We start from the raw sequence: 115343 nt of genomic DNA, 5'->3' as shown, positions 1-115343 counted from the left end.
TAAGGGCGGCCATGATCCGAAGCGGAAGCGCCCGGGTTCACTCCGGTTGTTGTAGCGGCACGCCAGGTGAACGGCGCATCTCGACTGCGCCGAGCCGTTATTGACCGTGGTTGACCGCACGATGTGGCACGTCTGTGGCACACGCTCCCGCTGATCGGCCAGTTCCAGCGAACCACGTAGGGGGAACAGAGACGGGGCTGTCGGCTGTCGTCGGCGAACTAGGAACGGGGTCAGGGCTGCATGAAGATGCCGAGCGGCAGGGCCGTATTCTGCAGCAGGCGAGGCAGGCGCCGCTGATGCGTTGGTGCCGTCCGCTGCAGCCGGGTGACCCTGATCCGTACCGGGTACCCGACGAACGACCAGGAGGTTGACCGGTGATCACTCTGACCGCAGCCGGAGGAGTGGCCCTGGTCGAACTGGGCATGGCCCTGACTCCGGGACCGAACATGATCCACCTCGCCTCCCGCGCGATCACCCAAGGCCGCAGGGCGGGCCTGGTCAGCCTCAGCGGGACCGCCGCCCAACCGTGCTTCCGGGAGCCATCTGCATGCGCCCAAGGCTGCGGCCGTACGTGGTCGTTGATGTCAGCGTTGGATGTCAGCGGAACAGCTCCGGCACAGGGCAAATCCCCAACAGCTCGTCCCCCTCTATGCCTTCGCCGTCGACGCCGAGTTCTTTGAACGTGTTGATCACGCTCTGCCGAGCGGCTCCCGAGCCGCCGTCACGGAACACGATGAGGCGGATGGTGCAGTTCTCCGAACGCCGGACCACCTCGCCGGCCGATCGCACGCCCTCCTCGTCGGGTCGGCTCACGTTGATAGTCCGCCGCGGCTTGCGTTAGTTGTCGTTGTGCGGGCTCGCTGGCAGTGCTTGGCGATGGGTTTCGTCCTGGAGATTGAGCAGTGAGAGGAGTGAGGCCACCGTCAGGCCCTGACCGGCTTCGGTCGGATGGCGCAGGACCTTGGTGGGGTCGATCTCATAAATGTTGCCCCGCCCCTGGCGGGTGTGTGAGAGGTAGCCGGCCTGCTCCAGGTCCGCGATGATCTTTTGCACGGCACGCTCAGTGAGACGGCAACGGACGGCGATGTCGCGAACCCGTGCGCTCTGGTTGTCCGCGATGGCCGCAAGGACGCGAGCGTGGTTCGTCAGGAACGTCCATCCGCTGTGTGACTCAGGTACCCCATCCATGGCCTGAGTGTACCGAGCAGGCATGCACGCTTCCGAATACGCGCACTAGCTTTCGTGCATAGCTTGACGCATGTCGCTTCCCTGGGGGAACCTTGGGGCGGTCTACACCAGCGCATTGGAGGCAAGCCATGCAGCAACCCCCGCACCGGGCCCAGTCCCCCCTGACGCCGAACCTCCCCTGCTCTGATGGAGACGCTGCTGCGGGATCGCTTCTGACTGGTCAGATCACAGCGTTGTACGCACCGAGCGGCAACCGGAACCGGGTGACAATGCAAGGTGAACTCGACCTCGTCTCGGGCAACCAGATCCGAGCCCACCTGCTCGAAGCCCTGACCGATTCGTCCAGCGGTCTCGAGTTGGACTTGAGTAGGCTCAGCTTCTGTGACTGCGCCGGCCTCAACGTGCTTCTGGACCTCCGGCACCGGGCCCTGAGTCAAGGCAAGGCCGTCACGATCCAGGCCGTCAGCCCAGCGGTCGACAGGTTGCTCGACCTCACGGGAGCGCAAGAGCTGTTCTCACCCGAGCGGTCGCCGTGCACGGAACCCGCGTCATTCGCCGCCGCCTCCATGCCCTCACCGAAGCCGGGAGCGTCGCCCAGCGTCGACGTACAGCGTGCCCAGCACCTGTCAGTGTGTGTGTGAACCCGCCTGAGTGGATGATGGCTCCATGACGGCGGTGTCCATGGTTGTCCGGGTGGCGATGCAGGGCGACGAGGGCGGCGTCGTCGTTGAGGCGTCCGCGGTTCCCCCCCCCCAGCGCCTGTACGCCGGCGCCTTGGTACGCACGTGCCTGAAGCCCGCACGCGCCGTTTGGCTGGTGCCCCCGGCAGGATTCGAACCTGCGACCCCCGCTTTAGGAGCGAGGTTGGGCGGTTGGTGGCGTGAGCTGCGGAGATCTGTCTTGGGCGAAGTCCCTGCGCGTGCTCCGTTGTTGCCGCTGAGTCACCGTGAGTCCCCCTTGGTTCTGACACGAGAGTGGCACGGGACGCCCTGATCTAGAGCTACCTGCCAGCTGCTGCCGCGGATCTCATTCAGTCGACCCAGGTATAGCCCTAGGCGTGTGAACATGAGCGGGTAGATTCACACGGTCACCAACCAGCGCCTGGAAGATGTGTACCGGTTCGATCTCCTCATTGAGGCCTAGATCCTTACGGACCTGCAGGAAGATGCAAGCCAGGTCATAGACCTTGTCCGGGTCGCCTGCGTTGAAACCGCCTGCTACCTCGATCTTGGCTACGAGACGGCTCACGTTGCTACCCCCGTACAGAGACAGACGTACCTTGGCGGATGTCCACAGAGACTTGGCCGTGCTCAGCCGCGTCGTCAGCTCCTCCCGACGCCCAGCCGGCGCGTTGGCGGGAAGTTCCGATATGAGGTTTTCGCAAGTCCCGACTTCGACGATGGCCTTCCATCCATCCAGGAACGCGTCTGTGGCCAACTGCGCGATGCGCTTGCGCTCCTCTAGCTTGCGGTTGGCTCGCGTTGTGATGACTGCCACCGCGAGGGCTGAGACGACCGAGAGGCAAGCGCCAATGATCGCAACGTTCGTCAGGACGCCAAGAATCTGCATGGGGGAGTCATATCGTGTCCCACTGACAGGCGGGGGTCGCGTGCCTGTTGTGGATCGACTGCGCCATGTCGGTGCGGCACGCGCGGTCTGGGCTCCAATTTACTCGTAGTCGGAATAGTCTTCGAAACCGTCATCCCGGTAAGGGTATTGACGATCATGTGCTTCTGTTGCCTTGGCGAGTCGTTGGCGGACAGCCTGTCGGGAGATACCGCAGGCGCGCCCAATCTCTGCCTGTGACACGTTGAACCGGCATGCGTAGTAAGTGGCAGTCAGAGTGTTCGTTTCGAGGCCCGAAGAAAAGTCGGCCAATGTTGAAATTAACGCCAAGTGCTCTTCCTTGGTCACTGGTCCTGAAGTGCTGTGCGGCGGCTCAGGGAGTCGTTCCATGGCCTTCTCCCACGCGAGCCCATACAGGTAGAGGGTGATGGGGTCGTCCGGCGGCAGCGTCACGATGACAAGCGTACTTGTCGCCGCTGGCGGTTGGGAGTGGTCTGGAGTGCACGCGCGAACGCTCTGACCTGTTGTTCCTGTCCTGCTCTTGACTTGCGCGGGCTGGTGTCACATAGTGTTCCGCAAGTCCGGCGTGCCCGGAACTGCATAGCGGAGACGCGAGTCTCCGCTTTTTTGTTGCCCGAACGCAGAGTTCGGGCTTTTTTGTTGCCATTTTTTCCACGCGGAAACTGGTGACGTTTGCGCGGCTCGGCCGTTGATGGCCGGCGGAGCCGCTACTCAACCCAGGAGACCTAGGTGCAAATCCTTGGTGAACTGGCTTCGTTGGGATCTCTTCCCGGAGTGGCATGGGTGCTGCGGTGTGTAGTTCGCGACATCCTTGACTACAGGAATAAGCGGGCAGACCGTGAGCTGAAGCAGCAACTGCTTCAGCGGATCCCCGAAGACCAGGTGGCCTCAGTTTTCCGAGAGCCTGTCGCCGAACCGGGCGAAGTTCAGGAATAACTAGAACGGCTATTTGAAACCAAAGATCACCTGGGTCGGAGTGGTGTAGCTTGTGTTGCAGTCTTAAAACTGCAGCCGTGGGGAGAGTCGTGTGAACGAGCGCCGTGACGTTGGCTGCTCAGCATCAGGTGCTCCTTGAGGCTTTGGTCGAAGCCCAGGAGGTTCCGGCTGGACGCCTTCTTGGGTTGCCAGAGTTGCCCAGCAACGATGTTTGGGTGGACACCGCTGGCGCCGCAGCACTTGTGCGGGTGAACCCGAAGACCATCACTGGTTGGTTGGCACGTAGCGGGCCAAAGAAGCGACCGTTCCCATCGCCTCACCGGTTGCTGTATCGCCTGTACTGGAGGCGGAGCGACATCGAAGGATGGCTTAGGGGCGAAGATCAGACCAGGTCTAGCGCCTGACACAGGCAGCCGCCATCTCCGGCCTCACCCACCACTCTCCCCAGCTCCCATCCCGTCCGCCGTCGACCCACACGTCTGTGGAGCGGGCGTGGTTCATGGCGTCCAGGTGGAGCGCGCCACTGTACGAACGACCTGGACGCCATGGGCCGCGTCTGCTCGGCTCTGCCTGGGTCGATGGCGGACGGGATGGGAGCCCACCACGCTCGCCACGATGTGCCCGCGGCCGGGAGCGGCGCCCCCTCCACCCCGGTGCCGGCCGATCCCCCGCCGGAGGCATCATCTTGTGCCCGCGGATGGCGTCCCGCCCTTGCCCGCATGCACGCAGCGCGCCGCCGGGCGCGGCCAGCCGGGGCGCAGACAGGAGGCAGGCCGCGCCGCAGAGGCGGCGCGCGCCCGCGCCGTGCGCGGGCCTTGATGAAGTAGAGAAAGTTCTACCGCGCCCTCGGCGATCAGCCGCTCGGCCAACCACTACGGATTCTCGTAGGTGGTCGCTACGCTGGAGCGGACCAGGATCACAGGACGCAGGGAGTGTGCTCACCGGATGGGACCGAAGTCGGAGCGGGTCTACCTCACGATTCGCGAGTGGATCTCGACGGGCAAGTACCAGCCTGGCTCCAAGCTCCCCTCCGAGCGGACTCTCTCGGAAGAGCTGAGCATCGGCCGTACGGCACTTCGCCAGGTCCTCGCCAAGCTCATCGCCGAGGGCGCCATCGAGGTGCACGGCCGTAGCTCGTACCGCGTGCCGGACCGGTCCGTGAGCACTGAGACGCCAACAGACCTGGAGCCGTGGCAGATTCACGGTGAGCGCACGGTGTACGACAACCGTTGGGTGAAGCTCAGCCTGGTGGACGTCGAGCCGCCCGGCGTCGAACGCTTCGAGCATCACGTCGTACGGCTGCACCATGTCGCCATCGCCGCCGTCCTCGACGACCAGGACCGGGTGTTGATGCTCTGGCGGTACCGCTTCGTCCCCGACTCGTTCGGCTGGGAGCTGCCCGGCGGGATCGTCGACGAGGGAGAGGACGCCGCACACGCCGCTCTCCGCGAAGTCGAGGAAGAGACTGGATGGCGGCCGGATGCCCTGGAACACGTGGTCACCTATCAGCCCATGGTTGGCATGGTCGACTCGCCGCACGAGATCTACGTGGGCCAGGGGGCGAAGCTCGTCGGAAAACCGACCGACCTCGAGGAAGCGGGGCATGTTGCCTGGGTGCCTCTCGCGGACATTCCCGGGCTGATGGCCCGCGGTGAGCTCATGGGCTCGGGGACGCTCGTGGCCCTCCTGCACGTGCTCGCCTCACGGGGCGCTGGAGCTGCGCCTACAAGCGCTGCGTGAGGTCTTCGATTCGGCGCCGGTGACGCACTGATCCGGTACGGCTCGCCAGCAGCCGGGCTTGCCTTAGGTGCTCGTGCGCCTGGTCGTACTCGCCGCGCGCCATGTGCGCCTGGGCGAGATCACAGCGCAGTCCCGCCGATGCTCGTATGAAGGTGGGGTCTGCGGAGTCGAGTGCGCCGTACAGGCTTGTCACGGCTTCGTCGTCGCCTATCAGGGCGAGTGCGTTGCCGCGCCATCTGTTGAGGTGTCCTTCGTTCAGAAAGATGCTCAGCATGTCCGCGTCCCTGGCTTCCTCCCCCGGCGGCAGGCATCGCGTCGCGTTTTCCAGTGCCCGCCGGCAGTCGTCCGGCATCCCCGCGCGGGCGCAGATCTCGGCTTCGGCCGCATACAGCCAGGCTGTGAGGCGTGGCGACATTGCCTTGCCGCCGACGCGTTGGGCGTCTCGTATCAGCTGCACCGCGACGGAGGCCCGGCCCGCATCACACAGCACGTACGCCTGCTCGGCCGTGGCATGCGCGAGATACATCGGCTCGTCGGCCTCCTGCGCGGCTCGCTTGCCCAACTCGTAGTGCCGCCATGCTCGTTCGACCGCTCCCACATCAAGCGCCTGCCATGCCGCCAGCGTTGCAGCTCCTGCCAACGCGAGGGCGACCGGGCGCCGAGTCTCGGGGAGTACGGCGAAGGTGAGCGCGTCTTCCAGTTTCGCCAGGTGCCCCGTCATCGGGTCGACAAGGCTCGCGGCCCCCATCTGTCGGTCCATGGTCCTGAACAGTTCGGTCTGATCCATGAATGTCGTCACCATGGTGAGGCTGACGCTGCGGGCTGCGTCGATCCGGCTTATGAGTTCGTCGTACCCATCAGCTGCGGCGGGTACGGCCAACGCCTCTGTTCTGCCGTGCAGTTCGTCGTCCGTGATACCGAGGAGAGCGCGCAGGATCTTCGCGTAGCGGGCTGAGATTGAGCGCCGGCCGTTCTCCCACTCCGAGACGTAGACCCGCAGGCTGGCGGTGGATGCGACGGTGAGCATGTGCTGATGCGCATGGCGTTCGATCTCTCGAACTAACCGCTCCTGCGACCACTCTCGTGCACTCCGTGCCGCCTTGAGTCCGTTCGTCACGTCGCCTCGCCCCGCCTGTGGTTGCCAAGCCCTAACAGCAGCATGCCTCATATCTGCGCAGGTCGTCAGGGGTTAACGAGTCGGCTGTTAACCCCTGTTGGCTACCGAGGCGTTGGAAGAACCGGTTCCCTAGAAGTGTCACAGGGACCGGAGTTGAAGAGCCGGACCAACGACAACGCTTGACATCTGGTGCGCACCAGATGCAATCTTCTGGTGCGCACCAGATTGAAGCGCAAACGCCCGCGGCTTTGCTGCAGGCCACCCGTCAACGCACAGGAGCGGCGACCCACCGCCAAGCAAGTACGCCGCTCCCGCCCCTGAAAGGGAGTTCAATCATGCGTCAGATTCCCGTCGACACAACGAACGCGACCGTGATGGTCGCCAAGGCTCCGCAGCCGAAGGTCAAGGACCGCCGGACCGGTGAGATCGCCCTCGACAAGGACGGCGTCACGCTGATGACCGTGGAGGTCATGTTCTCCACGCCCGACGAGGTGGAGATCCTGAAGCTCACCGTTCCGCAGCCGGGCGTCTCCGAGGACCTGACTATGGGCACCCCGGTCGCCCTGACGGGCCTGGTCGCCTCGGCGTGGGAGAACGAGTTCAACGGGCAGAAGCGCCACGGGATCGCTTTCCGTGCTGTAGCCGTCACCTCGCTCGCTGGCGCTGGCTCGACGTCGAAGGCGGCCTGATCATGACCGCGTTAACGGTCGCCTTGGTGCTGGTCGTCGCTGCCGCAGTCATCCTGCGGTGGCGGCGCCCCGCCTGGTACTGGCTGGCCTTCGGTGCCGCCGTCGCCACGGTCCGGGTCCTGTTCAAGTACACCTCCGTCATGGACGCCTGCGGGCTCACCGTTCCGCCTTCCCGTTGGCGCCTGGCCATCGCCCGCCTCGCCAACCGGCCCGTCCCTGAATCTCGCGCCCCGCGCATCCTGCGGCTTCGCCCCACCCGCACCGGCCTGGTCCTGCGCCTCAAGCTCCGGCCCGGACAGGACGCCTTCGACGTCTCGGCCGCCACGGACCGGCTGCGACACTCCTTCGCCATGTACGGCGTGACCTCCCGTGAACTGCGCTCGGGCGTGGTCGAGGTCCGGATGACCGGCTACGACGTCCTCAAGCGGGTTCACATGCCTGCGAAGACCGATCTGGCTCCGATGCGGGTTCCGGTAGCGCTGCGCGAGGACGGGGCGGTGCACTACCGCGACTACCGGGCCCTCCCCCACGGGCTCACGCTCGGCGCCACGGAGTCGGGCAAGTCCGTCTACCAGCGGAACCTGGTCGCCGGCCTCGCCCCGATGGATGTTGCTCTGGTCGGGATCGACTGCAAGCAGGGCGTCGAACTCTTCCCACTGGCCCGCCGGTTCTCCGCGCTCGCCGACAACCCTGACACCGCCCTCGACCTCCTCGAAGCCCTCGTCTCCCACATGGCGGACGTCTACCAGGTGATCCGGGCCGAGCAGCGGATCACGGTCAACGTGCCGGATGCTGAGATCGCCGCCGATATCTGGAACCTGCCTGATCACCTGCGCCCGACGCCGATCGTGGTCCTGGTCGACGAGGTCGCCGAACTCGCTCTCTTCGCCACGAAGGACGAGGAGAAGCGCCGGGACCGCATCATCACCGCCCTGGTCCGCCTCGCCCAGCTCGGGCGGGCTGCCGGGATCTATCTGGAGATCTGCGGGCAGCGCTTCGGGTCCGAACTCGGCAAGGGCATCACGATGCTCCGGGCACAGCTCACCGGCCGCACCGCCCACCGCGTCAACGACGAATCCTCCGCCAACATGGCCTTCGGCGACATCGCCCCGGACGCCGTCCTCGCCGCGATCCAGATCCCGACCGAGACTCCCGGCATCGCCGTGACCGGCGACTCCTCCGGCGGCTGGGCCCGCATCCGCGCCCCTCACACCACGCTGCGCCAGGCCGTGAACCTCTGCAACAAGCACGCTGGCCGCACCCCGGACCTGCCCGCGCTGGCGCCCTTCCGGCCCGTCGTCGGCACCCCGGCCCCGGCCTCCGAGCCGCTGGCCAAGGCCGCTCCCGCGACCGTCTGACCCCTCCCGCTCCTGGTCGGCGCGACCGTCTCGCGCCAGGTCCCTACCCCCTCCATGCCGGAAGGAAGGAACGCCCCCATGTGTGAGCACATCGAGGACTTCCACCGCACCGTGCTGATGCTCGGCGCCCTTGCCCTCTACGCGGACACGCCCGGCGCCGACGACCTGTTCATCGACACCATCGGCCCATCGCTTGCCGCGTCGCTGCCCGAGCCCCCGCCGGGCATGTTCCCGCCTGGCTACGACCCCACCAACGGCCCCGAATACCCCGGCGGCGCATGATGGCCCGCCCCGCGTTCCGCGTGGACGCCGTCCTCGTCCAGGCCGTCATCGCCGGAGCCCTCTCCTTCGCCCACCTCCACGAGCTCGCCGACGCCGCCGGACAGACCGGCTGGAAGGGCTGGGCCTACCCCATCTCCGTGGACCTGCTCCTCGTCGCTGCATGGCGACGGCTCCGCGCGGACGGACCGTCCCGGCTGGCCTGGTGCTGGTTCCTCATCGCCCTGGTCGCCTCGCTCGGCGCCAACGTCGCCACCGCCGGATTCCTCGACCTCGCCCACCCACCGGCCTGGCTGCGCTTCGGCATCGCCGGATGGCCCGCCCTCGCCTTCCTCGGCGGAACGCTCCTCGCCCACTCCCACAGCTCCAAGGACCCGGAGCCTCTTCGGCCGGCGCCTGACGCCCCGGCCCCCACGGCGGAGGTCACGCCGGAACCCGTCCCCGCAGCGCTGCCGGAGCCCGCTCCCATCGCCGCCGCTGCCGAGGACACCCCCGCCCTCGCCCCCGCGGCCCCGCCTGCGGTGCCGTCCAGTCCGCCGGTCCCGACCGCCCTGGTCGACCACGCCCGCAAGCTCGCCGCCGACCACCACACCCGCACCGGCGCCCCGATCGACACCGACACCCTCCGCGCCCGCCTCGGCGTCCCGCCCCAGCTCGCTGACGCCATCGCCGCCCAACTCACCTGATCCGAAGGGAAAACCCGTCATGCCTGCCCGCGACCACTTCCACTCCGTGATGCGGATCGGCCCCGTGCAGATCGGCACCCACCGCGACCGCCACGGCCACACCAAACACGCCGCCGTGTGCACCAACGACCGCTGCGGCTGGTCCGCCCACTACTCCAGCCAGTCGGCCGCCCAGCTCGCCGCCCGCACCCACCGCTGCACCGCCCGCTGAGGAGACACCCCGTGCAGGTCCCGCTCTGGCTCGCTTTGATCGTCGTCGGCTGGCTCGGCGTCAAGCTCATCCGCCCGCCCTGGTGGCTCGTAGCCGTCCTACTCCTTGGCGGCTACCTCCTCGCCGACAGCCTGCTCGCCCCCGCCATCGACACCGCCGTCAAGTAACCACCCACGAAAGGAGATCCACCATGTTCCGGCCCAAGGTCCCGACCATGCCCCAACCCACCGGCCACATCACCCCGCCCGTGGTCGTCGAGCCGACCGCAGTCATCCCGCAGAGTCCGCAGCGCTTCGCGCCCGCCCCGGCCGTCTCTGCGGCTTCAGTCCCGGCGCGGCCGGCCGTGCAGCTCACCCCCGGCGCCGTCATCGCCCTCGTCGGCAGCGGGACCGCCGTGGTCCTGGTCGTCGGCGCAGTCCTGGTCTCGATGCTCCTCGCGGTCGCCATCACCGGCGCATCCGTCGCCATCTGCGCCCTGGTCATCCGCTCGCTCAGCACCGCACAGATACGCCGCTGAAAACACGCTTTCCGGCAGTGCACAAGCCGCCAAGCACCGCCGCTGACCGGACGGCCCCGCTCAACCTCCAACCGCAGCAAAGGAGATCCCCCGTGGACACGCACGCGCTCGCCTTAGCCCTGCCCCTGATCGGCTGGGCCGCCCACTCCGGGCTGCTGACCCAACGCCTGGCCACCGCCCGTCGCGACCCGCTGACAGGCCTACACACCCGCGCCGGATGGACTGCCCGTGCTCAGCGCACCATCCGCCGGCACCGCGACGCCCTGGTCCTCCTGATCGACCTGGACGACTTCAAGTCCCTCAACGACACCCACGGCCACGCCGCCGGTGACGCCGCCCTCGCCGTAGCAGCGTCCCGCCTCACCGACTGGTGCGGACGTCACGGTGTCGCAGGCCGCCTCGGAGGAGACGAGTTCGTCGCCGTCGCCACCCGCCGGCACGGCGAGCCCGGCATCGGTGAGCTGATCCGGGACCTGAACCGCCCGTTCACGCATCACGGCCAGACCCTCCCCCTGGCCGCGTCGGTCGGCATCTGCCACCTGGCCGACCTGCCCCACCGTGCGCTGCCGGACGCCCTTCACCGTCGCTGATGCCGCCATGTACGCGGCCAAGGGGCATCCCGGCCGCCGCGGACCCCGCCCCGCCTCTCACTGACCGGCCTCCGGGCGGCGCACAAGCCGCCAAGCATCGCCGCCGCCCGGACGGTCCGGCCCCTTCCAACCGCAATCGAAAGGAACCCCAAGCATGGCGCACCACACCCGCCCGCCGTCCCGGATCTGCCCGAACTGCGACGGCTTCGCCTCCGCCGCCATCACCCTCGGCGGCCGCGACCGGAACGGCCACCTGCGGACCATCACCGCCCACTGCACGGCCTGCCACGGCACCGGCGCGGCACACCGCTCGCCTGTCCGGGAGGGTGCCCGTGTCTGACGCGCTCCTCGACCCGACCACCCTCGGCGACCTGCTGAGGGTGGCCTCGGCCGACGACTTCGACCGCTGGCACGAGCAGATCCGCCGAACCGGCGGCTGCGCCGACCCGATTCACCTCACCGGCTGGACCCTCAGCAAGGACAAGACGACCGGCGAGACCCTGCACCACTACTCGACCGAGAGTGAGCCGGGCGGACGCCTCCGCCTCGCCTGCGGCAACCGCCGCGCCTCCCGCTGCCCCTCCTGCGCCTGGACCTACGCGGGCGACACCTACCACCTCATCCGCGCGGGCCTGGCCGGAGACGACAACCGGGACATCCCCTCCACGGTCCGCGACCACCCCCGCGTCTTCGCCACCCTCACCGCCCCGTCCTTCGGCCCCGTACACAACCGCCCCGACCGAGACATCTGCCGCTGCGGCACCCACCACCCCGCCGCCGACCCCGCGCTCGGCACGGCACTCGATCCGGAGACGTACGACTACGCCGCCGCCGTCCTGTTCAACAACCACGCGGGCGACCTCTGGCAGCGCTTCACCAACCGGCTCCGCCGCGAGATCGCCGCCCGCGCCGGCCTCTCCCAACGCGAACTGAAGGAAGCGGCCCGCCTCTCCTACGGCAAGGTCGCCGAGTTCCAGAAGCGCGGCGCCCTGCATTTCCATGCCGTAATCCGCATCGACGGCCAAGACGGCCCCGAAACCCCGCCGCCGTCCTGGGCCACGGTCACGCTCCTCACCGACGCGATCCACGCAGCTGCCTCGCACAGCTACACATCGGTGTCCGTCCCGGCCGCCGCCGACCAACCGGCCCGCACGTTCCGCTGGGGCACCCAGCTCGACGTACGCCCCGTCAAGGCCTTCGGCGACGGCTCCGACATCACCGAGCAGGCCGTCGCCTCCTACGTCGCCAAGTACGCCACCAAGGCCGCCGAGAACACCGGCACCCTCGACCGCCGCATCGGCGAACTCGCCGAACTCGACCGCCACCAGATCCCCGACCACACCCGCCGGCTGATCGAGGCATGCAAGCAGCTCGATCCGCTCTACCCCGAACGGCGGCTGTGGGCCTGGGCTCACATGCTCGGCTTCCGCGGCCACTTCTCCTCCAAGTCCCGCCGCTACTCCACCACCCTCGGCGAACTCCGCCAGGCCCGCGCCGACTTCCGCGCCGCGCAGGAACGCCAAGCCCTCGGCCTGGACGACCGCGAGCCGGACACCGTCCTCGTCCTGGCCGACTGGCAATACGCCGGCCATGGCCACACCCCCGGCGAATCCGCCCTCGCCGCCACCATCGCCCGGAACCTCCAGCGGAACCGCGAGACCGCACGCGAAGCCTTGCAAGACCAACGAGCTCTGGAAGGGGCCACAGCATGACGTCCACCACTGCCACGGAACTCCTCACCGTGAAAGAGACCATGGCGCGGCTCAGGTACGGACGCTCGAAGGTCTACGACCTGATCCGCTCGAAGCGTCTCGTCTCCATCACGGAAGGTCGCTGCCGCCGCATTCCCGAGAGCGCTGTTCAGGACTACATCCGCGACCGGATCGAGGAAGCTGCCTGATGGCCGCTCAGCGCAAGCGGAATCCCAACGGCGCGGGCACGATCACCAAGCGCAAGGACGGGCGCTATCAGGCAGCGGTCTACGTCCTGCAGCCGGACGGCACCCGCGCCCGTAAGTTCGCCTACGGCCAGACTTGGCAGGAGTGCGACACCAAGCGCCGTGAACTCCTCGCCAAGGTCGCCTCCGGGGTCCCGGTGCCCACAAAGTCGGCCAGGCTTGCCGACTGGTTGCCGTACTGGCTGGAGAACGTCATCAAGCCGCGGCGCAAGCGCACGACGTACGCCAAGTACGAGGTGCACGTTCGCCTTTACCTGGTGCCGATGCTCGGTACGAAGCAGCTCGAATCGCTGAGCGTCGCCGATGTCCGTCGCTTCCTCAACCGAATGGAGCGAGAGGCGACCGCGGCAACCGCCAAGGAGTCGCACAAGGTTCTGCGCTCGGCCCTGTCGGCTGCCTGCCGCGAGGAGCTGATCACGCGCAACGTCGTGTCGCTCGTCGAACCGCCCCAGGTCGAGTCGCGGGACCTGTCGCCCTGGTCGCTGGACGAGACCCTCGACTTCCTCACTGCGGCTCGCAAGGACCCGCTCTACGCCGCATTCATGCTCGCCATCGCGCTCGGCTTCCGTCGGGGCGAGATCGTTGGTCTGCGATGGCAGGACGTCGACCTCGAGAAGCGCGTCATCCGGGTCCGGAAGCAACGACAGCGCGTCGGCGGGGAAGCGTACGACGATGATCCGAAAGGGCGTCGGCGCAAGCAGTCTCTACCGCTTCCCGCGATCTGCGTGGCACCCCTCCGGTGGCAGCGTCTGCGACAGGCGGCTGTGCGCGAGCGTGCCGGCGCTGGTTGGGTGGAGAGCGACTACGTCTTCACGACACGCACCGGTCGGCCGATCGAGCCGCGGAATGTGTACCGCTCGTTCACCCGGGTTGCCGCGAGCGCCGGGCTCCGCGTGATCCGGCTGCATGACGCCCGGCACGGCACCGCGACCCTGCTCACTGCGGCCGGCGTGGCGCCTCGCGTCGTGATGGAGATCCTTGGGCACAGTCAGATCGCGGTCACCATGAACGTCTACACGCACGTCGTCCAGGACACGCAGCGCGAGGCGGTCAGCCACATGGATCGGCTGCTCAGAAGGCGGCTCGACCGTGAGTGACCATGGGCGTTGATGTCAGCCCTGGATGTCAAAGACCCCCAGCCGAGAACGGTTGGGGGTCTTTTCCCAGGTGGGCGCGGACGGTTTCGAACCGCCGACATCTGCCTTGTAAGGGCAGCGCTCTACCACTGAGCTACGCGCCCGGGATGATTCGACAGCCTACCTTGCCCGTGGCGGTACCCCGCAAACCCGTATCGTCCGGCAAAGTCCCGGGGCCCAGAGCGAACTATCCGGCCCGTGTGTTCGTCATTAACCGGTGGGAGAATGACAGCGGGCAGGGCGGATGAGGGCACGGGCGAGGGCAGCACGGGAGAGGGTAGTGACGGCGACACCACCGATGCGGCCGTACGCGTCATCGATGCGACCGTATGCGTCGTCGATGCGACCGCGTGCCGCGCTTCGCGATCTGCTCGGGCTCGTCCTGCTTCCGCTGCCTCTCATCGCCGTGGCCGTCGCCGCGGCACCGGCCGCGTTCGCCGGGGGTGGCACCCGGCGCTGGTTCGGGCGCGGGGAAAGCCAGCGGGCGGAGGCGCAGGCCGCCAAGGACGCCGCCGCGGCCGCGTTCTACGAACTCGACACCGCCCAGCGCGATCTGCGGATCTCCATCGAGACCATCACGGCGGTCGACGACTCGCCCGCCGCGCGCCGCACCGTCTCCGACTTCGAGGCCCTCGGCCGGCGGATCGACGAGGCCAGCCTGCAGTACATCACCGCCGTGGATGCGCACGACCTCGACCGGGACGGCCTGGAGGCCTCGGTCGCCTCTCGGGCGCGCGCCGAGCTGAGCCGGGCCAAGGACGAGCTGACCAAGGTGAAGCTGGACCTCGACCGGTTCTCGCAGGGCCTCGGGCCGCTGCTCGGGAAGGCCGAGACGCAGCTGGCTCGGCTGGCCCCCGCCGTCGAGCGGGCGCGCCAGGCGCTCCTCGCGGCGAGCAATTCCCTGGACGCCGTGCGCGGCGCCGGACTCAAGGCCGACGATCTCGCCGCCCGCCTCGCCGCCCTCGGCCCCGAGCTCACCCGGCTCAACCAGGGCGCGGGACAGCACGGCGTGCCGGAGACCCTGGAGCGCGCCGAGCGGGTCGCCCGGGATGCCGAAGCCGTGCGGGCCGAGGCCCAGCGGCTGCCGGAGCGCGCTGCCGAGATCGATCGCCGCCTCGTCTCGCTGCGAACCCGCGCGCAGGCCCTGACGACGCGGGCCGGGCAGGTCGAGCCCGTCCTGAGCGAGCTGCGCAGACGGTTCACGGCCCCCTGCTGGCAGGACCTCCAGCACGTGCCGGAGCGCGCCGCGGAGAACGTACGGCAGGCGGAGCGGAAGCTGGCCGAGGCGCGTACGGCGCGGGACGAGCAGCGCTGGCCGGACGCGACGTCGCTCCTGTCGACGGTCCGGGCTCTGCTGAACACGACGGACGAGGACGTGTCCGCCGCCTCCGACCGGCTGCACCGGCTGAACGCCGTGGCGAAGGACCCGCAGCAGGAGATCGACCGGACGCGGTTCGCCATCCGGGACGCGCAGCGACTCGCCATGTCGGGGCGCAGCACACCCGAGCCCCGGCACGCTCGCCCCCTCGACGACTCCGTGGCCCGTCTGGACCGCGCCGTCGCCGCTCTCGAGGGGCGCCACCCCGACTACTGGCACTTCCTCACGGAGACGGAGGCCGTCCGGCAGACGGTCACTCGCGTCGTCGCGCAGATCAGGGAAGAACGCGGCGCCCCCTCCTGAGCCACCACGCTCCTGCGTGGCCTCCGTGCCCCGTCCCTGTTGGCGCCCTCGGGGCTACGGGCGGATCCTTGAGATACGTACGTGCAAGGGAGGCGAGCATGGCCACGCATGTACCCGAAATCCGCCCAGCTCCCCGGCTCCGGCATCCGCGTGTCGTTCTCGACGATCATCTGCCCGTCGACCACGGACTGAGCAAGGTCTACCGGATAGGCGCGGGCCTGATGGGGCTCGTGCTGGTCGCGTTCGGCATCCTGGGACTCATCGACCAGATCGGATTCTTCGACACCGGCGGCGACAAGGTCGCCGGCCTGAACACCAACGGTGCCCTCAGCGTCCTGTCGATCCTCTTCGGCGCCCTGCTGTTCGCCGGCATGGTCATCGGACGGAACGTCGCCTCGACGATCAACATGACCGTCGGCATCCTGTTCATCCTCAGCGGCTTCGTGAACCTCGCCCTGCTCCAGACCGACTACAACTTCCTCGCGTTCAAGATCCAGAACGTTCTGTTCAGCTTCGTGGTCGGCGTGATGCTCATGGCCTTCGGAATGTACGGGCGCGTCAGCGGAACGCTGCCGCACGACAACCCGTACTGGCGTGCGCGCCACCCGGAAACCGCCGCCCGCGAGGAGCGCGCCCGCGCCGCCCGGCATCCGCACGCCACCCCTGAGGTCGCCAAGGCACCCGGGACGACCGGGACCACCGGGACCAGCGGGACCACCACCAAGATCACTGATGGGCCCGGCCCGCCGAGAATAATTGATAAATAACTGGCCCGCGTGCGAGGCTGCCCCCATGACGCGCAAGGACAGGGGCAGCCCGAGCCGGGACAGCACGGGCACGGGCACGGACAGCACGGGCCCGGACGGCACGCCGGGGGTCTCGTACACCGGGCGCGGCGTCCACCGGGTCGTCGTGGAGGCGCTCGCCCGGCGGATCTTCGACGGGACGTACGCGGAGGGGGATCTCCTCGATCTGCCGGGGCTGATGGCCGAGCTGGACGTCAGCCAGACCGTCCTGCGCGAGGCGATCAAGGTGCTGACCACGAAAGGCCTGCTGGACGCCCGGCAGAAGCGGGGAACGTTCGTGCGCCCGCGCGACGACTGGAACCTCCTCGACAGTGACGTCCTGCGCTGGACGATCGACTCCGGCGCGCCCGGCGCCTTCTTCACCGATCTCCTTGAGCTGCGCCGCGCCGTCGAGCCCGCCGCGGCCGCGCTCGCCGCGCTGCACCGCACGGACGCGGATCTCGCCGCCCTCGACGCGGCACTCAGCGCGATGGCCGCCGCCGAGCAGACGCCCGTCATGACCGGCCCCGTCATGACCGACAGCGACCCCGTCCTCGCCGTGCGGGCGGACGCCTCCTTCCACACGGCTCTCCTCACCGCCTCCGGCAACCCCTTCTTCGCGCAGATGCGGCGCGTCATCATCCCGGCCCTGGTCCTACGGGACCGGCTCGTGCACGCCGGACGGCACGAGCACCCGCTGCCCGCCCACGCCCTGGTCGCCGACCGCGTCCGCGCGCGGGACCAGGACGGCGCGTACGCGGCGATGCTCGAAGTGATCGAACTGTCCCGGCGCGGCCATCCCTGACACCTCGCCCCCGTCTCGCCCCGCCCTCGTAACACCCCGGGAGGGGACCCCTACGTACACCCCGAGAGGAACCCCTACGTGAAGATCGCCCGCATCGAGACCTTCCTCGCCCCGCCCCGCTGGATGTTCGTCCGCGTGGAGACGGACGAAGGGGTCGTCGGCTGGGGCGAGCCCGTCGTCGAGGGGCGTGCGGAGCCCGTGCGGGCCGCCGTCGAGGTGCTCGCCGAGTATCTGGTCGGCCAGGACCCGCTGCGCATCGAGGACCACTGGCAGGTCATGACCAAGGGCGGCTTCTACCGCGGCGGTCCGGTCCTGTCCTCCGCCGTCGCCGGGCTCGACCAGGCGCTGTGGGACATCAAGGGCAAGACGTACGGACAGCCGGTGCACCAGTTGCTCGGCGGTCCTGTGCGTGAGCGGATCCGCGCGTACGCCTGGGTGGGAGGCGACGAGCCGAGCGAGGTCAGGGACGCGGTGAGCGCCCAGGTCGAGGCCGGGTTCACGGCAGTGAAGATGAACGGCAGCGGGCGCATGACACCGCTCGCCACCCGCGAGGAGGTCCGCGCGTGCCTGCTGCGCGCGGAGACGGCCCGTGAAGTCCTGGGCGACGAACGGGACTTCGCGCTCGACTTCCACGGCCGCGTCTCCCCCGCGAACGCCCGCCGGCTGCTTCCTCTGCTCGCCGAGTACGCGCCCCTGTTCGTCGAGGAGCCCGTCCTCTCCGACCACATGCAGGCCGTCCCCGACCTGGTGAACGCGTCCAACATCCCGATCGCGCTCGGTGAACGGCTCTTCACCCGGCGGGAGTTCCACGTCCCGCTCGAAGCCGGCGTCGCCGTGGTGCAGCCCGACATCTCGCACGCGGGCGGCATCTCCGAGCTGCGCCGCATCGCCGCGCTCGCCGAGATGTACGGGGCTCACATCGCGCCGCACTGCCCGCTCGGCCCCGTGGCCCTCGCCGCGAGCCTCCAAATCGCCTTCACCACACCGAACTTCCTCATTCAGGAGCAGTCGATCGGCATCCACTACAACAAGGACGCCGAGCTCCTCGACTACGTCACCGACCGCGAGCCGTTCCGTTTCGTCGCGGGATCGCTGCTGCGCACGGAACGGCCCGGCCTCGGGGTCGACATCGACGAGGCGGCCGTACGCGCGGCCGACGCCAAGGGCCACGCCTGGCGCAACCCCGTGTGGCGCTACGAGGACGGCTCGTTCGCCGAGTGGTGACGGACCCTGCGGGAACTCTGCCGACCGCCCCACGACACGCCTCACCGACCACACGGCCCACCAACCCACGCCCCACGCAACACACGCCCCCCATGAAAGGAACCGAGGGAGAGCACCATGGACTTCACTACAGCACTGCGCGCCGAGCGGCTCGTGGCGATCGTCCGGGGGAGCGACGCCGACGCGTCGTTCCGTACGGTCATGGCCCTGGCCGAGGCCGGAATCCCGCTGGTGGAGGTGTCCCTCAGCGGCCGTGACGCCCTCACGGTGATCCGCAGGGCGCGGGCCGAGCTCGGCGACGACGTCTGGCTGGGCGCGGGCACGGTCCTGACCGCCGGTGACGCCCGCGAGGCGGCCGAGGCGGGGGCGAACCTCATCGTGACGCCCGGGCTCGGCGCCGGGGTCGACGAGTCCCTGCGGCAGGGCCTGCCCGTGCTCGCCGGGGTGCTCACGCCGACCGACGTCATCGCGGCCGAGGCCTCCGGGGTGACGGCCCTGAAGATCTTCCCCGCGTCCGCGATGGGTGGACCGTCGTATCTGAAGGCGCTGCGGGGGCCGTTCCCCCGGACGCCGTTCGTGCCGGTGGGCGGGGTCGACGCGGCGGCGGCTACCGCGTACCTGGAGGGCGGCGCCATCGCGGTCGGGGTCGGCTCGCCGCTCATCGGCGACGCGGCGGACGGCGGCGACCTGGGTCAACTGCGCAAGCGGGCGGCCGAGTTCAAGGCGGTGTGCGGATGACGGCGTCAGCTTCCGCCTCTGCTTCGGGTTCGGGTTCGGGTTCGGGTTCGGCGAGCCCCTCTTCTGCCGGGGCCCCCGCCTCCCCCCTCGACGTACTCACCTTCGGCGAGACGATGGTCGCGCTGCGCGGCCACGGCCCGTTCAAGCTGGGCGGTTCGATGGACCTGTCCGTCGCGGGCGCCGAGTCGAACGTCGCCATCGGCCTCACCCGGCTCGGCCACAGCGTCCGCTGGGCGGGCGCCGTCGGCGCCGACGAGGTGGGCGAACTGGTCCTGCGCACACTGCGCGCCGAGGGCGTCGACACGTCCTGTGTCACCCGTGACGCCGCCGCCCCCACGGGCCTGATCCTCTTCGAGCCGCGGCTGCCGGAAGTGACGCGAGTGCAGTACTACCGTGCGGGCTCGGCGGGTTCGCGGCTCGATACCGACTGCGTCGAGCGGGCCTTCTCGGCCGGTCCGCCGCCCCGCGTCCTGCATCTGACGGGGATCACGCCCGCACTCAGCACCTCCGCGCGCGACGCGTGCCGACGCGCCCTGCGGCTCGCCCGCGAACACGGCGTTCAGGTCAGCCTGGACGCCAACTACCGCTCCCGGCTGTGGAGGCCGGAGGCGGCCACCGAGGAACTGCGCGACTGGATCCCGTACGTGGATGTCCTGATCGCCTCCGACGACGAGCTGCCACTGTGCGCGCCCCCCGGGCCTGACCCGGTCAAGGCGCTCCTCGATCTCGGGGTGCGCGAGGTCGTCGTCAAGCTCGGCGCGGACGGGGCGATCGCCCACACTGCCGACGGTGAGCTACGCGTCCCGGCGCGGCCGGTGCGCGCGGTGGACGCGGTCGGGGCCGGTGACGCCTTCGTCGCCGGCTATCTCTCCGCGCTCCTCGACGGCGAGGACACCGCCGGGCGCCTCGACCGGGCGGTGACGACGGGCGCCTTCGCGGTCGCGCAGCCGGGCGACTGGGAGGGGGCACCCACCCGGGCGGAACTCGGGCTGCTCGGGGCGGGCCAGGGGACGGTCGTACGCTGACGCACGCCCGGCACGGCCAGCTAACCTGTGCCCATGCCACGCTACGAGTACCGCTGCCGGACCTGCGGCGACACGTTCGAACTGAGCCGCCCCATGGCCGAGTCCTCGGCCCCCGCGGACTGCCCCGCGGGCCACGACGACACGGTGAAGCTGCTGTCGACCGTCGCCGTGGGCGGCACGGCATCGGCCTCCGCCCCGGCCCGCCCCGCAGGCGGCGGGGGCGGGGGATGCTGCGGCGGGGGTTGCTGCGGGTGAACGTACGGGTCCCTCAGGGGTACGTACGCGTCCCTCAGGGATACGTACAGGTCCCTTAGGCGTACGTACGCGGCTGCCGGACCCTCTCGATCAGCTCCCGCAGGATCGTCTCGCCCGCCGCGACGCCCCGGTCCTCCAGGGCCGTGACGTGCGGCGCCGTCCAGCCCGCGTCCGCCAGCTCGCCGTGGCCGGGGCGCCAGGCGTGGTCGGCAGCGAGCAGCAGGTCCGCGTCGAGCAAGGAGTCGCCGGCCGCGAGCGTGACGTCGGCGCCGGAGCGGCGGACCACCTCACGCATGGCCGCACTCTTGGTGAGCGGCTTGGGCACGGCGTAGATCTTGCGGCCCTGGAGGGAGACCGTCCAGCCGCGGCTCTCCGCCCAGACGGCGAGTTCCTTGACCCAGCCCTCCGGGAGCAGGGACCGCTCGACCACGAGATACGCGAAGAGGTCCTCGGCGACGCGCTCCTTCAGGAGCCACGCCGGGTCGGCCGTCCGCACCAGATGCGCCCGCACCTCGTCGAGCGGCGCGCACTGCGCGGCGAGCCGCTCGTCGACCGCCGCCCGCCAGTCGGGGTCGGACACCCCGTCCACCAGCAGGTGCCCGCCGTTGGCGCAGATCGCGAACTGCGGTGCGGGCCCCGGGAGATGGATGCGCCCGTACTGCTCGCGGGTGCGGGTCGTCGTCGGGACGAAGAGGGCGCTGCGGCCGAGTTCACCGAGCAGCGCTGCCGCGTCCTCGGTGACGTAGGAGAGGGGCTTGCCCTCGTAGACCTCGACGCACAGCAGGCGCGGTGCCTGGGCATCGGGCATCGTCAGGCCGAGGGCCGCGGCGGAGTAGATCAGGGTGCGGTCGAGGTCGCTGGCAACCAGAGCGACGGGCGTGGCGCTCACTTCGCGGCCACCGCCTTGCCGTCCGCGCCGGTGGCGCCCCGCGTGTACTTCGGGTGGATCAACCCGACGCAGGTGTAGGGGAGTTCGGCGACCTCCTCGACCGGGACCCCGCGCTGCTCGGCGAGCAGGCGTACGTGGTCGAGGTCGGCTCCGGCGCCCGCGCGGGCGAGTATCTTCCACGGGACGCGGCGCAGCAGCACACGGGTCGTCTCGCCGACGCCGGGCTTCACCAGGTTCACGTCGTGGATGCCGTACTCCTCGCTGATCCGCTCGACAGCCGCCCAGCCCTCCCAGGTGGGCGAGCGGTCGGCGGAGAGCATCTCCTTGACCTGGGCGTCCACGGCGTCGGCGACCTCGTCGAAACGGGCCTCGACGGTGTCGAGGAAGTGCGTGGACACGTCCGCGTCCGCGAGCCCGCGGTAGAACTTGCCGCCGTGGAAGTCGTTCGGACCGACGAGGTCGGCGCGCAGCACCGTACGCGATATCAGGCCGGAGACCGTCGAGTTGAGGCACGCGGACGGGATGAGGAAGTCCTCGCGGGTGCCGTACGTGCGCACGCAGGAACCGGGGTCGGCGAGCACCGCGATCTCCGGGTCGAACCCGGGTCCGCCCTCATTTCGCTGATGGGTCTTGAGTGCTTCGGCCAGTTCGCGGGTGATCGCGCCCTTGCCGGTCCAGCCGTCGACGAAGACGACGTCGGCCGGGTCGTGGTGGGCGGCGAGCCAGCGCAGCGCGTTCGCGTCGATGCCGCGGCCGCGGACGATCGACACGGCGTAGTGCGGCAGGTCGAGGCCGTGCCGCGCCTGCGCCCAGCGGCGCATCAGCACACCGACGGGTGTCCCGGCGCGGGCGAGCGAGACGAGCACCGGGCGGGGGGACCGTTCCGCGAGCACGGTCTCGGTCACGACGCCGACGGCCTGCGCGATCCGTGCGGCGGACACCTCGAGGGCGGACTGGAACAGCGCCTGGTACTCGGCGCTCGGCTGGTACTCGACGGGCAGCGACTCGGCGTAGTGCGCGCCACCGCCCTGTATCGCCTCCTCGCGCTCCTCGGTGGGCGCCTCCAGCTCGACGTCCGAGAGGTCCTGGAGCAGCCAGCCGACCTCGTCGGGCGCGTACGAGGAGAAGGCGGGGCCGCGGAGGGGCTCAGGGAGCGGCTCAGGGAGCGTGGGGGGCACGAGGGGCCTTTCGGGGGCAGTCCCCTGAGGGACGTAGGAAGGCACGACGGCGAGCAGCACGCGCGGGGCGTGCTCGGCGAGGCGCGCCAACAGGCCGTCGGGGGCGTGCAGTTCGGGTGTGTCCGCGGTGGAGTCGACGACGGCGACGATCGCGTCGAAGTCACCGCCCGCGACGTTGTACGCGTAGCGCTCGCCCGGCCCGTCGGCCGGGTCGTCGTGGGCGGGGAAGACGAGGCGGGTGCGGATCGCGTAGCCGGGGTCGTCGACGGCGAGGACCGGCGAACGGGTCGTGGTGGAGTAGCGCACCTGTGCCTGCGTGCCCTTCTCGACCTCGCGGGCCAGGGCAAGCGGCGCGTACATCAGCTCCTCGAAGCCGAGGACGAGTACGCGGCGGGCGTCCCCCAGGGGCGTGCTCAGGCGTGCGGCCATCGCGGGGAGCGCCGCGTCGAGCGCCGCGCGGTGCTCCGGCGTGAAGCCGTGCCGGCCTCCGTCGGGCACGGACGCGGGCCAGCCGAGGTCCACGCGGGTCACGCTGCCCGGCTCTGCGGGCACCGTCAGTGCCTCGTTGCCGGGCCCCGTGCGCGACGTCGGGGCCTCGGCGCCGGACTCGTGGCGGGCGACCAGGGCCTGGCCCTTGGCGAGGACGTCGTCGGGGAGCTTGACGGTGCCGGACGCCGACGCGATCAGGTCGACGCGGGCGCCGATCTCACGGGCGAAGTCGGCCAGGCGGCCCCGGTCGTCGGGCGAGCGCATGTCGACGAGGGCGACGATGACGTAGTGCCCGCGCGGGTAGCGCTCGTGCAGGGCGCGGATCGTGTTGAGGACCGTATTGCCCGTGGAGAACTCGTCGTCGACGAGGACGAGCGCCCCGTCGCCCGCGAGGAGCCGGGGGTCCTCCGGCAGCAGCAGATGCGAGGTGGCGTGCGAGTGGGCCTCCTCGAAGCCGCCCGCGCGCGCCACACCGTCGACAGGGCGCCGCGTCGAGTGCAGATACGGCGCGAGGCCCAGGCCGTCGGCCACGGAGTGCCCGAGACCCGTCGCCGTCTCGGCGTACCCGAGCACGACGGCCCGCCGCGCCGCGTCGTCGCCGAGCAGCTCGCGCACCCGCAGACCGAGCTCGTACCCGGCGCGCCAGACCACGGCCGGCGACTGCGGCACATGCTTGCCGAGGACGTTCGACACGAGCAGATGGGCCCGCTTGGGATTGCGGCGCAGGGCAAGGCCCAGCAGCCCGGGTATCTCCTCGTCACCGACGAGCTCGACACCGAGCCGCTCCGCTACCCATGTCCCCGACCAGACCACTTCGCCCCTTTTCGTTGGTTTCATCATGACTCGCGCACTCGTCACGCGGGCAGGCCGGCGTTGAGCAGGTCGACGAAGCCGACGTCCTCACGGGCGACACCGAAGGCCTCCGCCCGCTGGAGGGTCCGCTCGGCCCAGGCCCGGTGCGGCTTCACTTCATTCATCTTGTTCGTGTACGCGGATCTGAGGACGCCACCGCCGCCCCGCTCGGGCCGCAGGATGTCCTGGGCATCGCCGTACTCCTCGTGACTGACCACCGACAGCGCGTGCACGGGCATCACGTGCGAGGGGTGGATGCAGGTCTTACCGAGCAGGCCGTTGGCCCGGTCCAGCTCGATCTCGCGCAGCAGCCCGTCCATGTCGTGCTCGATGAGGGCCTGGCGCAGCTCGACGGCCCGGCCCTCCAGGAAGGGGCTGCGGCGCAGCTGCGGCTTGAACATCCGCTCCTGGTGACGGAAGTACTCCCACACGGGGCCGGTCACGGTGAAGCCGGTGCCGTCGGCGCGGCCCAGCAGATTGACCACGTCGCCGATCACGGAGGCGACGATCTGGACGTCGTACGCGGTCATGTCCGGCGGCCTGCGCAGCCCGTACGCGGAGCAGAAGTCGGTCACGCCGAGGCGCAGGGCCAGGACGCGGTCGCGGTACTTGTCGACGGTGCGGGCGATCCCGGCGAGGGTGTCGCCCCGTGTCTCCAGATGCAGGAGCTCGGGCGACTCCAGAACGGGCATCGCGAAGAGGCGCCGGCCCGTGGCGGCCTCGGCCGCGGAGAGCGCCTCCAGGAAGGCCACGCCCCGCTCCTCGGTGAATTTCGGCAGCACGAATCCGGACAGCAGGCGCACGGCGGGGCCGAGGCGGTCCACGAGGTCGGTGATCTGCCCGGCGGCGCGGACCCGGACGAACAGAAGCGGAGGCCGCGCGTCCGACCTGGCCGCGAGGTCGGTGAATTGCCTGACCAGGTTCTCCTCGGCGTCGACGACCTCGGCGTCGTCGATCGAGTCCTCCAGGCACAGCACCATCGAGACGACGCCCCGGCCCGCCTGCTTGAGGACGTCGTCGGCCAGGCGCGTCCGCGTGGCCGGACTGTAGAGCGTGGCCCCGAGGGCCGCCGCGAGCATGCGGGGCGGCGAGTCCGCGGTGAAGTCACCGGGCTCCCGGTGGAACAGGCGCTGCCGCACCCCAGGGGCGATATGCCCGAAATGACGCATGAGACTCCCCCGTCGTGCCGCTCGGGCCCGAATTTAAGTGGCCGGTAATAGTACGTAGGGATCCATGTCAAGGGTTCCCATCGGGCATGAAATTCAGGTAACCCACCCATGTCGAGTATGTCGCTCGTCCTCACAGTCTCGGGCCCCCGCGTTGTCCTGGCCAGGACAGGGAAGGCAGGATGACCGCATGACGCACGCGATGCTGAAGGGGTCGAACGTCCCGCTCGAAGCCACGGCGGTCCGCGCCGTGCTGCGCTGGGCCACCGGCCAGGGCGTGCCCGACGTCGACGCCTCGGCGCTGCTCCTCGGCCCCGACGGTCGCGTACGGTCCGACGAGGACTTCGTCTTCTACAACCAGCCCAGGCACCCCTCCGGCAAGGTCTGGCGGCTCGGCAAGAAACGCGTCGCCGACGGACTCACCGACACGATCCAGTCGGACCTGACGGGCCTCGGCCCCGAGGTCGGCCGCATCCTCCTCGTGGCCTCGGCGGACGACGTCCCCTTCGACCGTGTACCCGCCCTGCGGATCCTGATCTACGACGCGGCGGTCGCGGAGGGTGAGCCCCTCGCCCACTTCGACGTGAAGCCGGAGACGGGCGCCGAGACGGCACTGATCTGCGGCGAGCTGTACCGGCGCGGCGAGGGCTGGAAGTTCCGCGCCCTGGGCGAGGGCTACTCGAACGGCCTGGTCGGTCTGGCCACGGACTTCGGCATCTCGGTGGACGAGTCGGAGCCGGCGGCGGATCTTCCGGCGTCGTCCCCTCCGGGCCCGATGCCGGCCGCCGAGCCGCCGTTCCCGCCACCGGCCCCCGCCACCTCCTCGTTCACGGGGTCGGGTTCAGGGCCGGATTGGGGTTCAGGTGCGGGTTCAGGTTCGGGCTACGGGTATCCGCAGGCACCCGCGCGGCAGCCCGTCGCCGCCTCGCTCCCCCAGCCCGCCCCCCAGCCGTCGTACGGGTATCCGCCCGCGGCGCCCACGCAGCCCGCGCCGCTCGCCATGCCGGTGCCGACGACCCAGCCCGCGTACGGCTACCCGCAGCCGGTGCAGCCACTGCCCGACCCGAACTTCGCGCTGCCGCCGCAGGGCCCGCAGTTCATCTCACGCTGAGACCGCGACCGACCCCGGGCGACTCGGGGCCGGATCGGGCGACGGAACACGGGCCCTGCGTCTGATCCACCGAGATGCCCTAGCGCTCCCCGACCTTGGACTTGTACCCCCGGCCCCACTGAAGGCCCCACCCGTACAGCCGGTCCAGCTCGGCCTGGAACCCGTACACGAACTTCACCTCGCGGCGCACGATCAGCTCGCCCTTGACGTTCTCGATCGTGACGACGGCGCAGGAGCGGGCCTGCGGGGCGCGCTCGTCGAGACTGATCTCGACCCGCGGGCCGTTGCTCGGGTAGAGCGTGACGTGGGCGTGCGTACGGTCGAACGCCGGTGTCTGGTCGTAGATGTAGACGAACACGAGCAGTCGCTTGATGGACTCGCGATGGTCGAGATTGACGTAGATCGTCTCCCCCGACGCCGAGCCGAAGCGGTCGTCCCCGCTGAGCTTCACGTACGGCGGCGCGTTGAGCGCGCCGAAGAAGTTGCCGAGCGGCTGGACCACGCCCTTCTCCCCGTCGGTCAGCTCATACAGAACGCCGAGGTCGAGGTCCACATTGACCATGCTCTGCGTATGGGCCTGCACCACATCGGGCTTGAACAGCTTGAACGGGTGCCGCAGCAGGCTCCCCCGCTCGGGGCCGCCGATGTCCGAGGTCCGCATCCGCCAGGACAGGTTGATGCGCAGATTTCCGGTGGCCGCCCCCTGCTTGGTGAGCGAGACAACCGGGTGCCGCTTGGTGAGTTCGATGGAATTCGATGCGGCGCTGCCCGACTCGAACTCCGCCGCACGCCCCCGCCACAGTCCGTCCCAGAAGGACATTTCGCCCCCAAGTGCCCATGTTTCATGGTCCAGTTACGCCGACGGGGCGGCCGGTGAGGAGTTCTCCTCGCAGACCGCCCCGCTCACAGCGTTCCAGGATCAGAGCCCGGACGAAACCTCAGCCTTCTCGCCCGAGGCCGTCGCTTTTCCCTCGGCGGCCGCGATTCGCTTGTTGCGGCGCACCGACGACCAGAACGACCAGGCGATCAGGACGACGCCGATCAGGCCCGTGATGACCTCGTTGATCTCGTACTGGATCGTGATCATGAGGATCACGGCGAGGGCACCGATCGCGTAGTGCGCGCCGTGCTCCAGGAACACGTAGTCGTCCAGGGTGCCCTGGCGGACCAGATAGACCGTGAGCGAACGCACGTACATGGCACCGATACCGAGGCCGAGCGCCATCAGCACGATGTCGTTGGTGATGGCGAAGGCGCCGATGACTCCGTCGAAGGAGAACGAAGCGTCCAGGACCTCGAGGTAGAGGAACATGAAGAACGCGGCCTTGCCCGCCATCACTATGGCCGGCGCTGCCTTGCCGCTCTTCCTGGCCGCTTCCTCGGCCTCGTGCTCGCGCTCCTCCTCCTCTTCGAGGCGGTTTTCGAAGAACCCGGAGAGACCGCCCACGATGAGATACGTGATCAGACCGGCGATGCCGGAGATGAGTACCGTCTCGGCCTTGTCCACATGGACGCCACCGTGCTGGTGGGCGTGCGTGGCCACGGTGAACGAGGAGATCAGGAGCACGATCATCGCAATGCAGACCGACAGCATGTCGACCTTGCCGAGCTTGGCGAGCGGACGCTCGATCCAGCGCAGCCACTGGACGTCCCGCTCCTCGAAGACGAAGTCGAGGAAGATCATCAACAGGAACATGCCACCGAACGCGGCGATCGACGGGTGTGCGTCGGTCACCAGCTGCTGGTACTTGTCCTTGTCGTTGAGCGCGAGCTTGACCGCCTCGATGGGGCCGAGCTTGGCACTGACCGCGACGATCACGACGGGGAAGACCAGTCGCATACCGAAGACGGCGATCAGCACACCGACCGTGAGGAAGATCTTCTGCCAGAAGGCATTCATCTTCTTCAGAATTCCGGCGTTGATCACCGCGTTGTCGAAGGACAGCGAGATCTCGAGGACGGCAAGGATCGCGACGACCCCGAATGCTGTCCATCCGTCGTAGAACACCGCCGCGACCAAGCCGAGCGCAGTAATTGCGAACGACCAGCCGAAGGTTTTCAAAACCACTGGCTACCCCATCAGGTGAGTACGGGTCTCCCCCGCGCCGGTAGGACGGGGCTCCCCCGCTCCGCGCACGGCTTTACGAAACATTGACCCCGAAGTCTAGAGCGATGCCCCGAAGGCCCGACGCGTACCCCTGCCCCACAGCGCGGAACTTCCATTCGCCGCCGTACCGGTACACCTCACCGAAGATCATCGCGGTCTCCGTGGACGCGTCCTCGCTCAGGTCGTAGCGGGCGAGTTCCTGACCGTCCGCCTGATTGACCACGCGGATGAACGCGTTGCTGACCTGGCCGAACGTCTGGCCTCGGTTGTCCGCGTCATGGATCGACACCGGAAAGACGATCTTGTCGCAGAACGCCGGCACCTTGGACAGGTCGATCAGGATCGACTCGTCATCGCCCTCGCCCTCACCGGTGAGGTTGTCACCGGTGTGCTCGACGGAGCCGTCCGGGCTCGTGAGCTGGTTGTAGAAGATGAACCACTCGTCGCCGAGCACCCGGCCGTCCTTGCACAGCAGCGCGCTGGCGTCGAGGTCGAAGTCGGCTCCGGTGGTGGAACGCGCGTCCCAGCCGAGTCCGATCAGCACCTGTGTGAGGTTCGGTGCGGCCTTGGAGAGGGAGACATTGCCCCCCTTGGCGAGCGTGACACCCATGATCGTGGTCCTCCCCGGTGTGATGTCGCTTGAGTTGTCGAGCGCGTCCGGCGCCGCACTCACGTGCGGCGCCGGACGGTCATGCGGTCGTGCTCGGCTCAGACGTTGACGCCGAAGTCCTGCGCGATGCCGCGCAGGCCCGAGGCGTAACCCTGGCCGATGGCGCGGAACTTCCACTCCGCGCCGTTCCTGTACAGCTCGCCGAAGACCATGGCGGTCTCCGTCGAGGCGTCCTCGGAGAGGTCGTAGCGGGCGATTTCCGCCCCGCCCGCCTGGTTCACGACGCGGATGAACGCGTTGCGCACCTGGCCGAACGACTGCTGGCGGTTCTCGGCGTCGTAGATGGAGACCGGGAACACGATCTTGTCCACGTCGGCCGGGACGCCGGCGAGGTTGACCTTGAGCTGCTCGTCGTCACCCTCACCTTCACCCGTGGTGTTGTCACCGGTGTGCTCGACCGAGCCGTCCGGGCTCTTCAGGTTGTTGAAGAAGACGAAGTTGGCGTCACTGCTGACCTTGCCCTCCGTGTTCGTCAGGATGGCGCTGGCATCGAGGTCGAAGTCCGTACCCGTGGTGGTACGGACGTCCCACCCGAGGCCGATGATGACCGCGGTCAGGCCAGGAGCCTCCTTGGTCAGCGATACGTTGCCGCCCTTGCTGAGGCTGACTCCCACGAGTCCTCCCATTGGTGTCGGGGGCGGGGAGCCCCATCGTGCATTGGTATCGGATCAACGTCTGGATCCTAGTGACCGGTTCCCGGCAGCCACAGGCTCCGCACCCGAAGAATCCCAGGGTGTCATCCCCGGGACATCCCCGAGAGATGCACGGAGCGCACCCCTGTGCCCCCTGAAGGGTCAGAGGGTGTCGATCGCCTTGACGTATTCGTTGAGGTCGCGGGCGTCCGGCAGGCCGTTGACAACGGTCCAGCGGACCACGCCCTCCTTGTCGATGATGAACGTGCCGCGCACCGCGCAGCCCTTCTCCTCGTCGAAGACGCCGTACGCGCGCGAGGCCTCGCCGTGCGGCCAGAAGTCCGACAGGAGCGGGTACTCGAGGCCCTCCTGCTCGGCGAAGACGCGCAGGCTGAACGGCGAGTCGTTCGACACGGCGAGCAGCTGCACGTCGTCATTGACGAACTTCGGCAGTTCGTCGCGCAGGGCGCACAGCTCGCCGGTGCAGACGCCGGTGAAGGCGAACGGGTAGAAGAGCAGCACCACGTTCTTCTCACCCCGGAAGTCCGAGAGCCGCACGGTCTCGCCGTGCTGCGTCTTGAGCTCGAAATCCGGAGCCTTCGTGCCGACCTCGATCGTCATGGTCAAGCTTTCCTTCCGTGGAGCCGTTCGGGTGAGGCCCAGCCTAGGCGCCGCAGGCGGTGTCCCCGCGTGAGGCCCGGGCAAAGCGTGCGGCCCCCGTCGACGCGTCATGGCGTCGGCGGGGGCCGCACGGAGTGTCTGCTGGGGTCTTTCGTCGGCTAGCGCTTCTTGGCGGCCGCCTTCGGCGTGACGAGGCGGCTGCCCGCCCAGTCCTTGCCCGCGTTGATGCTCTTGGTCTGCGAGAGACCCGCAGTCTGCGCGGCTTCGTTGATGTCGCTCGGCTCGACATAGCCGTCGCGGCCGGTCTTCGGGGTCAGCAGCCAGACAGGGGCACCGTCGTCGACCAGCTGGCTGGCGTCTACCAACGCGTCCGTCAGATCGCCGTCGTCCTCGCGGAACCACAGCACCACCGCGTCAGCGACGTCGTCGTAGTCCTCGTCGACGAGCTCGCTGCCGATGACTTCCTCAATGGACTCGCGGAGCTCCTGGTCGACGTCGTCGTCGAAGCCGATCTCCTGGACCACCTGCTCGGGCTGGAAACCCAGCCTCGCGGCAGGGTTGGTCCGCTCCTCCGCGTGGTCCGCGGTCGCGCTCACGGATTGCCTCCTGATCATGTTTACGAAGTTGTCTGCGGCTTCGCGCGTGCGCGAAGCGTTGGCCGTAGTCCACACGGGCGGGGCGGATCGCGCAAGTACCCGGCCCCCGAGACCGCCGAAACGGTGACGTTCCAGGCGGTGTCACCGCATCTTCAGTCAAGGATCCCCGCAGGCCGGTGATGTATGCCACACCGATCTGCCGGATTTGCCCACCCTGTGGATGACGATCGTCCACCTCAGCCGAACGGCCTCACGAATCCGGTGAACCGCATGAGCGTATCGTTGCGATTTGGCCGCACCCGTCCGGGGAACCCCGGGGAATCACTCCCATTACCCCGCGGTAGAGATGACGATTGTGCCCCCGAGGTACACGATGGGGAGCGGCGCAGCCCCATTGCACATCTCGACCGACAGTGAAGGAACAGCGTGGTTTCCGGATCCGATCGCAATCCGATCATCATTGGCGGCCTTCCCAGCCAGGTCCCGGACTTCGATCCCGAAGAGACCCAGGAATGGCTCGACTCCCTCGACGCCGCCGTCGACGAGCGCGGGCGCGAGCGGGCCCGCTACTTGATGCTCCGGCTGATCGAGCGCGCCCGCGAGAAGCGTGTGGCCGTGCCTGAGATGCGCAGCACGGACTACATCAACACGATCGCGACCAAGGACGAGCCCTTCTTCCCCGGCAACGAGGAGATCGAGCGCAAGGTCCTGAACGCGACCCGCTGGAACGCCGCGGTGATGGTCTCCCGCGCCCAGCGGCCCGGCATCGGGGTGGGCGGTCACATCGCCACTTTCGCCTCCTCCGCCTCGCTCTACGACGTGGGGTTCAACCACTTCTTCCGCGGCAAGGACGACGGCAAGGGCGGCGACCAGATCTTCTTCCAGGGTCATGCGTCGCCGGGCATCTACGCCCGCGCGTATCTCCTGGACCGGCTCACCGAGGGTCAGCTCGACTCCTTCCGCCAGGAGAAGTCGAAGGCTCCCTACGGCCTGTCGTCGTACCCGCACCCCCGACTGATGCCGGACTTCTGGGAGTTCCCCACCGTCTCCATGGGCCTCGGTCCGCTGGGGGCGATCTTCCAGGCGCGGATGAACCGCTACATGCAGGCCCGCGACATCGCCGACACCTCCGCGTCGCACGTCTGGGCGTTCCTCGGCGACGGCGAGATGGACGAGCCGGAGTCGCTCGGCCAGCTGTCGATCGCGGCCCGTGAGGGCCTGGACAACCTGACCTTCGTGGTGAACTGCAACCTGCAGCGCCTCGACGGCCCGGTGCGCGGCAACGGCAAGATCATCCAGGAGCTGGAGTCGCAGTTCCGCGGCGCCGGCTGGAACGTCATCAAGCTGGTCTGGGACCGTAGTTGGGACCCGCTGCTCGCGCAGGACCGCGACGGTGTCCTGGTGAACAAGCTGAACACCACGCCCGACGGCCAGTTCCAGACGTACGCCACCGAGCCCGGCTCGTACATCCGCGACCACTTCTTCGGCGACGACCACCGTCTGCGCGCGATGGTCGAGAACATGACCGACGACCAGATCCTGCACCTGGGGCGCGGCGGGCACGACCACAAGAAGATCTTCGCGGCCTTCCAGGCGGCCAAGGCGCACAAGGGCCAGCCGACGGTCATCCTGGCGCAGACGGTCAAGGGCTGGACCCTCGGCCCCAACTTCGAGGGCCGCAACGCGACCCATCAGATGAAGAAGCTGACCGTCGACGACCTCAAGGGCTTCCGCGACCGTCTGCACCTGCCGATCACGGACAAGCAGCTCGATGACGGCGCTCCGCCGTACTACCACCCGGGCCGCGACTCCGAAGAGATCCAGTACATGCACGACCGCCGGCACGCGCTCGGCGGCTATGTGCCGACCCGCGTCGTGCGGTCCAAGCCGCTGGCGCTCCCCGACGACAAGACGTACGCGAGCGTGAAGAAGGGCTCCGGCCAGCAGTCGATCGCCACCACCATGGCTTTCGTCCGTCTGCTCAAGGACCTCATGCGGGACAAGGAGATCGGCCGGCGCTTCGTACTGATCGCGCCGGACGAGTACCGCACGTTCGGCATGGACTCGTTCTTCCCGAGCGCGAAGATCTACAACCCGCTCGGCCAGCAGTACGAGTCCGTGGACCGCGACCTGCTGCTCGCGTACAAGGAGTCTCCGACGGGCCAGATGCTGCACGACGGCATCTCGGAGGCGGGCTGCACGGCGTCGCTGATCGCCGCGGGATCGGCGTACGCGACGCACGGCGAGCCGCTGATCCCGGTCTACGTCTTCTACTCGATGTTCGGCTTCCAGCGCACCGGCGATCAGTTCTGGCAGATGGCCGACCAGCTGGCGCGCGGTTTCGTCCTGGGCGCGACCGCCGGCCGGACGACCCTGACCGGTGAGGGTCTGCAGCACGCCGACGGACACTCGCAGCTGCTCGCCTCGACCAACCCGGCCTGTGTCGCCTACGACCCGGCCTTCGGCTTCGAGATCGCGCACATCGTGCAGGACGGTCTGCGGCGGATGTACGGCGCCACCGCCGAGCACCCGCACGGCGAGGACATCTTCTACTACCTCACCGTCTACAACGAGCCGCTGCAGCACCCGGCCGAGCCCGGCGATGTCGACGTGGAGGGCATCCTCAAGGGCATCCACCGCTTCAGCCCGGGCACTTCGGGCGCCGTCCCGGCCCAGATCCTCGCCTCGGGTGTCGCGGTGCCGTGGGCTCTGGAGGCACAGCAGATCCTCGCCACGGAGTGGAACGTCAAGGCGGACGTCTGGTCGGCGACCTCCTGGAACGAACTGCGCCGCGAGGCCGTCGAGGTGGAGCGGCACAACCTGCTGCACCCCGACGAAGAGCAGCGTGTCCCCTATGTCACGCGGAAGCTGTCCGACTCGGAGGGTCCGTTCGTCGCGGTCTCCGACTGGATGCGGTCCGTACCCGACCAGATCTCCCGCTGGGTGCCGGGCACTTACCAGTCGCTCGGCGCGGACGGCTTCGGCTTCGCGGACACGCGTGGCGCGGCCCGTCGCTTCTTCCACATCGACGCCCAGTCGATCGTGGTGGGCGTGCTCACGGAGCTGGCCCGGGATGGCAAGATCGACCGCTCGGTCCTGAAGCAGGCCATCGACCGCTACCAGCTCCTCGACGTCGCGGCGGCCGACCCCGGCCCGGCGGGCGGCGACGCGTAGGGGCCAGATCCCGACTGTCGCAGAGGTTCGGGGTGCGGTGCGGCCACGAGGGCCGCACCGCACCTCCCTTTCTTTCATCTCAGCGCTCCCAGACCTTGAACGCCCGTACCCGGTAAGGAGATTGGGGCGCCCATGTGCCGCTGCCGGGATAGGTCTGGAACTCCCCCGTCTCGGCGCACTCCGCGGACTGGTAGGCCGTGACCGGCCGTCCGGTGCGATTGGCGAGGGCCTGCGCACTGCCCCCCTCCGGCAGCGCGACGCAGCTCTCGATGTCGATCCCGGACAGCTCGTACACCTGCCGGTGCCCCTTGTACGCCGCCTTCTCCCACAGGCACAGCTCCCCCGCCGCGCAGTCGCCCGGTGTCGGCGGGGCGGCGGCCCTCGCGTGAACGGGTGTCAGCAGGACGGCCGCAAGAGCCGCCGCGGCCGTCATCGGCAGCGTCGTCCCCATCGCCGCGCGCATCCTCGTACCCATATCGATCAACCCCCGTGTCGTGCCGGTCACTTGTCTGCACTCTGGACCGGTGGGCGAACGGGCGGGAAGAGCTGACGGATCAGATCACTCGGATAAGCGAAATGCCCCCAGGATTTCCCTGAGGGCATTTCGGGGTGCGTGCGGGGGTGGTTCGGGGGTGGCCTAGGGGTTTCCCCCGAAGGGCCGTTTCCCCGAAGGGCCGTTTCCCCCGAGGGGCGCTAGATGTGTGCGGCCCCCGCGCCCGCCTCCGCGTTCGCTCCACGCTTGGTCAGCAGCGCGACGAAGATCGCCACGACGGCGACACCCGCGGCGACCAGGCAGGCCAGGCTCATGCCGGAGATGAAGGTGTCGTGCGCGACTGAGGTGATCTTCTCGGCGAGCGCGGCCGGAGTCCCCTTCGGGACCGGGCCCACGCCGACCTGGACCGCCTCGGACGCCTGGTCCAGCTGAGCAGGCGTGAGCGGCGGAAGCTTGGCGTCCGTCCAGTTGCCCGCGAGGTCGTTGTCCACCTTCGAGGCCATCACGGCGCCGAGCACAGCAGTGCCGAGGCTTCCACCGATCTGCATGGCGGCCTGCTGGAGGCCGCCCGCGACGCCGGAGAGCTCCATCGGGGCGTTGCCCACGATGACCTCGGTGGCGCCCACCATGACGGGAGCGAGCCCCAGACCGAGGAGGGCGAACCACAGCGACATGGCGCCGCTGCCCGTGCCCGACTCCAGCGTGGACATGCCGTACATGGCGACGGCCGTGAGCAGCATGCCGCCCGCGAGCGGGATGCGCGGACCCACCTTCGTGATCATCGCGCCCGCCAGCGGCGAGCCCACGATCATCATTCCGGTCAGCGGCAGCAGGTGCAGGCCGCTGTCGACGGGGCTCATGCCGTGCACGTTCTGCAAGTAGAAGGTGACGAAGAAGAGGCCGCCCATGAAGGCGATGGCCATGAGCACCATCAGGACCACACCGGCCGACAGCGGCACCGAGCGGAACAGGGCCAGCGGGATCAGCGGTTCCTTGACGCGGGTCTCCCAGATCGCGAAGAGCGCGAAGCACAGGACGGAGACCGCCAGGAACGTCCAGGTCAGGCCGTCGCCCCAGCCCCACGTCGGAGCCTTGATCAGCGCCCAGACCAGGCAGAACATCGCGCCGGAGAGCAGCACGATGCCGAGGATGTCGAAGGACCGCGGCGCGTTCTCGGCACGGTGGTCCCTGAGGATCAGCAGCCCGAGAACGAGGGCGATGATGCCGACGGGAACGTTGATGAAGAAGACCGACTGCCAGCTGACGTGCTGGACGAGGAGCCCACCGAGGATCGGGCCGCCGGCAGTCGAGGCACCGATCACCATGCCCCAGATGCCGATCGCCATGTTCAGCTTCTCGGCGGGGAAGGTGGCCCGCAGGAGGCCGAGCGCGGCCGGCATGAGGAGCGCGCCGAACAGGCCCTGGAACACCCGGAAGGTGACCACCAGAGCGATGCTGTCCGACAGGCCGATGGCGCCCGAGGCCGCGGCGAACCCGATCACGCCGATGAGGAAGGTCTGGCGGTGACCGAACCGGTCGCCGAGCTTGCCCGCGGTGATCAGCGTGACCGCGAGGGCGAGAAAGTAGCCGTTGGTGATCCATTGGACGTCGGCGAAGCTCGCGCCGAGGTCCTTCTGGATAGCCGGGTTGGCGATGGCCACGATGGTGCCGTCGAGGGCGACCATCATCACGCCGATCGCGACGGAGAACAGCGTCAGCCAGGGGTGGCCGCGAAGCCCCTTGGCCGGGGCCGGAACGGACACGGGCTCCGGAGCCTTGTCCGCCTTGTCGACGGTGGTCTGACTAGTCATGCGTTCGAGGCTAATGACAGCGACTGACAGTTGACAAACCAATTCACAAGTCGGTAACTGTCACGTTGCTCACAGGTAAGCTGAGCTGGGCAAACAGACGCAAAGAGGGGCGCGAGTGAAGACGCAGGAAGCGCGTTCAGGACTACGGGAACGCAAGAAGCAGCGCACCCGCGACGCCCTGCTGCGCTCCGCCCTGGAACTTTTCACCACAAAGGGGTACGACCGCACGACGGTTGACGAGATCGCGGAGGCCGTCGACGTCTCGCAGCGCACCTTCTTCCGGTACTTCACCAGCAAGGAGGAGACCGCGTTCGCGGTCCAGGACATGGTGGAGTCCCGCTTCATCGCCGTCCTGCGTGAACGCCCCGCAGCCGACAGCCCGTTCGAGGCCCTGCGGGGTGCCGTGCTCGACGCCTGGGACACCCTCGGTGAGTCCATCGAGGAGGTCGTCCCGGTCGAACTCCACATGCGCACCTACCAGATGATCGAATCCACCCCCTCCCTGATCGCCGTCCACCTGCGCCGTTCCACGGAGCTGGAGGAGGAGATCGCGCGCGTGATCGCCGAGCGCGAGGGCCTCGACGTGGAAACGGATCCGCGCCCGCGCGTGACCGTGGCCGCGTTCAGCGGTGTGATGCGCATGGCCGGGCGGCTGTGGGGGGCCGGCGAAGACAGCAGCGTCGAGTCGATCCGCGAGGTCACGGAGTCCTATCTCGACCAGCTGGGGCCGGTGTTGGCGGGGAAGTGGCGCACAGAGTGACCGACCGGGCGCTCCCGCGCGCGTGGGGCACAATCGGCACCTACGGAGCGTGACGCCACCACCTAAGGTAGGCCCGGTTTGCCCTAATTACCCCGCTGGAAACGTGATCTGCCTCACCGATTTCGCGGGTTGGTCCGCGGTTCTCCTAGGGTGTCCCGCAGTGACTTCCTTCGACTCATCCCCGCAACTCAGCGTCTGGCGCGCACTGCTCGCGCTGGCCGTCGTGTTCGTCATGCTGGCGACCACCGGCTGGACCGCCGTGCGCCACAAGGGCGTCACCTCGCCACTCAACACCGCCATCACGGCGTGGGAGCACGGCCACCTCAACGGGCGCGCACTGCCGGACCCGGACGGCTCTCCCGCCCGCCTCGCGCAGTTCTTCGCCTCGCTCACGAGCCAGCAACGCGCGCGGCTCGCCGCCCACTACCCGCTCGCCGTCGGCAACATGAACGGCGCGCCGGTGGAACTGCGCTACCGCGCCAACCGCATCGCCCTCGACCAGGCACGCAAGGTGGCGCGGAAGAGCACGCACGACAACCGGCTCTCCTCCGCGGGACAGCACGACGCCGGCCAGCGCATGAACCGGTACGCATCGCTGATGCGCCCCGACCGCAAGATCCTCGCCTTCGATCCCCTGGGCACCGGCCGCGTCGCCGAGGTCTTCGGGGACCTCGACAAGGCCGAGCGCGTCTCGGTCGTGGTCCCCGGCGTCGACACCAACCTCCTGACCTTCCAGCGGACCGTCCGCAAGTACTCGGCGCCCGTCGGCATGGCTCGCTCCCTGTACCGGGCGGAGCGCGCCGCCGGCCCCAGCACACGGACCGCCGTGATCGCCTGGGCCGACTACACGACGCCCGCAGGCCTCGGCGTCGACGCGGCCACCGCGATGCGCGCGGAGGAGGGCGCCACCCGGCTCAACGCCATGGTGCGCGCACTGCCGGGCCGCACTCCGGTGGCCCTGTACTGCCACAGTTACGGCTCTGTGGTGTGCGGTGTCGCCGCGCGGAAACTGCCCTCGCGGGTGAGCGACATCGCGGTGGCCGGCAGCCCCGGAATGCGCGCAGGGAAGGCTTCGAGACTGGGTACCCACGCGCGCGTGTGGGCGATGCGGGACAGCGACGACTGGATCCAGGACGTGCCGTACATGGAGGTCGGCGGGATCGGCCACGGCGCCGACCCCGTCTCCCGGGGGTTCGGCGCCCGGGTCCTGTCGGCAGCGGGCGCACACGGGCACACCGGCTATTTCGAGCCGGGTACGGAGAGCCTCAGCAACTTCGCGGACATCGGAATCGGTTCGTACCGCACCCTGCGGTGTGCGAGCGGGCATGACACCTGCCGTGACGGATCTTCCGGCGCAGCCTCGGCCTGACGCGCGTAGAAATCGGTGAAACAGGGGCACGACGCAACAGGGGACGGAGGCGCGCGTGCCGCATACGATGAGCCGCATGGGTGACGTACTGGCCGGATTTCATGCCGCCTGGGAGTTCGGGTCCGACTCCGTGCTCATCCGCTTCGAACGGGGAATCCGCACGCCGAAGCTGCTCCATGCCCTCGGTGAGCGCCGCATCCCCTATGAGGCGATCGCGGCGGTGACCCTCTCTCCCGGGAAGCGCGGGACCGTCGTTCTGCGCGCTGTGCCGAGACCGGGCGCCGATCCGCTGATGGACGCGGCCGCGGGACAGCTCAAGGAGGGATGCGACCCCTACCGGCTCGTCCTGCCCGCCGAGCGCGAGACGCTCGCCGAGTATTACGCGGACGAGCTGCGCGGCGTACTGGCCCTGGACGACGGCGCACCGGCAGGCCGCTACCTGGTGGCGGCGCCCGAGGCACCGCTGCACTTCAAGGCCTACGACGGCAAGGCCTCTTTCGACGGTAAGTCCGTGGCATTCCGATGGTTCTGGACCGGGGCGTCGTCCGCGAAATGGAAGGCCGGCGACAAGAGCTTTCCCGTCTCGGATCTGAGCGGCGTCGAATGGCGCTCGCCCGAGGTCTTCGAGGGCCATCTGCGGCTGTTGCGCCGCGACACGTCCGAGCAGCCCGCCCAGGCCGACCAGGACCCGGCCGCCGTGATCTTCGGTCTCGGGTACGGCCCCGTACATGAGTCGCTGCCCTTCGCCGCGTCCATCCTCGCGGCCGTACGGGCCGGGGGCTCGACTGTGCCCGCATCCGGCACCTCGCCTGCTCGGCGTGACCCCGCGGACATCGCCGACCGCATCCGTCACCTGGGCGAGCTGCATCAGGCGGGCCTTGTCACGGATGCCGAGTTCTCGACGAAGAAGGCCGAGTTGCTGGCGGAGTTGTAGGGCTCGGGCCCCGGCTTCGGACGCGGGTGCGCGTCGGTGAGCGTGCGGGTGCGGTGGCCTCGTCGAGGTTCGGCGTCCGTCGGCCGGCCTCATGTCATACCTGGGTACGGGGTGCGGTGAGCTCCTCGGTATGACGGCACCGCGGGTGGTTGTTGCCTACGCTGAGCGGGCCATGAGCACCACATCGACAGCACCTGATCAGGAGCCCCGCCCGCCGGACGGCAAGTCCGCACCGCCGGGGGCTCTGCGCCGCGTGTTCGCCATCGTCCTCGGCGGGCTGCGGACGATCGGGGCCTCGCTCGCCGCTCCCGCGGGACCCGCCGAGCCTCTGCTCGGCCACTCGTCGAGGCGTTGGGTGCGGCTGGCACCCTATGTGATCGCGCTGGGCTTCGTCGCGACACTGATCCCGGTGACCACCCAGGTCCTGTCGAACGACTACGGGGTCCCCGGTGGTCTCGCCGGCGCTCTTGGGGTCGCACAGGCCGCCCCCCTGCTGCTCGCCGTCAGCCGGCCCCTGCTCGCGTGGGGCATCGTGATCGTCGCGGACGTCGTCGGGGCGATCGTCATCCAGGGTTCGGCCTCCCATCACGCCGCGCCCTGGACCCCCATGGTCATCGTGGGATATCTGGCCCTGTGCTTCGTCCTCTCTCTGCGGGAGCACAGACGCACGGTCCTGGCGATCTGGCTGGTCACGGTGGTGTCCGGACTCGTCCTCGACATGTTCCGTCCCTCGGACAGCCAGGCCACGAGCGTGCTGATGATCGTGCTGAGCGGTGGGGTGCTGCTGTTCGGGGCGCTGCTGCGCGAGCGCGGGGAAGCACAGCGCAGACTCGTCGAGCAGGAGACGATCAACGAGGCCGAGCGGTCGCAGCGCGCCCTCCTCGAGGAACGGGCGCGTATCGCGCGGGAGTTGCACGACGTCGTGGCTCACCACATGTCGGTGATCACGGTGCAGGCGGACTCCGCTCCGTACCGGCTCCAGGGCCTGACCCCCGAGGCGTGCGAGGAGTTCGGCTCGATAGCGGCGGGCGCCAGGGAGTCGCTCGGTGAGATGCGGCGGCTCCTCGCAGTGCTGCGCAGCGAGGACGCGCCGGGCGGTGAGCGCGCGCCCCAGCCGGGTCTCGGCCGGCTTCAGCAGCTGGTGGAAGCCACGGTACGGGGCGGTGTCCCGGCGGAGTTGTCGATGCCCGAGCTGACGCTGGTCGGGGAGCTGACCGATGTGCCGCCCGCCGTGGACCTCTCCGCGTACCGCATCGTGCAGGAGGCCCTGGCCAATGTCGTGCGGCACGCTCCCGGTGCCCGCACGCAGATCTCCGTCTCCAAGGACGAGGACGCCCTGCTGGTGATCGTGGTCAACGGCCCGGCGGGCGAGCATGCTTCACCCGTGGAGACGACCGGCACGGGACACGGTCTCATCGGGATGCACGAGCGCGTACGGTTGGTCGGCGGCACACTCGACGTGGGCCCGCTGCCCGGGGGAGGCTTCCGCGTCGCGGCCCGACTCCCGCTGGCCGAGCCCGACTCTCCCTCGGCGTAAAGGAATTCGGCACCGCATGACCATCCGCGTGATCATCGTCGACGACCAGGCCATGGTGCGAGCGGGATTCGCCGCGCTGTTGGCCGCGCAGAGCGACATCGACGTCGTGGGCGAGGCGCCGGACGGCAAGCAGGGCGTGGAGGTCAGCCGGACCACACATCCCGATGTCGTCCTCATGGACGTGCGGATGCCCGAGATGGACGGGATCGCCGCGACCCGCACGCTCCTCGACCCTCCGCCGGGCGTGATTCACCGCCCCAAGGTCCTGATGCTCACCACGTTCGACGTGGACGACTACGTGTACGAGGCGCTGCGGGCGGGTGCTTCGGGGTTCCTCCTCAAGGACGCCCCGCCCGCCGACCTCATCGCTGCGGTACGTGTGGTGGCCGCCGGAGAGGCGCTGCTCGCCCCGACGGTCACGCGCCGGCTCATCGAGGACATCGCGAGGCAGCGCCCGTCCGGTCGCAGGGACCGCTCGCCGGAGCTGAACTCTCTGACGCCACGCGAGACCGAGGTCCTCGAACTCATCGCCCGGGGCCTGTCCAACCAGGAGATCGCGGAGAAGCTGGTGCTCGCGGAACAGACCGTGAAGACCCATATCGGCCGCGTGCTGGCGAAGTTGGGTCTGCGCGATCGGGCACAGGCCGTGATTTTCGCTTACGAGACCGGCCTCGTCACGCCCGGCGACCAATAGGCCCAGGCTCCGGTATCACCCGCCGTGCACAGGTCAGCGGGGGTTGCCCCACTCCACCCCCTACCTGAGTAGCACCTTCGAATACCCGGGTATCACTTGCGAGTTGGCTCCCCGGTGTGACGTGGAGCCATACGTCTTCTCCCTACCTTCCCCTCGTCACGCCACCGGACCGAGGGGAGACAGGCGATGCGCCTGCAGTCATGGAAGCAACGCGGCCGTAGGACATTGGTCGCCGCCGCGCTCACGGCAACTGTCGTGGCGGGCACGACGGGCTGGGCCGTCGGCAGCGAGCGGAGCCCTCTCACGGGGCCGCCTCCCGGCGCGGCTTCCTGGCATGCGGACCATGCGCTCGGTGTCGGGCTGCCCGATCCGGCGACCGCGAGTCCGGCCCAGGTGGCAGCCTTCTTCCGCGGGCTGGACGACGCCGAGCGACAAGAGTTGGTCGCGCGGCATCCGACGGTTGTCGGCAATCTGGACGGCGCCCCGGCGGACCTTCGCTACGAGGCCAACACCCGTGCCCTGAAAGCCGAACGGGACCGAGCCCGGGCACGCACGCGGAACCCGTCGCTCACGGCACAGGACCACGCGCAAGCCCGCTTCCTCGTCACCCGGTACACCGAACTCCTCGAACCCGGGCGCCAGATACTGGCTTTCGACCCACGCGGTCGCGGTCAGGTGGCCGAGGTGTACGGGGACTTGGCGGGCGCCGCTCATGTGTCCGTCGTCGTGCCCGGCTCGGACATCGACCTGACGTCGTTCGACCGGGCCAAGGATCCCTATGGCACCCCCGCGGGGATGGCCCGCTCTTTGTACGAGGCGTCGGGCGGCCGCACGGCGGTCGTGGCCTGGGTGGGATACACGACGCCGGTCGGTCTGGGGCCCGATGCCGCCACCGGCCGGCTCGCCGAGGCGGGCGCGCCGAGGCTGACCCGCTTCGTCCAGGGCCTGACGGCGTCGGGCGCGGCACGTCCCGCCGTGTTCTGCCACAGCTACGGATCGGTGGTGTGCGGACTCTCCGCCGCCCGGCTGCCCGTGTCCGACCTCGTGGTGCTCGGCTCCCCGGGACTGCGCGCGGACAAGGCGGCCGATCTGCGTACCAAGGCCCGGGTCTGGGCCGCGCGCGACGACGGCGACTGGATCGGCCGCGTGCCGAACGTCGAACTGTTCGGCCTGGGCCATGGCACCGACCCCTCCGATCCCGCCTTCGGCGCCCGCCGTATCCCGGCCCACCTCGCCAAGGGCCACACCGGCTACTTCGCGCCCGGCACGGACTCGCTGCGCGCCTTCACCCGCATCGCCACCGGAGCGACGTCATGAGTATGGCGACCCTGCGCAGGACCGCGTCCGCCATCGACGCGAAGACACCGGCCCACCGGGACCGGGCGATAGACGGACTGCGCGCGCTCGCGCTGATCGCCGTGCCCATGGGCCACTGGCTCCTCGGCGGCTTCTCCCTCGACGGCCAGGGCGCGCTGCACAACGCGAGCCCGCTGTCCTCCTTCGGTTTTCTCGCCCCGATCAGCTGGGTGCTGCAGATGCTCGGCATCTTCTTCCTGGTGGGGGGCTACGCATCCGTTCTGTCCTACCGGCGGGCGCTGGAGACGGGCGGGTCGACGAGCAGCTGGCTGCGCGGCCGGCTCGCCCGCCTGGGCCGCCCGGTCCTCGGGGTGACGGCGGTGTGCGCCGCGCTGATCCCCGCGTTGTACGCGCTCGGGGTGCCGGAGAAGACCCTGCACACGGGATCGACGCTGGTGATACAGCCGCTGTGGTTCGTGGGCGTCTACACGATGATCACCGCGCTCACGCCGTACTGCGTACGCGCCGCCCAGAAGCTGGGGGCATGGGCCGCGGCACCGCTGCTCGGGTCCGTAGCCGTGATCGACTTCCTGCGCTACGGGCCGTACGCGGACGCCGTGCCGTCCTGGCTGAGCCTACTCAATCTGCTCCCCGGCTGGATGTTCGCCTACCAACTGGGTGTCTGCTGGGGCGAGAAAAAGATCGGCAGGCGTGGTGCGTGGGCTCTGCTGATCGGCGGCATGGCCCTGTTCGCGGCGCTGCTCCTCGCGTTCCGCTATCCGGAGTCGATGGTGGGCGTGCCGGGCGAGGCACGGACGAACTCCCATCCGCCGTCCTTGCTGGTGCTCGCGCTTGCGGCCGCGCAGAGTGGTGCGGCGATGCTCCTGCGGGACCGGATCGGCAGGCTGTTGAGGCGGCCCGCGTTGTGGGCGCCGGTCGTCGTCATCAACCTCTCGGCGATGACGATCCTGTGCTGGCACCAGACGGCGCTCCTGGCAGCGGCGATACCGGGTTCCTTCGCCGGTGCGATATCGGGGCTGACAACGAGTCCGGACTCGCTGGGCTGGATAGCGGCGAGGATCGCGTGGCTTCCTGTCTTCGCGGGATTGCTCGTGCTGATCGGCCGGTACACGCGGGGTTTCGAGGCTCCGTGGAAGCGGGCGACGCATGTGCGGCGGGCGCTGGCCGGGCTACTGGCAGCGGGGTTCGCAGTGTTCGCGCTGGGGCTCGCGTGAGGTGCCGGCCGGCCGCCGCCGGGGCAGGAGATGCCCACGGCGGCGGGCCGGGCAGGTGGCACGGGGGGTGTTACTCGCGCCCCGCCGAGGTGAAGGTCATGTCGGCGTAGCGGTCGCCCGCGACCTGGGAGGCGATGGGGGCGATCAGGCCGAGTTCGGCGTCGGTGAGGGTGATGCGGGTGGCCGCGGCGTTCTCCTCGATGCGGCTGCGCTTGCGGGTGCCGGGGATCGGGATGACGGGGAGACCGAAGACCTGCGACTGCTGCTGCAGCCAGGCCAGGGCGATCTGGCCGAGGGAGGCGCCATGCGCCTCCGCGACCTGGCGCACCGGCTCGAGCAGAGCCGCGTTGGCGACGGCGTTGTCGCCGGTGAAGCGGGGCTGCTGGCGACGGAAGTCGTCCGCGCCGAGTTCCTTGTCCGCGCGGACGAAGGAGCCGGTGAGGAAGCCACGTCCGAGCGGCGAGTACGGCACGAGGGCCACGCCCAGTTCGGCGGCGGTCGGCACGACCTCCCTCTCGATGTCGCGGCTGAACAGCGACCACTCGGACTGGAGGGCGGCGATCGGGTGGACGGCCTGGGCGGCGCGCAGTTCGGCGCCGGTGACCTCGCTGAGGCCGAGGTGCTTGACCTTGCCGGCGGCGACGAGTTCGGCCATCACGCCGACGGTCTCCTCGATCGGCACGTTCACGTCGCGGCGGTGCATGTAGTAGAGGTCGATGGCGTCGACGCCGAGACGCTGGAGGCTGGCATCGATGCAGGCGCGGATGTACGCGGGATCGTTGTTGATGATGCGCTTCGTGGGGTCGCTCGGGTCCACCCCCAGGGCGAACTTGGTGGCCAGCACCACCTCGTCGCGATGCGCCTTGAGGAAGGGAGCAAGGAACTTCTCGTTCTCACCGGCGGCGTAGGCGTCGGCGGTGTCGTACAAGGTGACGCCGAGTTCCAGGCCCCGCTCCAGGGTGGCCCGGGCCTCGTCGGCGTCCGTCGGACCGTAGGCCCAGCTCATGCCCATGCAGCCGAGGCCCTGCACGCCCACCAAGGGCCCGTTGTTTCCCAACTCAACAGTGGAAATCCGCTGCGGTTCCCCCGTGTGCTGCGTCTGCTCCGTGCTGCTCATGCGGTTCAGGCCCTCTCCGACGCCCGTCGGGCGCCCGCATAGAAGTCGATCTTGATGTCGAGTACGGACAGCGTGTCCTGGAGTTCGGTGATCCGGGACAGCACGTCCCTGCGCGTCGATTCGAGAAGCTCGCGGCGCTCCTCGAAGGTTTCCTCACCCACCCGCACGAGTTCGGCGTAGCGCACCATGTGTGCCACCGGCATCCCGGTCAGCCGCAGCTTGCCGACGAAGGTGAGCCAGTCGAGATCCCGGTTGCTGTAGCGGCGCTGACCCGTGTGCGAGCGGTCGATGTGGGGCATGAGCCCGATCCGCTCGTACCAGCGCAGCGTGTGGGCGGTCAGTCCGGTGAAGGCCACGACCTCGCTGATCGTGTAGTGGTCCTTGCCGTCCGGGCGCGGGTGAGCGGTGGGGGCCGATCCGCAGACGTCGGCCTTGCTGGGTGCGGGGGTGGTCTCCATCACCGTCATGCCCCCACGCTAGAACGTTGAAGTGCACTCCAAGCAAGCGCATCGGGGAGGAATTCCGGACGGTGTCCGTCGACGCGGCTCGGCCTGCGCGACGGTTGGGCCGAGCCCGTGGGCGTAGGAGAGTGCCTGGGCGGGGCCCGTTAGGCTCGTGGCCATGCAGAGCCTTGCGATGATCGAGAACTGGCCGGTACCGACCGCCGCCGCAGCCGTCGTCCGCGCGGACGGCACGGTCCTCGGGGCGCATGGTCCGACGGCCCACCGTTTCCCGCTGGCCTCGGTCACCAAGCCGCTGGCGGCCTACGCGGCCCTGGTCGCCTATGAAGAGGGCGCGATCGAGTTCGAAGACCCGGCCGGCCCCGAGGGCTCCACGGTGCGCCACCTCCTCGCGCACACTTCCGGGCTCGCCTTCGACGAGCACCGGGCGACGTCGGCGCCCGGTACACGGCGGCTGTACTCGAATGCGGGGTTCGAGGTGCTCGGGGACCACATCGCGAAGGCGACGGAGATCCCGTTCGCCGAGTACCTGCACCAGGCGGTGCTCGAGCCCCTGGGGATGAGCTCGACCACGTTGGAGGGTTCGCCCGCCAAGGACGGGGTGTCGACGGTGGACGACCTGGCCCGGTTCGCCGCCGAGGTACAGGCTCCCCGGCTGCTCGATCCGCGGACCGTCGCCGAGGCGATGACCGTTCAGTATCCGGGCCTCAAGGGCGTACTGCCGGGGTACGGGCACCAGAACCCGAACGACTGGGGGCTCGGGTTCGAGATCAGGGACTCCAAGTCCCCGCACTGGACGGGCAGTTCGTCGTCGCCGCGGACGTTCGGGCACTTCGGGCAGTCGGGCACGTTCCTGTGGGTCGACCCCGACGCGGGTGTCGCTTGTGTGGCGCTGACCGATCGGGCGTTCGGGCCGTGGGCCGCCGAGGTGTGGCCACCGTTCACGGACGCGGTGCTCGCCGAGGTGTGAGTCCGGTGTGAGAGAGGCGGGCGTGCGGGGCTGGGGGTGCGAGCTCGGGGTCAGGGCGCGCGGCCGTTCCGCGGTGGGGACCTCAGCGGGCGGCCATCTCCCACAGCAGCAGTTCCGCCGGTCCTGACGCCACGGCTTCGAGGGCGGATTCCCCGGCGATCCTGACCGAGTCACCCGGGCCCAACTCCTCGCCGTCGAGCACCACTTCACCGCGTGCTACGTGGACGTACACCTGGGCCGCGTCCGGGACGGCGGCGCGCTCCCCCGGTGCGAGGCGGCGCACGTGCAGGAGGGAGCCGGCCTCCGGCACGTCGTAGGGGGTGGAGTCGGCGATGCCGTGCACGACCTCGTAGACAGGGTCGCCGCCCGGCTCCAGAGGGGCGAGCCACATCTGGACGAAGACGAGGGGGTCGGGGCCGTCGTTGCGCTCAACATGGCGCACTCCGGCGCCCGCACTGAGGCGCTGCACGTCGCCCGGTGCGACGACGGACTCGTGTCCCGTCGAATCGCGGTGGGTGAGCCTGCCCGAGACGACCCAGGTGACGATCTCGGTGTGGCTGTGCGGATGCTCGTCGAAGCCCGCGCCCGGCGCGAGACGCTCCTCGTTGCAGGCCAGGATCGATCCGAAGCGCAGGTTGTCGGGGTCGTAGTGGGGCCCGAAGGAGAAGGCGTGGAACGACTCGATTCCGGCGCCCGGCTCGCCGCCGGGGTACCGGTCGCCGGAGCGACGTACATCCATCACGCCGTACACGGTAGACCCCCGGACGGGGACGTCCGCGCGGCCACCTTGCACCCTCCACTCCGCTGAGCCGTCCCGATAAGGCAGTCTTGTCCCCGTGCCCGAACCCTCAGCGAACGAAGCCCCGGACCATCGCGACCGCCGTGCGAACCCCCACCCGCACTCCGCGACCCTGAAGCGCCTGGAGAAGTCGTCCGGAAGCCTCGCCGCGCAGGCCATCACGCGCATGGACGAGACGCTGCCGTGGTACCGGGCGATGCCACCGGAGAACCGCTCCTGGATCGGGCTGGTCGCGCAGGCCGGTATCGCTGCCTTCACCGAGTGGTTCCGGCACCCGGACGCCCCCCAGGCGATCTCGACCGACGTCTTCGGCACCGCGCCGCGCGAGCTGACCCGGGCCATCACGCTGCGCCAGACCGTGGAGATGGTCCGCACGACCATCGAGGTCATGGAGTCCGCGATCGACGAGGTCGCGGCGCCCGGCGACGAGTCGATCCTGCGCGAGGCGCTGCTGGTGTACGCGCGGGAGATCGCCTTCGCGACCGCCCAGGTCTACGCACAGGCGGCGGAGGCGCGTGGCGCGTGGGACGCCCGCCTCGAGTCGCTGGTGGTCAACGCGGTCCTCTCGGGCGAGGCGGACGAGGGCGCCATCAGCAGGGCCGCGGCGCTCGGGTGGAATTCGCCGGAGCACGTGTGCGTGGTGCTCGGCACCGCTCCGGACGGGGACAGCGAGCTGACGGTCGAGGCGATCCGGCGGGCCGCCCGGCACGCCAAGCTCCAGGTCCTGACCGGGGTGCTCGGGGACCGCCTCGTCGTCATCGCGGGCGGCAACAACAATCCGCTCCAGGTCGCGAAGTCCCTGATCGGCCCGTACGCGGCAGGTCCCGTGGTGGCCGGCCCCGTAGTGCCCGACCTGCTCGCCGCGACCAAGTCGGCGCAGGCCGCGACCGCCGGGCTCAAGGCGTGCGGGGCGTGGCAGGACGCTCCGCGGCCCGTTCTGGCGGACGATCTCCTTCCGGAGCGGGCGATCGCGAGCGACCCTGCCGCACGCGAGCAGTTGGTGGAGGAGATCTACAGACCACTCGAGGAGGCCGGGTCGGCTCTTCTGGAGACGCTCAGCGTCTATCTGGAACAGGCGAGCAGCCTCGAAGGGGCGGCCCGGATGCTCTTCGTCCACCCGAACACCGTCCGCTACCGGCTCCGACGTGTGACAGACGTCACCGGCTGGTCACCCTCCGATGTCAGGTCGGCGTTCACGCTGCGGATCGCACTGATCCTGGGGCGCCTGGCCGCCGCAGATCCTCAGTCGTAGCCTTTTGTCGGGGGTCTACAATTCCCCCTTCGGTTCTTCGTCCCTGTCCCCACGGGCGGCCGTGGCCGTCCACAAGAGAGAGTGTGAGAGTGCTCGTACTCGTCGCTCCCGGCCAAGGCGCTCAGACGCCCGGCTTCCTGACTCCCTGGCTCGACCTCCCCGGTGCCGCAGACCGCGTCGCCGCGTGGTCGGACGCCATCGGGCTCGACCTTGCCCACTACGGCACACAGGCCGACGCGGACGCGATCCGTGACACGGCCGTCGCTCAGCCTCTGCTCGTCGCGGCCGGAATCCTGTCGGCCGCGGCACTCGGCGACATCGCTCCTGACGCCGTCGCGGGCCACAGCGTCGGCGAGATCACCGCGGCGGCCTTCGCCGGGGTTCTCGACGACACCGCGGCCCTCCAGCTCGTGCGCAAGCGCGGTCTGGCCATGGCCGAGGCGGCCGCCGTGACCAAGACCGGTATGTCCGCCCTGCTCGGCGGCGACCCGGAGGTCACCACCGCGCACCTGGAGAAGCTGGGTCTGACCCCGGCGAACGTGAACGGCGCGGGCCAGATCGTGGCCGCGGGCACCCTCGAGGAGCTCGCCGCGCTCGAGGCCGACAAGCCCGAGGGCGTACGCCGGGTCGTGCCGCTGACGGTGGCGGGCGCGTTCCACACCCGCCACATGGCTCCCGCGGTGGCGAAGCTGGAAGAGGCCGCCAGGGCCCTGACCCCGGCCGACCCCACGGTCGCGTACGTCTCGAACAAGGACGGCCGGACGGTCGCCACCGGTGCGGAGGTCGTCTCGCGCCTGGTCGGCCAGGTGGCCAACCCGGTCCGCTGGGACCTGTGCATGGAGACCTTCAAGGAGCTCGGCGTGACCGCGCTCGTCGAGGTGTGCCCGGGCGGCACCCTCACCGGTCTCGCCAAGCGTGCCCTGCCCGGCGTGAAGACCCTCGCCCTCAAGACCCCCGACGACCTCGACGCAGCCCGCGCCCTGATCGCCGAGCACACCTCCGCCGCGGCGGACACGCAGACGGCCTGACAAGGAGCCCCGAGAGCATGTCGAAGATCAAGCCCAGTCAGGGCGCCCCGTACGCGCGCATCATGGGCGTCGGTGGTTATCGGCCGACGCGGGTCGTGCCGAACGAGGTGATCCTCGAGAAGATCGACTCGTCCGACGAGTGGATCCGCTCCCGTTCGGGCATCGCGACGCGCCACTGGGCCTCCGACTCGGAGACCGTGGCCGCGATGTCGATCGAGGCCTCCGGCAAGGCCATCGCGGACGCCGGGATCAGCGCGGAGCAGATCGGCGCCGTGGTCGTGTCGACCGTGTCGCACTTCAAGCAGACCCCGGCCATCGCGACCGAGATCGCGGACAAGCTCGGCACCGACAAGGCTGCCGCGTTCGACATCTCCGCCGGGTGCGCGGGCTTCGGCTACGGCCTGACCCTCGCCAAGGGCATGGTCGTCGAGGGCAGCGCCGAGTACGTGCTGGTGATCGGCGTGGAGCGGCTGAGCGACCTGACCGACCTGGAGGACCGCGCGACGGCCTTCCTGTTCGGTGACGGTGCCGGCGCCGTCGTCGTGGGCCCCTCGCAGGAGCCGCACATCGGCCCCACCGTCTGGGGTTCCGAGGGCGACAAGTCCGAGACGATCAAGCAGACCGTGCCGTGGGACGAATTCCGCGTCGGTGACGTGTCGAAGCTGCCGCTCGACAGCAAGGGCGACATCAAGTTCCCTGCGATCACGCAGGAGGGCCAGGCGGTGTTCCGCTGGGCCGTGTTCGAGATGGCGAAGGTTGCCCAGCAGGCGCTGGACGCGGCCGGGATCAGCGCGGACGACCTGGACGTCTTCATTCCGCACCAGGCAAACATGCGGATCATCGACTCGATGGTGAAGACTCTGAAACTGCCGGAGCATGTCACGGTCGCTCGTGACATCGAGACCACCGGCAACACCTCGGCCGCCTCGATTCCGCTCGCGATGGAGCGGCTTCTGGCGACCGGGAAGGCGAAGAGCGGCGACACCGCCCTCGTCATCGGCTTCGGGGCGGGTCTCGTCTACGCCGCCACGGTCGTTACCCTCCCCTAGGCAGAACGTCCGGATCGCTCCGGGCGCAACCGCCGCCACACCCTCTGGATACATAAGAAGGAGCGCCAACATGGCCGCCACTCAGGAAGAGATCGTCGCCGGTCTCGCGGAGATCGTGAACGAGATCGCCGGCATCCCGGTCGAGGACGTCCAGCTGGACAAGTCCTTCACCGACGACCTGGACGTCGACTCGCTGTCCATGGTCGAGGTCGTCGTCGCCGCCGAAGAGCGCTTCGACGTCAAGATCCCGGACGACGACGTCAAGAACCTCAAGACCGTCGGTGACGCCACCGACTACATCGTCAAGCACCAGGCCTGATCAACAGCTTGCCTAGTGCTGCCGCTCCGCCACCCGGCGGTGGCGCCGCTGAATCCCTCGCATCCGTTGGAGAAAGAATTCCTGTGAGCCCGACCAATCGCACCGTGGTCGTCACCGGTATCGGCGCAACCACACCGCTGGGTGGCGACGCGACGTCCACCTGGGAGGGTCTGGTCGCCGGTCGTTCCGGTGTCCGTCCCCTCGAACAGGAGTGGGCCGCCGACCAGGCGGTCCGCATCGCGGCGCAGATCGCCGTGGAGCCGGGCGAGATCATCCCGCGCCCGCAGGCCCGCCGCCTGGACCGCTCGGCGCAGTTCGCGCTGATCGCGGCCAAGGAGGCCTGGGCCGACGCCGGTTACACCGACAAGGCCGGTGAGGACCCCGCCGTCGACCCCGAGCGGCTCGGCGCGGTCATCGCCTCCGGCATCGGCGGCGTGACGACGCTCCTCGACCAGTACGACGTGCTGAAGGAGAAGGGCGTCCGCCGCGTCTCCCCGCACACCGTCCCCATGCTCATGCCGAACGGCCCCTCGGCCAACGTGGGCCTGGCGGTGAACGCCCGCGCGGGTGTGCACACCCCGGTCTCCGCCTGCGCGTCCGGCGCCGAGGCCATCGGCTACGCGATCGAGATGATCCGCACGGGCCGTGCGGACGTCGTGGTCGCCGGTGGCACCGAGGCGGCCATCCACCCGCTGCCCATCGCCGCCTTCGGCAACATGATGGCGATGTCCAAGAACAACGACGACCCGCAGGGCGCCTCGCGTCCCTACGACACCGGCCGGGACGGCTTCGTCCTCGGTGAGGGCGCCGGTGTCCTGATCCTCGAGTCCGCCGAGCACGCCGCCAAGCGCGGTGCCCGCGTCTACGCGGAGGCGGTCGGCCAGGGCATCTCCGCCGACAGCCACGACATCGTCCAGCCGGAGCCCGGTGGCCGCGGCATCTCGCAGGCCCTGCAGAACCTGCTCGACAACACCGACCTGGACCCGGCCGAGATCGTGCACGTGAACGCGCACGCGACCTCGACGCCGGCCGGTGACGTGGCGGAGCTCAAGGCGCTGCGCAAGGTCTTCGGCGACGACACCGACCACATGGCGGTCTCCGCCACCAAGTCGATGACGGGCCACCTCCTCGGCGGCGCCGGCGGTATCGAGTCGGTCGCGTCGGTGCTCGCCCTGTACCACCGGGTGGCTCCGCCGACGATCAACATCGAGAGCCTCGACCCGGAGGCGGAGGCTGCCGCCGACATCGTCCGCGGTGAGGCCCGCAAGCTGCCCGTCGAGGGCCGCATCGCCGCGCTGAACGACTCGTTCGGCTTCGGCGGACACAACGTCGTGCTGGCGTTCCGCTCGGTCTGACCCCGGCGTACACGTACGTAGCCGAAGGGGCCCCCACCATCACGGTGGGGGCCCCTTCGGCCAACTGCGAACCGCCGGCGAACCGACTACCTCTCAGAACACCTGGAGAACACCTCACACCACCTGGTGCAGCCACCGCACCGGGGCGCCCTCGCCCGCGTAGCGGAAGGGTTCCAGTTCGTCGTCCCAGGGCTTGCCGAGGAGTTTGGCGAGTTCGGCTTCCAGGTCCGTCTCGCCGCCCTTGGAGCGGGCGAGCGCGGCGCGCAGCCGGTCCTCGGGGATGAGGATGTCGCCGTGGATGCCGGTGACGGCGTGGAAGATGCCCAGTTCGGGGGTGGCGCTGTAGCGCTCGCCCTCGGCCGCCGCGCAGGGTTCCGCCGTCACCTCGAAGCGCAGGAGCTGCCAGCCGCGCAGCGCGGACGCCAGCTTGGAGGCGGTGCCCGCCTCACCGCGCCAGGAGAACTCGGATCTCCAGGTTCCCGGCGCCGCCGGCTGCCGGATCCAGTCGAGGTTGATACGCGCGCCGAGCACGCCCGCGACTGCCCATTCGACGTGCGGGCACAGCGCGCGCGGTGCGGAGTGCACGTACAGAACTCCACGTGTCGTCACCGGGACCTCCAGTGTGGGACGAGGTTCGCCTTCCCCGGCGGCCTCGCGCCCGTGCCGAGCAGTTTTCCCCAAAGACTAGTTGAACCAGGGGAACCAGGAAAAAGGGGACAGATGTGACGTGATGTAATTTACCGGAAGCTGCACTGCGGGGTTTCACTGGGTCGGCCGACCGCCTTGTCGCTGCCGTGACAACGATGGCCGGGCCGCCACGGGGCGAGGCTACCGTGTGGCGGCGCAAGGAGTGTGACGTACCGTCGGTCCCGGCGCCCTCAAACACCGACGTTTCACCCGCGGGGACTCAACCGCGGCAGGGTGCACGGCGTCACGTTCGACGACAGAGGCGCCGGCAGCGGCCAGGAGCGGTGAGAGAGGACAACGGGATGCGGATCCGAAGCCACCGGTCAGCTGCCGTCCGGGCAGCCGTCGCCGGTGTGACGGCGGTTCTGCTCGGTGCCGCGGGGCTCGCCGCGTGCGACGCGATCGGCGACAACTCCCCCGGCCCGAAGGGCAGTACGGCCGGCACGAAGCCGTCCCCGAAGCCCACCCCCACGTGGGACACGAGCCCGCGTTCCGTTGCCGCCGTGGGCGACTCCATCACCCGGGGCTTCGACGCCTGCTCGGTCCTCACGGACTGCCCCGAGGTGTCGTGGGCGACGGGTTCCGACACCGGGGTGCGCAGTCTCGCGGTCCGGCTCCTGGGGAAGGACCGGGCGGCCACGCACAGTTGGAACTACGCGCGCACCGGCGCCCGGATGGCTGACCTTCCCGCGCAGATGGAGCACGCGGCCGCGGTGTCGCCGGGCCTGGTGACGGTGATGGCGGGGGCCAACGACGCGTGCCGGCCGACGCCCGCGTCGATGACGCCGGTGGACACGTTCCGCGCCGACTTCGAGGACGCGCTGCGCACGCTGCGGCGCGAGGTGCCCAAGGCTCAGGTGTATGTGTCGAGCGTGCCGGACCTCAAGCGCCTGTGGTCCGAGGGCCGGACGAACCCACTGGGCAAGCAGGTGTGGAAGCTCGGCATCTGCTCGTCGATGCTCGCCGACCCGGACGACCTCGCCACGGAGGCGACCCAGCGCCGCGCCTCGGTGCAGGACCGGGTGGTGGCGTACAACGAGGTGCTCGCGGACGTGTGCGCGAAGGACCGGCGGTGCCGTTACGACGGCGGAGCGGTCTTCGACTACCGGTTCGACGGGAAGCAGCTGAGTCACTGGGACTGGTTCCACCCCAGCAAGGACGGCCAGTCGCGGCTCGCCGCGATGGCGTACCGCCGGGTGACGGCCAAGGAGCCGATCGGCTGAGCCGGGGGTCCGGGTTCCCGGGCGTAAGGTCTCGATCATGCGCAGCGAACTCTTCGGCACGCTTGCCGACGGCACGCCCGTCCACCGCTGGACCCTCGAACGCGGCGGGGTGCGGGTGCGCGTCCTGACGTACGGCGGGATCGTGCAGTCGGCGGAGGTTCCCGACCGGGCCGGTGTCTCGGCGGACGTGGCGCTCGGGTTTCCCGCTCTGGACGGGTATCTCGCTCATCCGGGCCCCTTCTTCGGCGCGCTGGTCGGCCGGTACGCGAACCGGATCGCGGGCGGCCGGTTCCCGCTCGACGGCCGGATCTACCACCTGGCGCAGAACAACGGGACGAACGCGCTGCACGGCGGCGAGCGCGGCTTCGACAAGCGCGTGTGGGAAGCGGACCCGATGGAGCACGGTGTGCGACTGCACCGGGTGAGCCCGCACGGAGAAGAGGGCTTCCCGGGGCGCCTGGAGGTCTCGGCGACGTACACGCTCGACGAGGGCGGGGCGCTGCGGATCGCGTACGAGGCGGTGACCGACGCGCCGACCGTCGTGAACCTGACGAACCACGCGTACTGGAATCTGGGCGGCGCGGGCTCCGGTGACGCGGCGGGCGGGCACGAGGTGCGGATCGCGGCCTCGCGTTTCACCCCTGCGGACGCGGATCTGATCCCGACCGGGGAGTTCACCGAAGTGGCCGGGACGGCCTTCGACTTCCGGGAGCCGCGGAAGCCGGGGCCCGGCCACGACCGCAACTACGTGCTCGACAAGGGGGTCACCGAGGCGCCGGTCGAGGTCGCCGAGCTGCGCGACCCGGCGTCGGGGCGGACGCTGGCCGTCGCGACGACCGAGCCGGGGCTCCAGCTGTACACGGGCGACCACTTCGACGCGACGCTGCCGTTCGCGCCCGGCGCCGGGATCGCCCTGGAGACCCAGCACTTCCCGGACTCCCCCAACCGGCCCCGGTTCCCGTCGACGGAGCTGCGGCCGGGTGAGGTGTTCAGGTCGGAGACGGTGTACGGGTTCGGCGCCCGCGACTGAAACGCCGGAACCCGCAACTGAACCGCCGGAACCGGAACCCGCGCCCCCGACGACAACACCCGCCCGCCACCCGGCGAATCCGGTCAGACCACGACCCTCGCGCTCACGCGGCGGTCCATGACCGAGCGGCCCGCTTCCACCTCGTACGCGCCCGCCTGGTGCGCCCAGGCGTTGGCGTTCTCGTCCCAGATCTCGAAGGCACGGCGCGGCAGCGTGAAGGTGACCTCGACGCTCTCGCCGGGTGCCGCCTCGACGCCCGCGAAGCCGGCCAGCCAGCGGGCCGGGCGTGCCGGGTCGGACTGTTCGGGCGCCAGATACACCTGGACGACCTCACGGCCCGCGCGCTCCCCGGTGTTGCGCACCCGGACCACGGCCGTCGCGCCCGCGTCCCGCACCTCGATCGACTCGTACGCCCAGTCGGTGTAGCCGAGGCCGTGGCCGAACGCGTACGACGGGGTGGCGCCCGACCTCTCCCAGGCGCGGTAGCCGATGAACACGCCCTCGGTGTAGGCGAGCCGGCCGTCGGTCGGGGCGACCTCGGTGACGGGTGCGTCCTCGAACGCGCCCCAGGTCGTCGGCAGTCGGCCGCCGGGCTCCTCGGCTCCGGTGAGGACGTCGGCGAGCGCGTCGCCGCCCTCCTGGCCGGGGAACCAGCTCAGGAGCACGGCCGCGACGTCCTCGCGCCAGGAGAGTTCCACCGGGGAGCCGGAGTTCACGACCACGACGGTGTTCGGGTTGGCGGCGGCGACGGCGCGGACGAGGTCGTCCTGGCGTCCCGGCAGGCGCAGGTCCCTGCGGTCGAATCCCTCGGACTCGACGCGTTCGGTGGTGGCCACCACGACGACCGCGGTGTCGGCGGCCCGCGCGGCCTCGACGGCCTCGGCGATCAGCTCATCGGGGTCGCGCTGCGGCTCGCGGTGGACCAGCGAGAACGCGACGGCCTGGAGGGGGGCGCCCGCGAGCTTGAAGACGACGTAGCGCAGGGATACGTCGACGGGCTCCCCGGCGACGAGGTCGACGTCGCCGCGGCCGACGGGGCTGCCGAAGAACGTCGCGAACGGGTCGGCGGCGGAGGCGAGCGGCTGCTCCCCGTCGAAGAGGGTCTGTCCGGCGACGGTGAGGGTGAAGCCGCCGATGCCCTGGGTACCGAAGGTGTGCGGTCCGGACGCGCGCGGGGTGAAGGTGCCGGTGATCTCGACGGTGTGCAGGGTGTCGTGGGTGACGCCGTCGGGCAGGTCGGCGCCGATCCACTGGATGCGGCCGCCGGGCACGGAAGCGGTGCCGATGATGTCGCCGGCGGCGTCCAGGCAGCGGGCGCGCAGCTCGAACCCGGCGCCCGCGGCGGCGAGCTCCTCGTTCGGGTCTGCGCCGATGGCATAGGTGAGCGTGCCCTCGGGGAGCGCGGCGGTCAGTCCGTCGAGCGGGGAGACGACGTGGGCGGGGAAGACGGTGGCGGAGCCGCCGCCGAGGACGCGGGCGTCACGGGCGGCGGCGCCGATGAGGGCGACGCTGCCGCCTGAACGAAGGGGAAGCGCGCCGGAGTTGCGTACGAGAACGAAGGCGCGGCGGGCGATCTCGCGGGCGAGCGCCTCGCCGTCGATCTCCGCCGGGGCCTCGGTGACCACGGGCTCGGCGCCTTCGAGGATGCCGACGCGGGCGGCGAGGCGCAGCACGTTGCGCACGGCCTCGTCGACGGTGGACTCCTCGACCTCGCCGGCACGGACGGCGGCGGCGAGCGCCGGGCCGTAGACGGTGCGCGGGCCGGGCATCGCGACGTCGAGGCCGCCCTCGATGTCACCGGTGGTGGAGCGGGCGGCCGTCCAGTCGGAGACGTTGAAACCGTCGAAGCCCCATTCGCCGCGCAGCACCTCGTTCACGAGGTAGCGGTGTTCGGTCATCGTCGTGCCGTTGACCGTGTTGTAGGCGGTCATGATGCCCCAGGGGTGGGCGTTCTCGACGATGGCCTCGAAGGGGGCGAGGTAGAGCTCGCGCAGGGCTCGGGCGGAGACGATGTTGTCGACGGTGAAGCGGTCGGTCTCGGCGTCGTTGGCGACGAAGTGCTTGACGGTGGTACCGACGCCGCCGGACTGCACGCCGCGTACGTAGCCGGTACCGATCGCGCCGGTCAGGTACGGGTCCTCGCTGTACGCCTCGAAGTGCCGGCCTCCGACGGGCGAGCGGTGCAGGTTGACGGTCGGGGCGAGCAGCACGTGGACGCCCTTGCGGCGAGCCTCCTGGGCGAGCAACTGCCCAGCACTGCAGGCGAGTTCGGGGTCCCAGGTGGCGGCGAGGGCGGTCGGTGACGGCAGGGCGATCGAGGGGTCGTCGGCGGTCCAGCGGATGCCGCGGACCCCTACGGGGCCGTCCGACATCACGAGGGACGCGAGGCCTATACCGGGGACGGCGGGCAGCGACCACATGTCCTGCCCGCCGAGGAGGCCCGCCTTGGTGTCGAGGTCGAGCTTGCCGAGCGCGGCCTCGACGACCGCCTCGCGCGCCTGGTCCTGCTGGGTGTCCGCCACGACGGCGCCTCCTCGTTGAAGTCCGGCCCTTGCCCGCCATCCTGCACCCGCCGCCTGTAAGCCGGTAGGTTCCGTTATGCCGCTGTTATAAACCATGTCGTACGGTGACGGCATGGGTACGAGAACCGCCAGGAGCGAGGAACGGCGCGCGGAGATCCTCCGTGCCGCCCTGGAGGTGATCGCCGAGCGCGGGTACCGCGGCGCGACGCTGGGGGCGGTGGCCGAGCGTGTCGGGCTCACGCAACAGGGCCTGCTGCACTACTTCCGCACCAAGGAGGCGCTGCTCGTCGCGGTCCTGGAGGAGCGCGACCAGTGGGACGCGGTGCCGGAGGGCCGGTGGCGGCTCGACCTGCTCGCCTCGCTGGTCGAGTACAACGCGATGCGGCCCGGCATCGTGCAGACGTTCTCCGCGCTGCTCGGCGAGAGCGTCACGGAGGACCACCCGGCGCGCCCCTACTTCACCCGGCGGTACGGGAACGTGCGGGAGAGCATGGCCGCGGTGCTGCGCACCGAGTACGGGGAGCGGCTGCCGGGCGGCCTCACGCCCGAGCGGGCGGCGCCGCTGCTCGTGGCGGTGATGGACGGGCTGCAGTACCAGTGGCTGCTGGACCCCGAGTCGGTGGACATGCCGGGCGCGTTCCGCGACTTCCTGGCTCTCATCGAGGGCGATGCAAGGGACGCGGAGGACGCGGGGGGCGCAGGAGATGCGGGGGACCCAGGGGACGCGGGCGCCGGCTGAAGTCCCTTGTGCGCGGCGGCTACTGGTTCCAGGCGAGCGCCAGCGTCTTGCTCACCACGCACACCAGGGCGAAAGCGATGGCCCAGCCGACGGCCCCGCTCAGCAGGAGCGCGGCCACGCCCGCCCCGAACCACACCAGCTCGAAGGCGACCCGGCCGGCGCCCCGCGTCTTGTACGACGCCTTCTGGGACCCGAACAGCGCCCACAGCGTGATCATCGCCGCGATGACACCGAGGCCGAGCAGCCAGGCGAGCGGCGCCGACACGTCGCGGGTGAACCCCCAGCGGCCGACGGCCCCGAGAGCGGCCAGTTCGATCAGGAAGAGCACACCCAGATTCGCCGTCTTCATGGGCGCAGTATGGCCCGGCCTACCGCTCGCGGACACGGGCGACGGCCCGCGCGATGTCCTCGTCGGCGAGGGCCGGGTCCGCCGCGGCCTCCTCGAAGTGGCCCAACACGGCTTCCATCGCGGGGAGTTCGGTGGTTCCGGTGGCCAGGGCGATGTCCTTGACGGCGAGGTCCGAACCGAAGTGCACGCCCTGCGCGAAGGCGCGGGCGACGGCTCCGCCGAGTGATCCCGCGGCGAGTGCGCCCTTCGCGACGTCCTCGCGCAGGCCCAGTGCGTCCGCGAGCGCCATCGCCTCGGCGACCAGGCCGACCCTGCCGATGACCGCGGTGTTGACGACGAGCTTGAGGGCGGCGCCGGAGCCTGGGGCGACGGTGCGGGTGACCGTCCCGAGGTGCGCGAGTACGCCTTCGATCCGGTCCGCGTCACCGCCCGCGAGGATGCCGAGTTCGCCGGACTCCGCCTTGTCGGTGCTGCCCATGACCGGGGCGTCGACGAGGGTCACCCTGTCACCGAGGCGCGCCGCCGGCTGCCGTACGGCGTCGGGGCCGATGGTCGGCATCTCCGCCCAGTACGTGCCGGGACGCAGCTCGGGCACGATGGCGTCGGCGACCTCGGACACGGCCTCCGGGGTGGCGAGCATCGTGATCACCACGTCGGCGTCGGCGGGGCTGTCGGCGAGCGCGGCGGTTCGACGAGCGGGGCGGCTTTCTCCGGGGTGTGGTTCCAGACGGTCAGCGGATGTCCGGCGTCGAGGAAATGGCGGGCCATGGGGGCGCCCATGTGACCGAGGCCGAGGAAGGCGATCTTTCCCATGCTCCGACGCCGGCGGCGCGTCCCGCCCGGATCGGCCTGGACCCCTTGAGGTCAGTGCGCGGCCGGGTCGCCGGTGGGGTGCGGGGCGGGCTCGGGCGCCGGTTCCGGGGTCGTCTCGCCGAGCAGGTCCCGAGCCATCAGGGTCGCGCCGGCCACCGCTCCCGGCATCAGGAACACCGCCACGAACGGCACCAGGAACGCGACCGCGAGCGGGGTGCCGAAGCCCCAGGCGAGGCCCTTGCGGGAGCGCAACAGGGCGAGGCGCTCGCGGAGTTCGACGCTGCGGCGCTGGAGCGCGACCGCGGCGAGTTCCTCGGTGAGGAAGAAGCCGGTGACGAAGAAGCCGATCACCGGGACGACGGTCTGCCCGACGAACGGGATGAAGCCGAGGCCGAAGAGCAGGATGCCCCAGAGCGCGGCGCGGACCAGCACCCGCAGGCTGTCGCGGGCGGAGATCCACAGTTCGCGCCAGAGCGGGAGGCCCGACTCGGGGGCGTGGCCGCCTTCGGCGAGGTCGACCTTCTCCGACAGGGACTCGTAGAAGGGCTGGCCGATCAGGAGGGTGACGGCGGTGAAGGTGAGGACGGCGAGCAGCAGGACGAGGGCGAGGAGCACGGCCGTGAGGAAGCCGCGGAACAGGCCGGCCCACGGTGACGTCCAGTCGTCGGCGAAGGGGGTCGCCCAGGTGACGAAGTCGTCGCCCCACAGGGCCAGGCAGACCAGTGCGGCCGCGTACAGGACCAGGGTGATCAGGCCGGGCAGGAGACCCATGCCGAACTGCTTGCCGTGCTGGGAGACCCAGCGCTGGCCCTTCATCAAGTAGCCGAAGCCCGCACCGAGATCACGCATGGGAACACCCTATGGGACCGGCCCGTACCCCCTGGTGCGGGGTACGGGCCGGGACCGGGTCGCGCCCGTCAGACGGAGAGCGTGACCGTGATGTTGCCGCGGGTGGCCTTGGAGTACGGGCACACCTGGTGGGCCTTCTCGACCAGGGACTTGGCGGTGGCCGCGTCCACGTTCGGGATCTTGGCGGCGATCTCGACGATGAGGCCGAAGCCCTCGTCGTTCTTGCCGATACCCACGTGCGCGGTGACGGTCGAGCCGGAGATGTCGGCGTTCTCCTGGCGGGCGACCACGGCGAGCGCGCCCTGGAAGCAGGCGCTGTAGCCGGCGGCGAACAGCTGCTCCGGGTTGGTGCCGGCGCCGCTGCCGCCCTGCTCCTTGGGCGGGTTCACGACGACGTCGAGCTTGCCGTCGTCCGTGGAGACGCGGCCGTCACGGCCGTTCTCCGCGGTGGCTACGGCGGTGTAGACGACGTCCGACTGCTGGATGGGCATCCCGTGCTCCCTCATTCGATCTCGCTTGATCCGGTAGGCGGAAAGAGATTACCGAATCACGGAAGGAACGAGCGTGACCGGGGTCACTCACCCAGCTTGACGACCATCTTTCCGATGTTGTCGCCGCGCAGAACCCCGAGGAACGCCTCCAGGTTGTTCTCGATGCCCTCGACGACGGTCTCGCGGTACTTGAGCTCACCGGAGCGGATCCAGGCGCCGACCTGCTGCACGAACTGCGGCTGCATGTCGTAGTGGTCACCAACGAGGAAGCCCTCGATGCGGCCGCGGGTCTGGATCAGGCGCGCCAGGTTGCGCGGGCCGGGGGCGGCCTCGGTGTTGTTGTAGACCGAGATCGCGCCGCAGATCGCGATACGTCCGTCCCGGTTGAGCTGGCCGATCGCCGCTTCGAGGTGGTCACCGCCGACGTTGTCGAAGTAGACGTCGATGCCGTCGGGGGCGGCCTGCTTGAGCTGCTCGAAGACGGAGCCGTCCTTGTAGTTGAACGCCGCGTCGAAGCCGTACTCCTCCACGAGGAGCTTGACCTTCTCGGCCGAGCCCGCCGAGCCGACGACGCGGCCGGCGCCGAGGAGCTTGGCGATCTGGCCGACCTGGCTGCCGACGGCACCGGCCGCGCCGGAGACGAAGACGGTGTCGCCCTCCTTGAAGGAGAGGGTGCGCAGGAGACCCGCGTACGCCGTCAGGCCCGTCATGCCGAGGACACCGAGGTACGCCGACAGGGGCGCGGCCTCCGGGTCGACCTTCACGGCCTGCTTGGCGTCGAACGTGGCGTACTCGCGCCAGCCGTTGAAGTGCAGCACGTGATCACCGACGGCCACACCCTCGTCGTTCGAGGCGACGACCACGCCGACCGCGCCACCCTGCATCACCTTGCCCAGCTCGTACGGGGCGACGTACGACTTGGCGGCGCTCATGCGGCCACGCATGTACGGGTCCACGGACACGTACAGGTTCTTGACGAGCACCTGGCCGGGGCCGGGCTGGACGGTCTCCACCTCGCTGAGCTGGAAGTCCTCGGGCTTGGGCCAGCCGACCGGGCGGCTGACCAGCTGCCACTCGCGGCTCGTGGCGGGGATCTGGGGGGTGTCGACAGACATGGCGGGGGCCTCCTGATTGCTTCACTTACTGAAACAACCATGCTCCTCGATATTTCATAGTGTCAAGTAAATGGGTACTCTGGAGTACATGGCCGCCAGCAGCTCCGCCCCGAAACCCGTGACAGAAGACCTCGTGACCGCAGATCCGGTGACCGCCGACCTGGTCGAGCTGATCGGCACGCTGGTCTCGCGTCACTACAAGGAGTACGAGCAGGCCGCCTCGGGCCAGGGACTCACCACGGCGCAGGCACGGGTCCTCGACCTGCTCTCCCGCGAGCCGATGCCCATGCGGCGCATAGCCCAGCAGGTGAACTGCGAGCCGTCGAACATCACCGGGCTCATCGACCGCCTGGAGACACGCGGCCTCGTCGAGCGCCGCCCCGACCCGGCCGACCGGCGCGTGAAGCTGGCCGCACCGACGGAAGAGGGCGTGCGGATGGCGCGCGGCGTGCAGGGCAACCTGAGCTTCGCGCGCGGCGCCATCGCCTCGCTGACCGACGACGAGCGGGGGGCGCTGCGCAGGCTCCTCGCCAAGATGATGCTGGACGGCGACGCCACGGCCTGACGCCGGCCGCGAGGGGCGACCTTCGGATGAACGACGTGACGGTCGACGTCGGCCACGCCTTCTGCCTTCGGCCGCACCTTCCGACTTCGACCACGCCTTCCCGCAAGGACTACGTGCACCACCACAGGAAGCGGTCGCACGTCTCCGTCGGGGTGGGCTGCGGCGGGGGCGGGGGTGCCGTGGTGGGGCCGGGAGCCGGGGTGCCGGGGTCGTTCGGGGTGCGCGGGGTCGGGGTGGCGGCCGGGGCGGAGGGGGCGCCGCTCGCCGTCTCCTCCTTGGCATCCCCCGTCGCCTTGTCCTTGCCGTCCTTCGCATCCTTGGATTCCGACGCGGACGGGGAGGGGGACGCCGAGGCGCTCGACGCCTGCGGGTCCGCCGCGGCCGCGGCGCCCGTCGGGGAGCCAGCCGCCGACGAGGCGGCGGCCTCGGCCTCATGGTCGGCGGCCTCCTCGGCGGATGTGGACGCGCCCTGCGCGTCGCCGTCAGCCGAGGACTCGGTGCCGAGTTCCGCGAAGCTGAGGCCGCCCGCGGCGAGCGCGAGCCCCGCGGCGGCGATCGCGATCTTGTTGCGCCGGCGGCGGTGGGCTCTGCGGGCACCGCGCTCACGGCGTTCCCTGCGGGAGCGGCGGGTGTGCGTGGGTTCGTCGTCGTAAGAGGTGCCGGCGCTCTCGGCCGACTCCTGCGCCGCGAGCGCTTCCGCGTGCGCGCGGCACGCTTCGGCGGGCGTGCCGCACCCAGGGCAGGCGAGGGCGCCGTTGAGGTGCCTTCGGCACGGGTGGCAGTAATCCATGACGCATGGAGGCTAGGCGCCGCACAGGTAACGGAAAAAGCCGGGGCTGTGAATGTTCTGTGCAAGGCCGCGTGTTCCGGAGAATTGACCCGCCATACGGCTTCTGCGCCCGGCATGCGGGGCGGCCCCCTGCGCGAACCATTGACACCCCACACGCACCTCCTTACTGTCACGCCAAGATTTCGAACGCATGCCGAAATATCGAACGTCGCAGGGGGCAACTGCCGTGCGCATCACGGGAATCAGCACACACGTGGTCGGGACGCCTTGGCGCAACCTCACCTACGTCCAGGTGCACACCGACGAGGGGATCACCGGGGTCGGCGAGACCCGGATGCTGGGCCGCACCGACGCGCTCATCGGCTATCTGAAGGAAGCTCAGGCCAACCACATCGCCGGCTCGGACCCGTTCGCGGCCGAAGATCTCGTACGGCGCATGAAGTACGGGGACTACGGGCGGGCCGGGGAGATCGTGATGTCCGGCATCGCGGTCGTCGAGATGGCCTGCTGGGACATCAAGGGCAAGGCGCTCGGCGTGCCGGTGTGGCAGCTGCTCGGCGGCAAGGTGACGGACCGGGTCAAGGCGTACGCGAACGGCTGGTACACCACCGAGCGCACCCCGGAGGCGTACCACAAGGCGGCGCGGGCCGTGATGGAGCGCGGGTACAAGGCGCTGAAGATCGACCCGTTCGGGACGGGGCACTACGAGCTGGATCACGAACAGAGCCTGTACGCCGTGTCGTTGATCGAGGCGGTGCGCGACGCGATCGGGCCGGACGCCGAGCTGATGCTGGAGATGCACGGCCGGTTCTCGCCCTCCACCGCGATCCGGCTCGCGCGCGATCTCGCCCCCTTCAGGCCCGCGTGGCTGGAGGAGCCGGTGCCGCCGGAGAACCTCAAGGCGCTGGAGAAGGTGGCCGCGAAGGTGGACATCCCGGTCGCCACGGGTGAGCGGATCCATGACCGGACCGAGTTCCGCGAGCTGTTCGAGAGCCAGGCCGCGGACATCATCCAGCCGGACGTCGGCCACATCGGCGGCATCTGGGAGACACGGAAGCTGGCGGCGACGGCGGAGTCCCACTACGTGCTGGTCGCCCCGCACAACGTGGGCGGTCCCGTGCTGACCGCGGCCTCGCTCCAAGTCGGCTTCACCACACCGAACTTCAAGGTCCTGGAGCACTTCAACGACTTCGCGGACGCGGACATCAAGAAGGTCGTGAAGGGTGCGCCGCAGGTCGACCCGGAGACCGGGTGCTTCGAGCTGTCGCACGCGCCGGGCCTCGGGGTGGAGCTGGACGTGGACGCTGCGGCCGAATTCCCGCAGCAGCAGGCGCGGTTCGACCTGTGGGCTGAAGGCTGGGAGCAGCGCCGTCCGGAGGGCACGCGGTGAGCGTCGCGGTCGTCGTCGAGGCACCGGGCGCGTTCCGGCTCGTCCCGCATGAGCCGACGCCGCCGGGGGCCGCTGAGGCGCTGGTCCGCGTCCACGCCGTGGGCATCTGCGGCAGCGACCGCGAGGTGTACCAGGGCAACCGGCCCGAGGGATACGTGCGGTACCCGCTCACACCGGGGCACGAGTGGTCGGGCACCGTCGAGGCCGTCGGGCCGGGTGCGCCCGAGTCGCTGGTCGGCAGGAAGGTCGTCGGCGAGGGCTTCCGCAACTGCCAGGTCTGCGACCGCTGTCACGCGGGCGAGACGACGCTGTGCACGGCGGGGTACGAGGAGACCGGGTTCACGCGGCCCGGCGCCATGGCCGCCACCCTCACCCTGCCCGCCCGGCTGCTGCACGTCCTGCCGGACGGCGCCGACCTGACGGCCGCCGCGCTGCTCGAACCCGCGGCCTGCGTCGCCGCCGCCGCGCTCAAGGCGGACGCGCGGCCGGGCGAACGGGTCGCCGTCGTCGGCGCGGGCACCCTCGGCATGCTCGCCGTGCAGTTCCTCGCGGCGGACTCCCCCGCCGAACTCCTCACCGTCGACACCCGGCCCGAACGAGCCGCTCTCGCCAAGCAGTTCGGCGCGACGGACTTCCGCACACCCGACCAGGAGCTGCCCGGCGGCTTCGACGTGGTGATCGAGACCGCCGGGTCCGCCGACTCGGCCCGTACGGCGGCGTCGCTGCTGCGGCGCGGAGGCCGGCTCGTCCTCACCGGGCTCCCTGCGTCCGGCGCGGCGGGGCTCGATCCGACCGGCCTCGTCGTGCGACAGCTGGACGTGCGGACCGTGTTCGGGGCACCGCCCGCCGCCTGGGCGCATGCCGTGCGGGTCTTCGGCGCGGGGCTCCTGGATCCGTTGCCGCTGGTGACGCACGAGCTGCCGCTGGATCAGTTCCCGTACGGCATCGAGCTGGTGGGATCCGGTGGCCCCGAGGTCGGCAAGGTGCTGCTCCTCCCCCAGGGCCTCTCGTAAGCCCTGACTCCTGCCTCCCTGCACGTTCCGGGCGTGCCCACACCCACCGATCCGAACCTGGTTCGAAATACCGAACAACACCGAACGTGAAGGACTGCCCGTGACCGACTCCCCCTCTCCCCGCCGCCCCGGCGAACCCGCCCTCGCGGCCCTGGGCCTGTCCGCCCCCTCCACCGCCGATGCCGACACCTCCCCGCACTCCTTCCCCGACGGCGGCACCTGGCGCACCGAGATCCCCTCCGTCGAGGGGCCCGAGGCGCTTGCCGTCGTGCTCAAGGAGGCCTCGCGCCTCGACGTGCCGGTCCACCGGGTCAGCCAGGGCAGCGGCGTGTGGATGCTCACCGACGCCGAGATCACCGAGATGGTCGAGTCGGCCGCCGAGCGGGACATCGAGCTGTGCCTGTTCACCGGGCCGCGCGGCACCTGGGACACCGGCGCCTCCGTGCGCACCGACTCGCGCGGCGCCGGCCTGCGCGCCCGCGGCCACGACGCCGTCGCCGGATGCGTGGAAGACGCCGTCCGGGCAACGGAGTTGGGCGTGCAGTGCCTGCTCGTCGCCGACGAGGGCGTGCTGTGGACGCTGCACCGGGCCCGCGAGCAGGGGGTGATCCCCCGTGACACCACGCTCAAGGTCTCCGCGCTCATCGGCCCGGTCAACCCGGCCTCGTACGCCGTCTTCGAGCGGCTCGGCGCCGACTCGCTCAACGTGCCGAGCGACCTCACCCTCGCCCACCTCACCGAGATCCGCCGGGTCTCCGCCGCTCCCATGGACCTGTACGTCGAGGCGCCGGACGACCTCGGCGGCTATGTGCGGATGTACGAGATCGCGGAGCTGATCCGCCGCGGGGCGCCGCTGTACCTGAAGTTCGGGCTCGCGAAGGCCCCCGCCATCTACCCGTACGGCGCCCACCTGCGCGACGTCACTCTCGACACCGCCCGTGAGCGCGTGCGCCGCGGCCGGCTCGCGCTCGACCTGCTGGCCCGGCACGGCGCGGACGACGGCATGTCGCCGCTCGGCTCGCGGCTGCCGGGCACTCTCGACCGCTTCCCGCTGACCGTTTCCCGCTGACCGTTCGACTCCCCACGACGCGACCGACAAGGACTGATGACCATGCGCAACCACAGAAGTGCCGTTTCCGCCGTGGCGGGAGCCGCCGCTCTCGCACTCGCCCTGACCGCCTGCGGGCAGAGCAGTGAGGGCGGCAGCAAGGAGACGAAGGACAAGAAGGAGATGACCGTCGGCATCGCCATGCCGACCAAGTCGTCCGAGCGCTGGATAGCCGACGGCAAGAACATGGTCACCACGCTGCACAAGGCCGGCTACAAGACGACCCTCCAGTACGGCGAGGACGACGTCGACCAGCAGGTCCAGCAGCTCGAGGGCATGATCACGCAGGGCGTGGACGCGCTGGTCATCGCTGCGATCAACGGCGACGCGCTCTCCAACGTGCTCAAGGAGGCCCATGACGCGGACATCCCCGTCATCTCCTACGACCGCCTCCTGCTCAACTCCCCCTACGTCGACTACTACGCCTCCTTCGACAACGAGAAGGTCGGCCGGCTCCAGGGCACGTACATCACCGAGAAGCTGGGTCTGAAGGACGGTTCCAAGAAGGGGCCCTTCAACATCGAGCTGTTCGCGGGCTCGAACGACGACAACAACACCAAGTACTTCTTCAACGGCGCGATGAAGGTGCTCCAGCCCTACATCGACAAGAAGCAGCTCGTGGTCAGGTCCGGCCAGACGGCGCTCAACAAGGTCACGACGCTGCGCTGGGACGGCGGCACCGCGCAGAAGCGCATGGACGACCTGCTCACGTCGTCGTACTCCTCGGCCAAGGTGGACGCCGTCCTCTCCCCGTACGACGGCATCTCGATCGGCATCCTGTCCGCCCTCAAGTCCGACGACTACGGCTCCGCGAGCAAGCCGCTGCCCGTCGTCACCGGGCAGGACGCCGAGGTCGCCTCGGTGAAGTCGATCGTCGCGGGCCAGCAGACCCAGACCGTCTACAAGGACACCCGGGAGCTGGCCAAGGTCGCCTCCAGCATGGTCGACGCGGTGCTGAAGGGGAAGAAGCCGCAGGTCAACGACACCACGTCGTACAACAACGGCAAGAAGGTCGTGCCGTCCTATCTGCTCCAGCCGGTGAGCGTCGACAAGAGCAACTACCAGAAGGAGCTCGTCGACACCGGCTACATCAAGGCGAGCGACCTCAAGTAGCCCGCCCACACCACCGGTTCACACGGAGCAGAAAGGCACGACCATGGCGGGACCCGTCCTGGAAATGCGCTCGATCGTCAAGACCTTTCCCGGCGTCAAGGCGCTCGCGGACGTCTCCCTGAGCGTGCGCGCGGGCGAGGTCCACGCCGTCTGCGGGGAGAACGGCGCCGGGAAGTCGACGCTGATGAAGGTCCTCAGCGGCGTTCACCCGCACGGCAGTTATGAGGGGGAGATCCTCTTCGAGGGCGAGCCGTGCCGGTTCAAGGACATCGGGGCGAGCGAGAAGCGCGGCATCGTGATCATCCACCAGGAGCTCGCCCTGGTGCCGTACCTCTCGCTCGCCGAGAACATCTTCCTCGGCAACGAGCACGCCACGCGGGGCGTGATCAGCTGGGGCGAGACCCTCAAGCACGCCACGGACCTGCTGCGACGGGTCGGTCTGAACGAGCACCCGCAGACCCGCGTCGCCGACATCGGCGTCGGGAAGCAGCAGCTGGTCGAGATCGCCAAGGCCCTGTCGAAGGAGGTGAAGCTGCTCATCCTCGACGAGCCGACGGCCGCGCTCAACGACGAGGACAGCGGCAAACTCCTCGATCTGATCCTGGAGTTGAAGGGCCAGGGCATCACCTCCATCATCATCTCGCACAAGCTCAACGAGATCGCCCGGGTCGCGGACTCGGTGACGGTCATCCGCGACGGGCACTCCATCGAGACGCTCGACGTGAAGGCCGCGGAAACGACCGAGGAGCGGATCATCCGCGCCATGGTCGGCCGCGACCTCGACCACCGCTTCCCGGAGCGCACGCCGCACCCGCAGGACCGCACGGCGGCGCCGGCCCTCGAGATCCGCGACTGGACCGTCTTCCACCCCATCGACCAGCAGCGCAAGGTCGTCGACTCGGTGTCCCTGAACGTGCGCCGCGGGGAGATCGTCGGCATCGCGGGGCTGATGGGCGCGGGCCGCACGGAACTCGCGATGAGCGTGTTCGGCCGGGCCTACGGGAAGTACGCGGGCGGCAGCGTCCTCAAGGACGGCACCGAGATACGCACCCGCACCGTCCCCGAGGCAGTCGGGCACGGCATCGCGTACGTCACCGAGGACCGCAAGCACTACGGCCTCAACCTCATCGACTCCATCAACCGCAACATCTCGCTGAGCGCGCTGCGCAAGGTCGCCCGGCGCGGGGTCGTCGACGAGCACGAGGAGCGGAAGGTCTCCGAGGGCTTCCGGAAGTCCATGAACATCAAGGCGCCCAACGTCTCCGAACCCGTGGGCCGGCTCTCCGGCGGCAACCAGCAGAAGGTCGTCCTCAGCAAGTGGATCTTCGCGGGGCCCGATGTGCTGATCCTCGACGAGCCGACCCGCGGCATCGACGTGGGCGCGAAGTACGAGATCTACACGGTGATCGACCAACTGGCCGCCGAGGGCAAGGCCGTTGTCTTCATCTCCTCCGAACTGCCCGAGCTGCTCGGCATGTGCGACCGGATCTACACGATGTCGGCCGGACGGCTCACCGGTGAGGTCCCGCGAGCGGAGGCCACCCAGGAAGTGCTGATGCGGCACATGACCAAGGACAAGAGGTAGGACCGATGAGCACGAACCTGAAGGCCGGGTCGCCGAGCGGCGCCGCGGCCCCGAAGGAACCCGGGGACACCGGGCACGCGACCGGCCTCGGCCGCCTGATCATCGACGGCATGCGCCGCAACATGCGGCAGTACGGGATGCTCTTCGCCCTCGGCCTGATCGTGATCCTTTTCGAGGTCTGGACGGGCGGCGACCTGCTGCTGCCGCGCAACGTCTCGAACCTGGTGCTGCAGAACAGCTACATCCTGATCCTGGCGATCGGCATGATGATCGTGATCATCGCGGGTCACATCGACCTGTCGGTCGGCTCCATCACCGCGTTCACGGGGGCGCTCGCCGCGGTGCTCATGGTCACGCACCACTGGTCGTGGCCGGTGGCCGCCCTCGTGGTCCTCGCCGTCGGCGCGCTCGCGGGGGCCATGCAGGGCTTCTTCATCGCCTACCTCGGCATACCGTCGTTCATCGTGACCCTGGCGGGCATGCTGCTCTTCCGCGGTCTGACGGAGATCTTCCTCAAGGGGCAGACGCTCGGCCCGTTCCCCGAGGGGCTGCAGAAGGTCGCCAACGGCTTCCTGCCCGAGGTCGGCCCCGACACCAACTACCACAACCTCACCCTGCTCCTCGGCCTGGGCCTCATCGCCCTCGTCGGCCGGCAGGAGGTGCGCGACCGCAAGCGCCAGCAGGAGTACGCGCTCGACGTGCTGCCCGCGAAGCTGTTCGCGCTGAAGCTCACCGCGCTGGTCGCCGCCGTCCTCGTCTTCACCCTGCTGCTCGCCAGCTACAAGGGCGCGCCCGTGGTGCTGATCGTCCTGGGCGTGCTCCTCGTCGCCTTCGGCTATGTGATGCGCAACGCGGTGACCGGCCGCCATGTGTACGCGATCGGCGGCAACCTGCCGGCGGCGAAGCTCTCCGGCGTCCGGGACAAGAAGGTCACCTTCGCGGTCTTCCTCAACATGGGGATGCTGGCGGCGCTCGCGGGCCTGGTCTTCGCGGCCCGCTTCAACGCCGCGTCGCCGAAGGCGGGCGTGAACTTCGAACTCGAGGCGATCGCCGCCTCGTTCATCGGCGGCGCGTCGATGAGCGGCGGGGTCGGCACGGTGCTCGGCGCGATCATCGGCGGCACCGTCCTCGGCGTCCTGAACAACGGCATGAACCTCGTCGGCGTCGGCACCGACTGGCAGCAGGTCATCAAGGGCCTGGTCCTGCTCGCGGCGGTCGGCTTCGACGTGTGGAACAAGCGCAAGGTCGGTTCGTAAGTCAGCTCACCCCGTCGGCCGAAGCCCGGCGGGGCCGGCCCTTTGAGGGAGCCGCACATGGAACCGAGCAGACGCACTCTCCTCGCATCGGGCGCCGCCGCCGGTGCAGCAGCCACCACGCTGGTACGTGAACGTCTCCCTCGGCTACGACACCATCGAGGACACGTCGCCGGCACCACGTTCTTCGGTGCCACGATCGGCCGCTGCGGCAACCGCATCGCGAACGGCCGGTTCGCCCTCGACGGCACGACGTATCAGCTCTCCGTGAACGACGGGGCCAACTCCCTGCACGGCGGAGCGAAGGGCTTCAACACGCGGGTGTGGGACGTGGAAGACTTCAACTCCGGCTCCGACGTCGGCCTGAAGCTGCACTACACGTCGGTCGACGGCGAGATGGGCTACCCAGGCACGCTCAGGGCGAAGGTCGCGGGCACCCCGTTCGACTTCCGCTCCGCGAAGCCGATCGGCCGCGACATCCGCACCGCGCACCCGCAGCTGGTCACGGCCAAGGGCTTCGACCACAACTGGGTCCTCGACAAGGGGATCACGGCGCGGCCGGTGCACTTCGCGACTCTGCGCGACCCGTCCTCCGGCCGCACTCTGGAGATCGCCACGGATCAGCCGGGCGTCCAGTTCCACTCGGGCAACTTCCTCGACGGCACGCTCACCGGCCCCTCCGGCGCACCTACCGGCAGGGCGACGGCCTGTGCCTGGAGACGCAGCACTTCCCGGACTCGCCGAACCGTCCGGCGTTCCCGTCGACGGTGCTGCGCCCGGGCGAGACGTACCGGACGACGACAGTGCACTCGTTCAGCGCCTGACCGACCGCCACCCGCGTCCCCCCGGCATCGCCCGTGACGACCATGGGCGATGCCGGTGTCGTTCCTCTCCCCTTCGCACTCACTTCACCAAGCTCTATGGAGACGTCAGTTGAAGCTCACCAGACGCACGTTCACGGCGCTCAGCGCCACCACCGCGGCGAGCCTCGCCCTGCCGCTGCCGACGGCGGGCGCAGCCACTCCCGACGACACGACCGCCCCCGCCCGCGTACCCGAGGCCGACGGGCAGACGCACACCGTCGCCTTCGACAAGTACTCGCTGCTCGTGGACGGCAGCCGGGTCGTCCTGTGGTCGGGCGAGGTGCACCCGTTCCGGCTGCCGAGCCCGTCGCTGTGGCGTGACGTGCTGCAGAAGCTGCGCGCGCACGGCTACAACGCCATCAGTATCTACGTCGCGTGGAACTTCCACTCCCCAGCCCCCGGCGTCTACGACTTCACGGGCGTGCGCGACCTCGGCCGCTTCCTGGAGACGGCCGCCGAGGAGGGTCTGTACGTCATCGCGCGCCCCGGCCCGTACATCAACGCGGAGGTCGACGCGGGCGGATTCCCCGGCTGGCTGACGGCCACCAAGGGAACGGCCCGTACCTCGGATCCCACCTATCTGGCGTACGTGGACGAATACTTGACGGCCGTGAACGAGGTCATCGCCCGGTACCAGTACACGCGCGGCAAGGGCACGGTCGTCCTCTACGAGCTGGAGAACGAGTACGCCTCGAACGTGACCAGCCCGGCCGGCAAGGACTACATGGCGCACCTGTACGCGAAGGTCCGCGCCGACGGTATCGACGTCCCGCTGTTCCACAACGACAAGGGCCGCAACGGCTACTGGGCTCCGGGCTCGTTCAGCACGGGTGACGAGACCGGCCGCTACCTCTACGGATTCGACGGATACCCGTCACCGTCGGGCAACCCGCCGGACTGGGGCTACTTCGGCGTGGGCGGCGCCAAGGGCGGGTCGACGGCGAGCCCCGACACCCCTGGTCTCCTGGCCGAGTTCGGGGGCGGCTGGTTCGACCCGTGGGGCGGCGCCGTGTTCTCCGGCAAGGGATACGAGGAGTCCCGTCGCACCCGCGACGCGGCGTACGAGCGGCGCTTCTACCTCACCAACCTCGCCAACGGAATCAAGATCCACAACGTCTACATGACGTTCGGCGGCACCAGCTGGGGCTGGCTCCCCGCGCCGGTCGTCTACACGTCGTACGACTACGGGGCGGCCCTCGACGAGGCGCGCAATGTCACGTCCAAGCTGACACCCATGCACCAGATGGGCCAACTGCTCCGCTCCGTCCCGGACCTGGCGAAGCTGGACCGGGCGCAGGACACGGCGGCCGCCGACCCAGCCCTGAAGGTCTACCACCTGACCAATCCCGACACGGGCGCGCACGTCTACGTCCTGCGCAACGACACGTCGGCGTCGATCACATCGACGCTGCCACTGGGCTCGGCGAGCGCGGAGGTCACGGTTGGCGCGAAGGACGCGAAGCTCGTCCTGGCCGATACCGCTCTGGGGAAACGGGAGTTGGCGTACTCGACGGTCCAGCCGATGATCCAGCTGAGTGCGGGGCGCCGGGACGTCGCGGTGTTCGCGGGCCGGCCGGGAGAGCCGGCCGAGGCGGCCTTCGCGTACGAGGAGGAACCGGAGGTCTCGGTACTCGACGGGTCGGCAACCGCGACGTACGAGGACGGAATCCTGCGCATCGCCACCCACCTGGGCGGCCTGGTGAGGGTACTGGTGGGTGGCACGCTCCTCGTCCTGTTCGCGGACGACGAGACATCAGCGCGGCTCTGGCGCTACGACACCCCTTCGGGCCCGGTCCTCGTCCGCGGTCCCGCGCTGCTGCGCCGGGCCGTACTCGACGGCGCCACCCTCCACCTGACGGGCGACACGATCGAGGACGCTGACCTGGAGGTGTGGGCGCCGCGCGGCGTGCAGCGGATCACCTGGAACAACGGCCCGGTCCATGTGCGCACCACTCCTTCCGGCAGCTTCGCCGCCGAGCGGGCACTCCCGGGCGTTCCGGAGGTACGCCTGCCCGCGCTCACACACTGGCAGCAACGGCCCGAAAACCCGGAGTCGGAGCAGGACTTCGACGACAGGTACTGGACCGTCGCCGACAAGGCGACGTCGTACTCGACGACGCCCGTGCCCGCGGGCCGGCCCGTCCTGTTCGCCGACGACTACGGCTTCCACTACGGCGACGTCTGGTACCGGGGTTCGTTCGACGACGCGAGCAGCGTCGGGACGGTGAACCTGGCGTACTCCACCGGCACCCAGGGCCTGCTGATGGCCTGGCTCGACGGCCGCCCCCTCGGCACGCACCGGATGCCGGTACCGACGTCGGCCCAGTCCACCCAGGGCACGTGGACGGCGACGGCGGCCTTCGCCGTGCCCGCCGCACTGCGCACCGCAGGCGGCCATGTCCTCTCGGTCCTCGTCCGCCGCATGCAGCACGACGAGGACGGCGGCGCCCGGGACTCGCACAAGTCGGCGCGCGGCCTGACCGGGGTGGCGTTCACGGGTGCGGACCCGGCCGTGACCTGGCGCATCCAGGGCGCTTCGGGCACGGACCCGGTGCGCGGCCCGCTCAACACGGGTGGCCTGTACGGGGAGCGGCACGGCTGGCACCTGCCGGGGCTCGATCTCGACGCGGACGGCGGCTGGGAGCGGGCCGCGTTCCCGGTCGACGGCCCGGCACGCCAGGGGGTCTCCTGGTACCGCACCACGTTCCGGCTCGCCGTCGACCACGACGTGGACGCCTCGATCGGCCTCACGTTCACGGACGACCCGGCCCACGCCTATCGCGTCCAGTTCTACGTCAACGGCTGGAACATGGGCCAGTACATCAACGACGTGGGCCCCCAGCGCACGTTCGCCGTCCCGAACGGCATCCTGCGCACCCGCGGCGCCAACACCCTCGCCCTGGCCGTCCTCGCCGACGGCACGACCCCGGCGGGCCCGGGAGACGTACAGCTGACGCTCCTCGGGAGCGCGGCGGGCGGGGTGGAGGTGCGGGCCGTTCTGTCGCCGGGCGTGTAACCACCCCCTGAATGTCACTGAGTGGCCGGAGGGCGACATCTCCTCCGGCCACTCAGTGGCCGACGCCGTGGATCAGCCGAGCCGGATCACGTTCCACGACAGCGGCTCAAGAGTCGCCTTGAGCGTGCCGTCCTCGAGCGTCGTGCCCGTACCCGCGTGCGGCGCAACACGCTCCGGCTCGGCGAGGGTGTTGCGGGCGTCCGGGTCGGCGTCGGCGAGCACCGAGTGCTCGGCGACCTCACTCAGCTCCATGCCGTGCAGGATCACTTCGAGTGGCAGGGAATCCGTCTGACTGCGGTTGACCGCGAAGACGGTGACCGTGCCGTCCTCCGCACGGACCGCCGTCGCGTGCAGCAGGTCCGCGCTGCCGTGGCGCCGCGTGTCGTACGTCGGCCCGGACACGCGGACGTCGAGGACCTCGCCTCTCCCGAACCTGGCGGCCTGGGCGAACGGGAAGAACGTCGTCTGGCGCCAGGCCGGGCCGCCGGGCTCGGTCATGATCGGGGCGATGACGTTGACGAGTTGGGCCAGGCAGGCCACCGTGACGCGGTCCGCGTGGCGGAGCAGGGCGATCAGGAGCGAACCGAAGACGACCGCGTCGGTGACCGAGTAGACGTCCTCCAGGAGGCGGGGGGCCTGAGGCCAGTCGAGGGCGGAGACCTCGGCGTCCGTGCGCGACATGTACCAGACGTTCCACTCGTCGAAAGAGAGGTTGATCTTCTTCTTCGACTTGAGGCGCGCGCCCACGTGGTCGCACGTGGCGACGACGTTCTCGATGAACGACTCCATGTCCACCGCCGACGCGAGGAAGGAGTCCCGGTCGCCGTCGTGCTCCTCGTAGTACGCGTGGAGCGAGATGTAGTCGACCAGGTCGTAGGTCTCCTGCAGGACCTTCGCCTCCCACTCGGCGAACGTGTCCATGCCCTGGCCCGAGCTGCCGCAGGCGACCAGCTCGACGTCCTTGTCGATCTGGCGCATCGCACGCGCGGTCTCGGCGGCGAGCCGCCCGTACTCCTCGGCCGTCTTGTGGCCGGTCTGCCACGGTCCGTCCATCTCGTTGCCCAGGCACCAGAGCCTGATGCCGAAGGGGTCCTTGTCGCCGTGGGCGATGCGGCGGTCCGACAGCTCCGTGCCCGCCGGGTGGTTGGCGTACTCCTGGAGTTCGATGGCCTCCGCGACGCCGCGCGTGCCGAGGTTCACCGCCATCATCGGTTCGGCCTGCGGGCCGACCTTCTTCAGGAACGCGATGTACTCGGACAGGCCGAAGCGGTTCGACTCCGTCGTGCGCCAGGCCAGGTCGAGACGGCGCGGGCGCTCCTCGGCGGGGCCGACCGAGTCCTCCCACTTGTAGCCGGAGACGAAGTTGCCACCGGGATAGCGGATGGCGGTGACGCCGAGTTCGCGGACCAGTTCCAGGACGTCCTGGCGCAGGCCCGCCTCATCGGCGGTGGGGTGGTCCGGCTCGAAGATGCCGGTGTAGACACAGCGGCCCAGGTGCTCCACGAAGGAGCCGAAGAGCCGGGGGTCGACCGTGCCGACCGTGAAGGCGGGGTCGAGGGCGAAGCGTGCGGTGCGGGTCATGTCTCCCTCAGGGTTCGGGATTGCGTACGTCGATCGAGTCAGCGGACAGCCGGCCAGCCGTCCTTGCCCCAGCTCAGCTCGTTGAGGCCGAGCTTGGGGGTGCCGGAGTCGCCGGCGTCGTAGTAGTGGTACGCGAGTACGTCACGCCCCTTGTCGCGGAAGACGGACTCGCCCCCCGTGCCGACGAACCGGCCGTGACCGGCGAGGAGCAGCGTGCCGCCGCCGGCCAGGAGCGGGGTGCCGTCCTCGTCCGCGTACGGGCCCGTGGCCGAAGTCGAGCGGCCGACCCGGATCTTGTACGTGGAGTTCACGCCGGAGCAGCACGCGTCGTACGAGGCGAAGAGGTAGTAGTAGCGGCCGTGGTGGACGACGGCCGGGCCCTCGACCGCGTACGGGGCGTCGGGGCGGGTCGCCAGGTGGGGGACGGTCGCGCCCTCGATCGCCTTGCCGGTCCGCGGGTTCAGCTCGACCATGCGGATGCCGGACCAGTATGAGCCGAAGCTCATCCAGAGTTTCCCGTCGGCCCGGACGATCGCCGGGTCGATGGCGTTCCAGGTGTCGGTGGTCCCGGAGCTGAACACCTTGCCGTGGTCCGTCCACGTACCTGGGAGACCCGATGCGGAGGTGGCGACGCCGATCGCCGAGTGGTTCGTGCCCCAGGACGAGACCGCGTAGTAGAGCCAGTACGTGCCGTCGTGGTAGGAGATGTCGGGAGCCCACGGGTCGCCGGTGTCGTTGTACTCGTACCACCAACTCGGCGGCGCGGCGAAGGCGTTGCCCTCGTCGGTCCAGTGGACTCGGCCCTTCGAGAGGCGGGCTCCGATGACGCCGCCGGTGGAATAGGCCACGTACTGGCCGGACTTGAGCCTGATGACCGTCGGGTCGTGGACGATCTGCTGGCCGGTGATCACCTGTGGGTCCGGGTAGGCGGCGTCGGCCTGCGCCATCGTGGGCAGCAGGGCGAGAAGGGCGGCGGCCGCCACGGCTGCCAGGGGTCTGCCCACTGTGCGTACGGTCACTGTCCCGCCAATCCTGTGTGGGCCACGCCCGCCACGATCTGGCGCTGGAAGAAGACGAAGACGACGATCAGGGGCAGGCCCGCCATCAGACCGCCGGCCATCAGCTGGGCCCACTGGATGCCGTACGAGTTCATGACGGTCGCGATGCCGTTCGGCATGGTCATCAGGTCGGGGTTGTTGGTGACCATGTACGGCCACAGGAAGTTGTTCCACGACGCGATGAAGGTGAAGATGCCCACCGCCGCGAGCGAGGGGCGGGCGAGCGGCACGACGATGGTGAAGAAGACCCGCCAGCGTCCGGCGCCGTCGATGAACGCGGCCTCCTCCAGTTCCTCGGGGATGCCCTGGAAGAACTTGTAGAGGATGTAGACCATCGCGGCCGGCGCGCACTGCGGCAGGATCATGCCCCAGTACGTGTCGACCATCCCCATCTGCTGGACCGTGGTGAACAGGGGCACGCCGAGGACGGCCGGGGAGATCATGAGTCCGGCCATGACAACGCCCATCAGGACGTTCTTGCCGCGGAAATCGGTGCGGGCGAATCCGTAGCCGGCGAGCGCGCTCACCGTCAGCACGATGGCCGTCACACAGACCGACACCACAAGGGAGTTGACGAACCAGTCGGTGATGTTGCCGGTCTGGAAGAGCGCTTTCCACGCCTGGCCGGTCCACTCCTTCGGCAGCCAGTGCGGCGGCACCTCGACGGCCTCGGTCTCCGACTTCAGCGAGGTGAACAGGGCCCAGGCGAGCGGCGCCAGGAAGACGGCGGAGACGGCGACGCCGAGAAGCGTGAGCACGATCTGGCTCGGCGTCCAGGCCTTGCGTGTGCGGGTCTTGATGCGTATCTGCGCGGCGTCGGTGGTCATCGCACGCCCTCCTCACGGTTGCGCAGCAGCCACATCCGCGCGAGGGCGACGGCCGCGATGATCACGAAGAAGATGATGGAGATGGCGGAGGCGTAGCCCACGCGGTAGCTGGTGAAGCCCTGTTCGAGGGTGAACTGCACGAAGGTGCGTGTCGATTCCTCCGGCCCCGGCCCGAAGTCCTGCATCACGACGGCCTGGTCGAAGACCTGGAGCGAGGCGAGGATCTGGAGGGCGATGACGAGGCCCGTGATGTTGCGCAGCATCGGCAGGGTGATGTGGACCATGCGGTGCCAGGCGTTCGCGCCGTCCAGCTTCGCGGCCTCGTAGAGGTGCCCGGGGATGCCCTGGAGCGCGGCGAGGTAGAGCAGGAAGCTGAAGCCGACCGTCCACCACAGGGTCGTGATGACGACGGCGAGCATCGCGTACGACTTGTCGGTCAGCCAGGGGGTGTCGATGCCGAAGACGTGGTTGACCATGCCCGTACCGGGGTTGAACAGCCACTGCCACAGGTTGCCCGCGACGGTGGAGGGCAGCAGGAACGGCAGGAAGAAGCACAACCGCCACAGCCATGTGCCGCGCTCTATGTGGTGGGCCAGCATCGCGAGCAGGAAGGCGAGGACGGTGATGCAGGGCACGACGAGCAGCGTGAAGAAGGCGCTGTGGCCGAGCGAGTCCCACATCAGCGGGTCATGGAGGGCCTCGCGGTAGTTGTCGAAGCCGATGAAGCCCGCGCTGTCGCCGGAGATGTTGGCGTCCGTGAAGCTGAGGTAGACGCCGCGCAGCAGCGGCCAGATCACGAAAAGCGCGAAAAGTGCGAGGAACGGGGCGACGAACCAGCCGCCGTGCTGGAAGCCCTGCTTCCTGCCGACGGTGGCGGCGCCCGCCGCGGCGGCCTGCGCGCGCGGCGGTGCGATGACGGTCTCGGCACTGGTCGTCATACGGCCGCACCTCCTTGCGCTGCGGTCTTGCCGTCCATGGGGTTCTTCATGGCCAGGAGCTGGGTGAGCACGCCCTTCATGCGGCGGGCGACGGCCTGAGGCCTGGCGGAGCCCAGAGTCGAGGAGACGACGATCGGGCCGACGCGCTGAGCGAGGATGCCGGTGGACCCGGCGAACCACACCTTCGGCTCGTTCGCCTGGTGATCCATCGCGGAGACGTATTCGTTCTGCGGGCTCAGCTTCTTGTACGCGGCCGTGGACAGGGTCGGCGTATACGCGGGGATGTGGCCGCCGGCCGCCCACTGCCGGGCGTGCTTGACGACATACGCGGCGAGTTGGTGCGCGCCCTCGTTGGTGGCGCCGCCGCGGCCGGCCTGGTGCGGCAGCACGAAGGAGTGCGACTCGGCGTGGGTGGCCTGCTTGCCGAAGACGGGCGGCAGCGGGGTCGCGCCGTACTCCAGCTTCGCGCCGGAGAAGACCGGCACCGACCAGTTGCCCTCCCAGGTGAAGGGGGTGCCGTTGACGAACTGTTCGGCGCCGACGGACCCCATGCCCGGGTTGGCGTACCCGTCGGCGACGTGCTGACGCAGGAACTCCAGGACCTGGGTGGCCTTGTCGGTGTCGAAGGTGACCTCGGTGTTGTCGGCGTTGAACCAGGTGCCGCCGAGCTGGGTGTAGAAGGCGACGAAGAACCACCACTGGAAGTTCTGGTCGTTGACCCACAGGCCGATGGTCTGAAGCCCCTTCCTGGTGGCCTTCTTGGCCTCCTTCAGCATGTCGAACCACCCGTCGGTGGACGTGACCGGGACGAGCCTGCCGTCGTCGCCGATCAGGCCCGTCTTCTTCAGTACGTCCTTGCGGTAGAAGCAGAGCTGGACGTGGATGTCGAGCGGGAGGGCGTAGAGCTTGCCGTCGATGACGGCGCGCTTCCACAGCGCGGGGTTGAAGTCGGCTTCCTTCACGCCGTACTTGGCGAGCAGGCCGACGTCCCACGGGTCCAGGAGGCGGCCGGGCGAGAACCCCGTGACCCGGCCCAGGTGCATCACGCCGAGGTCCGGTGCGCGGTTGCCCGCCGCGGCCATGGCGAGCTTGGTGTAGAAGGGGCTGCCCCACTGGAGGGTCGAGTCCTTCACGTCGATGCCGGGGTGCTCCTTACGGAACGCGTCCAGCATCGCGATCATGTTGTAGCCGTCGCCGCCGCTGAAGAGGTTCCAGTAGCGCACGCGTGTGCTCGCGCTGGAGGCGAGCGCGTCGGCCCCCGTGCCCAGCGCCGCAAATCCGAAGCTGCCCGCCACCGTCAACCCGCCGATTCCGGCCAGGAGTTGCCTGCGGTTCAGGCCAGGTCGTCCCATTCCCTGCCCTTACTGTTCGATATATCGAATGGTGCTCGTAACTTCGAACGGGACCGTAGGTTCGGGACGCGGCGACGTCAATGAGTTGCGCAACACAAAGGTGCGGGACCCCCACCCACGTGGGGGTCCCGCACCTTCGAAACGCTCGCTCCGGGCTCAGCCCTCGAACGCGGGTTGCGCCAGACCGCGGCCCATGTCGCGCAGGACGAGCAGCGAACCGGCGTACGGGGACGGGGTGTCGAGACCTACGCGTGCCGACGTGACGTACAGGTCGGTGAGGTCCGCGCCGCCGAAGGCGCAGGCGGTGGGCCGCCTCACGGGCAGCTGCACGACACGGTCGAGCGCGCCGGACGGGGTGTAGCGGCGCAGCGCCGAGCCGCCCCAGAGGGCGACCCACACACAGCCGTCGGCGTCGACGGTGAGCCCGTCGGGGTGACCCGCCCCCTCCTCGACGGCCGCGAACTCCCGTCGGCGCACGACCTGTTGACCCTCGACGTCAAAGACGTCGATGCGCCGCGTCGGGGTGTCGACGTAGTACATGAGCGTGCCGTCGGGGCTCCAGCCGGTGCCGTTGCTGACCGTGACGTCGCCGAGGATCTCGGTGGTGGCCCCGTCGGGCGCGATCCGCAGGAGGTTGCCGCCGCCCGGCGTCTCGTCGTACGCCATGCTGCCCGCCCAGAGCGAGCCGTCGGGGGCGACGGCGGCGTCGTTGCCGCGCCGGCCCGGCACGGGGTCCCGGTGCAGCCAGCGGAAGTCCTTGCCGTCGGGCCCGTACAGGCCGATGCCGTCACGGAGGTTGACGACGAGTCCCGCGCCGCCGGCCCGCGGTTTGGCGGCGCCCACGTGCTGCTCGGTGGCCATGACCGTGCGGCGGCCGGTCGCGGGTTCGTACGTGTGGACCCGGCTGCCGAGGATGTCGACCCAGATCAGCCGGCCGGCCTCCGCGTCCCAGGTGGGCCCCTCCCCGAGCGTGGCCTCCGCGCGGACGGCCATCTCCGGCCTCACCGTCCGGATTCCCGGTACCCGAGCCGACCCGACAGGTCGGCGGCGCCCTTCACGGCGAGCTGCGCCAGCTCGTCCTCGCGCGACTCGCTCCAGCGGATCATCGGCACCGACACCGAGAGAGCCGCGACGACCCGTCCGGAGCGGTCGCGCACGGGGGCGGCGACGCAGCTGACGTCCGGATTGGACTCGCGGCTCTCGACGGCGACACCGCGCTCCCGGATACCGGCGAGAGCCTCGCGCAGGACGGCCGGGTCGGTGATGCTGTTCTCCGTCATCGCCGTCAGCTCGGCGTCGTCGGGGACGCGGACCGCCAGCTCGGGCTGCGGCAGCGAGGCGAGGAGCATCTTGCCGACGGACGTGCAGTGCGCGGGCAGCCGGCGACCCGCGGCGGAGACCATCCGCACGGCGTGGGTGCTGTCGACCTTCGCGATGTAGATGACGTCGGTGTCCTCGAGGATCGCCACGTGCACGGTCTCGTCGCAGGTCTCGGCGACCTCGCGGGCCACCTGCTGGCCCTCGGCGGCGAGGTCGAGCTGCTCCGCGTACCGGCTGCCGAGCTGGTAGGGGCGCACGCCCAGGCGGTAGCGGCCGGGCTCGCCCGGGACGGTCACGAGGTAGGAGCGGGCGGTCAGCGTCGTGACCAGCTCGTGCACGGTGGTGCGCGGCAGCTGTAGCTTACGGACGATGTCCGGGGCGGACAGGGTGCCGTCCCCGTCCAGGAACAGCTCGAGTATGTCGAGAGCCCGGGTCACGGCGGGTACGAGACGCCCCACGGCCGGCCCCCTCTCTATGTTCGAGATTTCAACAGTCGGTCGGTATCACGAACATAGGCTACTCACAGCCGCGTTGAGGGGGCAATGGGTCCGATCGCGTCCCCGTACCCCGGGTCGCGTCCTTGTGATGGCGCTCACACCCCCCGCGGGCGCGTCACAGCCGCGGGGGCCTGATCGTCTCAGGAGGTGTCACGAGCGCGGAGCAGACCGGCGAGCTGACATCCAGCGGGGCCAGGGAGGAACCAGCGTGAGACGGGTCGAGGAGTTCGAGGAGTTCGAGGAGCTGCGGCCGCTGCTGTTCTCGATCGCCTACCGCATCCTGGGCAGCGTGAGCGAGGCCGAGGACGCGGTCCAGGAGACGTGGCTGCGCTTCGCGGCGTCGACGACACAGCCCAGGTCGGCCAAGGCGTTCCTGTCGGCGACGGTCACCCGGATCTCGATCGACGTGCTGGGCTCGGCCCGCGTGCGGCGGGAGGCGTACGTCGGTCCGTGGTTCCCCGAGCCGCTGCTGAGCGACCCGTACGAGGACCCGGCGCGCTCGGCGGAGCTGGCCGACTCGGTGTCCATGGCGGCGCTGCTGCTCCTGGAGCGGCTCAGCCCGCTGGAGCGTGCGGTGTTCGTACTGCGGGAGGTGTTCGCGTTCACCTTTCCCGAGATCGCCTCGGCCGTGGACCGCTCCGACGCCGCGTGCCGCCAGCTCGCGGTGCGGGCCCGTCGCCACATGGACGAGGGCCGGCCCAGGTTCGAGGCCGGCCGCGCAGAGCAGGAGCAGCTGGCGGCGCGGTTCTTCGACGCACTGCGGCAGGGCGATGTCGACGGCCTGCAAGCGCTGCTCGCCGCCGATGTGTCCCTGGTCGGCGACGGCGGCGGCAACGCCCCGCAGTTCGCCGGGCCCGTCGCGGGCGCGAGCAACGTGGCCCGGCTGCTGGCCTCGGTCTTCCCCGTGATGTTCCGGATCGACGTGACGTCCGAGCCGCACGAGCTGAACGGCCAGCAGGGCGCGATCCTGCGTGACCGGGACGGCAGGGTCCTCAACACCCTCACGCTCGACGTGCTCGACGGGCAGATCCAGACGATCCGCATGGTGATCAACCCCGACAAGCTCGGGCACCTGGGCCCGGTCTCGGACCCCTGGGCGGTCGACCGCGAGGTGCGGCAGGCGCGCCGGGGGTCGGGAGACTGACGGGCCGCCGGTCACGGCCCCCCGTGCAGATCCCTCAACCGCCGCGCCCGCAGCACCAGTTCCAGCTCGAAGCGGCGGTCCGGGTCGTCGATCTCGTCGCCCCACAGCTCGCGGATCTGACGCAGCCGGTAGCGGACGGTCTGCGGGTGGACGCCGAGGCGGGCGGCCACTTCGGGTGCGCCGCCGCGTGTCTCCAGCCACGCGAGGAGGGTGTCGGCGAGGCGGCGTGCGTGCGTGGGGCCGCAGTGGCCGAGGGGCGCGAGCGCGCGGCGCGACAGGTCGTCGATGAGCTCCTCGGGCTGGAGGAGCACGAGGGCCTGGGTGTGTTCGGTGCAGTGGAGCACCTCGCCCGCCGGGAGCAGCCCGCGCTCCACGAGCCGGACCGCGGCCTCGGCCCAGCGCAGGGACTTCGCCGCGTCGGACAGCGGTACCGGCGGGCCGATCGCGCCCGACCAGCCGGCCATGGCGCGGCGCAGGAGTTCCGGGCGGCCCGCCGCGTCGGGGTCGGGCACGACCATGCGGGGCTGCTCGGTCTCCATGTCGAGGAGCACGCCCTGGCCGACGGCGGGCGCGACCGCCTCGCGCGCGGGGCGCAGGAGGACTCCGACACAGACCCGGCCGGGCAGGGGCCAGCCGATGCGGGCGGCCCGCTCGGCGAGGGCCCGCGCGGGGTCGGGCGGGGCGGCGGCGCCGCGTCCGCTGTGGCCGGCGCGGTCGGCGCGGTCGGCGTGGTCGGTCTGTTCGGTGAGCAGCAGGTCGATGAGTTTGCGCTGGAGGCGCAGGCGTTCGCCCGCCTGCCGGGCGGCGGCCTCGGCGTAGCCGCGTACGGACTGGTCGACGAGGCCGTCGAGGTACTCGAATCCCGACTCGGCGAGTTCGTACATGGCGGGCGGCGGGATGAGGGCGCGCTGGCCGAGTTCGGCGAGGCGGCGCCAGGCCAGGCGTACGCCGAGCCGGTACATGGCCTGGAGGGAGTCGAGGCTGCGGCCGTGCAGGCTCTGGCCGCGGCCGAACTCCTGGAAGACGGCCGGATGGGAGCGCGGCCGGTCCTCCGCGTCGGCGAGCTGGAGCTGTACGAAGCCCTCGATGGCCCGGCGGATGCCGACGAGCGCCATGGGCTCGCCGGACTCGTCGAGCACGAGGGGTAAGTGGGGGTATTCGCGGCGAATCTCCCGCAGGATGTCCTCCGCGAGGGCGGGTGCCTCGGCCATGGCGAGCCCGGCGAACCGCTTCACCTGGAGCCGGGGCACATCGCGCCAGGCCGAGCGCTCGGGCCGCACGGCGCTGTGGGCGGCGGGGCCGCCGGACGGAACGGGGGTCACCGCTCAGCGCTCCCCGTCCGGCGTCTCGTACGTCACGAGCGGCACGTTCGGCTGGTCCGGGGTGGCGTTCAGGAGGGCGACGACGCCCAGGGAGGCGCCGAGGGCGAGCGCGGCGCCTGCCGCGACGCTCAGGGCGGCGGCGAGCAGTCGGTTCATCGCAGGGTCAGCCTCTCGTTCGGAGGTCGAATCCCCACCCGGTGCGCAGTCCCTGCCGGGCCCCGTTCCGGCAAGTGCCCAGTCTCTGCAATGCATTGACACTCCGTCAAGGGTGCGCCTACGGTTCCCGGCCCAAGCCGCGTTGCGCCCGCACCAGACCTCCCTCCCCCACCCCAGGAGTGCCGGATGCGTCGTACAGCTTCACCATTCTCCCTGCTCACCCTGGGCCTCGGCGCGTTCCTCCTCGCCCTGGCCCCGCTGCTCGCGTGGTACGTCGAGCCGCGCGCCGAACGCACCCCCGTCGACGTCGACACGACGACCGTCTTCACCGGAACCGGAAGCTACTTCGACACCGGCGCGGTGAAGACCGTGCGCGACAGGAGGATCACCGTCACGCGCCAGGTGCGCGGCGATGTGGCCGCGTCCGAGAAGAGCGGCCGGGCGGTGTGGGACGTGTCCACGTCCGTCGACACCGACGCGTCGCTGCCCGCGGCGGACCCGCACGACGCGCTCCAGTGGACCCTGGAGCGCTGGGTCACCGACCGCAGGACCAACACGCCCGTGCACTGCTGCGGCGAGCAGCCGTCCTTCGAGGGCGAGGCCTACCTCAAGTTCCCCTTCGACGTGCAGAAGCGCGCCTACCGCTGGTGGGACAACACGCTCGGCGCGACGGTCACGCTCTCCTACCGTGGCACGAAGAAGATCCAGGGCTACGAGGGCTACCGCTTCACCGGCACCGTCCCCGCCACGAGGACCGGGTCGCGGCTGGTGCCCGGGACGATCGTGGGACAGCCGAAGCGGAATCAGGTCCTGGCCGAGGAGTGGTACGCGAACCACGGCATCGAACTGGTCGTGGACGAGAGGACGGGCCGGATCGTCTACGCGGCGATCGGCCCGCGCAAGACGCTGCGCGCACCCGGTTCGGCGAAGGACGCCGCGGTGCTCCTGGACAGCGAGCGCATCGCGTTCACCCCGGCCACGCAGCGGCAGCAGGTCGCTCTCGCCGACGACGACAGCGCCCGGCTCCGCCTCCTCGGCACGACGCTCCCGCTCGCGACGGGCACGTCCGGCCTGGTGCTCGCGGCACTGGGTGCCGTGTTCGTCGTACGGGGAAGGGGCGGACGGGGCGGTTCGGGCGGGAGGGAGCCGTCGAATCCCGATTCGTCCCCAACAGTGCTGGAACCCTCCACGATGTGATGAGACGTCAGCTCGGGAAAGCTGAGAATTTGTCACCTCGGTGAGTAGCCGCATCGAACAGCTCGGCGAAAACTGTCCCACCCCACCCCCGCACAGTTCAGGCACGGCCCCCGCACAGCCCCGGCACAGCTCCTCCGTAACCGCCGCCCCGGCACCCCGTTCCGCAGCCTGAGCCAGCCCCGTAAAGGCATCCCCAACGGCATCCGTAAAGGCATCCGTAAGGCATTCCTGAAACGCCCCGCGCAAGTCCCCCCACACAGTTCCGCACCCCGAGACGAGTTGGAGCACCCATGCCCCAGCACGTGCCCACCCCCCTGCGCACGCCCCACCCGGGCGAGGCGCGTCCCCACCCGGCGCTTCCCCCTCCGCCACGCCGGATCGTCTTCCTCGCCCACCGCGACCTCGGAAATCCGGCCGCGGGCGGCTCCGAACTCCTCGTCGACCGGCTGGCCGACGGGCTGACCCGCCTGGGACACGAGGTGACCCTCCTGTGCGGCGGGCCCGCCGCGTTCCGCGACTACCGCGTCGTGTCGGCGGGCAGCGACCTCGGCCACTACCTGCGGGCGCGCTCCGCGTTCGCCCGCCAGGTCGGCGACTGCGACCTGCTCGTCGAGGTGTGCAACGGCATGCCGTACCTGGCGCCGCTGTGGCACCGCGGCCCGACGCTGCGCCTGGTCAACCACGTCCACACCGACCTGTGGCGCATGCGCTTCGGCGGGCCGCTCGCGCCGGCCGCGCGGCTCGGGCGGAAGCTGGAGCACTGGGCGCTGTCCGGCGCCGAGCGCCACGGCCTGATCGTGGCGGTCTCCCCGTCGACGGCGACCGCGCTGCGGGCGATCGGCGTCGAACGCGAACGCATCCGCGTCGTCCACAACGGCGTCGAGGAGCCGGGCCCGCGCGCGGACCGCTCCCGCGAGCCGCTCTTCCTCGCCATGGGCCGGCTCGTCGAGTACAAGCGGATCGATCTGCTGCTGCGGCTGTGGGAGCGGGTGCGTCCGGTCACCGGCGGCCGGCTCCTGATCGTCGGCGACGGGCCCGAGCGAGAACGGCTCGAACAACTCGCGGGCGGGGGTGTCGAGTTCAGGGGCCATGTCTCCGAGGCCGAGAAGAACCGGCTGCTGTGCGAGGCGTGGCTGCTGCTGCACCCCTCCGCCGTGGAGGGCTGGGGACTGGTCGTGACGGAGGCGGCCGCGCGCGGGACTCCGGCGATCGGCTTCGACGTGCCGGGCCTGCGGGACTCTGTGGAGGACGGTGTCACGGGTCTTCTCGCGCGCGGCGAGTCGTCGTTCGCGGCGGCCTGGTGCGCGCTGGCCCTGTCCGGGCAGCGGCGGAGGCTGATGGGCAAGGCAGCCGAGGAGCGGGCCGCGACCTTCCGCTGGGCGCACACGGTGCGGCAGTTCAGAGCCGTGGCCGCCGAGGCGGTGCGGAGCCCCGCGCCATGACGCACTCGACACGGACGTCCCCGCCCGACCCGTCGCTGCGCCGCTCACTCGCCCTGTTCCGCGCGTTCCTGCGCGAACAGCAGGACCCCGAGGCCTGCTACTCCCTGCTGGCCCGTGACGCCGCCGACCAGGTCGAGGCGGTCTGCGGCGACGTACGCGGAAAAGTCGTCGTCGATGTGGGCGGCGGGTCCGGCTACTTCACTCGGGAGTTCCGGCGCCGCGGCGCGCACGGCTTCCTCTTCGAGCCCGACGTGCGGGAGCTGGGCGAGCGGCCGGCCGCGCCCGCCGTCGTCGCGGACGGCTATCTGCTGCCGCTCGCGGAGGGCGCGGCCGACGTCACGTTCTCCTCGAACGTCCTGGAGCACGTGGACGACCCGCAGACGTTCCTCAGCGAGCTGGTCCGGGTGACGCGGCCCGGCGGGATCGTCTATCTCTCGTTCACCAACTGGCTCTCCCCGTGGGGCGGTCACGAGTGGGCGCCCTGGCACTACCTGGGCGCCGACCGGGCCGGCGCCCGCTATCAGCGGCGTACGGGCAGGCCGCCCAAGCACACGCTCGGCGAGAACCTCTTCGCGCATCACATCGGCCCGACGCTGCGCCAGGTCAGGGCCCGTGACGACATCACCGTCGTCTCCGCGCGCTCCCGCTACTGGCCGTTCCTCGCGGCGACCGTCGCGAAGGTGCCGGGGGTGCGCGAGTTCGCCACCTGGAACCTCCTCCTCATCCTCCGGCGGTGTTCTCCATGACGAGCACGGTCCAGGCGCCGCCCCCGGCAGCGGCCCGCCCCGCCCACTCCCGGCCGGGACACGGGCCGGGGCCACGCTCGCGGCGCTGGCTGCTGGCCTTCTGGGCCACGCTGTTCGTGCTGTTCGTGGCGGTGTCGCCCGGGCGCATGACGTTCGACACGAAGCTGGGCGTCGCGCTCGACCCGTGGAAGTTCCTCACGGACCTGGGTGACCTGTGGCACGACCGGGCGGGCTTCGGCGGGATCTTCGACCAGTACGTGGGCTACTCGTTCCCGATGCTGCCCTACTACGGGCTCGCGCGCCTGACGCATCTGCCGGTGTGGCTGGCGGAACGGCTGTGGCTGTCGGTCATCGTGACCGTGGCGTTCTGGGGCGCCCTGCGCCTCGCGGAGCGCCTGAAGATCGGCAGCCCGCGCACCCGGCTGCTCGGCGCGGTGGCGTACGCGCTGTGGCCGGCGTTCACGATCGTCGTCGGCTCGACGTCGGCGGCCGCCCTGCCGGGCGCGTTCCTGCCGTGGGTGCTGCTGCCGCTCACGAACGACCGCACGAGCGCGCGCGTCGCGGCGACGCGCTCGGCGCTCCTCATCCCGTTCATGGGCGGGGTGAACGCGGCGGCCACCCTCGCCTCCCTCCTCCCGGTGGGCCTCTATCTCCTCTCGCGCCCGCCGGGCCCACGCCGCCGCAGACTGATCGCGTGGTGGACCCCGTCGGTGATCCTCGCGACGGCCTGGTGGATCCTGCCGCTGCTCCTCCTGGGCGTCTACGGGGAGAACTTCCTTCCGTACGTGGAGACTTCGCAGACCACGACGGGCACCATGTCGGCCGCCGAGTCGCTGCGCGGCGCCGGGAACTGGGTGGCGTACCTGCACTTCGGCGAGGCCTGGCTGCCGGCCGGATGGACGGTCGCGACGGCGGCCGTGACCGTCGTCGGCTCGGCGCTCGCGGCGGCCTTCGGGCTCGCGGGGCTCGCCCGCCGTGATCTGCCGGAACGCCGCTGGCTCGTCCTGACGGTCCTCACCGTCGCGCTGATCACCCTCGCGGGCTACGGCGGCGCGCTCGGCGCACCCTTCCACTCCGCGGTGCAGTCCTGGCTGAACGGCGGCCTGGTCCCGTTCCGCAACATCTACAAGTTCCAGACCGGCCTGGGGCTCGCCCTCGCCTTCGGGCTGATGCATGTGACGGCGGTCGCGGCCGAGCCGCGCGGCGCCCGCCCCCTGCGCCACCGCCGGTACGCACCCCTCCTGGCGGCGGTACTGATCCTGCCGGGACTCGCCTGGCCGTACCTCAACGGCTCGATCCTGCAACCGGGTTCGTTCCGCTCCCTGCCCGCGTACTGGGACACGACCGCGCACTGGCTGAAGAAGAACTCGCCCGACTCGCGCGCCCTCGTCGTGCCCGCCACCGCGCACGGCATCTACACCTGGGGCTCCCCCATCGACCAGCCCCTCGACGTCCTCGCCGACTCGCGCTGGGCGCAGCGCGACTACGTCCCGTTCGGCACGCCGGGCAACCGCCGCGCCCTCGACGCCGTCGAGCAGGCCCTGACGACCGGCGGTGAGGTCCCAGGCCTCCAGGACTACTTGGGCCGGGCAGGCCTGCACTACGTCGTCGTCCGCAACGACCTCGACCCCGACCAGCTGGGATACGTACCGACCGCGACCGTCAAGCGCGCTCTGGAGGAGTCCGGGTACCGGCGCGTCACCGGTTTCGGACCCGTCACGACCGGCGGGCGCATCGCCGAAGGCACCCCTCTCCAGGTCGAAGGGCTCTATCCGCGCCGGCGGGCCGTGGAGATCTACGCGCCCGGCTCCACGCCGCGCCCCGGACAGGCCGCCCTGCTGCCGGTCTCCGGCACGGCGGAGGTCAGCGGCGGACCCGAGTCGCTCCTGCCGCTGTCCGCCGACCCAGGGATGCGCGGCAGGCCCACCGTCCTGGCCGGCGACAACCACCCGGGCATCGGCACGCCCGCGCTGCGCACGGCCGGTGACGGCCTGCGCCGCGCGGACACCCGCTTCGGTCTCGTCGGCTCCAACACCTCGTACACGTACACGCCCGCCGAGCGGAACTCCCCGGACAGCATCCAGGACCCGGGGGCGGAGCCGCGCCAGATCCTGCCGAGTGAGGGGATACGCCATCAGACGACCGCCGTGCTGCGCGGCGCCGCGCGGGTCACGGCCTCGTCGAGCGGGAACTGGCTGTTCCACCTGCCGCAGTACGACCCGGTGAACGCGTTCGACGGTGACCCTGACACGGCGTGGGCGGAGGGCACCCCGGGCACGCCCGACGGGCAGTGGCTGCGGATCGCGTTCTCCGCGAAGACACCCGTGCCCGGCACGCTCCATGTGACTCCCCTGCCGCAGGAGGGAGTCCGGGCCGCGCCGACCCGGATCCGCGTTCAGACGGAAGCGGGCTCGGCCACGTCGACCCTTCAGGCGAACGGCAAGCGCCAGGCGGTCAAAGCGGCTGCCGGGAACAGCAGTTGGCTGCGGATCACGATCCTGGGCGCACAGGCCGGGCACACGGGGCTCGCGGGTGCGGGCTTCTCGGACGTCGACATCCCCGGCGTCCACGTGACCCGGCTGCTGCGTCTGCCCCAGGACTCCACGGACGCACAGCAGTTCAGCTTCCACGCGACGACGGAGGAACGGAACCTCGGACGCCGGTTCACGACCGCCGAAGGCGGCACGTACACCCTCAAGGCGAGCGCACGGCCCGCTCCGGGGGACGCGTTCGACAAGCTCCTCTACGACGTGGCACCCGATCAGCGCCGCCGCATCACGGCCACCGCGGACTCCACGTCCGCGCTCGGCGGCGACCTGTCGGCGCGCAATCTCACGGACGGCGACCTGACCACGGCGTGGATCGCGGGCGACCGGCCCACCATCCATCTGCGCTGGCCGGACAAACAGCCGGTGGGAGAGCTCGTACTCGCCGCCGCGGGCGGCCTGTCCACCCGGCCCGAGAAGATCGAGATCAGTTCGCCGGACGGGGCCGCGGTGGCGGGCGTCGACGAGAACGGCGTGGCCCGCTTCGACCCGATCACCACGGACCGCCTGGACATCACCGTCACCGCGACGGCACCCCTCACCGTCCACAACCCGGTGGCGGACGCCGATCTGCAACTGCCGGTGGGACTGACGGAGGCGTACCTCCCGGCACTCGACCAGTACCGCACCCCGCAGCCGTCCCCGACCCGCACGTTCGCGCTGCCCTGCGGCAAGGGACCCGAGGTCACCGTCGACGGCACGCGGCACGCGACGCGCGCGAAGGGGACGGTCAGGGACCTGGTGGAACGCCGCCCGATCGACGTCACGCCGTGCGGTGCCGCACCCGAGCTCGAACTCCCCGCCGGCACCCACACCCTGGAGACACCACAGGACAAGGGCCCCCTGCGGCTCACCGACACCACCCTCACCCGCACCGACGCACCGTCCACCACCCCACAGGCCGGCCGCGACCTGCGCATCCGCGACTGGCGGGGCGACCGCAGGGAGGTGACCGTCGGCTCCGGCCCCGCCACCTATCTGACGACGTACGAGAACGTCAACGACGGCTGGAAGGCGACCCTCGACGGCAAGGAGCTGACGCCGCTGCGTCTGGACGGCTGGCAGCAGGGCTTCCTCGTCCCCCCGGGCGCGGGCGGCACCGTGAAGCTGAGTTACGAGCCCGCGAAGACGTACGAGGCGGGGCTGTTCGGCGGGGCCGCCGGCGTGCTCGCGCTGGCCGGGATCGCCCTGTTCCGGCGGCGCGCCACGGCTACAGATGTGACGCCGCCCGCCCCGCCGCCCGGCCTGCTGCTCGGCACGGTGGCGCTCACCCTCGTCGGCGCGGTGATCGCGGGCCCGCTCGCGCTGCTCGTCCCGGCGCTCGCGTTCGTGGCATGGCGGCGGCACGCGCTCCTCGTCCCGATCGCGTTCCTGGCGATGGCGGGTGCGGGGGTGGCCGCGGCGGTGGGGGCCGGTGAGCCGTCCCGCTCGTCCGCGGGCGCGTTCGGCCCGGTGGCCCAACTCCTCTCACTGGTCGCCCTGTTCGCGGCGCTGGCGACCACCCGCAGGCCGCCGGACGCCACGGCCGGCCCGTCACAGGGAGGCGAAGCATGAGCGTTCCGGCCCCGCCCGCGCCGCGGCGCGTCCCGTTCCCCGTGGTCGACGAGGTCGCCCGGCACTGCCTCCAGGACGAGGAGCCGGAGACCGTCCACATCGAGGTCCACCTGCCGGGCGCCCCCGACCCGGACCGGCTGAAGGCCGCGTTCACCGAAGCGCTGCGCCGCCATCCGCGCATCCTGATGCGGGAGGCGGCGGGCCCCTGGTACCGGCGGCGCTACGAGTGGGAGCTGACGCACGGCCCCGACGTGGACGTGGTCACCTTCCCGCCACCCGGACCGGATGCGCTCGGGGACGCCAGGACGCGGGCGCTGACGCAGGCCCCGCCGCTGACCTCGTCGCCGCCGATCCGTCTGGAGGTCGTGCGGGAGCGGGAGGACGGCGCCGCGATCCTCTTCCTCACCATCAACCACACCGCTCTGGACGGCCCGGCCTGCCTGCGCGTTCTCGCGACGGCGGCCGAGATCTACGGGGGTCACGACGACACCCCCCGTGCGACTCCGCCACACAGGGCGCCGCCCGGGGCGCCGGGGCCCGCCCTGCGCGGGCCCTCGCCGTGGACCCCGCCCGCCCGCGTCGCCCCCGGCACCCCCGACAGCTCGACCACCCTCTCGCCAGGCAACGGCCTCCTCGTCGCGGACCTGCCCGTGCCGCACCGGCCCGCCGGCGCCCCGTACACCGTCAACGACCAGCTCATGGCCGCCACCGCCCTGATGGTCACCCACTGGAACAAGGAGCACGGCGCGCGCCCGCGCCCCCTGCGCATCACCATGCCCGTGGACGACCGGCCCCGGGGCGCCGACATGCCCATCGGCAACGGCACCCGGCTCGTCGAAGTCACCTTCGAACCGCAGGAGTTGACGCCTACGGGCATCCCGCTCCTGCTGCACCGCACCTCGGTGCGCACCCGCGCGCTCAAGGCCCTCGACCGGCCCCAGCTCGGCCACGGCGCCGCCCTGCTCACCGCTCCGCTCGCCCCGGTCGCCTGGCGCGCCGCGGTCACGCGCGGGCTGCGCAGGGCCGCCGCTCCCTGGACGTCGACCACGCTGCTCAGCAACATCGGCCGCGTCCCCTACCCGCTCGACTTCGGCGACGCGGGCCGCGCCCACGCCGTCTGGTTCTCGGCGCCCGCGCGCATGCCGCGCGGCCTGACCGTGACGACCGCGTCCACGGCGGGCCGGCTGCACCTCGCGCTGCGCTGGTCGCGCGCCCTGCTCGGACCGGGCGACGGCGACCGTCTCCTTGATCTGTTCGAGCACTACCTGCACGCGACGCAGGAGGCGACGCCATGACCACCACGTCCGCCCCGCCGGGGCTGCGGGACTTCTACGAGGACCCGGCGACCCCGGTCGCCTCCGGCGAACAGCGCTCCCACCGGCAGGCCCGCGCGCTCGCCGCCGCCCTCGGCCGGCCCGCGCCCTTCCCCGCCACGGTCGTCGACATCGGCTGCGGCGACGGGCAGGCCGCGGCCACCGCGGCACCGCTCCTCGCGGGCCACCGCATCGTCGGCGTCGACTGGTCGCAGGACGCCCTCAAGCGGGCCAGGGCCCGGATCCCGGACGTGGTGCGGGGCGAACTCACCGCGAGCGGGCTGCCGTTCGCGGCGGGCTCCGCCGACGCCGTCCTGTTCAGCGAGGTGATCGAGCACCTCGTCGACCCCGACGCCGCGCTCGACGAGATCCGCCGGATCCTGCGCCCCGGCGGCCATCTCATGCTGTCCACGCCGAACCTCGCCGCCTGGTACAACCGCGCCCTGCTCCTCGCCGGTGTGCAGCCCGTCTTCTCCGAGGTCAGCCTGCGCACGGTGCACGGCCGGCCGGGCAGCGAGGTCGTGGGCCATCTGCGGCTGTACACGGCCCGCGCGCTGCGGTCGTTCGTGACGGCGGCGGGCTTCGACGTCGTACGGGTCACGGGCGCGCCCTTCCACGGCGTGCCGCGCCCGCTGCGCCCCGTGGACCGGCTCGCCTGCGCGGCGCCGTCCCTCTCCTCGATTCTCCTGCTGCACGCCAGGAAGGCGTGAGCGCGATGCCCGCGATGTGGTGGGGCGTCGGCGCGGCGCTGCTCGCGAACGTCCTCTACAGCACCGGGTTCGTCCTGGAGAAGCGGGCGCTCGCCGCGCTGCCGCAGGTGAGCGTGCGCCGCCCGGCCCACCTGGTGCGCCTGGTCGCCGGCAGTCCCCTCTGGCTCGGCGGCTCCCTGGCCCTGGCCGCCGGGTTCGGTGCACAGCTCGCCGTCTACCGCACGCTTCCCATCGCCGCCGCGCAGGCCATCTTCGTCTCCGGCCTCGTCCTCCTGCTGCTCCTGTCCTCGGCGCTCCTCGGCGAACGGACCACAGGGCGGGAGCGGTACGCGATCGGGGCGATCCTCGCCGCGCTCCTCATGGTCGTCCTGTCCCTGCGCCAGGGCAGCGACACGGTCAGCAAAGGCGCTCCCGCCGCGCTGATCCTCGGGGTGTGCGTGCCGACGCTCGCGGCGGGGCTGCTCCTGTACGGGCTCGCCGAGCGCAGGACGCGTCGCCGGCACCGCCTCCCGACGACCGGCGTCGAGTACGGGGTGGCGGTGGGCCTGCTCTACGGCGTGAGTTCGCTGGCCATCAAGGGGGTGGCCGGCTACCTGACCACGGACCGGCTCGGCGCCGCCGCGCTGCACCTGCTGACTTCGCCCTACCCCTACCTCCTGCTGTGCACGGGCGGGTTCGGGCTCGTCATGTCGCAGGCGGCGCTCCAACGGTGCCGTGCCTCACTGATCGTGCCGGTGTGCTCGACGGTGACGTGCCTGTTCACGGCCGTGCTCGGCACGCTCGCGTTCGGCGAGTCACTGCCGCGCGAGCCGCTGGCCCTGGCCCTGCGCCTGACCGGCACGGCTCTCGCCGTGTCCGTACTCCTCCTCATGCCGAAGCACGACGCCCGGCCGCCCCAACCACCCTCACCCGCCAAGGAGCTGGCCCACCGTGAAGCCCGATGACCCGCTGCTGAGGATCCTGGCCTGCCCGCTCGACAAGGGCCCGCTGCACCTCCTCCCGCCCGAGGACGACACCCTCGTGGCGGACGACACCCTCCTGTCCGGCGAGGCGCTCTACAACCCCCGGCTGCGGCGTCGCTACCCGATCGTCGACGGCATCCCTCAGCTCCTGCCCTCGTCGGGCGAGCAGGTCCCGGAGGACGAGCACGAGCGGCTGCTCGATCGGATGTCGCCCTGACGGCGCGGCCGCCGTGCGCGACCATGGACCGTATGTCAGCGCGAAGCGGGCCCGCCCCCACCGGCGAGCCCTTCACGGTCACCGACTTCCAGCTGGTCCTGCTGCGCCGCATGGCGGACCACAACCCGGACCTGGTGGAGGACGCCCGCCGGGAGCTCGGCGCGTCGGTGGCGCAGATGCGGGAGGCGAACCGCCGCTACCAGGCCAGGCGCCACGTGAGGGGACCGCTCACCACACGGTCCCTGTACCGCTCGCTCCTCGGCGCCCCCGAGCACACGGTCACCCGGCAGATCGGCGACCTGACCTGCGAGGCCCTGCAATGGCAGGTGCCGCTCTGGCCCGGTCTGCTCTTCGAGGCGCTGGCCGGCCCGAACGGCGCGGTGTGGAACGAGTGGCTGGTGCGGGCCCCCGGCGCGCCCGCCCCCACGCTCGGCACCCTCGACGACCTCACCCCTTGGTCCTGCACCGTGGACGAGGTGTCCGAGGCGTTCGCACCGGCCCGCCCGCTGGAGGGCTCGGCGCCCACGCGCTGGGGTCTCGCCTTCACGGCGCCGGACGCGGAGGGGACACTTCGGGAGGTCAGAGCGGAGTTCACCTACGGACTGCTCCAGCGCTGGACACTCACCGGCTGACGCCGGCACATCGGCAGGGCCTTTGCTGGGGTCCGTGCGGGGGTCTTTGCGGGGATCGGTTACTCGGCCTCGTCCGGGTCCCAGTCCAGGAGCCGTACCTTCGCCACGGTCCGTACGTGGCGGCGCATCGCCGCCGCGGCCTGCGCCGGGCGGCCCGTCTCGATCGCTTCGAGGATCGCCCGGTGCTGGGCGAGGGAGCGCGCTGGGCGACGGGGCTGGCGCAGGGACTCGGTGCGGGACTCGGTGACCTGGTCGGCGATGGACCGCATGAACTCGGCGAGGAGAGCGCTGTGGGCCGCCGCGGTGACCGCCGCGTGGAAGAGGCGGTCGCCCTCGACGCCGTGGCCGCCCTGCTCGATGTCGGCCGCCATGCGGTCGAGCGCCGTGTGCAGTGCGGCGAGGTCCTCGTCGGTGCGGCGTTCGGCGGCCAGCTCGGCGAGCTTGGTCTCCAGGGCCTCGCGCGCCTCCAGGACGTCGGGCAGCCGGCGCCTGCGCTCCACCATGCGCTCGACGGGCTCCGCGTCGAGGCTGTCGCGCATGAGGTACGTGCCGCCGCCGTGCCGGGCCTCCACCAGGCCCTGGACCTCCAGGACGGTGATGGCCTGCTTCACGGAGGCGCGGCTCACGCCGAGGCGGGCGGCCAGGTCGCGCTCGGGCGGGAGGCGGTCACCGGCGCGCAGGCCGCCCTCGGCGACGTAGGCGCGCAGCCGGTCGAGGACCTGCTCGTACAGGCGCGGCCTGGCCGTCATCGGCCGCAGTGCGTCGGTCATGGGGCCTTCCTCCCTGGGGTTCCGCAGCGTAACAGCGGGCACGACAACTGGCCCAGTGGCTGAACCAATCTTCCCGCGCATCCTTGACGTACGGGTGACACCACCCCCACATTGGTTCAGCCACTTGGCCACTGCCGTCACTGCCGTCACCGTCAAGCCGCTAGGAGCGCCACCCGTGTCCTTGCTCTTCCCCGCCCTGGCCCACGACCCCGACCGCCCCGCCCTGCGCTTCGGCGACCGCTCCCTCACCTACGGGGAGCTGGCCTCGGCGGCCGGAGCGCTCGCCGCACGCCTCGACGGCGCGAGCCGGGCCGCCGTGTGGGCGACGCCCACCCTGGAGACCGCCGTCGGCGTCGTCGCGGCGCTGCTCGCGGGCGTGCCCGCCGTTCCGCTCAACCCGAAGTCCGGCGGCGGCGAGCTGGCGCACATCGTGTCCGACAGCGCCCCGGACGTCGTACTCGCCGCACCGGGGACCGAACTCCCGGACGCACTCGGCGACTTGAGGTTCGCCGGCATCGACGTGGCGGCGTCGGCTCCGGCCCGTGAGTGGCCCGAGCCGGACGCGTCGGCGCCCGCGTTCGTCGTCTACACCTCCGGCACGACGGGGCCGCCCAAGGGCGCGGTCCTGCCGCGCCGAGCGGTCACCTCCACCCTCGACGCGCTCCAGGACGCCTGGGAGTGGACCGACGACGACGTCCTGGTGCACGGCCTGCCGCTCTTCCACGTGCACGGACTGATCCTGGGGATCCTCGGCCCGCTGCGCCGCGGCGGATCCGTGCGCCACCTGGGCCGGTTCAGCACGGAGGGCGTGGCCCGCGAGCTCGGCAGCGGGGCGACCATGCTGTTCGGGGTGCCGACGATGTACCACCGCATCGCCGAGGCCCTGCCCGCCGAGCCGGAGCTGGTGAAGGCCCTGTCGGGGGCGCGGCTCCTGGTGTCCGGTTCCGCGGCGCTGCCCGTGCACGACCACGAGCGGATCGCCGCCGCGACGGGCCGCCGCGTCATCGAGCGGTACGGGATGACGGAGACCCTGATGAACACGAGCGTGCGGGCGGACGGCGAAGCGCGCGCGGGCACGGTCGGTGTGCCGCTGCCGGGTGTCTCGGTGCGGCTCGTGGAGGAGGACGGCGTCGCGGAGATCCCGGCCGGCGACCCGGAGGCGGTCGGCGAGATCCAGGTCAGGGGCCCCAACCTGTTCACCGAGTACCTCAACCGGCCCGACGCGACGGCCGCCGCCTTCGCCGAAGGCGGCTGGTTCCGCACCGGCGACATGGCGGTCCGCGACCCGGACGGCTATGTCCGCATCGTGGGCCGCAAGGCCACCGACCTCATCAAGAGCGGCGGCTACAAGATCGGCGCGGGCGAGATCGAGAACGCGCTCCTGGAGCACCCCGGGGTGAGCGAGGCCGCCGTCACCGGCGAGCCCGACGACGACCTCGGCGAGCGCATCGTGGCCTGGATCGTCCCGGCCGACGCCGAACAGCCCCCGGCCGCCGACGAGTTGGCCTCCCACGTCGCCGACCGCCTCGCCCCGCACAAGCGCCCGCGCGTGGTGCGCTATCTGGAGGCGCTGCCCCGCAACGACATGGGCAAGATCATGAAGCGGGCGCTCCCCCGTGGCTGACAGCAAGCGGCTCTCCGCCCGCGAGGCGCTCGCCGCCGTCACCGACCCCGGCACCTTCACCGAACTGCCCGCCCCCGACGGCACGTACGCGCCCGACGGGCCGCTCTCCTGGGAGGGCTACGACGCGGCGCGAGCCCGCGCCACCGCCCGCACCGGCGAGGCCGAGTCCGTGGTGTGCGGGACGGCGTCGGTCGGCGGGACCCGGGCCGTACTGGTCTCCTTCGAGTTCGGCTTCCTCGGCGGCTCGCTCGGCGAGCGCACCGGCGACCGCATAGAGGCGGCGTACGCCTTCGCCCGCGCGCACCGGCTCCCCGTCGTGCCCCTGGTCGCGACGGGCGGCAGCCGGATGCAGGAGGGCATGCGCGCACTGACCCAACTCCAGCGCGTGGCACGGCAGTCGGCGCTCACGCGGGAGGCCGGCCTTGCGCAGGTGGCGGTCCTGCGCGACCCGACGACGGGCGGCGGCTGGGCGACACTCGGCGCGGGCGCCGACGTGATCCTGGCGCTCGACTCGGCGCAGGTGGGCTTCGCGGGCTCGCGGGTCAGGCCGGCGGACGCGGACCCGGCGGCGTACTCGGCGCGTGGCCAGTTCACGGCCGGCGCGGTCGACGCGGTGGTGCGCCCGGACGATCTGGCGGGGGTCCTCGCCGGATGGCTGCGCCTGCTCACACGCCCGTCCGACGTCCCCGCTCCGGTCCCGTACGCGCTCGGCCGCGGAGACCTGCCCGCCACGGGCCGCGACGCGGTACGTCACGCCCGCGCTCCCGAACGGCCTCGCGCCGACGCCTACTTGGATGCCTACTTCGCGTCCCGGGTCACGGTCAGCGGCGACCGCTGCGGCGGTACCGACGACGGCGTGCTGTGCGGTTTCGGGGAGAGCGCCCGGGACGGCCGGACGGTCGCGTACGCCGCGCAGCTCGGCACGGCGACGCGGCCGGCCGGCTACCGGACGGCGGCGCGACTGGTGCGGCTCGCGGGCCGGCTCGGTGTGCCGGTGCTGACGCTGGTGGACACGCCGGGCGCGGCGAATGACGCGGAGGCCGAGCGATCCGGGGCGGGCGCCGCCATCGCGGACCTGTTCACGGCGCTCGCCGCGGCGCCGGTCCCGGTCACCACGCTGGTCGTGGGCGAGGGCGGCTCGGGCGGCGCGCTCGCCCTGGCCGCGCCGGACAACACGTGGGCGACGCCGGACAGCTACTTCTCCGTGATCGCGCCCGAACTCGCCGCCGCGATCCTCAAGCGCGACCCGGACGAGACGGACGCGACAGCCGATCAGCTCCATCTCAGGCCACAGGACCTGGTGGAGCTGGGTGTGGTGCGCGGGATCGCGGGGACGGCGCCGTGAGTGACGCGAGCGACTCCACACGGCATGACGGGGCATCGCAGGCTGTCGCAAATACGAACAGGGGAGCAGTTGTTCCCTGGAACAGGTGATCGTGCCGCCAGGAATTGCATGAGGCGTCGGTGACCAACGATGCTTACGGTGCGCAAGCAACGGGCTGCAGACCGTAATTGCGAACCCGGCCCATGTCCCATACGTGGCCGGGGAGTCGGTCCCACACATGCAACACCGCTAGGAGAAGCGCCACCATGAACCTGATCACCGACATCCTCGCCGGCCTCGTCCACTTCGTCGGCTGGCTCGTCTGACACCAGCCCGCGCAGGTCACGCGGAGTCAACACGGCGGCGCCGTCTCCCCCGGTCCCACGGGGGAGGCGGCGCCTTCGCGCGTCACGCTCCGCAGACCGCGCCCGCGTCCGTGAGGGCACGCAGCCGCGGAAGGATCTCGCCGGCGACGCGGGCCGGCTCGCCGGGAGACGGACAGCCGTACAGGACGAACTCGTCGATGCCGAGCTGCCGGTAGGCGAAGAGCCGCCGCGCCACCTCGTCGTACGTGCCGACGACCGCGTCGCCCGCCGACCCGCTCCTGCCGTCGTCCAGGATCCGGTCCGCCGCGTCCCGCGCCTCGGACGCCTCGGCGCGGCCCACCAGACGCAGGCGGAGCCCGTACCGCAGACGCGGGTTCCGGCCCCGCGAGCGGGCGACACGCTCCGCGACGACATCCGGCGACGCGCTCCGCACCAGCCGCACATCGGCCCGCCGGGCCGCGATGCCGTCGGCGGCCGGGGACTCGCCCCCGAAGTAGAGCGGCACCGGATATTCGACGGCCGGATCGTTCAACTGGGCGCCCTCGACCTGCACATGCTCCCCCTGGAAGTCGATGCGCCGGCCGTCGAGCAGGTCACGCACGACGGCCATCACCTCGTCGGTGCGCCCGTAGCGCTGGTCGTGGGTCAGCCCGGCGCCGTGCGCGCCGACGTCCAGCCTCAGGCGGCCGCCCGCGAACCGGCGGAAGGCGTCGGCCTGTTGGGCGATGACGGTGGGGCCCGCGCCGCCGGTGGGCAGCGCGACGAGGAAGCCGATCCGCTCGGTGCGACGACAGAGCGCGGCCGCGAGCGCCCACGGGTCGGGGCCGCCCGCCGGGGTCGAGAGCGAGTCGAACCCGGCACGCTCCGCGGCCAGGGCCGTGGGGGCCAGCGAGTCGATGTCGGCCGGCCGCCGGGCGGGCAGGTACCAGTGCAGCAGAGGGTGGTTCTCGGGCATGACGACACCTCGGGAATCGCGCGCGGGCAAGGACGGCGTGGACTACTACGGGAGCGGAAGCGGGGGCCGCGGGAGCGGCTTACGGGACGCCGGCCGGCCGGGCGAGGGGACCCCTCCCCGGCGCGCCTCAGAAAAGGGCGTCGGCGCCGGATGCGGCCCGACAGAGCATCGTCGAGACACGCAGAAGATCCACGTGGCGGCGCGAGACGAGCACGCGCGAGACGAGTACCGGGGCCATGCAGGCATCCTGTCCGCGGCCACTGCGCCCCACAAGAGCGTTCCCGCATGGCGGACAGCTACGTATCACTTGGTGGACGCGCAGGAATACGCGAAGGCCCGGTGCGGCAGGCTGCCGCACCGGGCCTTCGGTCAGAACATCCTTACAGAGCGGGCTACTTGACCCCCACCGCCCTGATGATCTCCTGCGTGACCTTGCCGCCGCGGTCGTCGCTCGCCGAGGCGCGCAGCGACACGTACTCCGCGTCGCCCGGCACCTTCAGCGTGCCCTTCCAGGACGCGCCGTGCCCGTCGAGCGCGACCTTCGTCCAGGTCTTCCCGTCGTCGTACGAGGCCTCCAGGCTGCCGCCACCGATCTTCCCGGTGTCCGGGGCACCCTTGACGTACTCGGAGAAGATGCCGACGGGGATCCGGTGTCCGCCGCGGACGTTGCCCGCGAGGTCGGTGTCCACGTCGAAGCCGAGGTTGAGCAGCGGCAGGAACGTGTAGCGGTCGGCGGGGGTCTCGGCGGACTTGAACGTCCACTCCGAGTGGCCCTTCGTCGACAGCTTCCAGCGGGCAGGGTCGAGCGTCGTGTCCGTGACGACCTTGTACGTGTGCTCGGCCGGGTCGGCGTCCCACACGTACACGCCGGAGCTCTGCTTCTTGTCCGCCAGCACCCCGTCGACGTACACGGAGGAGAACTGCGTCTGGGTGCTGTCGCTCCACACGTCGCCGAAGCCGGTGTGGTCGGGACCGGAGTCGCCCCAGCCGGGCACGTTGAACTGGAGGTCGTTGCCGGCGCGCTGCTGGCCCCAGCCGAGACCGGTGCCGAGCCACGGGTGCCAGACCGGCTTGAACCAGTCGAGCTCGGAGTGCTTGCCTCCCTTGTACGTGATGAGGCCGCTGCGCTGCTCCAGGTCGGTCGGGCCCGTCTGGACGGACTCGTGCCACTTCTGGCCGGTGCCGGTGGAGACGTAGTCGGTGCGCTCGGCCGGGTAGTCGATCTTCTCCAGGAAGCCGAGGCCGATGGGGAAGGTGTCGGTGATGGAGTAGCGGAACTCGCCGCCCTCCTGGGGCTTCACCGCGTGGAACTTGGCGTCCAGGACGGCCAGTTCGGACCTGCCGGGCCGGTAGGTCAGGTCGCCGCCCGGGACGGCTCCCTTGTGCTCGTCGGTGACGTCGTACACCCAGGGCGTGTTGCGGGTGCCGGTCATCGTGATGCTGCGGCGCGCCTTCGCGGCCGCGGCGAGCTTCGCGCCGTCCGCGGCGTCGACCGTGGCGATCTGGAGCGGCCGGTCGGTCTCGTCGTCCGTGCCGAACCAGGCGTTGAGCCTGCCTGCCGCGTCGTCGGTCACGAACAGCGCCTTGGCGCCCGCGTCCTGCGCGGCCTGGGCGAGTTCGGCCGGGGAGAGCGCGTCGGTGCGGCGGACGAGGACGGCCTTGCCGCGCACGTTCTTGCCGGCGTAGTCGGCGGGCGCGCCGGCCCCGGCGTCCACGACTGCGAGCTTGCTGCGGCCTTCGGTCAGGGCGCCGCCGGGCTGGAGGACGGCCTCGCGCAGGCCGTCCACCTGGAGCATGGGCTTTCCGAGGCGCCACACCGTGCGGTACTCGAAGGACCCGTCGGTGACCTTACGGGTGGGCGCCGCGAAGATGCTGTCGTACTTGACGGGCACCTGGACCGCGGTCATGTAGTCGGCGCCGCCCGCCTTGCGGTCGGCCTCCATGAGGAGCTGGCGGGTCTGGGTGGTCCGGCCGACGTCGGCCTTGACCTCCTTCAACTGCCGCCCGTCGAGGGTGATCTCGCGGTCCCGGTCGAGGTTGACCGCCGGGTCGGCGAGGTAGCCGAGCCCGAGGGAGTCCTTGCCGTGGCTGCCGCGCACGTCGAGGAACGTGTCCACGTAGTAGTTGCCCGGCTTCAGGCGCAGCTGGATCGTGCCGGAGTCACCGACGGACGCGGGGAGGGGGTCGGTGTCCTTCACGAGTTGCTGCACGCCGAGATACGCGGCCGTCGCGGCGCCGTCCCGGTCCTTCACGTGGACGGTGAGCGTGTACCGCTCCTCCTCCTTGACCAGGCCGAACGCGGTGTGCGCGACGGGCTTCCCGGCCACGGACGCGACGATCCGTCCGCTGGTGTTCCCGACGGCGGCCTTGGCGCCGTCGCCGGTCACGGTCGTGGAGGCGGTGCCGTGAGCGGGCACGGTCAGCTTGCTGTCGGCGAGCGAGACGACGCCGTCGGCCGCGCCCTCCGCCGCCAGCGTCAACTCCACGGCGCTGTCGGAGGAGTTGCTGTAGGTGACCGTCTTCGTGACGGGCTTGTTGCTGTCGTACGGCCACTTGTAGTAGCCGAGGTCGGCGCTGCCGGTCGCGGTGATGTCCGCGGTCACGGCGTCGGGCACGCTGACGCGTCCCGAGCCCAGGTCGTAGGCGGAGTCGGCGAGCTCCTCGGACGTCGACATCAGCCCGTCCTTGAGCTGCGCGCCCGTCCAGTCGGGGTGCTTCTCGGCGAGCAGGGCCGCGACACCGGCGACATGCGGCGTCGCCATCGACGTACCGCTCATGGTGGTGTACGGGCCGCTGCCGGAGACCAGCGAGGAGCGGGCGGCGAGGATGTCGACGCCGGGGGCGGACAGGTCGGGCTTGAGCCCGTTGTCCCCGAAGCGGGGGCCCTTGCTGGTGAAGTAGGCGGCCTCGTCGGCGGAGTCGACGGCGCCGATGGTGAGGGCGGAGTCGGCGGCGCCGGGCGAGCCGATGGAGCCGGGAGCGCCGGCGTTGCCCGCGGCGATGACGAAGAGGGCGCCGGTCTCCTTGGACAGCGAGTTCACGGCGGCGGCCATCGGGTCGGTGCCGTCGCTCGCCTCGGACGAACCGAGGCTCATCGAGACGACCTTGGCGTGGATGTCCTTGGCGGCCCACTCCATACCGGCGATGATCTGCGACTCGCTGCCGGAGCCCTCGTTGCTGAGGACCTTGCCGACGGCGAGGGTCGCGCCGGGGGCGACGCCCTGCTCCTTGCCGTCGGAGGCCGCGCCGCTGCCGCCCACGGTCGAGGTCACGTGGGTGCCGTGCCCGTTGCGGTCGGCGACCTCCTGGCCCTCGATGAAGGACTTGGACTCGGTGACGCGCGACGCGAGGTCGGGGTGCGTGGCGTCGTAACCGGTGTCGAGGACCGCGACCTTGACGCCCTTGCCGGTGAGCCCGGCCTCCCAGGCCTTCGGGGTGCCGATCTGCTCGTTGCTCTCGGCCATGTCGGCCTTGACGCGGCCGTCGAGCCAGATCTTGCCGATGCCGTCGGCGAAGGCCTTGCCCTCGGGAGCGGTCACGGCGTTCCAGAACGTGCGGCCCTTGCCGGCGTCCACGGCGGCGCCGCCGATGCTGGCGAGGGCGCGGGTGCGGTCGGCGCCCTTCGGGGTGCGCGCGGCGGAGCGGGCGCTCTTGCCCGCGTACGACACGATGAGCGGCGTCGCGTCGGCCTTGCTGTCGGCAAGCCCCTGACGTATCAGCTCACTCACGTCGAAGAGCCGCGAGTCCAGCTTTCCGGCCGTGAGGAAGGGGCGCGCCTCGTCCGGTACGACGGTGATCTTCCCGTCTCTCACCTGGGTCCTGACGGCGCCGGTCGCGCCCTTCGCGCGGTCGACGGTGACGGCCTTCTTGCCGCCGCCGAGGTCGGTGACGGTCACCTTGTCGCCGGTCACCAGGGTCACGGTGTGGGCGGCACGGGCGGCGGGCGTGGTGGCGCCGGCCGCCGGGGTGGTGGCGTCACCGGCGACGGCCTGCCCGCCCGGAAGCAGCGCTAGCGCGAGCCCGGCCGACAGCAGGGCCGCGCCCCGTCTCGCTGGTCCTCTGGTCATCGTTGCCTCTCTTCGTAAGCCTCGGGCTGGGGGTGTGACCCGAGCACTGCGAAGAGTGTGAAGTGCCCACTGTTACGGCGACATTGACGGAACCTGGCGGGAAGCTGCCCTGGCGCCTTCCCGCCAGGAGGCGATCCGGGGCGATCGGAACGTGATCAGGGCGTGGTCCGGACGCGGCATCCGGTTGGAGCTGACAGCCCCAACTCCCCTCGTCCACAATGGCATCAGGCATGTGCCACACGTTTCGACCGGTTTCACGGGGGCGGCATGGACGGTTTGGTGGAGTACGAGACCGAGGGCGGCGCGCCCGTCGTCTTCGAGGCGTCCGACGAGACGGGGAACGGGGTGCGGCTCGTCTCGCGCGGGGGCCTGCCCACGGCGCAGGCGGTCGGCACGTTCGAGTCGGCGCTCGACGGGGCGCGCTCGGCGGCCGAGTCGGCACTGCGGGTCTTTCGCGAGGGGCCGCTCAAGCCGGACGGCGTGGAGATCGAGTTCGGCGTGAAGATGTCCGCCGAGGCGGGCGCGGTCATCGCCAAGGGCACGGCCGAGGGCCATCTGGTGGTGAAGCTCAGCTGGTCGGCGGCGGACCGCACGGCCACGGACGGCGCGTGAACAGCGCGCAGTGGCACGCCAGGATCGAGTGCGGGCGGCAGATCGGGGCGGGCTTCCTGGTGACCGGCCGCAAGGTCGTGACCTGCGCCCATGTGATCGCGGACAGCGGCGCCGCGCCCGTCACGGTCACGTTCCCGCACCAGACGGGCGCGGCCGCGGTGCCGGCGCGCGTCGTGTCGCACGGCGGCTGGGGCGGCCGCCCCACCGACCCCGGCGACCTCGCCGTCCTCGAACTCGACGAGGACGCGCCGGTGGCCCCGGCCGCCTTCGCCCCGGCGGACGCCGCGTTCGGCGAGCCGCCGCGCAAGCTCGTCGCGTACGGCTTCCCGCGCGGCTACGACGAGGGGACGCTCGCCGAATACCGCGCCACCGCAGCCCAGTTGATCGGCGGCGAGTGGATCCAGCTGGAGGCGTGGAACGGGCACGGCCAGCCGCTGGAGGCCGGTTTCAGCGGCGCCGCGGTGGCGCTCGCCGGCACCGGCGAGGTCGTCGGCATGGTCACGGCCACCGGCGGGCGCGGCGTGCGCAACGGCCGGATGCTGCCCACCCACGTCATGGCCCGCTACTGGCCCGAGCTCGGCGGGCGGCTGCCCGCCCCGGCCCACGAGGACGCGGACCGGGACCGGCTGCGCGTCCTCGTCGAGAAGGCGGCGCACACCGGCCTGGACTGCTCCCCCGAGCGCCTCTACCTCGACGCGGCGGGCCCGTTCGGCCCGCCCGTGCCGCCCGGGGGTTTCCACTCCCTGTGGGCCGCCGCCTGGTACGTCCTGTGCGAGCTCGACGACCCGGAGTCGGTGACTCGCTTCGCGGACCGGCTCGACGCCCTGATCGACGCGCCGCGGGCCGCTGCCGCCGCGCGCCACGCCCCGCCCGACTGGTCGCCGATCCTCGTCGAGATCGACCGCAGCGGGGCGGGCGGCGACCAGGTGGTGGTCGAGGTGTCGGCGTACAGCGCGGGCCGCCGCCACCCGGTGGACTCGCGCACTCTGGCGCAGGGCGAGCTGCGCCCGTACGTCCGCGAGCGCATCGACGAGGCCTTCGCCCATCTCGCCCCGGACACCGATGAGTTGATCGCGTTCGCGCTGCCCCGCGAGTGGCTCAACTGGCCCGTCGACCAGTGGGAGAGCGGCCCCGACGACCCCACGCCGCTCGGCTGCTCGTACCCGCTCGTCGTCACCGACCACGCGCGGCGCAGGGGCGGCCTGCGGCACCGGCTCACCCGCCGCTGGCAGGGGATCGAGGCGGGCGCGCACGCGCAGGTGCACCGCGTCGAGTGCGGCTGCGGCGAGGACCCGAGGAAACTGCGGCTGCGGCTGCGCGAGGCCGCTGTCGCGGGGTTCGCGGCGCCGCCCGCGGCCGGACACTCCCGCCCCCGCTTCGACACCGCGCTGACCAAGCCGGTGCCGGTCCTGCTGTGGCCGCGCTCGGGCTGCGGCGGCGAGCACGCGGGGGCGGGCAAGGGGGACGGCGACTGTGCGGGCTCGGCTTTCCTGAATGCGATCGGCCCGTACGTGTCCGGGGTGACGCCCGCCGAACTGCCGCGCCACATCCTCTCGTTGCGCGAGAGTGCCGACGCGGCGGACGACCCGGACGGACACTGGGCGAGGGACGTCCAGCTCCTGTGGGACGACCCGCGCTGCTTCCCCGACCCGCACGCCACGACGGCCCACCTGGGCTCTCCCGTCGCCTGACCGTCACCCGAAGACCGACCACCCACCACGCCGCCCGTTACGGAGATCCGGATCATGCCCCTGTGGCCCGTCTACACCGGTACGACCGAGCCGCACGACGGCATCGACCAGCTCCCCGCTCCCCCGCCGTGGCGTGCCTTCGACGGCGGGCCCGCGCTGCCCACGCCCTCCGACGGCGACGACACGGCGGCGGTCTCCCCCGACCGCGTGCACCGCGCCCAGACCTACCGGGCCACCCCCGAGAGCGTCCAACTCGTCAACGCCGCTCTCTACTTGCGCCGCCCCCTCCTCGTCACGGGCCCGCCCGGCACCGGCAAGTCGTCCCTCGCCTACGCGGTCGCCCGTGAGCTGCGCCTCGGCCCGGTCCTGCGCTGGAACATCACGAGCCGCAGCACACTCGCCGACGGCCTGTACCAGTACGACCCGCTCTCACGCCTCTACGCGGCCCGGGGCGCGGACCGGCCCCTGACGGGCGGCGACACCGGGGTCGAGGACCATCTGCGCCTCGGCCCCCTCGGCACGGCGCTCCTCCCCTACACCCGCCCCCGCACGCTGCTCATCGACGAGATCGACAAGAGCGACCTGGACCTGCCCAACGACCTCCTCAACATCCTGGAGGAGGGTCAGTACGAGATCCCGGAGCTGGCCCGCGCCGCGCGGCACGTGCCGGAGGGCCGCGCGCAGGTGATGGCGCACGGCACGGACGCGCGGGTCCCGGTCGTACGCGGCCGGGTGCGCTGCCGCGCGTTCCCGTTCGTCGTCCTGACCAGCAACGGCGAGCGCGAGTTCCCGCCGGCGTTCCTGCGCCGCTGCGTCACGCTGCGCCTGCGCCGCCCCGACGAGACCCACCTCGCGCAGATCGTCCGCGCCCACCTCGGCGAGCCCGACGAGCACGCCCGGCCCCTGATCGCCCGCTTCCTGGCCCGCGCGGGCAGCGGCGAACTGGCCACGGACCAGCTCCTCAACGCGATCTATCTGACGGGCGCGGCGGGCCTGGACGAGAACTCCCGGGACGAGCTGGCGGAGCGCCTGATGCCGTATCTGAGCCGGGCGGCCGACCCCGATGCGCACTGACCTCGACCGACTCGCCGACCTCGCAGCCGCCCTGACGGCGGCGTCGGGCGGCACGGCACCGACTCCGGTGGAACTGGCGGAGCTGCTGTGGCTGGCGGGGCGGCTGGAGGACGCCGACCGTCACCGCGAGCCGGAGGCCGACGCCCCGCCCACCGGCGCTCCCCCGGCTCCCGCCCCGGAAGCAGCACCGGCCCCACACCCCCAGCACCCCGCACCCGGCCCGCCCCCGAAGGCACCCGCCCCCGCGCTCCCGCCACCCCGAAATCCCGACCGGGTGCCCCTGTACATGGACCGGGCGGAGGACCTCGGCGCGGACCCCCCTGCCACCCTGCTCGCCCCGGCACCGCCCATGCTGCGCCACCCGCTCCCTCTCCAACGGGCCCTGCGCCCCCTCAAGCGCAGCGTCCCGTCGCTCACGGGCGGCAGGGTCCTGGACGAGCGGGCCACCGCCGACCGCATCGCCCGCCTCGGCGCGCACCCTTCGTCCTGGGTGCCCGTCCTGCGTCCCGCGCCCGAGCGGTGGCTGCGGCTGATCCTGCTCCACGACACCGGCCCGACGATGCCCGTCTGGCGGCCACTGGTCCGCGAACTGCACGCCGCGCTCGCCCAGTCGGGCATCTTCCGCACCGTCACCGTGCACCGCGCCACGCCCGACGGCCGCGTCGGGCATCTGGCCGTACCGCACGACGGCCGCACGGTCGCTCTCCTGCTGAGCGACTGCACGGGCCCGCAGTGGCGGCAGGGCGAGGCGGGCCGGCGCTGGTTCCGCACGCTCCACACCCTCGCGTCGCGCATGCCCCTCGCCGTGATCCAGCCGCTGCCCGAGCACCTCTGGCACACCACGGCGCTCCCGGCCCGACCGGGCCTCCTCACCGCGCCGCACGGCGCCGCCCCGCTCTCCTCACTCGGCTTCGCCCCGTACGACAGCGGCGAGCCCGGCCCGCCCCCGCATCCCGACGCGGTGCCCCTACCGGTCCTGGAACCCGCCCCGGCCTGGCTGGCGAACTGGTCCCGGCTGACCGCGACCGCGGGCGGCGTCCAGGTTCCGGGCGCGGCGGCCTGGCTGCCCCCGTCACCGGCCACGGAAGAGCCCCGCGAGGACGTCGCGTCGCTCAGTCCCGAGGACCTCGTCCTGCGGTTTCGCGCGACGGCGTCCCCACAGGCCTTCCGCCTGGCGGGCCACCTGGCGGTCGGAGTCCCGCACCTGCCCGTGATGCGCCTGGTCCACGCGGCCCTGGAGCCCGAACCGCGCCCGCAGCATCTGGCCGAGGTGATCCTCAGCGGCATGCTGGCCACGACCGAGGGACCCCCGGGCTCGTACGTGTTCCGGGACGGCGTACGGGACCTGCTGCTGCGCTCCCTGCCGCGCACGGCCCGCGGGCGGACGTCCGAACTCCTGGGCCGGGTGGGCGCGTTGATCGACGAGCGGGCCGGGGTGGCGGCCGGGGAGTTCCGGGCATCGACGCGGGGGGCGGACGGGGAGGAGTTCGCGACGGTCGGCCGGGAGACCGTCCGGCGCATGTCCGGACGCGGGCGGGCACTGGGCGACCGGTACCGGCTGGTGCGCAGGCTGCAGCCGAACGGGACCGTGTGGGAGGCGCGCGACCTGGACCTGGGGCGCACCGTGGCGGTCAAACTGCACGGGCCACGCAACGAGGAGCCGTTCCTGCGGGCGGCGCGCATCCTCTCGCGCATAGACCATCCGAACGTGGTGGAGGTGCACGACTACGGGGTCGATGACGGTGTCCCGTACGTGGTGATGGAGCTGCTGGACGGCGTCGCGCTCAACACGCTGGCCGCCCCCAACGGCTACCGACTGCCGCCGGCGCTCACCGCGTCGGTCACCCGCCAGCTCGCGGCAGGGCTCGGCGCGGTCCACAGCGTGGGAATCACACACGGCGGCATCGGCATGACCCGCGTGGCCCTGCTGCCCGACGGGACCGTCAAGCTCACGCTCTTCGATCCGGGGGCAACCGGCGGAACGACCGGGGGCGTGGCAGACCTACGGCAACTCGGGCGCATGCTGGGGATGCTGATCCCGGCAGACGGACAGGGACCTCTCGCGGAGTACGGCGCCGCCGCGGCCGGTCTCACCCAGGGCGACCCGGCCGCGCTCAGCCGCGCTGCGGGGCTGCCCGCCCCGTCCGTCCCGAAGGGGCACTTCGGCCTCCTCGGCCCGCTCACCCCGGGCTCCGTCCCCCTCGACGGCCCTGCCCGTGCGATGTTCTGCATGCTGCTCCTCAAGCCGGGCCGCCCGGTCACGCTCGCCGAACTCATCGAGGGCATCTGGTCCGCCGCCGAACGCCCGGACCACCCCGAGGCCGAACTCGGCCGGTGCGCCGCCCGGATCCGCGACGCCCTGTCCGGCATCCTCGCCACCCTCCCGGACGGCTACGCGCTGCACACCAGCACCCATCACGTGGATGTGGTGGAGTTCCAGACCCTGGTCAGGGCGACGGACTCGGAACGCACGGACAACAATCCTCAGCACGCCCTCTCCAACATCGACCTAGCGCTCTCCCTCTGGCGCGGCACTCCCCTCGACGGAGTCCCCGGCCCCGCCGCCCACACGGCCCGCACCCGCCTCACCCAGCTCCACCTCACCCTCCTGCGCACCCGCGCCGAACTCGACCTGGACCTCGGCCACCTCGAGCGCGCCGCCGCCGACCTCGCGGTCCTCGTCCACGACCACCCCTCCCGCGAGGACTTCCGCCGCCTCCAGATGATCGCCCTGCGCCAACTGGGCCGTATCGATGAGGCGTTGGAGGCATATGAGGAGTACGTAGCGCTCGGCGGCCGTACGGGTCCCGCTCTGGCGGAGCTGCACCGCGACCTGCTGGCGGCACAGGGCGACGCGCGGGCGGCGGCCCGCGCGCATGCGTCGGTCACGTTCCGGTTCGCCGAGGAGCCCGTACATCCGGACGCGCACACCACGCTCGGCCGGACCGTGGCGCTCCTGATCGGCGAGGCGGGTCTCAGCGCCCGCGAGCACGGCCTGCTGCCCCGCCCGGACGGCCACGAGGTCCTGGTGAAGACGGAACTGGCGGCGCACCAGCTGCTGATGGCGACCCTGGACCACCTGCAGGCCCTTCTGTGGGAGGTGCCGGGCTGCCCGCGTCTGCTCGTGACGTTCTGGCCCACCGCAGGGCCGGACCGGCCGGACGCCGACACCCTGCGCGCCGACCTCGACACCGCCGACGCGGACGCGGTGATCGCCGTCGCCCCCGCGCTGCGCGCCACACTCCCCGAGAGCGCGTCCGCCGCCGGTACAGCGGCCACGACGTACTGGCGCTGGTTCCAGCACCTGCCGCAGACCGTGGTGGAGGACAGCACGCAGCACCCCGTACGCGGGCCGCTGCCGATGCCCCCGGACGGCGAACCACCGCGCCCCGCCCACGCACACGACGTCGTCGTCTACCGCCGCCCGGACCGCAGCCTCACCCTCACCCCGCCCGACGCGACCGAACTGACCTGGGACTACTACGAGGTCGACGTCACCCAGACCAGCCTGTTCGTCGACGTGGGCCCCGGCGCGCGGGTCTCCGTCCGCGTCACGGACCCCATGGAGGCCGTGCTCCACGCCGACCTGGACCTGACGGACGAACTGACCGACCGCCTGGACACGGAGCTCAGGCGTCCGGCCGCCCCCCTGGACCGGGCGGAACTCGAACGGCGGCTCGCGAGCCGCCCCCTGCCCGGCTACGCGGTCCGCTGGCGCCTGCTCGACACCGATCCCTCGCCCGGCCCCCGTACCCTGAGCTTCACCGAGGCGCTCGACGTCGCGGAGTCCGAGGACGTGCACGCTCTCGACCTGACCCTCGGCATGCAGACGCGCCGCGCCCCGTCCCTCGCCGACACGCTCGCCACCGCCGAGGCGTTCCTCCTGGGCTTCGACGGCCCGCTCCTCCAGCTCTACGCCGGCACCCGGGCGGCCCGGGACGCGGCCAGGGAACTCACCGAACTGGCCACCGAACTCCGCGACCCGGACGAGACGTTGTCCGGCGACCCCCTGCTCGCCGTCGCCACGCCCATGGAGGTGGACGTGCACCCCCTGGACGTCCTGCGCACCTTCGCCCGCCACCGCCGCCTCGCCCAGCCCCTACGGGAACGCCTCGACGCCATCGAACTGCGCGCCCTGCGCACGGCACGGCCCACCCGCGACGCGGACCTCCTGATCCGCACGCTCAACTCCAGCGGCCGCCCGGTGTCCGTGGTCAGCGACGTGTCACCGCACGTCGTCTCGGCCCACCTCCAGAACCGCGCCCTCGCCGTCCGCACCGGCGTCCACGGCCGCTCCGACGACCCCCGCCTCCTGATGCCGGACCCGGACGCCCTGCACCGCGCCCTCCGCCGGCTGGGCTCCCCCACCCCGCAGGGCGTCCTCATCGGCTCGTCCCCCGCGGAGCTGGCGGCCGCCCGGACGACAGACCTCCCTTTCATCGGCTACGCCCCGAACCGCCGCACGGCCACACGCCTGACCGACGCCGGCGCCCGCCACGTCGTCCACAACCTGACGGAACTGCTCGACGCGATGCACGGCTGACGCCCTTCAGGCCCCGGTCGGCGCCACCGGCAAGGGACTGATCCCCGGCTCGAAGTACGACCGCACGTAGATCCGCGTCCGCTCGCCGGAGTACCGGTGCGCATAGAGATCGACACAACGCCTGAGACCGACGCCGTTGGGATCTTTGGTATCGCCGGGGCAGAAGCCGCCGATGAGCATGCCTTTGACGATCGACTCGGGCTCCGGAAGCCCCAGGTGCCCGAACTCGCCCGGCCTGCCCTTGGACCCGGGAAGACTCTCGTTCGGAATCCACTTCGAGCCCTTCGGGTGGAGCGGTTCCAGATAGGCGTCCGCCTCGGCCCTGGGCAGCGTGAAGACAAGGAGCCCGGTATCGAAGCGCGAAGTGATCTTGTACCCGGCCCGCCGATCCGTGGCCTGCCCGGGAACCTTGAGCCCGACCTGCTCACTCATCCACCCGGGAGTGATCCCCCCGGCCCACTTCGGCTTCTCGCTCTCACTCTCGGCCGGCATCTTGTCGGCCCCGGGCCCGAGCAGGTAGTAGATCCCACCCCCCAAAGCCCCGAGGACGACCAGCACCAGACCCACCACCCAGGCGACGATCCGCCGCCGACGCCGCTGCGCCGCCGCGCCACCGCCGGGATCACCCGCGGGCCCCGGAAAGCCGTAGATGTCACTCACGCTTGGCGGCCCTTTCCGTCGTCTCACTCGTACGGTCCTGCTGCTGCTCACGCGTCGGGTTCACCCGCTCGTCCGGGCGGTCGTAGTCGGGCCCCGGCAACGGATCGTCGTTGGGCGCCGATGTTCCCAGGTCGTAATGCTTGACGGTGCTGCTGCCGCGCATGTCGAACTCCCGCGCAAGGCCCGCCCGGTGCAGTTTGGCCATGTCGCCGTCCGGGATGTCCAGCGGACCGACGTTGACTCCCTTGCCCTGGTCCCAGTTGTACCGGTCCCAGACGTTGGCCTGATAGTCGACGGAGATCTTGGGGTTGCCGTTCGCGTCGGGTACGGCGGTCACCACACCCGTCACGTTCGAGTTGGCGCCGCCCACGGCGTAGAACCAGTTGGAGTCGCGGTCCTCGGAGAAGTAGAAGCCTTCGTCCGCCTTCGCGTCGACGGGGATCGCCACGGGCTTACCCCCGTTCTTCCTGAACTCCTCCAGGGCCTGATCGCGCCAGTCATCCTGCCTCGACCGCACGATCGTGGCGACATACCTCTCGAAGTCCGGCACATCCTTCATCATCTTGTCCACCGGCAGCCTCATGTCGCTGCCGCTGTTCCCCAGGTAGTGCGCCATGTGCCGCGACGCGTCGGTCATGCCCTGCCAGTCGGCGCCCTCCACCAGCAGTTCCATCTTCTGCTTGGTGACCCAGTCGCCGAAGCCCGCCGACTGCGACCCGTGGCGCCCCGCGCCCCCGTCCGCGGCGACCTGCGGCGCGGTGGGACTCATGATCCCGGCTTCCAGCAGGTCGTCCTTGTGTGCCAGCCAGAGCTTCGCCCGCGCCTCAGGGCTCAGCGACTCCCACAGCCTCCGCAGTTCTGCCCGCTCCTTCGGATTCGCGTCCTCACCGCGCTTGGCGAGCTCCGTGGCGCGCGGCAGCTGCTCCTCGTCCAGTGACGTGTACGTGGCGTGTCCCGCGTTGTACTGGTCGTTTCCGTGGCTCTTGCGTAACGCGCGCTGCGCCGCGGCGTCGACTTCGGCTGCGTGCGTGACAATCCCCGTCAGTGTGTCCGCGTACCACTGAAGGCGGTCCTGGGTGCGCTGGTTGGGGCCCTCGGGGGTGCACATCGCCTCCATGACCTTGACCGTGCCGTTCGGTCCGTCGGCCACGATGAAGGCGGGGTCAGGCGGGTCGTGGGAGGGGTCGCCCTTGCCTGCCGA

Annotated in this window: 103 protein-coding genes, 1 tRNA gene and 2 pseudogenes (1 of these 106 only partly in view); 64 read left to right on the top strand and 42 right to left on the bottom strand. The window is 70.9% G+C overall.

The window, feature by feature from the left end; translation table 11 throughout:
• Positions 1-597 precede the first annotated feature (597 nt).
• On the bottom strand, positions 598-813 hold the full coding sequence (locus ACIPWY_RS07805; RefSeq protein WP_351986570.1) for a hypothetical protein: 216 nt from the start codon (positions 811-813) through the stop codon (positions 598-600).
• A 24-nt stretch (positions 814-837) separates the two neighbouring features.
• Positions 838-1188 (bottom strand): helix-turn-helix domain-containing protein, encoded by a 351-nt coding sequence (locus tag ACIPWY_RS07800; protein ID WP_362899539.1) that lies wholly within the window; start codon positions 1186-1188, stop codon positions 838-840.
• A 128-nt stretch (positions 1189-1316) separates the two neighbouring features.
• On the opposite strand from ACIPWY_RS07800, the gene ACIPWY_RS07795 reads away from it, so the two are divergent.
• On the top strand, positions 1317-1829 hold the full coding sequence (locus tag ACIPWY_RS07795; RefSeq protein WP_362899537.1) for an STAS domain-containing protein: 513 nt from the start codon (positions 1317-1319) through the stop codon (positions 1827-1829).
• Between the two features lie 385 nt (positions 1830-2214).
• Here ACIPWY_RS07795 and ACIPWY_RS07790 read toward each other — a convergent pair whose 3' ends face one another.
• Positions 2215-2757, bottom strand: coding sequence for a hypothetical protein (locus ACIPWY_RS07790; protein WP_393698005.1), 543 nt, complete (start codon positions 2755-2757; stop codon positions 2215-2217).
• A 99-nt stretch (positions 2758-2856) separates the two neighbouring features.
• Positions 2857-3207, bottom strand: coding sequence for a hypothetical protein (locus ACIPWY_RS07785; RefSeq protein ID WP_393698003.1), 351 nt, complete (start codon positions 3205-3207; stop codon positions 2857-2859).
• Between the two features lie 1449 nt (positions 3208-4656).
• Here ACIPWY_RS07785 and ACIPWY_RS07780 point away from each other — a divergent pair.
• Positions 4657-5451 (top strand): NUDIX domain-containing protein, encoded by a 795-nt coding sequence (locus tag ACIPWY_RS07780; protein WP_393698001.1) that lies wholly within the window; start codon positions 4657-4659, stop codon positions 5449-5451.
• Here ACIPWY_RS07780 and ACIPWY_RS07775 read toward each other — a convergent pair.
• The gene (locus ACIPWY_RS07775; protein ID WP_393698959.1) at positions 5435-6478 is read right to left on the bottom strand and encodes an XRE family transcriptional regulator; all 1044 of its coding nucleotides are present in this window, start codon (positions 6476-6478) and stop codon (positions 5435-5437) included. The genes ACIPWY_RS07780 and ACIPWY_RS07775 overlap by 17 nt on opposite strands.
• A 425-nt stretch (positions 6479-6903) precedes the next feature.
• Here ACIPWY_RS07775 and ACIPWY_RS07770 point away from each other — a divergent pair, with 425 nt between their 5' ends.
• The 12 genes from ACIPWY_RS07770 to ACIPWY_RS07715 all read left to right on the top strand — a co-directional run bounded on the left by ACIPWY_RS07770 (position 6904) and on the right by ACIPWY_RS07715 (position 13952).
• Positions 6904-7257 carry a hypothetical protein gene (locus ACIPWY_RS07770; RefSeq protein ID WP_393697999.1) on the top strand — a complete coding sequence of 118 codons (354 nt, stop codon included), beginning with the start codon at positions 6904-6906 and terminating at the stop codon, positions 7255-7257.
• Positions 7258-7259: 2 nt separating this feature from the next.
• Positions 7260-8615 (top strand): FtsK/SpoIIIE domain-containing protein, encoded by a 1356-nt coding sequence (locus ACIPWY_RS07765; protein ID WP_393697997.1) that lies wholly within the window; start codon positions 7260-7262, stop codon positions 8613-8615.
• A gap of 78 nt (positions 8616-8693) precedes the next feature.
• A complete protein-coding gene (locus ACIPWY_RS07760; protein ID WP_266669258.1) occupies positions 8694-8897 on the top strand; it encodes a hypothetical protein in 204 nt (67 codons plus the stop codon).
• Positions 8897-9580, top strand: coding sequence for a DUF2637 domain-containing protein (locus ACIPWY_RS07755; RefSeq protein WP_393698957.1), 684 nt, complete (start codon positions 8897-8899; stop codon positions 9578-9580). Before ACIPWY_RS07760 ends, ACIPWY_RS07755 begins: the two co-directional genes overlap by 1 nt.
• A 19-nt stretch (positions 9581-9599) precedes the next feature.
• Positions 9600-9791 carry a mobile element transfer protein gene (locus ACIPWY_RS07750; RefSeq protein ID WP_351986435.1) on the top strand — a complete coding sequence of 64 codons (192 nt, stop codon included), beginning with the start codon at positions 9600-9602 and terminating at the stop codon, positions 9789-9791.
• 11 nt (positions 9792-9802) lie between these two features.
• Positions 9803-9958 (top strand): DUF4175 domain-containing protein, encoded by a 156-nt coding sequence (locus ACIPWY_RS07745; RefSeq protein ID WP_168528174.1) that lies wholly within the window; start codon positions 9803-9805, stop codon positions 9956-9958.
• A gap of 23 nt (positions 9959-9981) precedes the next feature.
• Entirely contained in the window at positions 9982-10308 is a 327-nt protein-coding gene (locus ACIPWY_RS07740) for a SpdD-like protein (protein ID WP_393697993.1), read from the top strand.
• A gap of 92 nt (positions 10309-10400) precedes the next feature.
• Entirely contained in the window at positions 10401-10898 is a 498-nt protein-coding gene (locus ACIPWY_RS07735) for a GGDEF domain-containing protein (protein WP_401532463.1), read from the top strand.
• A gap of 154 nt (positions 10899-11052) precedes the next feature.
• Positions 11053-11238 (top strand): hypothetical protein, encoded by a 186-nt coding sequence (locus tag ACIPWY_RS07730; protein ID WP_356328771.1) that lies wholly within the window; start codon positions 11053-11055, stop codon positions 11236-11238.
• Positions 11231-12610: a replication initiator protein RepSA gene (repSA, locus tag ACIPWY_RS07725; RefSeq protein ID WP_393697990.1), complete on the top strand. Its 1380-nt coding sequence runs from the start codon at positions 11231-11233 to the stop codon at positions 12608-12610. The genes ACIPWY_RS07730 and repSA overlap by 8 nt, the downstream gene beginning before the upstream one ends.
• Positions 12607-12798, top strand: a complete 192-nt coding sequence (locus ACIPWY_RS07720; RefSeq protein WP_362899519.1) for a helix-turn-helix domain-containing protein — start codon at positions 12607-12609, stop codon at positions 12796-12798. The genes repSA and ACIPWY_RS07720 overlap by 4 nt, the downstream gene beginning before the upstream one ends.
• Positions 12798-13952: a tyrosine-type recombinase/integrase gene (locus tag ACIPWY_RS07715; protein ID WP_393697988.1), complete on the top strand. Its 1155-nt coding sequence runs from the start codon at positions 12798-12800 to the stop codon at positions 13950-13952. The genes ACIPWY_RS07720 and ACIPWY_RS07715 overlap by 1 nt, the downstream gene beginning before the upstream one ends.
• Positions 13953-14023: 71 nt before the next feature.
• Here the strand turns inward: ACIPWY_RS07715 and ACIPWY_RS07710 are convergent.
• Positions 14024-14095 (bottom strand) — tRNA-Val (locus ACIPWY_RS07710).
• A gap of 176 nt (positions 14096-14271) precedes the next feature.
• Here ACIPWY_RS07710 and ACIPWY_RS07705 point away from each other — a divergent pair.
• The 7 genes from ACIPWY_RS07705 to ACIPWY_RS07675 all read left to right on the top strand — a co-directional run bounded on the left by ACIPWY_RS07705 (position 14272) and on the right by ACIPWY_RS07675 (position 20504).
• Positions 14272-15672, top strand: coding sequence for a hypothetical protein (locus tag ACIPWY_RS07705; RefSeq protein WP_393697986.1), 1401 nt, complete (start codon positions 14272-14274; stop codon positions 15670-15672).
• A 98-nt stretch (positions 15673-15770) separates the two neighbouring features.
• Complete coding sequence (locus ACIPWY_RS07700) at positions 15771-16439, top strand: DUF4383 domain-containing protein (RefSeq protein WP_401532461.1); 669 nt, start codon at positions 15771-15773, stop codon at positions 16437-16439.
• Between the two features lie 25 nt (positions 16440-16464).
• Positions 16465-17262: an FCD domain-containing protein gene (locus ACIPWY_RS07695; protein ID WP_362899512.1), complete on the top strand. Its 798-nt coding sequence runs from the start codon at positions 16465-16467 to the stop codon at positions 17260-17262.
• A gap of 78 nt (positions 17263-17340) precedes the next feature.
• Positions 17341-18486: a galactonate dehydratase gene (gene dgoD, locus ACIPWY_RS07690; protein WP_401532460.1), complete on the top strand. Its 1146-nt coding sequence runs from the start codon at positions 17341-17343 to the stop codon at positions 18484-18486.
• Between the two features lie 117 nt (positions 18487-18603).
• The gene (locus tag ACIPWY_RS07685) at positions 18604-19224 is read left to right on the top strand and encodes a bifunctional 4-hydroxy-2-oxoglutarate aldolase/2-dehydro-3-deoxy-phosphogluconate aldolase (RefSeq protein ID WP_362899508.1); all 621 of its coding nucleotides are present in this window, start codon (positions 18604-18606) and stop codon (positions 19222-19224) included.
• A complete protein-coding gene (locus ACIPWY_RS07680) occupies positions 19221-20249 on the top strand; it encodes a sugar kinase (RefSeq protein WP_401532459.1) in 1029 nt (342 codons plus the stop codon). The genes ACIPWY_RS07685 and ACIPWY_RS07680 overlap by 4 nt, the downstream gene beginning before the upstream one ends.
• Positions 20250-20282: 33 nt before the next feature.
• The gene (locus tag ACIPWY_RS07675) at positions 20283-20504 is read left to right on the top strand and encodes a zinc ribbon domain-containing protein (RefSeq protein WP_362899505.1); all 222 of its coding nucleotides are present in this window, start codon (positions 20283-20285) and stop codon (positions 20502-20504) included.
• Between the two features lie 55 nt (positions 20505-20559).
• On the opposite strand, the gene ACIPWY_RS07670 is transcribed toward ACIPWY_RS07675, so the two are convergent.
• The 3 genes from ACIPWY_RS07670 to ACIPWY_RS07660 are packed head-to-tail and all read right to left on the bottom strand — an operon-like array spanning position 20560 to position 25081.
• The gene (locus ACIPWY_RS07670) at positions 20560-21393 is read right to left on the bottom strand and encodes an HAD family hydrolase (protein WP_401532458.1); all 834 of its coding nucleotides are present in this window, start codon (positions 21391-21393) and stop codon (positions 20560-20562) included.
• Complete coding sequence (locus ACIPWY_RS07665) at positions 21390-23900, bottom strand: phosphoribosyltransferase (RefSeq protein ID WP_401532457.1); 2511 nt, start codon at positions 23898-23900, stop codon at positions 21390-21392. Before ACIPWY_RS07665 ends, ACIPWY_RS07670 begins: the two co-directional genes overlap by 4 nt.
• A gap of 14 nt (positions 23901-23914) precedes the next feature.
• On the bottom strand, positions 23915-25081 hold the full coding sequence (locus ACIPWY_RS07660; protein WP_401532456.1) for an HpcH/HpaI aldolase/citrate lyase family protein: 1167 nt from the start codon (positions 25079-25081) through the stop codon (positions 23915-23917).
• Between the two features lie 187 nt (positions 25082-25268).
• Between ACIPWY_RS07660 and ACIPWY_RS07655 the strand changes: the two genes are divergently transcribed.
• Entirely contained in the window at positions 25269-26189 is a 921-nt protein-coding gene (locus ACIPWY_RS07655) for a TerD family protein (RefSeq protein ID WP_401532455.1), read from the top strand.
• A 79-nt stretch (positions 26190-26268) separates the two neighbouring features.
• Here ACIPWY_RS07655 and ACIPWY_RS07650 read toward each other — a convergent pair whose 3' ends face one another.
• The 6 genes from ACIPWY_RS07650 to ACIPWY_RS07625 all read right to left on the bottom strand — a co-directional run bounded on the left by ACIPWY_RS07650 (position 26269) and on the right by ACIPWY_RS07625 (position 30815).
• Entirely contained in the window at positions 26269-27009 is a 741-nt protein-coding gene (locus ACIPWY_RS07650; protein ID WP_362899495.1) for a Tellurium resistance, read from the bottom strand.
• Positions 27010-27108: 99 nt separating this feature from the next.
• Positions 27109-28257, bottom strand: a complete 1149-nt coding sequence (locus ACIPWY_RS07645) for a DUF475 domain-containing protein (protein ID WP_362899494.1) — start codon at positions 28255-28257, stop codon at positions 27109-27111.
• A gap of 73 nt (positions 28258-28330) precedes the next feature.
• Positions 28331-28906, bottom strand: coding sequence for a TerD family protein (locus ACIPWY_RS07640; protein ID WP_100591940.1), 576 nt, complete (start codon positions 28904-28906; stop codon positions 28331-28333).
• A gap of 98 nt (positions 28907-29004) precedes the next feature.
• Positions 29005-29580: a TerD family protein gene (locus tag ACIPWY_RS07635; RefSeq protein ID WP_100591939.1), complete on the bottom strand. Its 576-nt coding sequence runs from the start codon at positions 29578-29580 to the stop codon at positions 29005-29007.
• Positions 29581-29760: 180 nt separating this feature from the next.
• The gene (locus ACIPWY_RS07630) at positions 29761-30219 is read right to left on the bottom strand and encodes a peroxiredoxin (RefSeq protein ID WP_100591938.1); all 459 of its coding nucleotides are present in this window, start codon (positions 30217-30219) and stop codon (positions 29761-29763) included.
• Between the two features lie 158 nt (positions 30220-30377).
• Positions 30378-30815, bottom strand: a complete 438-nt coding sequence (locus tag ACIPWY_RS07625; protein WP_100591937.1) for a DUF3052 domain-containing protein — start codon at positions 30813-30815, stop codon at positions 30378-30380.
• 426 nt (positions 30816-31241) lie between these two features.
• Between ACIPWY_RS07625 and aceE the strand changes: the two genes are divergently transcribed.
• Entirely contained in the window at positions 31242-33989 is a 2748-nt protein-coding gene (gene aceE, locus ACIPWY_RS07620) for a pyruvate dehydrogenase (acetyl-transferring), homodimeric type (RefSeq protein ID WP_362899491.1), read from the top strand.
• A 79-nt stretch (positions 33990-34068) separates the two neighbouring features.
• Here the strand turns inward: aceE and ACIPWY_RS07615 are convergent, their stop codons facing one another.
• Complete coding sequence (locus ACIPWY_RS07615) at positions 34069-34440, bottom strand: peptidase inhibitor family I36 protein (RefSeq protein WP_362899489.1); 372 nt, start codon at positions 34438-34440, stop codon at positions 34069-34071.
• A gap of 242 nt (positions 34441-34682) precedes the next feature.
• Positions 34683-36293 (bottom strand): DHA2 family efflux MFS transporter permease subunit, encoded by a 1611-nt coding sequence (locus ACIPWY_RS07610; protein ID WP_362899487.1) that lies wholly within the window; start codon positions 36291-36293, stop codon positions 34683-34685.
• Between the two features lie 115 nt (positions 36294-36408).
• Between ACIPWY_RS07610 and ACIPWY_RS07605 the strand changes: the two genes are divergently transcribed.
• The 7 genes from ACIPWY_RS07605 (at position 36409) to ACIPWY_RS07575 (ending at position 44118) form a co-directional block, all read left to right on the top strand.
• Complete coding sequence (locus ACIPWY_RS07605; protein WP_362899486.1) at positions 36409-37053, top strand: TetR family transcriptional regulator; 645 nt, start codon at positions 36409-36411, stop codon at positions 37051-37053.
• A gap of 160 nt (positions 37054-37213) precedes the next feature.
• Entirely contained in the window at positions 37214-38422 is a 1209-nt protein-coding gene (locus tag ACIPWY_RS07600; RefSeq protein WP_362899485.1) for an alpha/beta hydrolase, read from the top strand.
• A gap of 76 nt (positions 38423-38498) precedes the next feature.
• Complete coding sequence (locus tag ACIPWY_RS07595) at positions 38499-39356, top strand: DUF4429 domain-containing protein (protein ID WP_393705421.1); 858 nt, start codon at positions 38499-38501, stop codon at positions 39354-39356.
• A 172-nt stretch (positions 39357-39528) separates the two neighbouring features.
• Positions 39529-40893 (top strand): sensor histidine kinase, encoded by a 1365-nt coding sequence (locus ACIPWY_RS07590; protein ID WP_393705420.1) that lies wholly within the window; start codon positions 39529-39531, stop codon positions 40891-40893.
• Between the two features lie 16 nt (positions 40894-40909).
• A complete protein-coding gene (locus ACIPWY_RS07585) occupies positions 40910-41587 on the top strand; it encodes a response regulator transcription factor (RefSeq protein WP_362899479.1) in 678 nt (225 codons plus the stop codon).
• Positions 41588-41773: 186 nt separating this feature from the next.
• Positions 41774-42904, top strand: coding sequence for an alpha/beta hydrolase (locus ACIPWY_RS07580; protein ID WP_393705419.1), 1131 nt, complete (start codon positions 41774-41776; stop codon positions 42902-42904).
• A complete protein-coding gene (locus ACIPWY_RS07575) occupies positions 42901-44118 on the top strand; it encodes an acyltransferase (RefSeq protein WP_393705418.1) in 1218 nt (405 codons plus the stop codon). Before ACIPWY_RS07580 ends, ACIPWY_RS07575 begins: the two co-directional genes overlap by 4 nt.
• Positions 44119-44188: 70 nt before the next feature.
• Here ACIPWY_RS07575 and ACIPWY_RS07570 read toward each other — a convergent pair whose 3' ends face one another.
• Both ACIPWY_RS07570 and ACIPWY_RS07565 read right to left on the bottom strand, forming a co-directional pair.
• A complete protein-coding gene (locus tag ACIPWY_RS07570; protein WP_362899475.1) occupies positions 44189-45235 on the bottom strand; it encodes an aldo/keto reductase in 1047 nt (348 codons plus the stop codon).
• Between the two features lie 5 nt (positions 45236-45240).
• Complete coding sequence (locus ACIPWY_RS07565) at positions 45241-45702, bottom strand: MerR family transcriptional regulator (RefSeq protein WP_362899473.1); 462 nt, start codon at positions 45700-45702, stop codon at positions 45241-45243.
• A 154-nt stretch (positions 45703-45856) separates the two neighbouring features.
• Here ACIPWY_RS07565 and ACIPWY_RS07560 point away from each other — a divergent pair, with 154 nt between their 5' ends.
• Positions 45857-46666 (top strand): serine hydrolase domain-containing protein, encoded by an 810-nt coding sequence (locus ACIPWY_RS07560; RefSeq protein ID WP_362899471.1) that lies wholly within the window; start codon positions 45857-45859, stop codon positions 46664-46666.
• Positions 46667-46748: 82 nt separating this feature from the next.
• Here ACIPWY_RS07560 and ACIPWY_RS07555 read toward each other — a convergent pair whose 3' ends face one another.
• The gene (locus tag ACIPWY_RS07555; protein ID WP_362900063.1) at positions 46749-47405 is read right to left on the bottom strand and encodes a pirin family protein; all 657 of its coding nucleotides are present in this window, start codon (positions 47403-47405) and stop codon (positions 46749-46751) included.
• A 97-nt stretch (positions 47406-47502) separates the two neighbouring features.
• Between ACIPWY_RS07555 and ACIPWY_RS07550 the strand changes: the two genes are divergently transcribed.
• The 5 genes from ACIPWY_RS07550 (at position 47503) to ACIPWY_RS07530 (ending at position 52468) form a co-directional block, all read left to right on the top strand.
• Entirely contained in the window at positions 47503-48717 is a 1215-nt protein-coding gene (locus ACIPWY_RS07550) for a PucR family transcriptional regulator (protein ID WP_401532454.1), read from the top strand.
• 89 nt (positions 48718-48806) lie between these two features.
• A complete protein-coding gene (locus ACIPWY_RS07545) occupies positions 48807-49745 on the top strand; it encodes an ACP S-malonyltransferase (protein ID WP_362899468.1) in 939 nt (312 codons plus the stop codon).
• A 17-nt stretch (positions 49746-49762) separates the two neighbouring features.
• Positions 49763-50794: a ketoacyl-ACP synthase III gene (locus tag ACIPWY_RS07540; protein ID WP_362899466.1), complete on the top strand. Its 1032-nt coding sequence runs from the start codon at positions 49763-49765 to the stop codon at positions 50792-50794.
• Between the two features lie 70 nt (positions 50795-50864).
• A complete protein-coding gene (locus ACIPWY_RS07535) occupies positions 50865-51113 on the top strand; it encodes an acyl carrier protein (protein ID WP_100591921.1) in 249 nt (82 codons plus the stop codon).
• An 83-nt stretch (positions 51114-51196) separates the two neighbouring features.
• Positions 51197-52468, top strand: a complete 1272-nt coding sequence (locus ACIPWY_RS07530) for a beta-ketoacyl-[acyl-carrier-protein] synthase family protein (RefSeq protein ID WP_362899464.1) — start codon at positions 51197-51199, stop codon at positions 52466-52468.
• 114 nt (positions 52469-52582) lie between these two features.
• Here ACIPWY_RS07530 and ACIPWY_RS07525 read toward each other — a convergent pair whose 3' ends face one another.
• The gene (locus tag ACIPWY_RS07525) at positions 52583-53077 is read right to left on the bottom strand and encodes a DUF3145 domain-containing protein (protein ID WP_362899462.1); all 495 of its coding nucleotides are present in this window, start codon (positions 53075-53077) and stop codon (positions 52583-52585) included.
• A gap of 380 nt (positions 53078-53457) precedes the next feature.
• On the opposite strand from ACIPWY_RS07525, the gene ACIPWY_RS07520 reads away from it, so the two are divergent.
• Entirely contained in the window at positions 53458-54378 is a 921-nt protein-coding gene (locus tag ACIPWY_RS07520; protein ID WP_393705417.1) for an SGNH/GDSL hydrolase family protein, read from the top strand.
• Positions 54379-54415: 37 nt separating this feature from the next.
• Complete coding sequence (locus ACIPWY_RS07515; RefSeq protein WP_401532453.1) at positions 54416-55408, top strand: aldose epimerase family protein; 993 nt, start codon at positions 54416-54418, stop codon at positions 55406-55408.
• 83 nt (positions 55409-55491) lie between these two features.
• Here ACIPWY_RS07515 and ACIPWY_RS07510 read toward each other — a convergent pair whose 3' ends face one another.
• Positions 55492-57930, bottom strand: coding sequence for a glycoside hydrolase family 3 protein (locus ACIPWY_RS07510; RefSeq protein WP_401532452.1), 2439 nt, complete (start codon positions 57928-57930; stop codon positions 55492-55494).
• A gap of 94 nt (positions 57931-58024) precedes the next feature.
• On the opposite strand from ACIPWY_RS07510, the gene ACIPWY_RS07505 reads away from it, so the two are divergent.
• The gene (locus ACIPWY_RS07505) at positions 58025-58669 is read left to right on the top strand and encodes a TetR/AcrR family transcriptional regulator (RefSeq protein WP_401532451.1); all 645 of its coding nucleotides are present in this window, start codon (positions 58025-58027) and stop codon (positions 58667-58669) included.
• A 19-nt stretch (positions 58670-58688) separates the two neighbouring features.
• Here the strand turns inward: ACIPWY_RS07505 and ACIPWY_RS07500 are convergent, their stop codons facing one another.
• From ACIPWY_RS07500 to ACIPWY_RS07480, 5 genes and pseudogenes are all read right to left on the bottom strand, one after another.
• Positions 58689-59018 (bottom strand): YrdB family protein, encoded by a 330-nt coding sequence (locus ACIPWY_RS07500; protein WP_401532450.1) that lies wholly within the window; start codon positions 59016-59018, stop codon positions 58689-58691.
• Positions 59019-59037: 19 nt separating this feature from the next.
• Positions 59038-59786, bottom strand: a pseudogene (locus ACIPWY_RS07495) (NAD(P)-dependent oxidoreductase).
• 96 nt (positions 59787-59882) lie between these two features.
• A complete protein-coding gene (locus ACIPWY_RS07490) occupies positions 59883-60680 on the bottom strand; it encodes an EI24 domain-containing protein (RefSeq protein WP_393705412.1) in 798 nt (265 codons plus the stop codon).
• A 68-nt stretch (positions 60681-60748) separates the two neighbouring features.
• Complete coding sequence (locus ACIPWY_RS07485; protein WP_362899449.1) at positions 60749-61171, bottom strand: organic hydroperoxide resistance protein; 423 nt, start codon at positions 61169-61171, stop codon at positions 60749-60751.
• An 83-nt stretch (positions 61172-61254) separates the two neighbouring features.
• The gene (locus ACIPWY_RS07480) at positions 61255-62286 is read right to left on the bottom strand and encodes an NADP-dependent oxidoreductase (protein WP_362899447.1); all 1032 of its coding nucleotides are present in this window, start codon (positions 62284-62286) and stop codon (positions 61255-61257) included.
• 88 nt (positions 62287-62374) lie between these two features.
• Between ACIPWY_RS07480 and ACIPWY_RS07475 the strand changes: the two genes are divergently transcribed.
• Positions 62375-62851, top strand: a complete 477-nt coding sequence (locus tag ACIPWY_RS07475) for a MarR family winged helix-turn-helix transcriptional regulator (protein WP_401532449.1) — start codon at positions 62375-62377, stop codon at positions 62849-62851.
• A gap of 109 nt (positions 62852-62960) precedes the next feature.
• On the opposite strand, the gene ACIPWY_RS07470 is transcribed toward ACIPWY_RS07475, so the two are convergent.
• Positions 62961-63641: a hypothetical protein gene (locus ACIPWY_RS07470; protein ID WP_401532448.1), complete on the bottom strand. Its 681-nt coding sequence runs from the start codon at positions 63639-63641 to the stop codon at positions 62961-62963.
• A gap of 226 nt (positions 63642-63867) precedes the next feature.
• Here ACIPWY_RS07470 and ACIPWY_RS07465 point away from each other — a divergent pair, with 226 nt between their 5' ends.
• The 8 genes and pseudogenes from ACIPWY_RS07465 (at position 63868) to ACIPWY_RS07430 (ending at position 74982) form a co-directional block, all read left to right on the top strand.
• Positions 63868-65031 (top strand): mandelate racemase/muconate lactonizing enzyme family protein, encoded by a 1164-nt coding sequence (locus ACIPWY_RS07465; RefSeq protein ID WP_362899442.1) that lies wholly within the window; start codon positions 63868-63870, stop codon positions 65029-65031.
• Positions 65028-66044 (top strand): zinc-binding dehydrogenase, encoded by a 1017-nt coding sequence (locus tag ACIPWY_RS07460; protein WP_401532447.1) that lies wholly within the window; start codon positions 65028-65030, stop codon positions 66042-66044. The genes ACIPWY_RS07465 and ACIPWY_RS07460 overlap by 4 nt, the downstream gene beginning before the upstream one ends.
• Before the next feature lie 100 nt (positions 66045-66144).
• Complete coding sequence (locus ACIPWY_RS07455) at positions 66145-67113, top strand: hypothetical protein (RefSeq protein ID WP_362899438.1); 969 nt, start codon at positions 66145-66147, stop codon at positions 67111-67113.
• A gap of 42 nt (positions 67114-67155) precedes the next feature.
• On the top strand, positions 67156-68265 hold the full coding sequence (chvE, locus tag ACIPWY_RS07450) for a multiple monosaccharide ABC transporter substrate-binding protein (RefSeq protein ID WP_393705407.1): 1110 nt from the start codon (positions 67156-67158) through the stop codon (positions 68263-68265).
• A gap of 43 nt (positions 68266-68308) precedes the next feature.
• Positions 68309-69850, top strand: coding sequence for a multiple monosaccharide ABC transporter ATP-binding protein (mmsA, locus tag ACIPWY_RS07445; RefSeq protein WP_362899434.1), 1542 nt, complete (start codon positions 68309-68311; stop codon positions 69848-69850).
• Between the two features lie 5 nt (positions 69851-69855).
• The gene (gene mmsB, locus ACIPWY_RS07440; protein ID WP_393705406.1) at positions 69856-71106 is read left to right on the top strand and encodes a multiple monosaccharide ABC transporter permease; all 1251 of its coding nucleotides are present in this window, start codon (positions 69856-69858) and stop codon (positions 71104-71106) included.
• A gap of 124 nt (positions 71107-71230) precedes the next feature.
• Positions 71231-71927: pseudogene (locus tag ACIPWY_RS07435) on the top strand (aldose epimerase family protein); the annotation flags it as partial.
• A gap of 109 nt (positions 71928-72036) precedes the next feature.
• Positions 72037-74982 carry a beta-galactosidase gene (locus ACIPWY_RS07430; protein ID WP_401532446.1) on the top strand — a complete coding sequence of 982 codons (2946 nt, stop codon included), beginning with the start codon at positions 72037-72039 and terminating at the stop codon, positions 74980-74982.
• Between the two features lie 72 nt (positions 74983-75054).
• Here ACIPWY_RS07430 and ACIPWY_RS07425 read toward each other — a convergent pair whose 3' ends face one another.
• From ACIPWY_RS07425 to ACIPWY_RS07395, 7 genes are all read right to left on the bottom strand, one after another.
• Entirely contained in the window at positions 75055-76563 is a 1509-nt protein-coding gene (locus ACIPWY_RS07425; protein WP_362899428.1) for an alpha-N-arabinofuranosidase, read from the bottom strand.
• A 38-nt stretch (positions 76564-76601) separates the two neighbouring features.
• Entirely contained in the window at positions 76602-77510 is a 909-nt protein-coding gene (locus ACIPWY_RS07420) for an arabinan endo-1,5-alpha-L-arabinosidase (RefSeq protein ID WP_401532653.1), read from the bottom strand.
• A gap of 68 nt (positions 77511-77578) precedes the next feature.
• Positions 77579-78448 carry a carbohydrate ABC transporter permease gene (locus ACIPWY_RS07415; RefSeq protein WP_362899426.1) on the bottom strand — a complete coding sequence of 290 codons (870 nt, stop codon included), beginning with the start codon at positions 78446-78448 and terminating at the stop codon, positions 77579-77581.
• Positions 78445-79386: a sugar ABC transporter permease gene (locus tag ACIPWY_RS07410; protein ID WP_362899424.1), complete on the bottom strand. Its 942-nt coding sequence runs from the start codon at positions 79384-79386 to the stop codon at positions 78445-78447. The genes ACIPWY_RS07415 and ACIPWY_RS07410 overlap by 4 nt, the downstream gene beginning before the upstream one ends.
• Positions 79383-80738, bottom strand: a complete 1356-nt coding sequence (locus ACIPWY_RS07405; RefSeq protein ID WP_401532445.1) for an extracellular solute-binding protein — start codon at positions 80736-80738, stop codon at positions 79383-79385. The genes ACIPWY_RS07410 and ACIPWY_RS07405 overlap by 4 nt, the downstream gene beginning before the upstream one ends.
• Before the next feature lie 156 nt (positions 80739-80894).
• The gene (locus ACIPWY_RS07400) at positions 80895-81731 is read right to left on the bottom strand and encodes an SMP-30/gluconolactonase/LRE family protein (protein WP_362899420.1); all 837 of its coding nucleotides are present in this window, start codon (positions 81729-81731) and stop codon (positions 80895-80897) included.
• A gap of 8 nt (positions 81732-81739) precedes the next feature.
• Positions 81740-82516, bottom strand: a complete 777-nt coding sequence (locus ACIPWY_RS07395) for an IclR family transcriptional regulator (RefSeq protein WP_362899418.1) — start codon at positions 82514-82516, stop codon at positions 81740-81742.
• Positions 82517-82763: 247 nt separating this feature from the next.
• Between ACIPWY_RS07395 and ACIPWY_RS07390 the strand changes: the two genes are divergently transcribed.
• Complete coding sequence (locus tag ACIPWY_RS07390; RefSeq protein ID WP_401532444.1) at positions 82764-83699, top strand: RNA polymerase sigma-70 factor; 936 nt, start codon at positions 82764-82766, stop codon at positions 83697-83699.
• A gap of 11 nt (positions 83700-83710) precedes the next feature.
• On the opposite strand, the gene ACIPWY_RS07385 is transcribed toward ACIPWY_RS07390, so the two are convergent.
• On the bottom strand, positions 83711-85021 hold the full coding sequence (locus ACIPWY_RS07385; RefSeq protein ID WP_362899414.1) for a helix-turn-helix domain-containing protein: 1311 nt from the start codon (positions 85019-85021) through the stop codon (positions 83711-83713).
• A 3-nt stretch (positions 85022-85024) separates the two neighbouring features.
• Entirely contained in the window at positions 85025-85177 is a 153-nt protein-coding gene (locus ACIPWY_RS07380) for a hypothetical protein (RefSeq protein ID WP_362899413.1), read from the bottom strand.
• Between the two features lie 186 nt (positions 85178-85363).
• Here ACIPWY_RS07380 and ACIPWY_RS07375 point away from each other — a divergent pair, with 186 nt between their 5' ends.
• The 9 genes from ACIPWY_RS07375 to ACIPWY_RS07335 all read left to right on the top strand — a co-directional run bounded on the left by ACIPWY_RS07375 (position 85364) and on the right by ACIPWY_RS07335 (position 96496).
• Positions 85364-86374, top strand: coding sequence for a DUF3068 domain-containing protein (locus ACIPWY_RS07375; RefSeq protein WP_362899411.1), 1011 nt, complete (start codon positions 85364-85366; stop codon positions 86372-86374).
• A 290-nt stretch (positions 86375-86664) separates the two neighbouring features.
• Entirely contained in the window at positions 86665-87816 is a 1152-nt protein-coding gene (locus tag ACIPWY_RS07370) for a glycosyltransferase family 4 protein (RefSeq protein ID WP_362899409.1), read from the top strand.
• Positions 87813-88562 (top strand): class I SAM-dependent methyltransferase, encoded by a 750-nt coding sequence (locus tag ACIPWY_RS07365; protein ID WP_362899407.1) that lies wholly within the window; start codon positions 87813-87815, stop codon positions 88560-88562. Before ACIPWY_RS07370 ends, ACIPWY_RS07365 begins: the two co-directional genes overlap by 4 nt.
• Positions 88559-92662, top strand: coding sequence for an alpha-(1->3)-arabinofuranosyltransferase family protein (locus tag ACIPWY_RS07360; protein WP_401532443.1), 4104 nt, complete (start codon positions 88559-88561; stop codon positions 92660-92662). The genes ACIPWY_RS07365 and ACIPWY_RS07360 overlap by 4 nt, the downstream gene beginning before the upstream one ends.
• On the top strand, positions 92659-93957 hold the full coding sequence (locus ACIPWY_RS07355) for a condensation protein (RefSeq protein ID WP_401532442.1): 1299 nt from the start codon (positions 92659-92661) through the stop codon (positions 93955-93957). The genes ACIPWY_RS07360 and ACIPWY_RS07355 overlap by 4 nt, the downstream gene beginning before the upstream one ends.
• Positions 93954-94685, top strand: a complete 732-nt coding sequence (locus tag ACIPWY_RS07350; RefSeq protein ID WP_401532441.1) for a class I SAM-dependent methyltransferase — start codon at positions 93954-93956, stop codon at positions 94683-94685. Before ACIPWY_RS07355 ends, ACIPWY_RS07350 begins: the two co-directional genes overlap by 4 nt.
• A 14-nt stretch (positions 94686-94699) precedes the next feature.
• The gene (locus ACIPWY_RS07345) at positions 94700-95629 is read left to right on the top strand and encodes a hypothetical protein (protein ID WP_401532651.1); all 930 of its coding nucleotides are present in this window, start codon (positions 94700-94702) and stop codon (positions 95627-95629) included.
• Positions 95616-95864: a Trm112 family protein gene (locus ACIPWY_RS07340; protein ID WP_401532440.1), complete on the top strand. Its 249-nt coding sequence runs from the start codon at positions 95616-95618 to the stop codon at positions 95862-95864. The genes ACIPWY_RS07345 and ACIPWY_RS07340 overlap by 14 nt, the downstream gene beginning before the upstream one ends.
• Before the next feature lie 23 nt (positions 95865-95887).
• On the top strand, positions 95888-96496 hold the full coding sequence (locus tag ACIPWY_RS07335) for a hypothetical protein (protein ID WP_393705398.1): 609 nt from the start codon (positions 95888-95890) through the stop codon (positions 96494-96496).
• Positions 96497-96555: 59 nt separating this feature from the next.
• On the opposite strand, the gene ACIPWY_RS07330 is transcribed toward ACIPWY_RS07335, so the two are convergent.
• Positions 96556-97266 (bottom strand): FadR/GntR family transcriptional regulator, encoded by a 711-nt coding sequence (locus ACIPWY_RS07330; RefSeq protein ID WP_393705397.1) that lies wholly within the window; start codon positions 97264-97266, stop codon positions 96556-96558.
• 175 nt (positions 97267-97441) lie between these two features.
• Here ACIPWY_RS07330 and ACIPWY_RS07325 point away from each other — a divergent pair, with 175 nt between their 5' ends.
• Both ACIPWY_RS07325 and ACIPWY_RS07320 read left to right on the top strand, forming a co-directional pair.
• Positions 97442-98890, top strand: a complete 1449-nt coding sequence (locus tag ACIPWY_RS07325; RefSeq protein ID WP_401532439.1) for an acyl-CoA synthetase — start codon at positions 97442-97444, stop codon at positions 98888-98890.
• Entirely contained in the window at positions 98883-100235 is a 1353-nt protein-coding gene (locus tag ACIPWY_RS07320; protein ID WP_401532438.1) for a carboxyl transferase domain-containing protein, read from the top strand. The genes ACIPWY_RS07325 and ACIPWY_RS07320 overlap by 8 nt, the downstream gene beginning before the upstream one ends.
• 387 nt (positions 100236-100622) lie before the next feature.
• Here the strand turns inward: ACIPWY_RS07320 and ACIPWY_RS07315 are convergent, their stop codons facing one another.
• Entirely contained in the window at positions 100623-101495 is an 873-nt protein-coding gene (locus ACIPWY_RS07315; protein WP_401532437.1) for an LLM class flavin-dependent oxidoreductase, read from the bottom strand.
• 392 nt (positions 101496-101887) lie between these two features.
• A complete protein-coding gene (locus tag ACIPWY_RS07310; protein WP_401532436.1) occupies positions 101888-105562 on the bottom strand; it encodes a S8 family serine peptidase in 3675 nt (1224 codons plus the stop codon).
• Between the two features lie 267 nt (positions 105563-105829).
• Here ACIPWY_RS07310 and ACIPWY_RS07305 point away from each other — a divergent pair, with 267 nt between their 5' ends.
• The 4 genes from ACIPWY_RS07305 to ACIPWY_RS07290 are packed head-to-tail and all read left to right on the top strand — an operon-like array spanning position 105830 to position 113482.
• Entirely contained in the window at positions 105830-106174 is a 345-nt protein-coding gene (locus ACIPWY_RS07305) for a CU044_2847 family protein (protein ID WP_362899386.1), read from the top strand.
• The gene (locus tag ACIPWY_RS07300; RefSeq protein WP_401532435.1) at positions 106171-107865 is read left to right on the top strand and encodes a trypsin-like peptidase domain-containing protein; all 1695 of its coding nucleotides are present in this window, start codon (positions 106171-106173) and stop codon (positions 107863-107865) included. Before ACIPWY_RS07305 ends, ACIPWY_RS07300 begins: the two co-directional genes overlap by 4 nt.
• A gap of 54 nt (positions 107866-107919) precedes the next feature.
• Entirely contained in the window at positions 107920-108939 is a 1020-nt protein-coding gene (locus tag ACIPWY_RS07295) for a MoxR family ATPase (RefSeq protein WP_362899382.1), read from the top strand.
• Entirely contained in the window at positions 108929-113482 is a 4554-nt protein-coding gene (locus ACIPWY_RS07290) for an SAV_2336 N-terminal domain-related protein (RefSeq protein WP_401532434.1), read from the top strand. The genes ACIPWY_RS07295 and ACIPWY_RS07290 overlap by 11 nt, the downstream gene beginning before the upstream one ends.
• A gap of 6 nt (positions 113483-113488) precedes the next feature.
• Here the strand turns inward: ACIPWY_RS07290 and ACIPWY_RS07285 are convergent, their stop codons facing one another.
• Both ACIPWY_RS07285 and ACIPWY_RS07280 read right to left on the bottom strand, forming a co-directional pair.
• The gene (locus ACIPWY_RS07285; RefSeq protein WP_393705391.1) at positions 113489-114142 is read right to left on the bottom strand and encodes a hypothetical protein; all 654 of its coding nucleotides are present in this window, start codon (positions 114140-114142) and stop codon (positions 113489-113491) included.
• Positions 114135-115343: the 3' portion of a hypothetical protein gene (locus ACIPWY_RS07280; RefSeq protein ID WP_401532433.1), read on the bottom strand. 309 nt of this gene lie beyond the right edge of the window; 1209 of the gene's 1518 nt are visible here — the last part of the coding sequence; its start codon lies beyond the right edge, outside the window — the gene reads right to left on this strand; it ends in the stop codon at positions 114135-114137. The genes ACIPWY_RS07285 and ACIPWY_RS07280 overlap by 8 nt, the downstream gene beginning before the upstream one ends.

This window comes from Streptomyces sp. NPDC090032 (assembly GCF_044748025.1).
Lineage (GTDB): Bacteria > Actinomycetota > Actinomycetes > Streptomycetales > Streptomycetaceae > Streptomyces.
The sequence above is the reverse complement of the archived record's forward strand: the minus strand, read 5'-3'. Positions and strand labels throughout refer to the sequence as shown.

Coding starts and splice junctions, on each gene's coding strand:
- ACIPWY_RS07630 (WP_100591938.1), bottom strand. CDS start 30,219: ATGACGATCGAGGTCGGCACGAAGGCTCCGGATTTCGAGCTCAAGACG.
- ACIPWY_RS07375 (WP_362899411.1), top strand. CDS start 85,364: ATGCGTCGTACAGCTTCACCATTCTCCCTGCTCACCCTGGGCCTCGGC.
- ACIPWY_RS07410 (WP_362899424.1), bottom strand. CDS start 79,386: ATGACGACCAGTGCCGAGACCGTCATCGCACCGCCGCGCGCGCAGGCC.
- ACIPWY_RS07770 (WP_393697999.1), top strand. CDS start 6,904: ATGCGTCAGATTCCCGTCGACACAACGAACGCGACCGTGATGGTCGCC.
- ACIPWY_RS07475 (WP_401532449.1), top strand. CDS start 62,375: ATGGCCGCCAGCAGCTCCGCCCCGAAACCCGTGACAGAAGACCTCGTG.
- ACIPWY_RS07665 (WP_401532457.1), bottom strand. CDS start 23,900: ATGATGAAACCAACGAAAAGGGGCGAAGTGGTCTGGTCGGGGACATGG.
- ACIPWY_RS07470 (WP_401532448.1), bottom strand. CDS start 63,641: ATGGATTACTGCCACCCGTGCCGAAGGCACCTCAACGGCGCCCTCGCC.
- ACIPWY_RS07650 (WP_362899495.1), bottom strand. CDS start 27,009: ATGTCCTTCTGGGACGGACTGTGGCGGGGGCGTGCGGCGGAGTTCGAG.
- chvE (WP_393705407.1), top strand. CDS start 67,156: ATGCGCAACCACAGAAGTGCCGTTTCCGCCGTGGCGGGAGCCGCCGCT.
- ACIPWY_RS07715 (WP_393697988.1), top strand. CDS start 12,798: ATGGCCGCTCAGCGCAAGCGGAATCCCAACGGCGCGGGCACGATCACC.
- ACIPWY_RS07580 (WP_393705419.1), top strand. CDS start 41,774: ATGCGCCTGCAGTCATGGAAGCAACGCGGCCGTAGGACATTGGTCGCC.
- ACIPWY_RS07365 (WP_362899407.1), top strand. CDS start 87,813: ATGACGCACTCGACACGGACGTCCCCGCCCGACCCGTCGCTGCGCCGC.
- ACIPWY_RS07400 (WP_362899420.1), bottom strand. CDS start 81,731: ATGGCCGTCCGCGCGGAGGCCACGCTCGGGGAGGGGCCCACCTGGGAC.
- ACIPWY_RS07565 (WP_362899473.1), bottom strand. CDS start 45,702: ATGACGGTGATGGAGACCACCCCCGCACCCAGCAAGGCCGACGTCTGC.
- ACIPWY_RS07675 (WP_362899505.1), top strand. CDS start 20,283: ATGCCACGCTACGAGTACCGCTGCCGGACCTGCGGCGACACGTTCGAA.
- ACIPWY_RS07660 (WP_401532456.1), bottom strand. CDS start 25,081: ATGCGTCATTTCGGGCATATCGCCCCTGGGGTGCGGCAGCGCCTGTTC.
- ACIPWY_RS07570 (WP_362899475.1), bottom strand. CDS start 45,235: ATGAGCAGCACGGAGCAGACGCAGCACACGGGGGAACCGCAGCGGATT.
- ACIPWY_RS07640 (WP_100591940.1), bottom strand. CDS start 28,906: ATGGGTGTCACGCTCGCCAAGGGGGGCAATGTCTCCCTCTCCAAGGCC.
- ACIPWY_RS07315 (WP_401532437.1), bottom strand. CDS start 101,495: ATGCCCGAGAACCACCCTCTGCTGCACTGGTACCTGCCCGCCCGGCGG.
- ACIPWY_RS07610 (WP_362899487.1), bottom strand. CDS start 36,293: ATGACTAGTCAGACCACCGTCGACAAGGCGGACAAGGCTCCGGAGCCC.
- ACIPWY_RS07310 (WP_401532436.1), bottom strand. CDS start 105,562: ATGACCAGAGGACCAGCGAGACGGGGCGCGGCCCTGCTGTCGGCCGGG.
- mmsB (WP_393705406.1), top strand. CDS start 69,856: ATGAGCACGAACCTGAAGGCCGGGTCGCCGAGCGGCGCCGCGGCCCCG.
- ACIPWY_RS07555 (WP_362900063.1), bottom strand. CDS start 47,405: ATGGATGTACGTCGCTCCGGCGACCGGTACCCCGGCGGCGAGCCGGGC.
- ACIPWY_RS07415 (WP_362899426.1), bottom strand. CDS start 78,448: ATGACCACCGACGCCGCGCAGATACGCATCAAGACCCGCACACGCAAG.
- ACIPWY_RS07585 (WP_362899479.1), top strand. CDS start 40,910: ATGACCATCCGCGTGATCATCGTCGACGACCAGGCCATGGTGCGAGCG.
- ACIPWY_RS07760 (WP_266669258.1), top strand. CDS start 8,694: ATGTGTGAGCACATCGAGGACTTCCACCGCACCGTGCTGATGCTCGGC.
- ACIPWY_RS07480 (WP_362899447.1), bottom strand. CDS start 62,286: ATGTCTGTCGACACCCCCCAGATCCCCGCCACGAGCCGCGAGTGGCAG.
- ACIPWY_RS07505 (WP_401532451.1), top strand. CDS start 58,025: ATGTCGTACGGTGACGGCATGGGTACGAGAACCGCCAGGAGCGAGGAA.
- ACIPWY_RS07590 (WP_393705420.1), top strand. CDS start 39,529: ATGAGCACCACATCGACAGCACCTGATCAGGAGCCCCGCCCGCCGGAC.
- ACIPWY_RS07485 (WP_362899449.1), bottom strand. CDS start 61,171: ATGCCCATCCAGCAGTCGGACGTCGTCTACACCGCCGTAGCCACCGCG.
- ACIPWY_RS07520 (WP_393705417.1), top strand. CDS start 53,458: ATGCGGATCCGAAGCCACCGGTCAGCTGCCGTCCGGGCAGCCGTCGCC.
- ACIPWY_RS07560 (WP_362899471.1), top strand. CDS start 45,857: ATGCAGAGCCTTGCGATGATCGAGAACTGGCCGGTACCGACCGCCGCC.
- ACIPWY_RS07305 (WP_362899386.1), top strand. CDS start 105,830: ATGGACGGTTTGGTGGAGTACGAGACCGAGGGCGGCGCGCCCGTCGTC.
- ACIPWY_RS07695 (WP_362899512.1), top strand. CDS start 16,465: ATGACGCGCAAGGACAGGGGCAGCCCGAGCCGGGACAGCACGGGCACG.
- ACIPWY_RS07765 (WP_393697997.1), top strand. CDS start 7,260: ATGACCGCGTTAACGGTCGCCTTGGTGCTGGTCGTCGCTGCCGCAGTC.
- ACIPWY_RS07490 (WP_393705412.1), bottom strand. CDS start 60,680: ATGCGTGATCTCGGTGCGGGCTTCGGCTACTTGATGAAGGGCCAGCGC.
- ACIPWY_RS07750 (WP_351986435.1), top strand. CDS start 9,600: ATGCCTGCCCGCGACCACTTCCACTCCGTGATGCGGATCGGCCCCGTG.
- ACIPWY_RS07575 (WP_393705418.1), top strand. CDS start 42,901: ATGAGTATGGCGACCCTGCGCAGGACCGCGTCCGCCATCGACGCGAAG.
- ACIPWY_RS07685 (WP_362899508.1), top strand. CDS start 18,604: ATGGACTTCACTACAGCACTGCGCGCCGAGCGGCTCGTGGCGATCGTC.
- ACIPWY_RS07795 (WP_362899537.1), top strand. CDS start 1,317: ATGCAGCAACCCCCGCACCGGGCCCAGTCCCCCCTGACGCCGAACCTC.
- ACIPWY_RS07360 (WP_401532443.1), top strand. CDS start 88,559: ATGACGAGCACGGTCCAGGCGCCGCCCCCGGCAGCGGCCCGCCCCGCC.
- ACIPWY_RS07780 (WP_393698001.1), top strand. CDS start 4,657: ATGGGACCGAAGTCGGAGCGGGTCTACCTCACGATTCGCGAGTGGATC.
- ACIPWY_RS07420 (WP_401532653.1), bottom strand. CDS start 77,510: ATGGCGCAGGCCGACGCCGCCTACCCGGACCCACAGGTGATCACCGGC.
- ACIPWY_RS07740 (WP_393697993.1), top strand. CDS start 9,982: ATGTTCCGGCCCAAGGTCCCGACCATGCCCCAACCCACCGGCCACATC.
- ACIPWY_RS07335 (WP_393705398.1), top strand. CDS start 95,888: ATGGACCGTATGTCAGCGCGAAGCGGGCCCGCCCCCACCGGCGAGCCC.
- ACIPWY_RS07355 (WP_401532442.1), top strand. CDS start 92,659: ATGAGCGTTCCGGCCCCGCCCGCGCCGCGGCGCGTCCCGTTCCCCGTG.
- ACIPWY_RS07655 (WP_401532455.1), top strand. CDS start 25,269: ATGACGCACGCGATGCTGAAGGGGTCGAACGTCCCGCTCGAAGCCACG.
- ACIPWY_RS07290 (WP_401532434.1), top strand. CDS start 108,929: ATGCGCACTGACCTCGACCGACTCGCCGACCTCGCAGCCGCCCTGACG.
- ACIPWY_RS07755 (WP_393698957.1), top strand. CDS start 8,897: ATGGCCCGCCCCGCGTTCCGCGTGGACGCCGTCCTCGTCCAGGCCGTC.
- ACIPWY_RS07720 (WP_362899519.1), top strand. CDS start 12,607: ATGACGTCCACCACTGCCACGGAACTCCTCACCGTGAAAGAGACCATG.
- ACIPWY_RS07595 (WP_393705421.1), top strand. CDS start 38,499: ATGGGTGACGTACTGGCCGGATTTCATGCCGCCTGGGAGTTCGGGTCC.
- ACIPWY_RS07330 (WP_393705397.1), bottom strand. CDS start 97,266: ATGACCGACGCACTGCGGCCGATGACGGCCAGGCCGCGCCTGTACGAG.
- ACIPWY_RS07790 (WP_393698005.1), bottom strand. CDS start 2,757: ATGCAGATTCTTGGCGTCCTGACGAACGTTGCGATCATTGGCGCTTGC.
- ACIPWY_RS07540 (WP_362899466.1), top strand. CDS start 49,763: ATGTCGAAGATCAAGCCCAGTCAGGGCGCCCCGTACGCGCGCATCATG.
- ACIPWY_RS07345 (WP_401532651.1), top strand. CDS start 94,700: ATGTGGTGGGGCGTCGGCGCGGCGCTGCTCGCGAACGTCCTCTACAGC.
- mmsA (WP_362899434.1), top strand. CDS start 68,309: ATGGCGGGACCCGTCCTGGAAATGCGCTCGATCGTCAAGACCTTTCCC.
- ACIPWY_RS07370 (WP_362899409.1), top strand. CDS start 86,665: ATGCCCCAGCACGTGCCCACCCCCCTGCGCACGCCCCACCCGGGCGAG.
- ACIPWY_RS07500 (WP_401532450.1), bottom strand. CDS start 59,018: ATGAAGACGGCGAATCTGGGTGTGCTCTTCCTGATCGAACTGGCCGCT.
- ACIPWY_RS07730 (WP_356328771.1), top strand. CDS start 11,053: ATGGCGCACCACACCCGCCCGCCGTCCCGGATCTGCCCGAACTGCGAC.
- ACIPWY_RS07800 (WP_362899539.1), bottom strand. CDS start 1,188: ATGGATGGGGTACCTGAGTCACACAGCGGATGGACGTTCCTGACGAAC.
- ACIPWY_RS07405 (WP_401532445.1), bottom strand. CDS start 80,738: ATGGGACGACCTGGCCTGAACCGCAGGCAACTCCTGGCCGGAATCGGC.
- ACIPWY_RS07700 (WP_401532461.1), top strand. CDS start 15,771: ATGGCCACGCATGTACCCGAAATCCGCCCAGCTCCCCGGCTCCGGCAT.
- ACIPWY_RS07515 (WP_401532453.1), top strand. CDS start 54,416: ATGCGCAGCGAACTCTTCGGCACGCTTGCCGACGGCACGCCCGTCCAC.
- ACIPWY_RS07680 (WP_401532459.1), top strand. CDS start 19,221: ATGACGGCGTCAGCTTCCGCCTCTGCTTCGGGTTCGGGTTCGGGTTCG.
- ACIPWY_RS07350 (WP_401532441.1), top strand. CDS start 93,954: ATGACCACCACGTCCGCCCCGCCGGGGCTGCGGGACTTCTACGAGGAC.
- ACIPWY_RS07775 (WP_393698959.1), bottom strand. CDS start 6,478: ATGCTCACCGTCGCATCCACCGCCAGCCTGCGGGTCTACGTCTCGGAG.
- ACIPWY_RS07615 (WP_362899489.1), bottom strand. CDS start 34,440: ATGGGGACGACGCTGCCGATGACGGCCGCGGCGGCTCTTGCGGCCGTC.
- ACIPWY_RS07380 (WP_362899413.1), bottom strand. CDS start 85,177: ATGAACCGACTGCTCGCCGCCGCCCTGAGCGTCGCGGCAGGCGCCGCG.
- ACIPWY_RS07295 (WP_362899382.1), top strand. CDS start 107,920: ATGCCCCTGTGGCCCGTCTACACCGGTACGACCGAGCCGCACGACGGC.
- ACIPWY_RS07535 (WP_100591921.1), top strand. CDS start 50,865: ATGGCCGCCACTCAGGAAGAGATCGTCGCCGGTCTCGCGGAGATCGTG.
- ACIPWY_RS07425 (WP_362899428.1), bottom strand. CDS start 76,563: ATGACCCGCACCGCACGCTTCGCCCTCGACCCCGCCTTCACGGTCGGC.